The organism is Diaminobutyricibacter sp. McL0608, assembly GCF_039613825.1.
GTDB lineage: Bacteria > Actinomycetota > Actinomycetes > Actinomycetales > Microbacteriaceae > Diaminobutyricibacter.
In genome coordinates, this window is sequence record NZ_CP154826.1 from 286,302 (window position 1) to 396,668 (window position 110,367).

Genomic DNA, 110,367 nt, shown 5'->3' on the forward strand with positions numbered 1-110,367 from the left:
TCGACCGTGGAACTGGTCAGCGCCGAGGCCGGGTATTCCTTCGTGGAGAGGTACGGCTCCACTGTCGAGAGATCGAGCAGAGAACCTGCCGCCCCGTAGTCCTGCGGCTTCGAGCCGCCGAGCGCGAACACATCCGGCGCCGTACCCGACGCGAAGTCGGTGGACAGGCGGTTGAAGAGGTCGTCGGGAGCGCCGACGGGCTCCGGCACGACCGAGATCTGCGGGTATTTCTTCTCGAACATGCCGATGACCTTCGACATGATCGCGGAGCGGGTGTCGTTGCCCCACCACGAGACGTGGAGTGTCACTTTCTGGTGCGGGTCGTACGAGGCGGTCGGTTCGGCCGACCCGCCACTCCCGCCCGAGCACCCGCTCAACATCAGGGATGCTGCCACGACGGTGCTGAGGGCAGCTCCTGTGAGCAATCGTTTCTTACGCAACATTGCGCCTCATTTCATGTGATCTTCGGCCGACCTCGACGGTGCGGCGCCTGCAGGGAATATGGATGATTTCCCGTTTCGCGCGGCTTCCCGGCCACTCGAAGCGGATTTTCGAGAAACCGCTTTCACGTAAAATAGCAGCGGAGGCGATGCCTGTCAACGCTGCTTTCAGGCGGTTACGGCGGTCGCCGAGTCGCGGATCTCGAGGCGCGGCTGGAACAGAAGGTTGTGCGCGGGCTGCTCGTCGAGGATGAGGGAGTGGAGCCGTTGCCATGCTTCGACGCCGAGTTCCCGATGCGGCACGGAGGCCGTCGTGAGCGTCGGTGCGCAGAATCGGGCGAACGGGATGTCGTCGAATCCGGTCACGGACATGTCCTCCGGAACCTTGACTCCGAGCTCGGCAAGACCGTTGATGAGGCCGATCGCGACGAGGTCGTTGAACGCGACAGCGGCTGTCGCGCCCGACGCCCGAACGGCCGATGCCGCAGCGAAACCGTCATCCAGCCCGGCGCCGGCCGATACGTTGTGAACCGACACTCCACGCGCGCTTCTGCGGAACTCATCGAATCCCCGAAGGCGGAGCGAATTGGACACGCTCTGCTCCGGGCCCTGCACGAGCGCGAACTTCCGGTGACCCAATTCGAAGAGGTAGCGGGCGATGTCCTGGATGCCCGCCTGGTAGTCGATGGACAGTGATGGCGCGGAAATCAGGGGACTCGGGCGGTTGATGAGCACGAGTGGCTGGAGGGTCTTGGCCAGAGCGACGAGTTCATCCTCCGGCATCCGGGGGGCGCACAGCACGATCGCATCGCTTCGCCTGCGGAGCTCCGTCGCCAGGAGGGACTCGTCGTCCGGGGACTCCGCGGAGTCGGCGACGAGAGCGCGATAACCGTCGCGCGCGGCGGTCTTGCTGAAGCCGGAGAGGACGGCCTGGAACGTCGGGTTCGCAAGGTCGGGGACGAGGAAGGCGACCGCCTTCGTCTGCCCGAGGGCAAGCGCGCGGGCGAGCTGGCTCGGTGCGTAGGCGAGGTCGCGAGCTGCCGCGCGGACGCGCTCTGCGACTTCGTCCTCACCACCGAAACGACCATTCATGACGCGGGACACGGTCGCAGGCGAGACGCCGGCGCGCAGGGCGACTTCGGAGATCGTCGTGGATCCGGATCGTCGTGCCATCGTCGGTTTCCCCTCGTCCTTACTTGCATTGTCCGGGCAGTTCACACTACCGCGCCCGTGAAACGGAAAGTTTGACAACCTGCGCATATCCGGGCACAATTCCATGGATTAGGTGAAACCGCTTTCTCTGAATGAAGGCGCGGCAGACGAGGAGGTCCCCGTGAGCAGTTTGGGTGAATTGCGAAACGTTGCGCTCAGCGCGCGTCGCCGCGGGCCCAGGGTCAAGACCCGGTTCACCGACAACAAGGCGGGGTACGCGTTTCTCGCGCCCTGGTTGGTCGGGCTGATCGTGTTCACGATCGGACCGATGCTGTACTCGCTGTACCTGGCGTTCACGCGGTACAACCTTCTTCAGCCGCCGCGCTGGATCGGCCTGGACAACTTCACGCAGATGTTCAGCGATGAACGGCTGTGGAACTCGCTCCGCGTCACGTTCACCTATGTGATCGTCGGGGTACCGCTGCAGCTGGTGATCGCGCTCGTCATCGCGATCCTGCTCGACAAGGGTATGCGCGGCCTCTCGTTCTACCGGTCGATCTTCTACCTGCCGAGCCTGCTGGGCGGCTCGGTCGCCATCGCCATCCTCTGGACGCAGGTGTTCGGCAAAGACGGGATCGTCAATGGATTCCTCGCCTGGTTCGGCATCGACGGACCCGGTTGGATCTCCGACCCCAACACCGCACTCGGAACGCTGATCATCCTCCACATCTGGACGTTCGGGTCGCCGATGGTGATCTTCCTCGCGGGCCTGCGCCAGATCCCGGACATGTACTACGAGGCGGCGCAGATGGACGGGGCGGGCAGGCTTCGGCAGTTCTTCTCTATCACCTTCCCCCTGCTCACGCCGATCATCTTCTTCAACCTCGTCCTGCAAGTGATCTTCGCGTTCCAGTCGTTCACGCAGGCGTACATCGTCTCCGGAGGCAGCGGTGGGCCATCCGACTCGACGATGTTCTTCACCCTGTACCTGTACCAGCAGGCCTTCACGCAACTGCACATGGGCTACGCGTCGGCCATGGCGTGGTTCCTGCTTGTGATCATCGCCGCCTTCACCGGCCTCAACTTCTGGCTCTCACGGTTCTGGGTCTTCTATGACGACTGATCCAGCCCCGACAGAACCGATCCGACCCTCGCAGAAAGGCTCAGCGAGATGACCACTGTCAAGCAAGCGCCCGCAGCCGCGCCGCCGGCGCCGTCGCCGCGTGCTCCCTCGAACCCGGATGCCGTCGCGCGCCCGCCGCGGCGTCGGGCACGGCGCAGCACGATCTCCGTGCTCAAGCATGCCGGCCTGATCACACTGTCGGTCGTCATGATCTACCCGCTGATCTGGCTCGTGGTCTCGTCGTTCAAGCCGAACGGTGAGATCTTCACGAACATCAGCATCTTCACCAACAACCTGACCCTCGACAATTACGTCAAGGGATGGAGCTCCCAGGGCGCCCCGTTCAGCCTGTTCCTCCTGAACTCCTCGATCATCGTGGTCGGCGCGATCATCGGCAACCTGATCTCGTGCTCGCTGGCCGCGTATGCGTTCGCGCGACTGAACTTCCGCTTTCGCACACTGTTCTTCGTGCTCATGCTCGGCACGATCATGCTCCCGATCCATGTCGTGCTCGTGCCGCAGTTCATCATCTTCAAAGAGCTGGGCTGGCTCGGCACGTTCCTCCCCTTGATCGTTCCGAAGTTCCTGGCTGCGGATGCCTTCTTCGTCTTCCTGATGGTGCAGTTCATCCGCGCGCTCCCGAACGAGATCTTCGAAGCGGCGCGTATCGACGGAGCGGGACATCTGCGCTCATTCGTTCAGGTCACGCTGCCGCTGATGGTCCCGGCCCTGGCGACGACCGCCATCTTCACGTTCATCTGGACGTGGGGCGACTTCTTCGGGCCGCTCATCTACCTGCGAACGACCAGCGTCTTCCCGGTCTCTGTTGCGCTCAAGGGCTTCGTGGACCAGCAATCGACATCGGACTACGGCGGGATGTTCGCGATGTCCGTCCTCTCACTCGTCCCCCTCTTCATCGCCTTCCTGCTCGGCCAGCGCTATCTGGTCAAGGGCATCGCAACCACCGGCATCAAGTAATCGAAAGACAGTCATGAATCGTCGCATCCGCTATGTCCTCATCGGTACCGGATCCCGTGCCCAGCTGCACCTGGACGCGATCGTCGGTCCGCACAGCGACGTTGCCGAAATCGTCGCCTGGACCGACACCAACCGGGGTCGCCTGGACTGGTACGAACGGCATCTCGCCGAGGCGGGCGCGCCCGCGCCCGCGCGCTTCCAGCCGTCCGAGCTGGGAGCAGTGGTCACCGACCTCGACGTGGACCGTGTCATCATCACTTCGCCCGACTTCACCCACGCCGACTATGTGGTGGCAGCGCTCGAAGCCGGAGCGGACGCGATCGTCGAGAAGCCCCTCACGACGAACGAAGAGGGCGTACGCAAGATCGCCGACGCCGTCGCGCGAACGGGCCGTTCGGTGACCGTCACCTTCAACTACCGGTACTCGCCGCGCAACACCGAACTCCGACGGGTCATCGAATCCGGCGCGATCGGCGATGTCACGTCAGTCCACTTCGAATGGCTGCTCGACACAGCGCACGGTGCCGACTACTTTCGCCGCTGGCACCGCGACAAGAACAATTCCGGTGGCCTGCTCATCCACAAGTCGTCCCATCACTTCGACCTCGTGAACTGGTGGCTTGCGGACTCTCCGACCCGCGTGTTCGCGAGCGGCGGCCTGCGTTTCTACGGCGCCGAGAACGCAGCGCGCCGCGGTCTCCGGGAGCGTCCGGCGCGCGGATCCATCGACTCCCCGCTCCGGGATGCGTTCAGCCTCGATCTGCGCGAAGACCGGGCGCTGCGTGAACTGTACTTCGAGCAGGAGGACCACGACGGCTACCTGCGCGACCGCGACGTCTTCGATTCAGGGATCACGATCGAGGACAATCTCTCCCTGGTGGTCGACTATTCGCGCGGTGCGTCGATGTCGTATTCCCTCAATGCGCACGCGCCGTGGGAGGGCTACACCGTAGCCGTCAACGGCACCGCCGGGCGCGCCGAGCTGACCGTCGTCGAGCGCGGCGCCGTCCTCGTCGGCGAGGGTGGCCGACCGGTCGTCGATCCGAGCGCTCGCCCCGAGGACGTCGCGCGCGAGAGCGGCCGCCCGGTAGCTGAGCATCTTGTGGTGCAAGGCCACTGGGGCGGTGCACACGAAATCCCGATCCCCGAGGCCGAGGGCGGCCATGGGGGCGGCGACAGCCAATTGCTGCGCGAACTGTACGGCGATGACGGTCACGACGAGCTGGGCCGTTCCGCCTCGTGGCTCGACGGGGTGCGTTCGATGGCCGTCGGCCTCGCCGGCAACATCTCGCTCGCGACCGGATCCGCGATTCGCACCTCGGACCTCGACCTCGGAGCGGGTGCCGTCGCGCTCGGGGAGGGGCAGCGATGAGCCGCTATCTCGTCACCGGAGGCGCAGGGCGCCTCGGCCGCAGCGTCGTCGAGGTTCTTGCTGCCGCCGGCCATGAGGTCATCTCCGTCGACCGGGTCCAGGTGGCCGGGCTACCCGCCCTTCAGGTAGTCGCCGACCTCTCAGACGCATCATCGGTGCGCACTCTCCTGGTACGTCACCGACCCGACGGGATCGTGCACCTCGCAGGCATCGCCGTGCCGTTCAGCGCGCCGGAGGAAGTGACCTTCCGAACCAACACGTCGCTCGCCTTCGCCGTCATCCAGGCCGCGCAGGCTACTGGAGTCGCTTCCGTGCTGCTCTCGAGCAGTCCGACGGTGATCGGCTACAACTCACCGCGCGGTTGGAAGCCGAGCGCACTTCCGATCGACGAGAGCCATCCGCTCGCCCCCTGGAATGCCTACGCTCTCGCCAAAGTCGCGATCGAGGAGATGGTCGCGGCGACGGTGCGTTCGAGCGCCGAGGTTCGGATCGGCGTCTTCCGCCCGTGCTACGTCATCTCGCCGGAAGAGTGGCAGGGCGCTCCGACCCAGCAGGGCCACACGATCCGTGAGCGGCTCGACGACCCGAACCTCGCGGCGGTCTCTCTCTTCAACTATGTGGATGCGCGCGACGCCGGCGAGTTCGTCCTTGCCTGGCTGGCTCAGGCCGACACCATCCCCAACGGCACGGTGTTCTTCGTCGGTGCAGCCGATTCGCTCGTACGCGAGCCGGTCGGTGAAGCGCTGACGCGCCTCGTACCCGGTATCGGCCCGCTCGCGGCGGGCCTCGGGGCGGCCGATCCGGTGTTCTCGAGCGAGCGCGCCGCACGCCTCCTGGGATGGCGGGCGCGTCGAAGCTGGCGCACGCAACTCGTCGAGCAACCTGGCCGTCTCGGCGAACCGGCAGGAGTCGGCGGAGAGGCCCGGAAATGACGCGAATCGCTTTCGGCGATGGGGTTCTGTTCTTCCCCGTCACACCGTTCGACCGGCACGACCGCGTGGAACGCGAGGTCCTGGCCCAGCACATCTCAGAGGGTGTCGACGCGGGAGCCGCGGGTGTATTCGCCGCCTGCGGTACGGGGGAGTACCACGCGCTGTCCGTCGACGAAGTCTCTTCCGTCGTCTCCGCCGCGGTGACTGCGACGGCTGGGCGCGTACCTGTTCTGGCCGGCGCCGGCGGGCCGCTCGGGCACGCGCGCCACAGCGCGCGAGTGGCGGCCGACGCCGGCGCGGACGGCCTCCTCGTCCTACCGCCCTATCTGGTCCACGGACCACAGGCCGGACTCGTCGCCTACGTCGAAGCGATCGCTGCAGAGACCGCGCTTCCGCTGATCGTCTATCACCGTGCCAATGCCGCGCTGACCGAGGATTCGGTCGAGAGGCTCGCCGCCATCGAGAAGGTCGTGGGCATCAAGGACGGAGTCGGTGACATCGCGCTCATGCAGCGATTCGTGCTGGCCGCCTCCCGAGTGGGTCGCGAACTCCAGTACTTCAACGGCCTGTTGACCGCGGAACTGAGCCAGGCGGCTTATCGGGCCATCGGGGTGCCGCTCTACTCGTCCGCGGTGTTCGCCATGGCCCCTGACCTCGCGACGGCGTTCCACACCGCGTACCGCCAGCACGACGACCAGCGTCAACGCGAACTGCTCGACGGCTTCTTCGTGCCTCTCGTCCGACTTCGCGACGAGACCCCGGGCTTCGCGGTCTCGCTCATCAAGACCGGTCTGCGGCTGGCCGGAATGCCGGTCGGTGGGGTGCGCGCGCCACTCACCGATCCGACCCCCACGCAGGAGGAACGCCTGCGCGAGATCCTCGCTTCCGGCCGGGAACTGCTGTGACCGTCCCGTCCATCGTCCAAGTGAACACTCGTCTGGTGCTCATCCCGCTCACCCGGCCGTGGGGTCCGGAGGTCACTGACATCCGCGTGATCGAAGTGGTCGTCGTCGACGACACCGGCGCGCGCGGACACGGGTTCTCCTGGACGCCGACCATCGGCGGCTCCGCAGTGCAGGCACTCATCGACGCCGACCTCGGTCCGTTCGCGCGCGGCCGGCCGGCCGAGCCGAGCTGGTGGAACGCTGCCTGGGAGCACCTGCACGAGGCGGGCGGCGCCGGGGTCACGACGATCGCGCTCGCGGGTCTCGATCTCGCGCTCTGGGACCTGGTCGCCCAGCGCGCCGGCCGCGGTCTCGCGGAGACCCTTGGCCGTCGCCATCCCTCGCTGCCGACCTACGGGAGCGGCGTCAACCTGCACTATTCCCTCGACGAGCTCGTCGCCCAGGCGAACCGCTGGGTGGAGGCGGGCTACTCCGGCGTCAAGGTGAAGGTCGGCAAACCCGACCTGGCCGAGGACATCGATCGTCTGCGCGCGGTCAGGGAGATCATCGGGCCGCGCCGTGACCTGATGGTCGACGCGAATCAACGCTGGGACCTCGACCGCGCCGTCCAGGCGGTATCGGCCTTCGAGCCGTTCGAGATCGCATGGCTCGAGGAGCCGCTGCGGGCCGAAGACCTCGCCGGCCACCGCGAACTGAAGCGACGGACCGGTGTGCGCATCGCCGTCGGGGAGAACATCCACACCCTGAGCCGTTTCGAGGAGTACCTCGACGCGGGCGCGGCCGACGTGCTCCAGCCGAACATCATCCGGGTCGGCGGCATCACGCCCGCTCTCGGGATCGCCCGCCGCGTGCAGCAGGCGGGAGCCGAGCTCGCGTTCCACCTGCTCCCGGAGCTTTCGGCGCAAGTCGCGTTCGCGGGGGAGAAGCCCACCCGTATCGAGATCGTCGAGGACGCACGCTTCGAAGAACTCGGAGCGCTCACGGGGCCGTCCGGGCTGGTCGTGCTCCACGGCACGGTCTCCGGGGGACCCGGAGTGGGCCTCGGACTGCAGTTTCGGTGAGCCCGAAGCCACCGACCATGGAATGGAGCACAGGTAATGACAGACTCGACCACTGCAGACGTCGACCGCGCGGCGCGCGCGGCGGCCGGTGCCTTCACCGCGACTGCGGCAGCGTCCGCCCGTGAACGGGCCGGATGGCTGCGTTCCGTTGCGGAGGAACTCGACAGGAACGTCGACGAGCTCGTGGGAATTGCCGGGCGTGAGACCGGCCTGACGGAACCCAGGCTCCGCGGCGAGGTCGCGCGGACCAGCGGGCAGCTGCGGATGTTCGCCGATGTGATCGAGGAAGGCTCCTACCTCGAAGCGGTCATCGACCATGCGGACGCCGGCGCGACTCCGCCGAAGCCGGACCTGCGCCGGATCCTTCGTCCCATCGGCCCGGTCGCGATCTTCGCTGCGTCGAACTTTCCCTTCGCCTTCTCCGTCGCCGGAGGCGACACGGCCGCCGCGCTCGCCGTCGGTGCGCCGGTCGTCGTCAAAGCGCATTCGGGCCACCGGGAACTCTCTGAGCGCACTGCCGAGCTCGTGACCGCCGCTCTGTCCGCTGCGGGAGCGCCACAGGGCACGTTCAGCCTGGTGTCCGGGCGCGAGGCGGGAATCGCGCTCATCGAGCATCCACTCATCGCCGCCGGCTCGTTTACCGGATCGGTGGCCGGCGGGCGTGCGCTCTACGACCGCGCAGCGCAGCGACCCGACCCGATCCCGTTCTTCGGCGAACTCGGAAGCCTCAACCCCGTCGTCGTGACAGCAGCTGCCGACCGCGCACGGGGCGCCGTTCTCGCGGAAGGTCTCGCAACGTCGTTCCAGGGAAGTTCGGGGCAGTTGTGCACCAAGCCGGGACTGGTCCTCGTGCCGGAGGACTCCGTTCTCGAAGTTGCGCTCGCCGCGCACGTCGGGGAATCCGCGCACCGACTCCTGACCGATTCGATCGACGCCGCCTTCCGTGACGGGACCGAGCAACTGGCGGCGATTCCCGGCGTCGAGCTGGTCGCCGGTGCCGGGCCGGCGGAAAGCCAGGAGCCCCGGCCGGTGGTGTACGCCGCCGGGCTGGAAGTCTTCGCCGACGCTCGATATCGAGAAGCCTTGACGGCCGAGGTGTTCGGTCCGGCCACGCTGCTGGTGCGCTATCCAGACTCCGTGGATGACCTCCCATCACACCTGGCTGCGCTGGAGGGCTCGCTGACTGCGACCATTCACGCCGAGCCGGAGGACGACATCGAAGAGCTCGTCGCGGTGCTCGGGGAACGCGCGGGACGCCTGCTCTTCGCGGGATGGCCGACAGGCGTGGCAGTCACCTGGTCGCAGCACCACGGCGGCCCGTGGCCCGCCACGACATCCCAGCACACCTCGGTCGGTGCGACGGCGACGCGACGGTTCCAGCGACCGATCGTCTACCAGGATGCACCGGAACGTGTGTTACCCGATGCTCTCCTCGACGCGAACCCGCTCGGGATACCGCGTCGCGTCGACGGAGCACTCGTCGTCCGCTAGTCCACCCGCTCCGAACCAGCAGAAACCGACCCATCCATGGGCACGGCATCGCCTCGCGTCCCGCGCCCGCGACGCGCGAACCGCATCCCGGTCGTGACGCGGCTCCAACGCATGGTCGCGCGGTCCCGCAGGTAGTTCTGCCGGAGCACCCAGGGTGCCCGGCCGGCCTGCTTCGGCAGCACACTCGCCGCCCTCCGGATGTATCCGGAGGTCAGGTCGAGAATCGGCCGGCGAACCCCGTTGTCCTCCGGTGCGAGGGGCACCGCCGCGTCGTACCCGGACCGGTCGAGATAGGCCAGGAGCCGGCACACGTACCGCGACGACAGGTCCGCACGAAGCGTCCACGACGCGTTCGTGTACCCGACGCACCAGGCCAGGTTCGGCACGCCGGCGAGCATCAGACCCTTGTAGACGACTCGCTCGGCCGGGTTCACCCGCACGCCGTCCACCTCGAGTTCGATGTTCCCGCAGGCGACCAGTCGCAATCCGGTCGCGGTGACGACGATGTCCGCGTCGAGGTGGCGACCCGAGGCGAGCTCGATTCCGGATGCGGTGAACCGGCTCACCTCATCGGTCACGATCGTCGCCCCGCCGGTCCGCAGCACCGCGAAAAGATCGCCGTCGGGAGCCACGCACAGGCGCTGGTCCCAGGGCTTGTACCGGGGCGTGAAATCGCGCTCGATCGACGCGCCGCCACCGACGCGTGCCCGTGCTCCGTTGATCAGCCACCAGGTCGCCGGCCGCGGGAACCGACGCGAGAACAGGTAGAAGCCCTGGCTCTGCGAGAGATGCATGAAGCGGGCGATGCCGTTCGCCGCGGCTGCGGGCAGGACGCGACGCAACGAATCCGCGAACCGGTCGGATGCGGGCAACGACACGATGTAGCTCGGCGAACGCTGCAACAGCGTGACCTTCGCGCCACCGGCAGCCAGCGCGGGAACCAGGCTGACCGCGGTCGCGCCGCTCCCGATGACGACGACCGACCGGTCGCGAAAGTCGAGCCCGGCAGGCCACTCCTGCGGGTGGATGACCGGGCCCGCGAACTCGTCGATCCCGGCGAAATCCGGGCGATAGCCGCCGTCGTAGCTGTAATAACCGGTGCAGAGATAGAGGAAGCGGCAGGTGAAGTGGAGTGTGTCGGGGCCGGAGCGGGCTGTGACCGACCAGAGGGCAGCATTCGACGACCACGATGCGCGCTCCACGTGAAGTCCGTAACGGATGCGCTCGTCGAGGCCGTAATCGCGGGCTGCCTCCTCGAGGTAGCCGAGGATCGTCGCGCCGTCGGCGATGACTTCGGGTCGCCGCCAGGGGCGGAACGGGAAGCCGAGGGTGAACATGTCCGAATCGCTGCGCACGCCGGGGTAGCGGTACAGGTCCCAGGTGCCGCCGAGGTGCTGCCTGGCTTCGAGCACGGCGAACGTCTTCTCGGGATGCTCGGTCTGCAGCCGATAGGCGGCCCCCACGCCCGACAGACCGGCCCCGACGATCAGTACGTCGAAATGCTCGACCATGGTGGCGCTCCTCGCCTCGATCATGCTCCGATCGGGCGAAAACAGCTAGGGCGGCTCCGTGCGCATCGGGGAGAATACGTTTATGGCACCGACCTTCGCGACCGTCGACGAATACATCGCATCGTTCCCGCCCGAAGTGCAGGAGATCCTGCAGCGGGTGAGGGAGGCCATCCGGTCGGCGGTCCCGGATGCGCAGGAGAAGATCCGCTACAACATTGCGGCCGTCATGATCGACCCGACGCACGCCATCCACTTCGCGGGGTGGAAGAACCATGTCGGTATTTACCCGGTGCCGCCCCTGGAGGGCGAACTCGAGGAGGCGATCGCGCCGTACCGTGCCGCGAAGGACTCGGCGAACTTCCCGTATGCGCGGCCGATCCCGTACGACCTGATAGCGCAGGTGTCCGCGGCGGTCGTCGCGCGCTACTCCTGAACGGAGCGGCGAAGCGCGCTGACCCTCGATAAGGTCGAAGGATGGACGGCACCACCGGATGGGGATGGCTCGCACTCGCGCTGGTGAATGCCGGTCTCGCGGAGCAGAAGAATCGGTCACGCTGGAACTGGTTCGTGATCTCGCTGCTGATCGGACCTCTCGCGACCGCGATGATCGTCATCTGGCCTCGCGTGGAGCCCGGCTCAGCCCCGACGCAGGTGAGCTCTGCGCTGCTGGTGGCGTGCTCGAGCGTTCTCGCTCTGGGCGCCATCGTCTCCGCCGCCTTCGCGATCTTCACGGGTGAGTGGATGCTCTGGATCGTCTGCGGCGCGACGGCACTCGGCACCGGCGCGTTCGCGGTCGCCGCCTCGCGAGCCCGATCGAATCCGCTTCCGCCCACTGCATGAGTCCATCCGTCGCACAGGGGCCGGCTTCGGCTAATGTCCGCGATTGGCACTAGCGGAACCTGACCCTTTTGCGGGCAGGAGGGTCCGAACGACTCGCGCGGACGCAATCAGGTGACGTAACGGGGCGCGCAGTGCCAAACTGGCGGTGCTGCGGTGCTGCGGCGCCCGATCCGAGAGGACATCATGGCGAAGAAGAGCAAGCTCGAGAAAGCGGCGGACGAGGCGTTCGCGAAGGCGAAGGCCGCGGTCGAGGATGCCCGCAAAGCCGCCAAGGACCTCGACAAGCAGGCGCGCAGGCGGGTCGAAGAACTCGCGGCGAGCCTGGAGGCGCTTCAGAAGCGGGCGCTCGCGGCCGCGAAAGAGGCGCGCGGGACCGTTGCGAAGGCGTCGAAGGCCGCAACCGACAAGGTGGCGGAGACGTCGAAGGCGGCTACCGAGAAAGTCGCCGAGACCTCAAGGGAGGCCACGGACAAGGTGGCCGAGACGTCTAAGGAGGCCACCGAGAAGGTCGCCAAGGCGTCGAAGGCGGCGACGGCGAAGATCGCGAAGAAGTCGAAAGCGGCGACGGATGCGCTCGCCGCATCCGCCCGGTCCGTGCAGGGGAAGGCCGCATCAGCCGTGAAATCCGTCTCGTCCCCGTCCAAGGGGAAGGCGAAGGCCATCGAGGCTGGGTCCGCGGGCGTGGCAGCGAAATCCGCGTCCTCCGCGGCGAAGGCCAAGGCGTCGTCGGCGAAGCCGAAGTCCTCTTCCGCGAGGGGGGCATCCGCATCCGCGCGATCGAACGCGACAACCTCGAGGCCGAAAGCCTCGTCGGCCGCCAAGCCGAAGCCCTCTTCCGCGAAGCCGAAGGCCGCAGCAAGCAGAGCGAAAGCATCCACTGCCCCGAAACTGGTGAAGGAGGTTCCCGCGAAGCCGGTGCGTTCCAAGACCAAGAAAGCCTCGACAGCGGCGCGGTCCACGCCGGCACCCGCATCCAGCCCGGCCCCCGCGGCGCCGCCCCCGGTCGAAGCACTCACCGTCCGCCAGCTCCGCGACCGCGCCAAGTCGGAGGGCCGCACCGGGTACTGGTCGCTGAGCAAAGCGGGGCTGGTCGACCTGCTGTCCAGCATGGACGAGTGACGTCCGTTCACCCCGCGGCAACCCGGCACAGCTAGCTTCGTGCAGCGGGCGCGAGTCCAGGGCAGCCGCGAGTGATCGACCGGAGTTGAGACGTGACCGAACCATCCGACGGGATCCTCGACCGCAGTGACGAAGCGCCGGCACCCCGCACGCTCCTCGACATCTTCCGCGCCACGACGGCAGCGTATCCCGAGGCGTCCGCGCTTGAGGACGGCCGCGGGGCGCTCAGCTATCGCGAGCTGATGGCTCGCGTGGTCGCGACGGCGGCCCGACTGAACCTGGCCGGTGTGCACCGGGGTGATCGTGTCGGAATCCGGATGCCGTCCGGGTCACGCGAACTGTACATCTCGATCCTCGCGGTGCTGGCGGCGGGTGCCGCCTACGTCCCGGTGGATGCCGACGACCCGCAGGAACGAGCCGACCTCGTCTTCGGCGAAGCACAGGTCCGGGGTGTGATCTCGGGCGACGGCGACTACGTGCCGACGGCGCACGAGGATGAGGTGGGCGCACCGGCAGAGGACGAGGATGTCGCGCTGTTCGCCGGCGCGCCACCGCATCCGAGCACGGCTGTGAACGCCATCGTCACCCCGCCGACGCCGCAGGACGACGCCTGGATCATCTTCACGTCCGGCTCGACCGGAACCCCGAAGGGTGTCGCGGTGTCGCACCGCTCCGCCGCCGCGTTCGTCGACGCCGAGGCGCGTTTGTTCCTGCAGGGCGAGCCGATCGGTCCCGGCGACCGGGTGCTCGCCGGCCTCTCCGTCGCGTTCGACGCGTCGTGCGAGGAGATGTGGCTCGCCTGGCGCCACGGCGCCTGCCTGGTGCCGGCCCCGCGTTCGCTGGTGCGCAGCGGCATGGATCTCGGTCCCTGGCTGACGACCCACGGCATCACGATCGTCTCGACGGTCCCGACGCTTGCGGCGTTGTGGCCGGCCGAGTCGCTCGAGAACGTCCGGCTGCTGATCTTCGGCGGCGAGGCGTGCCCGCCCGAACTCGTCGATCGTCTCGCGGTCGACGGCCGCGAAGTGTGGAACACGTACGGCCCGACCGAGGCGACCGTCGTCGCGTGCGCCGCCCTCGTGCAGTCCGGTGAACCGGTGCGGATCGGTCTTCCGCTCGACGGCTGGATTCTCGCCGTCGTCGATTCCGCCGGCAACCCCGTCGCGGTGGGCGAACCGGGCGAACTGATCATCGGCGGCGTGGGGCTGGCCCGGTACCTCGACCCGGCGAAGGATGCGGAGAAGTACGCGCCGTTCCCCTCTCTCGGCTGGGATCGCGCCTACCGCAGCGGCGACCTCGTACGCTTCGATCCCGCGGGGCTGCTCTTCCAGGGCCGGGCCGACGACCAGGTGAAGGTCGGGGGCAGACGCATCGAGCTGGGCGAGATCGAGTCGGCACTGCAGAACCTGCCGGGGGTGTCCGGTGCTGCGGCTGCGGTGCGGAAGACGGATGCGGGCAACCAGGTGCTCGTCGGCTACCTCGCCGTGAGTGACCCGGCCGCGTTCGATCGCGGCTCCGCCCTGATCCGGCTGCGCGAGGAGTTGCCCGCAGCACTGGTCCCACTGCTCGCGGTCGTCGGCGACCTGCCGACGCGCACCTCGGGCAAGGTCGACCGGGCGGCACTCCCGTGGCCCCTGCCCGACCTGGATCCCGGCGAGGCCGACCTCGACCCCGGGCTGCGCGAACTCGCCGCCCACTGGCAGGCGGTCCTCGGCCTGCCGGTGTCGAATGCCGCGGACAACTTCTTCGACCTCGGCGGAGGGTCGCTCGCCGCCGCGCAGCTCGTGGCGCGCATCCGGCAGCGCGATCCGGAGTTCACGGTCGCCGACATCTACGCGCATCCGCGGCTCGGGGCAATGGCGGAGGAGGTCGCGTCCCGCATCGGCGATCGTTCGGCGGGCGAATCCACGCACATCGTGCCGCCGACACCGCGACGGATGCAATGGCTTCAGACGGTCCTGGGCGTCCCCCTGTTCGTCCTGAGCGGCTTTCGGTGGCTCCTCTATCTGCTCACGGCGAGCACGATCCTCCACTGGTTCGGCGCTTTCGACGCCCTGCCCACCGCGAACGTCTGGTTCCTCATCGTCGGCCTGATCATCTTCGCCACCCCGTTCGGGCGCATGGCGATCTCAGTGGTCTGCGCGCGGCTGTTGTTGTCGGGCGTCAGCGCCGGGGACTACCCGCGCGGGGGAGGAGTGCACCTGCGCCTGTGGCTAGCCGAGCAGGTCGCGCACCAGGTCGGCGCGGTCAGCCTCGCCGGGGCCCCGTGGATCTCGTACTACGCGCGGGCGCTCGGTGCCAGGATCGCGCCGGAGGTCGACCTGCACTCCCTGCCTCCGGTGACGGGTATGCTGCGCATCGGCACTGGAGCCGCGATCGAACCCGAGGTGGACCTGTCCGGCTACTGGATCGATGGAGACACGCTCCGCATCGGGGCGGTCCGGATCGGCGCGAACAGCACGATCGGTGCGCGCAGCACGCTGCTTCCGGGAACCCGGATAGGCAAGAATGCCGCGATCACGCCGGGCTCCTCGGTGTTCGGCCGCGTTCCCGCGGGGCAGGTGTGGGCCGGTTCGCCGGCCGTCCGCGTCGGCAAGGCCGACCAGTGGTGGGATCCGGTGCGGCCGCCACTGCGCACCCGCTGGCTGGTCGGGTACGGGGCGTCTGCGATCATCCTCTCGCTGCTTCCGATCGTCGCGTTCGCCGCGGCCGGCGTGATCGTCGCCTTCTTCATCCGCGATGCCCCGACTCTCGGCGACGTCGCCTGGCGGTCCCTCGCCGCCCTGATCCCGGCGACGCTCGTGGCCGGGGTGATCCTCGGCGGCCTGGTCGTCGTCCTCGTCCGCCTGTTCTCCCTCGGGGTCGCCGAGGGCGTCTTCCCGGTTCGTGGCCGGGTCGGCTGGCAGGTGTGGACGATCGAACGCCTGCTCGACATGGCGCGAACGCTGCTGTTCCCCCTCTACTCGAGCCTGTTCACGCCGGTCTGGCTTCGGATGCTCGGAGCTACGGTCGGTCGTGACGTCGAGGCGTCGACGGTCCTGCTGCTGCCGAGCATGACCACCATCCGCGACGGCGCCTTCCTCGCCGACGACACCCTGGTCGCGTCCTACGAACTCGGCGGCGGTCGGGTACGGATCGCCCGGGCGGAGATCGGAGCCCGCGCGTTCCTCGGCAATTCCGGGATGGCCGGGGCCGGCCACCGCGTGCCTCGCGACGGTCTGGTGGCCGTGCTCTCGGCGGCCCCCCGCAAGTCGAAGCCCGGTTCGTCGTGGCTCGGCTCACCGCCCGTGCGCCTGAGGCGGCAGGCCGCATCCACGGACGAGAGCCGCACGTTCGCGCCCCCGACCTATCTCCGGGTCGCCCGCGCGCTTTGGGAGTTGTGCCGCATCATTCCCGTCTTCGTCACGTGCGCCGTCGGTCTCGGAGTACTGTTCACGCTGGCGGCGCTCGTCGAGGCGTGGGGGACGCTCGTGGCGGTGCTCCTGAGTGGTGTCGTGATGCTCGCGGCCGGAGCGGTCGCCGCCGGCGCGAGCACCGTGGGGAAGTGGCTGCTGGTGGGGCGCATCCGGGTGGGCGAGCATCCGCTCTGGTCGTCCTTCGTGTGGCGCAGCGAAGTCTCCGATACGTTCGTCGAGATGGTGTCGGCACCCTGGTTCGCCCAGGCCGCGGCCGGCACCCCCGCACTCGTCTGGTGGCTGCGCAGCCTCGGCGCCTCGATCGGCCGTGGCGTCTGGTGCGACAGCTACTGGCTTCCCGAAGCCGACCTCGTGACACTGGGTGACGCATCCACCGTCAACCGCGGGTGCGTTGTGCAAACCCACCTCTTCCATGATCGAATCATGAGCATGGATACCGTCATCCTCGATGCCGGAGCGACCATCGGGCCGCACAGCGTCATCCTGCCCGCGGCCCGGATCGGCGCCCACGCGACGGTCGGTCCGGCTTCGCTCGTGATGCGTGGCGAGTTCGTGCCCGAACGCACCCGCTGGAGCGGCAACCCGATCGGGCCGTGGCGTGAAGTCACCATCGCCGACTACCACGCGACGGTGACCTGATGCCAACCATCCCCGCGGGCGCCAGGACTGCCGGCGACCCGTACCTTCCGCAGTCGGGAAACGGCGGCTACTCCGTCGAGTCGTACGACCTCGACCTCCGCTACAAGGTCGCAACCAACCGGCTGGACGCGACAGCCGTGATCCGGGCGATGAGCATTCAGGGGCTGCGGTCGTTCACCCTCGATCTGGTGCGTCTTCGCGCATCCCGGGTCCGCGTCAACGGCAGCAAGCGCACCCGGTTCAGCCAGACGACGACGAAGCTGGTCGTGACACCGGAGGAGCCGATCGGCCTGGGCGAGCTGTTCACGGTCGAGATCGACTATGCCGGTGCGCCGGCACCACGACGCAGTCACTGGGGTCAGGTCGGGTGGGAGGAGCTCACCGATGGGGTGATCGTCGCGTCGCAGCCGTCGGGCGCGCCCACCTGGTTCCCCTGCAACGACCACCCTGCGGACAAGGCGAGCTACCGCATCCGAGTCACCTGCGAGCAGGCGTACACCGTGCTCGCGAACGGGGTGCTGTTCGACCACACGGTGTCGGCCGGCCGCGGATCCTGGTCGTTCGAGCAGCCGGAGCCGACGTCGACCTACCTGGCGACCGTGCAGATCGGCCGCTATGTCACCGAGACCCGCGACCTCGCGGGCGTTCCGGGTGTCATCGCGTACGCGCCGGAGGTGGATGCGCGGGTGCGGGCCGACTTCGACCCGCTCGAGCGGATGATGGGCTTCTTCATCGAGTCCTTCGGGCCGTACCCGTTCGCCGACTACAGCGTCGTCGTCACCGCGGATGACCTCGAGATCCCGCTCGAAGCGCAGGGTGTCGCGATCTTCGGTGCGAATCATGCGGATGGCGAGGGTGGCTCCGAGCGGCTCATCGCGCACGAACTCGCGCACCAATGGTTCGGCAACAGCGTCGGGATCGCAGCCTGGAAGCACATCTGGCTCAACGAAGGTTTCGCTTGCTACTCCGAGTGGCTCTGGTCGGAGCACTCGGGAGGACAGACGGCGGATGAGCTGGCGCGCCGGTACCACGCGGGACTCCGTTCGCTGCCGCAGGACATCGTCGTCGGCGATCCCGGGCCCGCGCTCATGTTCGACGACCGCGTCTACAAGAGGGGCGCGCTCACACTGCATGCGTTGCGGCTGACGATCGGCGACGACCGCTTCTTCGCCCTGCTGCGCGCGTGGACTGCAGCGCGTCGGCACGGCACTGCGACGACCGACGACTTCCGCGAACTGGCCGACGAGCATGCCGAGGAGGATCTCGGAAAGTTCTTCGAGCACTGGCTGGTGGCGACCGCGCTGCCGCGCCTGCCGCGCTCGACGAAGGTCAGGTCCTGACGGCGATGCTGGCGGTGTGACCGGGGCCGAGGTCGAGCGGTTCGAGCGTGTAGCGGGTGTCTGAGCCGTCGATCGTGGCGCGGACGTCGTCGCCGTCGTCGGTGACGCGCACCGAGCGCGGATCGACGCGGAGTCCTCGGCCGTCGGCCTTCAGGACCGCTTCGACGCGGGTCCAGTGCTGCAGGGGATCGCCCCCGGATGCTCCGGCCACGCTCGCGATCGCACGGTCGCGTTCGGGCGTGTGTGCGGCATCCGACCGCTCGACGTCGATGCCGACCGCGGGCGCCCACGCCGCTGCCGCGACGACGAGCCCGTCGGAGTGTGCGAGTCCGAGCCGGAGGTTCGTGGCCGCCGGGGGAGCGAGGACGGCCGGACGCCCGTGGGCTCCGCCGCAGAACGGGCACCGGGCTTCGATGACCACCTCGTCCGGGTCAGCGCCGGCGACCGACGCGACAAGCTCGCGCAGGAGGCGGCGGCCGGCGAGGAAGGTGCGGGCCGGCTCCGGCCGGAGCGAGCCGTAGCGCGCGAACTCGGCCGCCGTCAGCAGGTGTGATGCGTCAGCGTCAGCGTGCGCGCCGTCAGCGTCAGGGTGCGCGTCGTCGCGCTCGACCGGCGCCCAGCGCACCTCGACCGGGACGCCCGCGATGGTGCGCGCATCCTGTCCAGCGATCGGGACCGTCAGGCGCTCGTCGCTACTTCGTCACGGAGGCGAGCCTTCGCGCCGTGCTCCACGAGCACGGGGATGTAGTCGCGGATCGGCTTGCCTTCCAGCGACTGCCGCTCGCTCTGGACGATCTCGTCGATCCGACTGCGCGGGATCGACGGGAATCGCTCGGCAAGTCGGTCGACCACCTCTGCGACGGCTTTGTTCTCATCAAGCTCGTTCACACTCACAAAGCTGAGTGTCCAACTCTGCGAGCCGGTCTGTCAATGCCTGCCGCCCGTGAGTGCGGTGTCTCGTCACGTCCGCCCCCTGCGCGAGCAGCAGCACACGTGACGAAACGCAGCAGTCGCGGCGCACGCACGGGAGCGCCGACAGGGGAGCGCGGGCGCACGGGCTGCTAGCGTGAGCACACCGACGCACGAGGAAGGCAGGGACGTGACAACGGATGCTGCAGCGCAGGACTACAACAGCCTGACGATCGAGCTCGCCGAAGACGAAGACTACGACGTCGACATCGCCGCCGACGGACTGCTCGTGCGCGGCCGGCTCTTCGCCTTCCTCGAGGAGGACGACCTCGTCGTCGAGCTGCCCGAGGAACGAGCGAACGACCTCAAAGCACGCGGGGTCGCCGCCCCCTTCCGCGCGGCCGGCCACCCGACCCGCGACTGGGTGCGCGTGAGCGACCGCCAGCTCTGGTCGGAACTCGCCCGCGAGTCGCACACCTTCGTCGGCGAGCCTGCCGTCGGCGGCGAATCCTGAGCGGGTCGCGCGGCCTCACGATCCGGCCGGTGCCGGCTTTCACGCCGTTCGTCATTGTCAGCGTCATCCAGGTGGTTGCGATCGCGACGGGTGCGGATGCTCTGGTCCAGGTCACGAAGCCGCTCTTGATGCCCGCGCTCGCCATCGCCGTCGTGCTCGCGCGTCTCGGACGCCGTTTCACCCTCCCCACCGGACTGCTGCTGCTCGCGATCGGCCTGTCCTGGCTGGGCGACCTGGCCCTCATGGTGCCCGGCGACCTCTGGTTCGTGGTCGGCCTCGGGTCGTTCCTTCTCGCACACGTCGCGTACCTGGTGCTGTTCCTCCGGGTCGGTGGGCTGGGCCGGCCCCGCGCCTGGTCGATCGTCTACGCAGTCTGGTTCGTCGTGTTCCTCGCGGTGCTCATCCCCGGGCTGGGATCGCTTGTGGTACCCGTCGTGTTGTACGGTCTCGTGCTCGGCTCGATGGCGACCGCGGCGACGCGCGTCTCGGGATGGGTGGCCGCGGGTGCTGCCGTCTTCGTCGTCTCGGACACGATCCTCGCGCTATCCAGATTCCTTCCGGGCTTGGTGATCCCGGCGCACGACACGCTCACGATGCTCACCTACTGCGTCGGGCAGGGGGTCATCGCGGCAGGCGTGCTCGCGGTGCTCGCCCGGACCAGCACGGCATCCGCGATGTCGGCGCCCGGCGCGCCGGACTCGCCAGACCTGTCAGGCGCTCGCCCGGCGTGACAACAGCTCGTTGCGCTCCGGATGCTTCTCGAACCATTCGGCGACGTACCAGCACATCGGAACGATGCGGTAGTCGGTCGTCGCTTCGACGTCGTCGACCGCGAAAGCGACCAGTTCGCCGGCGAGCCCGTGACCACGGAAATGCGGTGCCGTGTACGCCCGTCTCATCGAGATCGCGCTGCCCAGAACGGAGTAGTCGAGCACACCTGCCAGCTCGCCGTCGATGTGCACGGCGTAGCGGTTCGCATCCGGCTCATGCGTGAATTCCTTCGCCATATGCCCAGAATACGTCCGGTTCGCCGAGCGTGGCCCCGAACGTTCGCCCAGAGTATGGTTGGCCCTGTGGGAAACCCGACCCGCACCTCGGTTCCACCGCATACCGCAGCGCCACAGCAGGCCGCAGCGTGTCGAACGCCGTAGAACCGTGGAGGTACCGTGACCATCGAGTCGCACTTTCCGAGCCTTTCGCCTGTCCATGAAGCGCTGCTCGCGCAGGTGCCGGTGAGGGAGCATACGTTCATCGAGACCGAAGAGATCGCGTACGAGCATGAGGGCCTGCCGCTCGAAGGGTACCTCGCCCGCGACACGCAGGCGGATGATCGCAGGCCGGCGGTGCTCATCCTCCATGACTGGACAGGGGTGGGCGACAACGTTCGGATGCGCGCCCAGATGCTCGCGCGCCTCGGCTATGTCGCCTTCGCGGCCGACCTGTACGGTGCGGGGGTCCGGCCGACAGGCGAGGCTGCTTCCGCCGAGGCGGGCAAGTACTACCGCGACCTGCCGTTGCTGCGCGCCCGGGTCGCCGCCGGCTTCACGCACCTGTTGCAGCATCCGGCCGTCGACCCTGCGCGGCTGGCGGTCGTCGGCTACTGCTTCGGAGGCACCGCAGCGCTCGAGTTCGCGCGCACCGGCGCTCCCGCCCGCGGTGTGGTCTCGTTCCACGGGGGTCTCGTCACCCACGACCCCAGTGATGCGGGCACGATCGCGGCATCGCTGATGATCCTCACCGGGGCCGCGGATCCGGTGGTTCCCGACGAGGCGATCGGTGCGTTCAAAGATGAGCTGCGTGCGGCACCGCACGTCGACTGGCAGGTGACGAGTTACAGCGGCGCGCCGCATGCGTTCACGGTGCCGGGGTCCGACCGGTACCGGCCGGTGGCGGATGCGCGCAGCTGGCGAGCGCTCGTCTGCTTCCTCGACGAGGTGTTCGCGTAGTCGAGTGGAACATCCGCTCCTGTTCGAGCCTGACGATCCGCTGGTCGATCGCCTTCGAGTTGTGTGCCTGCAGTTCCCCGAAGCGGTGGAGGTACTCGGCTGGGGGAGGCCGACCTTCCGCGCAGGCAAGAAGCAGTTCGCGGTCGCGGGTTCGAGCATGGACCGGCCGTATTCGGTCGTCTTCAAGCCCGATCCAGAGGAGCGCCTCGCCCTTCTCGAGGACGCGCGTTTCTTCGTCCCGCCCTACTACGGGCCGGCCGGTTGGCTCGCACTCGATTTCGACGGCGACGACACCGATTGGGTCGAACTGGCCGAACTCATGCAGACCTCATACCGTCAGGTCGCACTCAAGCGTCAATTGGCGGCGCTCGACGCCATCATGTAGTCTCTAACGTGGCTTGCGAGCGGTTACCGCCCGCGGCCGGTGTGTTCCAGGCCTCGCCTGACACGCAAAGCGCGCCCGTAGCTCAACGGATAGAGCATCTGACTACGGATCAGAAGGTTGGGGGTTCGAATCCCTCCGGGCGCACTTCAGTAATATGCGGTTTGATCAGGCTTTTTCATCGCTGGGCTGCCCGGTTTCCGAGCCAAAGCAATGGATTCGCGGTGGAGCGCGACGGCACCAGAATGCGTCACGCGTCCGATCCGCTCGTAACGGCCGAACGGTTCTGCGCGGCTGCAGGGTCGAGGCGGATGCGCTTGTGGCACGATGAGGGACCCAATGCGGGCGGGGCGCCAAGACCGATCGGCCCCGGTGCCTCCGCCCGCTGAGATCATCGCCCTAGCTGTCGAGGCTCCAAGGGCCGTTGGGATCGCCTTGCGTCTTGTCGCGTGTCCACCATTTCGCGGTGTACCTCCGCCCGCCAGAGAGCACGACGTCGCCCGTAACGAATGTCTGGCTGGCGGTCCACAGCACGGTGTCACCGCCTGCGCCCGGAGGGAGGCAGAGCTCGAGCGGCGTCGAATCGTCCAGGGGGTCCAGCGATACCGCCATATTCGTCGCGACGTGAAAAGGGCCGAACGCTCCGCCCACCGTCACCGCCAGTCGCTCGTTCACGGACCTGGGCTTAGGGCACGTACTCAACGGGTCAGTCGAGTTTCCCGTTTCCCGGGGTCCTGCTTTCTGGGGCGCTGCCGTGAGTGGTCACGGCGCGGACGCTGGGAAGCCGTCGGTCGTCGGTCGTTTCCGGAACCATGCGTGTCACGGCTGCCGGCATCGCGCCGATTGTGAGGACTCGAACCGTCGGTCCAACGCTGACTACGGCGAAGGAGGCCACCGGGGGAATCCGGTCCGGGACGAGGATGGTGTGATGCCCGGCGTCGAGGCGGCCACTCCAGAGGAACGCGGATGCGCTTTTCGGTTCCGGCGGTGTGAACGATGTGGCCCACAGTGCTTCCACCGTGACCTGGCTGGGAGCGGAAAGAGCGAGCTCTACTTTTCGTTGGGCAGAGTCGTAGACGACGTGATCGGCGACGCCCGCCGAATCGGCCGCCTCCACTTGGGCGGCGATGACTCCGGCGATTCCGGCGAGTCCTTGGATGAACGTCACATCAGGGTTGCGTTCGCCCACCTGTTCACGCAGGTGCTTCTTCACGTCGGGCGGGACCATGCCCCCGAAGACGAGAATGTCGAGTTCGGTTGTGTCGTAGTCCGTGAGCACCTGATCGAACTGGTTGGTCGCGTCGGCGGAGTATCCCTTTGCGCGGAGCTTGTCCGCCGCGTCAGTCAGGACTTTGGGGCTACGGCCGACGATCAGCACTCGGGCGCGCGGTTTGGCGGGGTGATCGTTCATGAGTGTTCTCCTGTGAGTAATTCTCGGGATGAGGTGGGATGAGATGACGACCGTCGGGTCCAGAATCGGGCCATCAGGATGATCCCGAGTGCGTACGGGACAGCGCCGACGATCTCAAGGATCTCGATCACGGGCGATGCCGGTCCCAAACCGAAGATCGCTAGGCCTCCGGTGGTGTACACAGCCGCCCCGACGCCGATGAGGATGCCGATCCATCGTGCGCCGTAGTGCGCTTGCATCACTCCGAGCAGGACGTATCCGAGGGGGAAGAGCACCAGGGCTGGGAGCACGATAATGGCGGTTCCGGTGTCGAGGTCGGCCGCAGTGTGTACAAGGCTGGGCGCGTATCTCGCCGTGACCGGGTTACGTGTCCCGTCGACTACGATCAGCCCGAAGTACCAGATCGTGCCAAGCAGTGCACAGTACAAGTTGATCAGGTCACGGCGTCGGAACTGGCTCACGTTCGGAAAGAAGAGGCCGGCGAGGCCGATGATCTGCAGGATGAGCCCGATCGCCTCTACGCCGTGAGTGAGTCCGTAGAGCGGTCCGACTTCGGCGATGTGAACGCCGTCCCGCTCCGGATGGACGATGACCGCGAGAAGAAAGAGCACTGCGCCGGAGATCGCGCTCGCCGCCGCAACGGTCTGCGTTCGCCGGGTCATGCTCAAGCCGTCCACCGTCTCGGGTGGGTCCCCGTGGCGCGCGCCGGCGTGGTCGCTCCGAGAGAGTTCGCTGCTCATGTTCTCCTCCACAACGTGGTGCGTTGGCGGGATGCGTCGCCGCAACCCGTCTAAGTTGATCATTCGTGCTTGAGATACGCAGGCTACACTATCTCGTACGTGTATGTACAAATTAGGAGTTGCGATGGCAGTCAAGCGAGATCAGCGTGCCGACGCGCGACGGAATGTGTCTGCAATCCTGGACTCGGCTCAACGCTGCCTGAGCAGCGATCCGCAGGCGACGATCGCGCAGATTGCTGAGACCGCAGGCGTCGGACGCATGACCCTCTACGGCCATTTCAAGACGCGAGCAGAACTGGTCGAGGCGGTCTTGGAAAGGGTGACCACACAATCCAGCGAGGTCCTGGACTCGGTCGACCTCAGCGGTGATCCTGCGGAGGCTCTTACTCGATTGGTCGGCGCGACCTGGGAGGTCGTCCATCGCTTCAACGCTGTTCGCGAGGCTGCCCGAGACGAACTGCCAGAGAAGAGCATGCTCGACAACCACACGGCGCACTTTCGTCGTTTGGACGCTCTGGTAGCGCGCGGGCAGGCCGCCGGGACTTTCCGCCGGGATCTGCCCCGGGAGTGGCTCATCTCGGTGTGTTACCGGCTAATGCACGGAGCGGCGGACGACTGCGCCGCCGGATCGATCGAGCGGCAAGACGCGGGGCGCCTCGTCGCCGCCACACTCATTGCGGCGTATACCGCCCCCGGCGCCCGCGTTGCAGGCATCGAATCGGCAGCCGCCGCGCGGTAGCGGGGTGGATGTCACGCAGTGGCTTGCAGCAAGGCCGCACGCTCGCCGGCGAGTGCTGCCGCCGCTGGCTCAATGCCCGAGCGCTCTGAAGGACCGCTCCAGCGCCCCGCACCACTCTCCAACGGCGACGGACGCGGAGGTCGTGGAGAAGATCCTCTGGTTGCGGCAGCAGTGGCACTTCCGACCGCAGAAGATCACCATGTATCTCAATTCGGGCTACCCAAGTTTTACCGGCTGAAGGCGGACGGTTTGGCCGCATCCGATCAAACCCTGCCGCCTATGATTTTGCTCATGTCTAAACACGCTCGCGCGCATAAGCGGGGCGACGGTCGGCGGGAGGTGTACCGCATCTTTCTGGATAGCGTCGCCTTCCTGATTGGCGCAGTTCTCTTCGGCTTCCTGTCTAGCTGGCTTTTTGGCGGTTTCCTTCGTTAGGGCTCAGTCCGATTTCAGCTCACCGCGTCGAATCTTTGGAGCAGTGCGGACATGTCGGGGGATTCTGCCGCGCGCTGGACGTAGTGCTTGACGGTCATGGCTTCGGCGGATGGCCAAGCTGAGACGCGGCCGTTTTTGTGGAGGCTTCGCTGTCCGGGAGTGTCGCCACGGTCTTGTGGCGCCTCCGACAATATTGGATGCGCGACGGCTGGCTGTGCGATTCCGCGCAGGCGGCCGACAAGGTCGCGAAGGCCGTCGATCATTTCTGCTCGGGTGAATTCGGCCCTTGCGGGACCCTGTGCAGCGTCCGTCATGCGCCGGCCAGCTCGCCGGGCTTCGATGAGAACGCCACGCTCGCTTCTGGGTACGGTGTTCGCCAGGCTCGACCGCAAACCGCGCTGGCTCGAGCGTCTCTCCGAGATCGTGATTCCCGCACTGGTCGTGCATGGTCGCCGTGACCCGTTCTTCCCTGTCGGTAACGGCGAAGCGCTTGCAAGCGAGATCCGCGTCTCGCGACTGCTTGTGCTCGAACGGACCTCGACCGTGATCCAAGAGTGGGACTTCGATGAGGTGACGACAGCGATGCTGGACCTATAGCAGGCGGTCTAGCAGAATCGCAGTGTTCATAATTCAGGACTTTGTGTGACGGATGAGACTGACTGGCACTCCTCGCCGGAAAAGTGCTGGTCGGATGCTCTGCCGTAACGGCTGGCCGTCCGAAGTTCCTGAAATATGAACCAGTGCCAAATGTGTGAACCATGTCCTGACAGTGGGCACCACCAAACCCGGGTATCGACCCGGGGGTCTCCCGGGTTCGACGCGCGCAATTGAGCGGGATCGTTATATCGAGCCCGGCTCAATCCGGTCCGGGCACGAACGAACGGTCGGCCGTGAGGTCGCCGCTCATCTCACACAGAAGGAGAACTATCATGACCATCCAAGACACCGTCACGAGTGGCATTCGCACCGACAAGGTCGCCGTACAGGGTGACGATCTCGTCTTCGACGTGCGCGGACACGGAGCTCCGCTCGTGCTTCTGCCCGGAACCCCGGGCGACGCGAGCGCCTACGGCCTGGTTGCCGACCCGCTGGCAAGCGACCACACTGTGATCACCTACGACCCGCGCGGATTCGGACGGAGCACGGGCCGTGCGCCGCGACGGTATGAGATCGGCCAGCAGGCCGGCGACGTCGTCGAGGTAGTGCATGCTGCGGGGTTCGACCGTGCACTGGTGTTCGGAAACAGTGCGGGGGCTGAGGTCGGCCTCGAGCTCGCGAAGAATTACGCCGACATCGTGGAGGGGCTCGTGGTGCACGAGCCGCCGGTGATCCGGGTGCTTCCGGACGCCGACACTTTTCAGCGGAAGATCGCGGAGATCTACCGAACCGCGTGGACCGAGGGCCCGAAGCAGGCGTTCCTGGACTTTCTCCTGCTCTCCCAGCTCCCGTTCAATGCGGGGAAGCCGTTCACGCAGGCCGAGGTCGACGCCATCCGCCCCAAGGCCGACGCCTTACCAGGGTTCGACTTCGCCGACTTCTACGTGAAGTACCAGATGCTGCCCCTCACGAACTACGCGCCTGATCTCGCCGCCATCACTGAGAACGGCGTCAGGGTCGTGGTGGGAGCTGGAGCGCTGAGCCTCGACCTGCCGTTCGGGCGCACGTCACGCCGTATCGCCGACGAGCTTCGCGTGCCGTTCATCACCTTCCCGGGCCACCACGGTTCTTACACCGATCCAGCGACAGCGGATGCATGGCTGAAGGTGCTCCGAGAGGCGCTCGCCGCGCTCTGAGCCGGCATCCGCCACAAGAAAGGGGAACCGACGATGTTAACGACCGTGCCACCGGCGTCGACTGGAACGTCGACCGACGCGACCGACGTGTTCGAGCGGTTGCTGCACGTCGATACGAAAGTCCCCTCACTGACCGCTTCGCACGCCGCACGCTGGTTCGGTTTGGTTGGTGAGTCAGATGACTAAAATGACGATGTCGTCGCGGCAGCGCTGGACGCTGTTGCTGGTGTGTACGGCGGCATTCATGTTGCTGCTCGACGCCACCATCGTGGGCGTCGCCCTGCCGTCCATCCAGCGTGATCTGCAAGCGAGTCTTGCAGACTTGCAGTGGGTGACCTCTGCTTATGCTCTAGCGCTGGCCGTGCTGCTGTTGCCCGCCGCCACTGTGGGCGACCGCCTGGGCCGGCGCCGATTGTTCTTGGTCGGCCTCGTCATCTTCACCCTCGGCTCGCTGGCGTGTGCGCTAGCAACGACCGCAGTGACACTCGAGGTGTTCCGCACGCTCCAAGGAGTCGGTGGCGCTGTGCTGTTCGCCACCGCCACGCCACTGCTACGAGCCGAGTTCTCCGGCGCATCCCTGGCGCGGGCGCTCGGCGCATTCGGCGCCACCCTTGGCGCGGCCAGCGCCCTGGGTCCGCTTGCCGGAGGGATACTGACCGACACCCTGGGCTGGCGGTCCATCTTCTTCGTCAACCTGCCGATTGGCGTGGCGGCGTTCGTCGTCGGCGCGGCCCGATTGCGCGAATCTCGTAACCCGGCCGGCGGTCGGGCCGATTGGGCGGGGACCGCCCTGATCACGGTAGCGCTGACAGCGTTGATGTTCGGCCTGATCCAGGGCAATACCCTCGGGTGGGGGGGCCCGCTGATCGTTGGGCTGTTCGCGACTGCGACGGTGTTCCTCGCCGCGTTCGCCATCTACGAGCTCCGCGTCGCCGCCGCGCCGATGGCTGACCTCCGGCTGTTCCGGCGGCGCAGCTTCGCAGCGACCGGAATCGTGGCGTTCGCGATCTCGGCGACAGTGATCGGAACAATCCCCTACCTGTCGCTGTACCTGCAGAACACCCTCGGCTACTCACCCGTCCAAGGCGGTCTGCGGTTGCTTCCGATGTTTTTGGCCTCATTCACCGTCGCCTTCCTCACTGGCCGTCTGATCGGCAGAGTGCCGATGCGCATTCTGCTGGGTGTGGCAATGGCTGCAGCCTCTCTTGGGCTGTTCCTCATGGCCAACCTGACAGCCACGTCCGGTTGGCTGGTGCTGCTGCCGGGTCTCATCCTTGCCGGCATCGGCTTGGGCATCACGTCCACGAGCCTGGCCTCGGCCTCGCTCGCAGGGGTTGAACCCGCTCGCGCCGGGATGGCCGCCGGACTCACCAACACTCTGCGCCAGGTTGGCACCGCCACGGGTGTCGCGGTGTTCGGCGCCCTCTACGCCTCTCGTGTCGCCGCAGTCACCCTGCACGGCATCCCGGGACCGTCCGGGGTCGCCCATCGGCTTGCCGCGGCCGTTGCTTCCGGGGCCGGCACAAAGGTAGCGTCAGCTGTTCCCCCTCACCTCCGCGAGGCCGTCACCCACGCCGCCCAGACCGGCACCGCCAGCGGACTCAACGAAATCCTGCTCGTCGCGGCAGCGTTCGCGTTGGTCGGTACAGTAGCCGCGTTCGCATTCGGACGTGACCCATCCAAACTCCCACCATCCCTTCCGAACATCGGTGAACTGTCGGCCCAGACCGTCCCAGTCCGCAGGTAACCCGGCGCGGGCGCTCCGTGACAACGATGGTCTCCAATTAGGGTTCGAATCCCTCCAGGCACACTTGAGTAATATGCCTCTTGATCAGGCATTTTCATTCTCGGGTCAATGCCCTGAGATGGACCACGGATCGGGCGGCGGCGCGTGTTCTTCTAGCGCCGCCGCCCGATCGCTGCAACAGTTCAAGCACACGGTTCCGATTGCGGCGGCGCCACTGCGCGGCAGGCGGCCTTGATCCAGATTGCGGGGGTGATGCTGATGAAGTCGCGTCGCCGAAAGAAGCCTGAGTTCAAGCCGTTCGATGCCTCGCGTGTCGAATCGCCAAGCCCGAACACGCTCGAGCATGCGCTCGAGGAGGGGGTGATGATTGCGGAGTTCGCGACGCGTATGGCGCTCAAGAACAAGATCACGATCAGTGCGCTTCGGGATGGAATCGCGTTCGATCCCGAGCGGCTGGCGCCCGTTGCAAGCGACCTCCTGCGGGCTCTGGCGGACGAATCATCTGGCGACGCCGCACGGATCGCCGCCGAACGGGAATGGGCTGCTTACCTCGACGGTCCTTCGGAACACGTTCACGACTATCGTCCGGTCGATGATCTGAATCTTCGGCGCCGCGAGGCGCTGGCGCGCTCCCTTGCCGAGACCTTGACTGACCGTGCCGGCGACGGGGCCTACATTCTCGACCTCATCGAGCGTGCGCGACAGGACGCCTGGTTCGACATCTCGCGTGCGATCACCGACAAGCTCGACGCGGGAAGTGTGAGTGCCGAGGCTGATCCCGCGGAGCGGTTGCAGCGGATCCAGGACTTCATCGAGCTCGACCTCCAGGCTCTCAAGGATGCTCGGGGCCACGACAGCGCGTGAAGACCCGGTTTCAGAAGACCGTGTACCCGCCGTCGACCGTGAGGACAGATCCCGTCATGAAGCTGGAAGCGTCGCTGGCGAGGAAGACGATCGCCGGGCCTAGCTCGTCGGGCTCTCCCGCACGCTGCTGGGGGGTGTCCTCGATCCAGTACCGCTGGAATCGTTCCTCATGGATCGGCGACATGTCGGTGTGCATGTAGCCGGGGGCGAGCGCGTTCACCCTGACATTGTGCGGCGCCCATTCTGCGGCGAGGCTCCGGGTGAGGTGGTGCACGGCCGCTTTCGAAGCGTTGTAGGCAGGTTGCCATTGTGGCCGGTTGACGATCGATGCGGACATCGAACCGATGTTGACGATCGTTCCACCGCCCGACTCGATCATGTGCCGCCCGAAGACCTGGCAGGCAATCCAGAGGCCGTCGAGGTTGACCCCCATCACCTGACGCCACTCCTCGTCGGTGACGTCGAGGGCGGGCTTGTGGATGCAGGCTCCCGCATTGTTGACCAGTATGTCGACGCGGCCGAAGCGGTCGGTGGCGGCGGCGACGATCCGCTCGACATCGGGGCGCGCCGTCACGTCGGCCATGACGGTGAGGGAGGCTGCGCCGAGGATGTCGAGTTCCTTTCGCACCGTCTCGGCGGCGCCCGCGTCGCGGCCGACGATGACGATGTTCGCACCCGCCTCGGCAAGTGCCCGGGCGAATGCCCGTCCGAGTCCGCGCGTCGATCCGGTTACGACGGCTGTGCGACCGCGAAGGTCGAAACGGTCGAGTACAGGCATGGGTGATCTCCTTGTGTTCTCGAGGTGGCTAGTGCGGATTCGACTCGACCGGGATGCGGAGAAGTGCGCCAGGATGACGGCAGGTCGCTGCCGCGACCCGCATCGCCGACTCGAGCATCCGCTCTGCTTCAGCGGGGTCGGTCGGCATTCCTTCCCGGGCTATCGTTTCGGCGACCGCCGCGAGTGTCGCGTCGCCGGCGCCCATCGTGTCGACGATCGGCTGGGGCAGCTCGGCGATTCCGACGTCGACGCGCACACCGGGAGCGATCAGGGACGCGCCGCCTGCACCGGCAGTGGCGAGGATCGCCGATGCACCGCGCTCGTGCAGGCGGCCGATGACATCGCGGAGGGGGAGGCCGTAGAGCAGGTCGGCGTCCTCGTCCCCGATCTTGGTCAGCAGGCTTCGCGAGGCCAGTGCCTCGAAATTCTCGAGGAAGAGTTCCGGGTCGTGCATCATCCCGGAGCGCGGGTTCGGGTCGAGGATGACGCGGTCGCCTTTACCGACCGACTCGAGCAGAAGATCGACCTGGGGCTGGTCGTCGAAGGGGAAGCAGCTGACGAGGATAAGGTCGGCTCGATCGAGGGCGGCGCGCTGAGCAGGGTCGAACGCGATCCTCCTCTGTTGCGCCGCCGTATTGAAGCGGTAGCGGGGCTCGCCCGCGGACCGATCGGAGATCGCGCGTGACGAGACATCCGTGAACGTTGGGTGGAGCCGGACTCCCCAGTGAGCGAGGTGACGTCTGATCGTTTCGCCAGGGCCATCGGTGCCGACCATGGCAACGAGGTCGACGTCCAGTCCCAGGATCCGGAGACCGACGGCTACGTTGAGAGCTGCACCGCCGACATGCTCCTCGGTCGATTCGGCTGAGACGAGTTCGTCGATGAGCGCATCTCCGACGACGACGATTCGGGGATCACTCATGGGGGCGGATCTCTCCTGAGCCGCGCTCGATGAGTGTGGTGGGAACCACCACCGTTTTCGGAGGACGATCATCGCCGTCGAGGCGGGCGAAGACACGCTCCGCCGCGAGAGTGCCGATGCGGTCGGGGTCCTGGGCGATCACCGAGAGGCCGGGATCGAGCAGATCGCCGAGTTCGACGTCGTCGAAGCCGACGAGAGCCACCTTTTTCTGCAGCTCTCGCTCGCGCAGGCCCCGGATCGCTCCGATCGTGATCAGGTTCTGGGCGCTGAACACGGCAGTCGGTCGACGAGCGCCGGCGAACAGGCCCTCGATTGCCGCGTGCGCTGTGTGCTCATCGTGGAGGTCTTCGACCAGCCATGCCTCGCCAGTCGGCACCCCGGCCCGGCCGAGCTCCTCGAGAAATCCACGGCGACGCTCGCTCGCCGTCCAGATGTCGTGGCGATCGCCGAGGAAGGCGATGCGGCGGTGGCCCTGTTCGAGGAGGTGGCGGGTGGCGAGGGCGGCGCCCTCGGCGTTGTTGCTGACGATCGCGTCGGCGTCGATGCCGGACGGCTCGCGGTCGATGAACACGACCGGTGTTCCGTGCTCCTGCTCGGACAGAAGGTACCCCTGGCTCTTGCTCACTGGAGTGAGGATAAGACCGTCGACCCGACGACGCAGGAACGCGGACACTGCGACTCGTTCGCGCGCCGGGTCATCGTCGAGACTGGATGCGAAAACCGCGACACCACGAGAAGCTGCCGCATCTTCGATGGAACGGTGCACAGCGCCGGAGAACGGGTTGGCGACACTTCCGACAAGGAGGCCGAGCGTCTGGGTCCTCCGATCGCTGCGACGCAGATTTCCCGCCTGGATGTCGGGATGATAGTTCAGCCGGGTCGCTGCTGACTGCACACGTTCGATTGTCGCGCTCGAGACGTTGGGCTCACGGTTGATGACGCGGGACACGGTCTTGATTCCCACGCCTGCGAGCGCGGCCACATCCCGCATGGTGGACCGACGCCCAGGGGATGGTTGCATTTCGCTTGACAACGATGTCACGGTTCAACTCCAAATGTGAGATTGCCCTTGACTATATAACATTCGTGGACTAGAACTACCTATGACATCGTTGTCAGGGATGCCACATCCCCCAACCAGAGGAAGTTCAATGTTGAATCGCAGCAACTCGCGCACACCGCGTCTCATGGCCGCGGGATCGATCGCGGCAATCGCAGCGCTCGCCTTCACAGGCTGTTCCGGATCATCCGGCTCGGACAAAGTCGGCGTCTCGCTCATCGTGAAGACGACCACGAACCCGTACTTCGTAGCCATGGAAGACGCAGCCAAGGCCGACGCGGCCAAAGCCGGCGTCAACCTCACTCTCGCGGCCGGCAAACAGGACGGAGACGTCGCCACCCAGGTCCAGGCCATCGAAGCGTCCATTGCCCGCGGTGACAAAGGCATCCTGATCACGCCGAACGGACCAGGCGTGCAGAACGAGATCGACAAGGCACGCAAGGCCGGCCTCTTCGTGATCGCACTCGACACCGTCCCGACGCCGCCGTCGTCCGTTGACATCACGTTCGCCACCGACAACTTCATCGCCGGCGAGGACATCGGAAAATGGGCTGCAGCCCAGCTCGACGGCAAGTCCGCCGACATCGCCATGCTCGACCTCTTCAACACGCAGGTCGTCTCGGTCGACCTCAACCGCGACCAGGGCTTCCTGAAGGGGATGGGGATCACGGTCCCCGACTCGGCGAAGAACGGCAGCGAAGCGAAGAGCGGCAGCTACACCGGCGGCAAGGGTGGCAGCTACACCATCGCCGGTCACCAGGCGACGAACGGTGACGCGGCCGACGGCCGCACGGCGATGGAGACCATCCTCGCCAAAGACCCGAACGTAAATGTCGTCTATACGATCAACGAGCCCGCGGCGTATGGTGCGTACCAGGCGCTCAAGGCCGCGGGTAAAGACAAGTCGACCATCCTCGTCTCGATCGACGGCGGTTGCACCGGCGTCGGCCAGGTCCAGTCCGGAATCATCGGGGCCACAAGCCAGCAGTACCCGTCGAAGATGGCGTCACTCGGAATGGAGGCGATCGTCAAGCTCGCGAAGACGGGCACGAAGCCGAAGGTCACTCCGGGCCTCGACTTCTACAACACCGGTTCGCGACTGATCACCCAGACTCCGGTCTCCGGCGTGACCAGCATCACGCCCGACCAGGGATCGAAGATCTGCTGGGGCAAGTAAGCATCCATCGACTCCGGGCCGGCCTCGACCATCGGGCGGGCCGGCCCGGAACCACACCACGCGGAGCAACATCCGCGCATCACGACATCGAACAGAGAAGTTCAGGAGAGAAATCGTGAGTCAACCAGCAACACAAGCAAGCCCGCCCACCTCGGAGCTCGACCTCGCACAGGAGTTCCTCCACCGCACGACGCCGCTCAGCAGACTCAGGAACCTGCTTCATCGCTACCCCGCGCTCAGCCCGGCGATCGTCCTGCTGATCTCGATCATCATCTTCGGCGTGATCAATCCGCGCTTCCTCAATCCGGCGAACCTCTCCCTGATCACCCAGCAGGTAGCCGTCGTCGGAACCATCGGCATCGCCCAGACCCTCATCATCCTCACCGGAGGAATCGATCTGTCCGTCGGTGCCGCCGCAACCCTGGCTGGGCTTGTGATCGCACAGACAGCGTCGACGAACCATGTTCCGGCTGTGCTGAGCCTGCTTCTGGGCCTCGTGGTCGGCATCGCGACCGGATTCATCAACGGGATGCTCGTCACCCGACTGAAACTCCCTCCATTCATCGTCACTTTAGGAACGCTCAGCATCTTCACCGCCATTCTGCTGTTGTACTCGAACAGTGCGTCGGTGCAGGGACAGGATCTGCCGCCCCTCATCACCTCGCTCGGCAACACGTTCAACGTGCTCGGCGTCCAGATCACCTACGGCGTGGTGGTGATGATCGTTCTCTACGCAATCGTTGCGGCGATTCTCGGGCGGACCGCGTGGGGCCGACACGTCTACGCCGTCGGTGACGATCCCGAGGCGGCCCGCCTGGCCGGCATCCGGGTCCAGCGCGTGCTGCTCAGCGTCTATCTCGCCGCCGGCGCCATCCTCGCTGTCGGAGCATGGGTGCTGATCGGTCGCGTCGACGGAATCGGCCCGAACGACGGCACCACTATCAACCTGGAGTCGATCACAGCTGTCGTCATCGGTGGAACCAGCCTCTTCGGCGGCCGCGGCACCGTGTGGGGCACGCTCCTCGGCGCGCTCATCGTCGGCGTCTTCGAGGAAGGGCTCGCTGTCGCCGGTCTGGATGTGCTCTACCAGGTACTGGCGGTCGGCATCCTCGTCATTGTCGCGGTCGCAGTCGACCAGTGGATTCGAAAGGTACGCAAATGACACTCACAACCGACGACACGGCATCGAAGCCGGTCGAAACCCGCACCCCGGTGCTGCAGGCCCGACGCCTCGTCAAGACGTACGGCAGAGTGGTCGGCCTCGATGGTGTGAGCCTCGAGCTCTACCCTGGTGAGGTGCTCGCCATCATCGGCGACAACGGCGCCGGCAAATCGACACTCGTCAAATGCCTGACGGGAGCGGAGATTCCTGACGAAGGGGAGATCCTGCTCGACGGCCGGCCCGTCCACTTCAAGAGGCCGCAGGATGCTCGCGGCGCCGGCATCGAGACGGTCTACCAGAACCTTGCCGTCTCGCCCGCGCTTGACGTCGCATCCAACCTGTTCCTCGGCCGCGAGGAGCGGCGCAAAGGGATTCTCGGGTCCGTGTTCCGGGTGATGGACACGAAGGGGATGCGCAAGAAGGCGAGGGCTGAACTCACCGCACTCGGCATCACGACCCTGCAGGACGTCACGGTGCCCGTCGAGAACCTGTCCGGCGGCCAGCGCCAGGCCGTCGCGGTGGCTCGCGCCGCAGCATTCGGCTCGAAGGTCGTCGTCCTCGACGAACCGACAGCCGCACTAGGGGTCCGCGAGTCGAACCAAGTGCTCGAGCTCATCAAGAACCTCCGCGACCGGGACATCCCGGTCATACTCATCAGCCACAACATGCCTCACGTCTTCGAGGTGGCCGATCGCATCCACATCCAACGGCTGGGGAAACGGGCCGCGACGATCACGCCGGCGACCCACTCGATGACCGAGGCGGTGGCGATCATGACCGGAGCCAAACGCATCGGCACCTCCGACGAATGAGCGGTCAGCTGACGCTCTATGCCACGTTCACCGCGAAACCCGGTCAGGAGCATGTGGTCGAGAGGCTCCTGGCCGGCCACGTCGAGCGGGTGCGTGCCGAACCGGGAAATGTCACGTTCAACGCGCACCATGAGGCCGAGGATCATCGGGCCTACTTCGTCTACGAGATCTATCGGGATTCCGCAGCATTCGATGCCCACATCCGCGCCGAACACAGTCGCACGTTCAACGCCGCACTCGCCGGGCTGATCGAGGAAGACGCCTCACAACTCACCTGGCTCGAAGGCGTCAGTCCCGATGCGATCCTCGCCGCGCCGGACGCTGCTGGGCTTCCGTGAGTCTCCGAAAAATCCTCAACACCCATCGGATGAGCTTCCGTGTTTATCCACACTTCACGAAAAGGTTGGTCGATGACGATCTTCACCCGAGCTGCACTCACAGTGGCCGCTGTCGTTTCTGCGACAGTTTTGTCCCTCTCCCTCGCGACTCCAGCATCGGCTTCTGCTGACAGCGTCGCGCAGCCGGATACCAGGCCCAACTATCACTACACGCCCGCCCAGAACTGGATGAATGACCCCAACGGGCTCATCTATTTCGGTGGACGCTATCACCTCTTCTATCAGTACAACGCGACGGGAAACACCGGGGGGAACGCATCGTGGGGCCATGCGGTCAGCACGGATCTCACGCACTGGAAGCAGTTGCCGATTGCGATTCCGTCGGACAGCAACGAGGAGGTCTGGTCGGGAAGCGTCGTCTACGACAGCAGTAACACCAGTGGTCTCGGCGCCAACGGTAAGGGACCGCTTGTCGCCGTTTACACGAGCGCTCCCCGTGCGAGTGGGGTACAGCGGCAGTCGATCGCTTATAGCAACGACGGCGGCACGACATGGACGAAATATGCGAACAACCCCGTGATCGACATCGGCTCTCACAACTTCCGCGACCCGAAAGTGTTCTGGTACGCGCCGGCGAAGCAGTGGCGGATGACGGTGGCCCTGTCGGACCAGCACAAGGTGGCCATCTACGGTTCGCCTGACCTCAAGAACTGGACAGAGCAGAGCGAGTTCGGGCCGGATGGTGTCACGACCGCTGTCTGGGAATGCCCCGACCTGTTTCCGATGCAACTCGACGGCAAAGCCAGCGAAACCAAGTGGGTTTTGACGGTGAACGTTGCTGGAAAGGCGGAATACTTCGTCGGATCGTTCGACGGGAAGACGTTTACGAATAGCGAAGCGCCGTACACGGCACCCACCGGAACCACTCTCAACGACTTTGAGGGGGCGACCTACGGAGCCGGTTGGACAACGGCCGGCACGGCGTTCGGCACGGGCCCGGCCCACAACACAGGAGCGACCGGATTCATCGGGTCGGGCTACGTGGACACCTTCCACAACTCCGATGCGGAGACGGGATCGCTGATGTCACCGGCATTCACAATCGACAAGACTCATCTCAATTTCCTGATCGGCGGCGGCAACCACCCGTACGTGCAGGGTGGCTCGACCGGTGCTCCGGCAGGGGACACCTTCCAGGACTTCGAAGGAAATACGCTGCCCGGCTGGACCGGTTCAGGCTCATTCGCCGGAATCACCCCGTCGAAAGAGTCGTTGAGCGGTCAGCTCGGCAGCGGTGTTCTCGACACGTGCCAGGCGGGCTGTGACGCTGCCGAGGGCACCATCACCTCACCTACTTTCACGGTCGCTCATCCGTACATCAATCTGTTGACGGCCGGCGGAGAGCACCCATGGGGTCAGGCGAATCCGACCTCGGTCAACTTGGTCGTCAACGGCAACGTCGTAGCCAGCGTGACTGGCAACAACACCCCGAACATGGACTGGGTGCACATGGATGCGTCGGCGTACATCGGCCAGCAAGCGACACTGCAAGTCGTCGACGAGAGCGACGGAAGCGCAGGGTGGGGCCACATGATGGTCGACAACATCGTTTTCTCGGATGCCATCGCGAACCCGTGGAACACCGAAACCGGCGCCAATCTCATCGTCGACGGTCAGGTCGTGCGCACGGCGACCGGTAACAACAGCGGTCTGCTGGATTGGACGAGCTGGGATCTCAGCGACCTGCAGGGCAAGCAAGCCCAGCTTCAGCTGGTGGATCTGAATGCCGGAGGATGGGGACATCTCCTCGCCGACCAGTTCACTCTGGCTGACCAGCCCGCGCTGAGCATGACGCAGCGCGCGCATTGGCTCGACTATGGTCACGACTTCTACGCTGCGGTCACATTCAATGATGCGCCGGCGAACCAGAGGATCGCTCTGGGGTGGATGAACAACTGGGATTACGCGAACACCATTCCGACGAATGGCTGGCGGGGAACACAGTCCGTCCCGCGCATCCTTTCGCTGCGTACGATCGACGGCCAGCCCCGCATTGTGCAGAAGGTTGCACCGCAGGTGACCCAGTTGGCTGAACTGCGTCAGCTCAAGGTGGTTGCTCCGACCACGATTCCCGCTGGTACGAAGGTCCTGTCGACGACAACCGGTGAGAACTCTGTTCGCCTCGATGCCGTTTTGGCGGCCGGTTCCGCGAAGTCATTCGGGCTGCAGCTTTTCCGCTCAGCGGACGGCTCACAGTACCTTTCTGTAACCTATGACACGACAACGGGCACGCTCAGCGTCGATCGCACTCACTCCGGAGATGTCGGATTCAACCCTGCGTTCCCCAGCGTCGACGCGGCAGCTGTGCACCTGGATCACGGACTACTCCGCTTGGAGATCTACCTGGACAAGACATCCGTTGAAACCTTCGCGCAGGGCGGTACGACTGCAATCACAGACCTGACATTCCCACAGTCCGGCAGCAACGGAATAGCTCTCACGTCCACGGGAGGAACAGCCGGCCTGGTGGGACTCGCCGTCACACCGCTGGCGAACGCGATGGCCGACGCTTACAACGGCTAGGTGACTATCCCACACGGAAACCCCCGGCCATCGGGCGGGGGGTTTCTGTTGGAGGCGTCCCCGGCGCGACGAACGGAAGGGCCAGGATGATTCTCCCGGCCCCTCCGCGTTCGGACGGCTGAACTATCGGCCGGTCATCACTGGGTGAATGCCACGGAATCGAACTGGTTGATCGCCGACTGCGTCACATCGTGCGACGAGGAGAAGAGCCCGGCATCCTGAGTGGCTGCCGCTGAACCGATCGTGACCGGCGACCCGATCGTGACGTAGTTCGCGCCATCGTAGGAATACGAGGCCGTGAACGACGTACCATTCCGGGCGAGCTTCACCCAGATCGGACGGTAGATGTCGACGCTCGCTTTGGCCTCGGTGTCGACGTACCCGTCACCGTTCGAGTCCCAGTCGAACACGACGCCGTTGCGGGCGGTCACGGCGACTACCGCGTAGCCGGCCGAAGCTCCCGCCTTGGTGATGTCGTTGCGCACCATCACTCCCGACTTCGCGTTCGTGTTGGCGTCGTTGACGGACACGACGCGGGTAGAGATGCTCGACGTGGAGTTGAACGAGCCCGCACGATAGATCGCGCCGAACTGATCGTCGTGCTGCCCGCCGGCGCCCCAGACATCGGCGCCCTGAGCCGCGATCCCGAAGGCTCCGCCGTTCTGGCCGAAGACCGAGCTCGCTGCTGACGTACCGGTCGTGCTGTAGCCGGAGCCGACGGGTGAATTCGTCGGGCAGCCGGTGAACCCGAACAGGTTGGCGTTCAGCGAAGTGCGGTACTGCGCTTCAACGCCGGCGGCACAGATCACATCGCGTGCGGCGGCAGGCCAGTTGGTGCCGTTCACCTTCACGTTGTTGATGAGTGTGTTGTTGTGGACCGCGGCATTCGGTGTCGAAGCCCCACCGGAGTTGTACCAGTTGTTCTGAAGCACGTTGTCGCTCGTGTTGTTCCGCAGACTGTAGGCGTTGGTGAAAGCCCATGCGCCGCCGCCCTGGATGACATTGTTCTCGTAGGTCATCGACCGTGAGCCTTCGTCGAGGTAGAGCGCGACTCCGGAGATGTTGAACTCGTAGTTCTTGTCAACGACCGTGCCCGGGCTGGCGGACAGGTTGTAGATCGATCCGCCGTCTGCGAAGCGCGCCTTGGTGTTGTGCACGAGGTTGCCTTCGACGGTGTTGTTCTTCAGCGTCGTCGGCGTTGTGTACAGCGGGCTCCAGTTGTAGTAGCCGCGATCGACGTAGTCGTTCGAGCCGCCGGCATCGTTGATGCCCCAGCCGAACCCGGTGTCGATCGCGTCGTACGGCACGTTCGAGACTTCGTTGTGGAGGATGTGGGCGTTGGTGACGTAGGTGCTGAGGATGCCACCGTTGTCCTTGTAATCCACAGAAACATGGTCGACGGTGTTGTTCTCGAGGGTGACATCGCTGTTCGTCATTCGCGGGTCACTGGGATGGTGAGCATCCGGCCGGACTCCGCCGACGACGATTCCGTGGCCGCTGTCTTCCATGAAACGGTTGCCCACGACGTCGATGCCGCTGGCCCCCAGGCCGATGCCGGTGAGCGTCGCATTGTCATCGTTTCCGATGCCCAGCGCCGACTGGCCCAGATTCGTGAAGGTGTTGCCGGTGAACGAAATGCGGCTGGCGGCCGACACCTGCACGGCCGCGGGCTCCTGGAACCAGGTGTTGCGAGCGCGCTCGAACGACTCACAGCCACGGGAGCAACTGGTGAACGCGTCGGTCGGGCGGTAATCGTAGTTGCCCTTGATGAAGGTGCCGTTCTGCTGATCGGCATAGCCGTCGGGTGACGAGGGCTCGAGCCACGAGGTGCCCGAGAACTGGATTCCGCTGAAAGCGAGTCCGGTCACCGGCTTGTCGTAGGTGCCGCCGATGCTGACGAGGGACTGCAGTCGCGGCAGCTCCACGTCGAGTGTGTTGGGGTCCACCCCTGCCGCGGGCTTGTAGTACAGCTTGCCGGCAGTGGGGTCGATGTACCACTGACCCACGGAGGTGAGGAAGCTCAGCGAGTTGTCGAGATACCAGCTGGGGCCGGCGAGGAAGGAGTTCTGCACCGTGTCCCAGCCCCAGGTGTTGTTGTTCCACGCGGGCTGCGCCATCGTGATCTGGGACGGGCTGATGCTCTGGACGGGCGAGATGCGATTCGTGAAGTCGCCCAGTGTCTCGAACTCGATGCGCCCCTGGTCGGGGAGTGACGCGAGGTAGGCGAGCGCCGGATTCTTGATGGTGAGTCCGGTCGCGGTCGGTGTGACATCTGCATTGGCGATGCGAATGGATGCGCGCGGCGCGATCACTCCGTTGACGAAGAGCTGTCGCGTGTCGAGTCCACTCGGCGTGTTCGCCTCCCAGACGCCTGAACCGGCCGAGGAATGCGACCAGCCGGACACCTGCGAAGCGCCGGTGATGATCGGGTGGGCTCCTGGGGCGGCTGTCCAGGTGATGGTGTGGTCGCCGCCACCGTCGTCGCTTCCGAATTGCAGCGGGGCGGTCAGGCGATAGGTGCCGTCGGCGAGTTGGATCGTTGCGTCGCCATGTTTGGCCGCCGGTCGAACCACGTGCTGGGCGCGCTCGATCGAACACGGTTGCGCCTGGCTGCAGTGTCCCGCACCTTTGCCGTCCGGTGACGCGTAGTAGATCGTCGCTGGATCAGCCTGTGCTTTCAAGGGAATGAGTGCTGACGCGACGACGACGCCGGCACCGAGCAGCGCGAGTAGTGCTGCGCGCCGCCCCCTTCGCCCCGTCATTGATCGCCGCGAATCTGACATCAATGTCATTGTTTGTCGCTTCCTGTCGTTGGGAGCCCCGATGCCCCCACAGAAAGGCTTATCATACGTATTATGTTTGGAACAAGAGACGTATTATGTTTCAGCCGATTCGGTCTAGGCTGAGGACGCCGAAAATAGCGGCGGTGACAACGAGGAGGTTTCAGTCGGCGATGTTGGCAGCAAACTATGTGGGAGAGCGCACGATCACTGTCGAGGAGCGGGCGTCACTGATGCCCGAGCCCGGCGAAGTGCGGATAGCGGTGGCCTATGTCGGCATCTGCGGCACCGATCTGCACGTGTTCCACGGCGACATGGATGCTCGCGTCACGAAGCCTGCGACGATCGGTCACGAAATGTCCGGGACGATCGAGCAGATCGGCGCCGATGTCGAGGGGTGGTCGGTCGGAGACAAAGTGACCGTGATGCCATTGGCGTGGGACGGAACGTGCCCGGCCTGTCTCGCAGGCAATATGCACATCTGCCAGAACCTCGATTTCATCGGAATCGACAGCCCGGGCGCGCTCCAGGAGTACTGGAACGTACCGGCCGACGTGCTCGTCCCTCTTCCGGCCGGCGTGTCCCTCCGTGACGCCGCCCTCGTCGAGCCTGTCGCAGTCGCAGTTCACGACGTCAGGCGGTCGGGTCTCGGTGCAGGAGACAGAGTTGTCGTCATCGGAGCCGGCCCGATCGGGACGCTGATCGCAACGGTCGCTCGGACGACCGGCGCCGACGTCGTCGTCGCCGAGATCGATCCGACCCGCCGATCCGCAGCGGAGCAGCTGGGCCTTGCTACGTTCGATCCCTCCGCTGTCGACCAGGTCGCATGGGTCGAGGCCTGGACGGACCGCGCCGGTGCCGACGTGGTCTTCGAGGTGTCCGGCGCTGCGGCCGCCGTTCTCGGCGCCACGAGTCTCGCGAAAGTCCGCGGCACCCTCGTCGTCGTTGCGATCCATTCGCAACCGCGGCCCATGGACCTTCACCGAGTCTTCTGGCGTGAGCTGACCATCCTGGGAGCGCGTGTCTACGAGCGCCGGGATTTCGAACGCGCCGTCGAGTTGGTGGCAGACGGGGCGATCCCGGCTGACCGTCTCGTCACCGATGTCGTGCCTCTGGCCGAGGTCGAATCCGCGTTCCGCTCGCTCGAAGCCGGCAAGGCGATGAAGATCCTCGTCGAGGTCCGGGCCCGATGAGCGACTCGTTCGATCTGAGTGGACGCCTGGCCGTCGTGACAGGCGCGAAACGCGGTATCGGCTTCGCCATCGCGGAGGCGCTCGCGGCGGCGGGCGCCGACATCATCGGAGCGTCGGCGACGCTCGATCCGACGTCGTCGGCCATCGCTGGCAGGGTGGCCGAACTCGGCCGCGAGTTCTCCGGACACCGGGTGGACCTGGCGGACAGGGCGCAGACGGTCGCCTTCGCCGAGGGTGTCGCCGCCGGAGAGCGGCCGGTCGACATCTTGGTGAACAATGCCGGGACAATCCGGCGTGCCCCGGCCACCGACCATCCGGCCGAATGGTTCGACGAAGTGCTGGAGGTCGACCTCACGAGTGGATTCGTGCTCAGCCAGATCCTGGGTCGCGGGATGCTTGAGCGTGGCCAGGGCCGGGTGATCTTCACCGCGTCCCTGCTGTCGTTCCAGGGCGGCATCAATGTGCCGGGCTACGCGGCGGCGAAATCGGGGGTGGCGGGCCTCATCCGCGCGCTCTCGAACGAGTGGGCCTCGCGAGGGGTGACAGTCAATGGGATCGCTCCCGGCTATATCGCGACCGACAACACGCAGGCCCTGCAGGACGATCCAGACCGATCGCAGGCGATCCTGGAACGGATCCCCGCTGGGCGGTGGGGTCGACCGGAGGATATCGGCGGGGCGGCGGTCTTCCTCGCCTCCGATGCTGCCGCTTATGTCTCCGGAGTGATCGTGCCCGTCGACGGGGGATGGCTGGCGCGATGATCGCATTCGACCCCGTGCTGCCGGTCATCGTGCTCGATTCCGCCGAGAGGGCCGAGCCGCTCGGCAGAACTCTGGTCGCGGCCGGCATCCGACAAGCGGAAGTGACGTTGCGCACTCCGGCCTCGCTGTCTGCTCTCCGAATCCTCGCGCGTACAGCCGGCCTGAGGGTCGGAGCGGGAACAGTGCTGGACGCATCGCAGGTCGACGAGGCCGTCGACGCCGGGGCGGCCTTTGTCGTGAGCCCCGGCGTGGCCGATGAGGTGCTCGCCCGTTCCCGGCACCGAGGAGTACCCGCGATCCCCGGAATCGCGACGGCGACTGAACTGATGAGGGCTCGCGCCCTCGGCGTGCGTACGGTCAAGTTCTTCCCCGCAGAAGCGCTCGGCGGCACGGTCGCGCTGAGTGCTCTCGCTGCCGTCTTCCCTGACATCTCGTTCATACCGACCGGAGGCATAGACGAGGGCCGCGCCGCCCACTATCTCGCTCTGCCCTCGGTGATCGCGATCGGGGGGAGCTGGATGGTCCCGCGTGCGGCGATCGCGGCCGGAGACTTCTCGACCGTCGAGGCGCTGTGCCGGCACGCGATGGCTGCAACCCGATGAGTGGCCACGTCCTGACCTTCGGCGAGACCATGGGGTTGTTCCGCACCACCGAGTTCGGCGATCTGGCCGACGTCAGCGGCGCCAGCATCGGGACGGGCGGCGCGGACAGCAACGTCGCGATCGGGCTCGCGCGTCTGGGTGTCGAGTCGGTCTGGGTTGGGCGCGTAGGCTCGGACGGCCTCGGTCGTCGTGTCCTGCGCGACATCAGGGGCGAGGGCGTCGACGTGCGTGCGATCGTCGACCCCGGGGCGCCAACCGGCCTGATGGTCAAGGAGAAGCGCACCCCGCACACGACGAGGGTCTCCTTCTATCGCGCCGGCAGCGCAGGCAGCCGGCTCTCACCCGGCGACATCGCTCCGGAACTGGTGGCAGGTGCGTCATTGGTGCACGTCACCGGAATCACGGCGTCGATCTCCGCTTCAGCGCGCCAGGTCGTCCGCGAGGTGATCGAACTCGCCGTGCGATCGGGTGTACCTGTCTCGTTCGACGTGAACCACCGGCCGTCGTTGTGGCGGGATGACGATCCGTCCGAGCTGTACCGGGAGATCGCGGCACGCGCGGACATCGTTTTCGCCGGTGAAGACGAAGCGGCGCTCCTCACGGGCCTGCCCCCAGACGATACGGTCTCGCTCGGGCGGGCCCTCGCAGCGGCCGGCCGGGGCATCGCTGTCGTGAAGCGTGGGGCAGCCGGCAGCCTGGCGTGGTCGGAAGGGGTGCCGATCGAGTGCGAGGCGATCACGGTACCTGTCATCGATTCCGTCGGCGCCGGCGACGCCTTCGTCGCGGGCTTCCTGTCGGCCTATCTCCGAGGGGAGGGCATGGCGGCGTGCCTGCATCTTGCCACTGTCGCGGGCGCCTTCGCCTGCATGGGACCCGGCGACTGGGAGAGCATGCCGCGGATCGACGACATCCGGATGCTCGAAGATAACGATCCTGTCACGCGCTGAACCGCGATATTGGCAAACATAATACGTATGCTCTATAGTCTGAAACACGCCTCCTCGGAGTCGTCAACGAAGTCGACAAGACAAGGACATCTCATGGTCGGAATACCCACTGTGGTGCGTGCACGCCGCCGATCGGCGCTCACTGCTGCCGCGTTCGGCGCCGCTGCGGCGCTCCTGATTCTCACCGGTTGCAGCAACGGCGGGAGCACAACCAACGGGTCGTACGGCTTTCCCGAAGCCAAGCAGGACCCCGCCTCGACGATCACCGTCTGGGTGGATGCGGACCGCCAGGCGGCCGCCAAGGCATTCGAGAAGGCAAACCCGGACACCAAAATCAAGGTCGTGACCTACGACGGCTCTGCGAACGGCTCGAACTCGTTCAAGACGAAGATGCAACTCTTCGACCGGGCGGGCAGCGGCTGGCCGGACGTCGTGTTCTCGAGCCAGAACAACGACGCCGCCTGGGCCAGCCAGAAGAGCGGCGGCAAGCAGGCGTTCGCCGCCGTGCTCGACAAGGGCCTGGTTCCCAAGGACACGCTCAGCAACTTCACCGAGGGCGCACTTAACCCGTGCACGGTGAGCGGCGAGGTGTACTGCCTCCGCAACGACCTCGCCCAGGCGGTGCTCTGGTACAACAAGTCGCTCATGGACAAGTTCGGCTACGCACTGCCCACGACGTGGGAGGAGTACCAGGCTCTCGGCGAGAAGGTCGCGAAAGAACATCCCGGCTACATCATCGGATCCGCCGGTGACGCCTGGACGCCCGAGGTCTTCATGTGGGCGAGCAAATGCCAGGCCAATGACGTGACCGGCGTGAAATCGGTAACCGTCAAGACCGATTCGACCGAGTGCAAACGAGCCGGCTCGCTGCTCGACACCCTGCGCAAGGACGGCACCGTTCCCGTGGTCAGTGTGTTCACTCCCGAGTTCGTGAAGAACTACTCCGGCAAGGTACTCATGATGCCCGGGCCGGCGTGGTACGCAGGCGCCATCTTCAACAACCCGCAGTCGCTCAACGTCCCGGCCGGCCAGCTGGGCGTCGCGGCACCGCTTCCCTGGAAGGGTGAGGACAGCGCCGTCACCGGCAACGTCGGCGGCGGAACCTGGTTCATCTCCAGCCACTCGAAGAATCTGAAGGCGGCCGAACAGTTCGCCCAGTTCGTCACGACGGCCGACGACTACCAGGTCGCAGTGGCGCCCGGTTATCCGGCCTACGCACCGGCCGCAGAGAAGTGGATCGCCAAGCAGGAGTCGAGCAACTACTTCGCGACTCCGCTGAAGCCGATTGTGACGGCTGCCTCGCAAGTGTGGGATGGCTGGGGCTACCCCATCTTCAGCCAGGAGGCGGTCTGGGCCAAGACCATGACCCCAGCGATCACGGGTGGCCAGTCGATCGTGGATCTGCTTCCGACGTGGCAGCAGGCCATCGAGAATCAGGCCAAGGTCAACGGATACAAGGTGAACTGACATGACCCTCGCTCCACCGAGCGACCGGCTGACCGTCGACGCCTCCGGGCGTCGGCGGTCAGCCCGGAGCGGCCGAGCGCCGGGACGCACACCGATCGGCTACGTCTTCGTCTCGCTTTACGCCCTCCTCGCTCTTGCTTTCGGAATCATCCCCACGCTGTACGCGATACTGCTGGCGTTCACCAACGCCGACGGCGGCTTCGCCGGCTTCAACAACTTCGTGACGGTCGTCACAGACTTCCGGTTCTGGCCAGCGGTACTCCATGTGACCCTCTACCTGGTGATCTGGCTGATCGCACTCGTCATCTTCGTCGTGCTGCTCGCCCTCCTGGTGCACGGGCTGCGAGCACGGTGGGCCAGCACTTCACTGCGGTTCGTCTACTACCTTCCCGGTGCGCTCGCGGGGGCATCCAGCGTGCTCCTCTGGTTGTTCGTGCTCGATCCGACAGCCAGCCCGGTGAGCGGTCTCCTCCGCCTGATGGGTTTCAACAGCTTCGTGCAGGTGATCCAGCCAGGCAACCTTCCCGCCATTTTCGCAATCATCGCCTTCTGGACCGGAGCCGGTGGCTGGATCGTCATCATGTACGGCGCCTTGAACAACATCAGCACGGACATCCTCGAAGCTGCGCGCATCGACGGTGCGAACGCCGTCCAGATCGCGATACGCATCCAGCTTCCGATGCTGCGCAAGTGGATCGCCTACATGGGTGTCATGTCACTGGCGGCAGGGACGCAGCTGTTCGTGGAACCGCAGTTGCTGAGCCAGGCGAGCAACGGCGTGGTCCCGAATGACTACTCGCTGAACCAGCTGGCGTACCAGTACGCGTTCGAGCAGAACGACTTCAACGGCGCCGCCGCCATTTCGCTCATCCTGCTCATCGTCGCGCTCCTCTTGTCGTGGGTGTTCGTCACCCGCGGCGGTCTCTTCGAAAGGGAATGACCATGACCGCACTCTCCACCGGGCAACGTAGCCGCGTCAGTCTTCGCGGCTGGAGCGGGCGTGCCGTCGCGGGGCTCGTCCTGATCGTATTCGTTCTCTTCTTCGTGATCCCGATCGTCTGGCTGCTGTTCGCAGTGACCAAATCATCGCGGGCGCTTATCGTCGACAATCCCTTTTCACTGGGTTCCTGGACCGACTTCGTCGCGAACTGGAACCAGTTGTTCGGGTTCCAGGACGGTGCTGTCACCACGTGGATTGCAAACTCGGCCGAGTATGCGCTCGGTGCCCTCGTCATCACCCTCGTGGTCAGCATTCCGGCCGGCTACGCTCTTGCGCTCACCGAATTCAAGCTGCGCAAGCCGCTCCTCGTCCTCACGCTGGTCGTGATGCTGATTCCGAGCACCGCACTGGTGCTTCCCATCTTCCTGGAGCTGAACAGCGTCGGGCTCATCGGAAGCCCGCTTTCGGTCATCCTGCCCATGTCGTTCTTTCCATTCGGCGTATACCTGACGTATATCTACTTCTCGACCAGCATTCCCCGCGACCTCCTGGCCGCGGCTCGGATCGACGGATGCAGTGAGCTGCAGGTCTTCGCCCGCGTCGCGTTGCCGCTGGGGGCGCCGATCGTCGCGCTGGTCGCGTTCTTCAGTTTTGTGCAGAACTGGAACAACTTCTTTCTCCCGTTCGTGATGCTCCCGTCGAGCGACGGGTATCCCATCCAGGTCGGCCTGACGTCCTTGTTGTCGTCGACTCCCGCGTTCAACCCCAGCTCCGCCGGATCGGACTCGGTCCAGCTGCCGACCTTGGCGCTGGCGACGATCGTTTCGGTGCTTCCCGTCCTCATCGTCTTTCTGTTTTCCCAGCGATTCCTGGTCACGGGCATGACTGCAGGAGGGACCAAGGAATGAGCACGCACGTACATGAGGAGAGCTCGAAGTGAAGATCACCGGATACCGCAGTCTGACCACAGTTCACGATTGGGGAGACTCACTGGTGACGTCAACGGCGTCCAGAGTGGCAACACGACTCAGGTCCCCGTCCTGATCATCGAGACCGACAGCGGGGTCGAGGGCGTGGGTCTCGGCGCCCATGGCGACATCGCGCGGGTCTTCCCGGCCGTCGAGGGCGAGGACCCGCGAGCAGTCGTCGCCCTGTATGACCGGATGCTCGACTGGGTGTTCAAGGCCGGTCATTCGGGCGCGACGTTCGGAACCATCGGCGCGATCGATATGGCGCTCTGGGATCTGAAGGCGAAAAGCGCGGATGAGCCCTTGTGGCGCACGCTCGGCGCCCGCGAACGATTCGTCCCAGGGTATGCGTCGGGACTCGAGTTCGGACTCGACGATGACGATCTCGCGGCGCTCTATGGCGAGTTCGCCGACCGCGGCTTCAAGGCCGGCAAGTTGAAGGGCGGCCGGGATATCGATCGGGACCTCCCGCGTCTGGAGATCATGAGGGAGAGTCTCAGCCGCAACGCGCGACATCCCGCAATCATGTTCGACGCAAACGAGTCCTGGAACCACGCTCAGGCGGCTCGCTATGTTGCAGCCATCGAGGAGCGGATGGACCTCACCTGGGTCGAAGAACCGCTCCGCCGCTGGGATGCCGCCGGCATGGCTGCGCTACGCGGCAAGATCCGGGCGGCGATCGCCAGCGGTGAGAATCTGACCGGACTCGAGCAGTACCGGCCTCTCCTCGATGCGAACGCCATCGACATCGTGCAGGTGGGAAACGTCTGGGGGATCACACACTTCCTCCGCGTGGCGACGCTGGCTCACGGCCGCGACCTTCCGGTCAGTCCCGTCGCCTACAACGGCAATCCGGTGGCCCACGCGGCTGCAGCCGTCCCCAACCTGCTCACCTATGAAGTACAGGACCTCCACTTTCCGGTGGGCCTGGATATCGACCAGCAGTTCGATGATGGCGGCATCGTGCTCGGCGACCGCCCGGGTATCGGGATCGTCGTCGACGAGTCGCAGATGACGCTGGCAGGAGCAGTGCCGACCATCCCCGCCGCGGCCGGCCCCCACATCCGACCGGAACGAGCGGCACTCCGCCTCGTCGCCGAACCCGACGTCATCGACGTCCCGGTTCCTCCCCTGAGGCCGGTGTCATGACGAAGGCACCCGAACGACACGCCCTTGTGGTCGGTGTGCGGCCCGAGAAACGGGACGAGTACGTACGCCTCCATCGCTCGGTGTGGCCCGACGTGGAACGCACAATGAGCGAGTGCAACGTGCGCAACTACAGCATCTTCATCTTCGGCGACACCCTTTTCGCCTACTACGACTACGTCGGCGATGACCACGATGCGGACATGCGTCAGATCGCGGCCGATCCGGTGTCGCAGGAGTGGTGGGCCTATACCGACCCATGCCAGGTGCAGATCGGCGAGACACGGGATCCCGGATCACTGTGGCAACCCATCGACGAGCTCTACCACCTGGAATGACCGGGGAGGGCCACCCGGGCCCGGTGCGAACGCCGGCTCCTGGGCGTCCGGCTTCAACCAGGTTGCGGGGCATCAGAATGTCGTCGCGAAGATGTCGGGCGTGACGTCGGGGCTCGCGAAGGGAGGCTGGAGCGCTGACGACCTCCGACCCTACGTCGACTACGCGCTGGACGCGTTCGGGCCGGAACGCCTGATGTACGGGTCCGACTGGCCGCTTGCCGAACTCGGTGGGGGAGCCCCCGCGTGGACGGCGGCGCTGGAATCGTTGCTCGGCGGCCAGACGGCAAGCGATCGTGAGAGGATCTTCGGCTCGACCGCTGCTGCGGTCTATTCGCTCGACTGAGGCTTGCCGCCCCGGGGGCGAGGCGCGTGGTCGGGAAGCCGTCGGCGTTCCCATGACACGTGGATGTGCTCGTGCATGGCCTTCTCTGCTGCCGTCACGTCGTTTCGCGCGATCGCGTCCACGATGGCGGCGTGTTCGGTCAAGGTGTTCGCGACCGCGTTCGGCGGATTGATTCCCTGGTATCGGCTGGATTCGACCGCCCGCTTGTAGAGGTGCTTCGCGATGTTCTCGGCCAGTCGGTTTCCCGAGATCTCCATCAGGGCGAAGTGGAAGACCACGTCGGCCTGGCGGAACGAGTCCGTCTCCGATTCGCTCTCCCGCATGGCGGTGAGCGCGTTCTCCAGGCGTCGCAACTCGTCGGATGAGTGGGATGCCGCAACCGATCCCGCCATCGCCGATTCCAGGCTCGCGCGCACGATGGTCAACTCGTCCAGCACCCCGAGCGATTCATCGTTGTCGATCAGTGCAGACAGGACGATCGGGTCGAGCATGTTCCAGTAGCCCGGCGCCTGAACCTGCGTGCCGCGCCCTTGCGAGACGATGACCAGGCCTTTCTCCTCAAGTCGTTTGACCGACTCGCGGAGCACCGTGCGACTCACGCCGAAGTGCTCACTGAGCGGCCCTTCAGGCGGGAGAAGATCGCCCTCCTTCAGCTGCTCGGTGACGATCAGCTCGACAAGCTCGGCGACGACGGCGACACCAAGGCGTGCTGCTGGGAGTCTCTGCGGGATGAGACGGGATGCAGCCGTCGACTCGGTCGCCATACGTATGACCTTACCTGCAGTCCCAGTTTATGGAGCGGACCGCCCCTCCGTCTGGTTGGCATCGCCGTTGACCGCGCGGGATGCTCCGCCGAATCGCAGCGCAGTGTCACGGCTGCGACGGTCACCTCGTCTAACCCTGTGGAAGGTTCATTCGAGAACCGATGAAGGAGATCATCATGGCCGAACGGCTCAACCTCTGGGGCACGACTCTCGCACCGAAGTTCGGTAAGTACTTCGTTTCGGCGGGCAAGGTGGTGGAAGACTCACCCTTGCCCCGCTCGGTCCAGGGTCTGGTGCAGATCCGGGCGAGTCAGATCAATGGATGCGGGGGCTGCCTGGACATGCACACCAAGGAGGCGCTGCGCGGCGGCGAGACACCGCTGCGACTCAATCTGGTCGCAGCGTGGCGGGAGACGACGGTGTTCACCGATGCGGAGCGAGCTGCGCTCGAAGTAACGGAGCAGGGAACCCGACTTGCCGATTCTGCCGGTGTCACCGACGACGCGTGGGCGACCGCCGCCGAATACTTCGACGAAGAGCAGCTTGCCGCCCTCGTCGGACAGATTGCCGTCATCAACGCGTTCAACCGGATCAACGTCATAACACGCCAACCGGGCGGCGAGTACGTGGCCGGCCAGCTCGAAAAGTGAACTCCGCGGCAATGAGAGTGCTTCTGGCCGGCGCGTCCGGCACGTTGGGGCGGGTTCTGGTGCCGCGACTCCTCGCAGCAGGACACCAGGTGATCGGCATCACCAGATCGCCGCAGAGCGCCGAACGGCTGCGTGGTGTCGGCGCCGAGGCCATCGTTGCCGACGTGCTCGACCGGGACGCCTTGCTGCGCGCGCTCGACGGGCAGCGCGCCGACGCCGTCATCCACGAGCTGACCGCCCTCCGCAAACCGCCTCTGCGGTTCGGCGGCATGACGGGGACGAACCAGCTGCGCGAGACCGGAACCGCGCGTCTCATCGAGGCGGCCGGCGCAGTCGGGGCGACGAGGATGCTGACCCAGTCGATCGTGTTCGGGTACGGCTTCCGGCGCCCTCGGCCCGTCCCTCTCGACGAGTCGGCGCCATTCGGCGAGCCAGAAGGCTCGCGTGCCGATCCCACGATCGCTGCCCTTCGCTCGACCGAGTCGCAGGTTTTCGACGCGGCCGGCATCGAGGGTATCGCCCTGCGCTACGGCTTGTTCTACGGGCTCGACGCCGACGTGATGGCACCGATGTTGCGCAGGCGGATGCTTCCTGTCGCCGATCATGACGGGCTGATCCCGTTCGTCCATCATGAGGACGCAGCCGCAGCGACGGTGGCTGCTCTCGAGCGCGGCGTCGCCGGGCGGGCATACAACGTCGCCGATGCCGGCTCGAGTTGGCGTCACTACGCCGAGGCCGCGGCCCGAGCTTTCAGTTCGCCTGCGCCTCTGGTGCTGCCGAAGGGGCTGTTGCGGGCGGCGTTCCCCTATGCGGCTCAGCTGATGACCACCATGGACCTGCGCGTCTCCAGCGACCTGGCGCGACGTGAGCTCGCATGGACTCCGCGGTACGCCTCGGTCGAGCAGGGATGGGCGGCTATGAGTACTGGGTGAACCGCAGCGACGGATGTGCGCGACATAATGTGCACTGATGCGACAACTCCCGCCAGCCCTTGTCGAGACCTACGCCGGCTCGCCCGAACGAACCGGCGCGCTCTTCCGTCGCACCCTCGGCATCGTCATCGTGGCGCAGGTGTTCGGCGGAGCGGGCCTCGCCGCAGGCATCACAGTCGGTGCACTGCTCGCACAGAGCATGCTCGGCGGCGCGGGGCTCGCGGGCGTACCCGTGGCACTCTTCACCCTCGGATCGGCCGCGACGGCCTACCTCGTCGGCCGTGTCTCGCAGCGCAACGGGCGCCGGTTCGGCCTCACGTCAGGCTTCGTCGCCGGTGGTCTCGGCGCGCTCGGCGTCGTGCTCGCTGCCACGATCGGGAGCGTCCCCCTTCTCTTCGTGTCCTTGTTCGTCTACGGGGCGGGCACGGCGACCAATCTGCAGGCCCGCTACGCCGGCGCCGATCTCGCACCCCCGCAGCGCCGTGGCACAGCCGCCAGCCTCGCCTTGGTCTCGACGACGCTGGGCGCGGTCGCGGGCCCCAATCTCGTTGCGCCGATGGGCAGCGTGGCCACCGGCCTCGGCATCCCAGCCCTCGCGGGCCCGTTCCTGCTCGCGGCCGCCGCCTACCTCCTGGCCGGCCTCGTCCTCCTGATCTGGCTGCGGCCGGACCCTTTGCTGCTGGCGGCGGCGCTCGAGCGCGTGGATGAGGATGCGGCGGTCGCAGACGGCGTCGACGCATCCGCCGGCCAGACCGTAGTGCGCAACCGCGGCGTGGTGGTCGGCGCGACCGTGATGGTCCTCACCCAGGTGGCGATGGTCGCGATCATGACGATGACGCCCGTGTACATGGGCGAGCACGGCCACGGCCTGTCGGAGGTGGGCGTTGTGATCAGCATCCACATCGGCGCGATGTACCTGCCGTCACTGGTCACCGGCATCCTCGTCGACAAGCTCGGCCGGATGGTCATGGCGGTCGCTGCCGGCGTCACGCTTCTCGCCGCAGGCATCGTGAGCGCGACCGCTCCGCCCGACTCGCTCGCCCAGCTCATCCTCGCGCTGACCCTGCTGGGGCTCGGGTGGAACTTCGGACTCATCAGCGGAACAGCCCTCATTGTCGACGCGACCCTCCCGAAGACCCGAGCGCGGACCCAGGGCTCGATCGACGTGCTGATCGCTCTCACCGGCGCCGCCGGAGGGGCGCTCTCCGGGATGGTGATGGCGAGCACCAGCTACGCGCTCCTTTCGCTCGCCGGCGGCATCCTGTCACTCCTCCTGATCCCGGTCGTGCTGTGGTCGCGACGCCCGGCCGCAGCCTGACCAGAACTGGGGATGGGCGCCCGCGTGCCCTCGCTGACACACTCGAAAGATGGATGAGACCACCGCCGTTCCCCCCACCTCGGACCCCACGGCGGGCTGGTATCCGGATCCGCTGGACGACACGCAGCTCCGCTGGTGGACCGGGCAGGGATGGTCGGAGCACACCCAGCAGCATCCACGGTTCGCGCCGCCTGTATCCGCGCCGGTCGCCTACCCGTCTCCCGTCGCCGCGCAGGCGGCATCCGCGCAACCCACCTACGCTCAGCCCACCGAGTACGTGCCGATGGCCTACTCGGTGCCCGGCTACTCCTCCGGCGCGTACGTGCCGCTCGACCCACGTTCCGAACCGCTGCCCGGCGCTTCGATCGGTCAGGCGTTCGTGCGATTCTGGAGCAAATACGCGGTGTTCTCGGGGCGTGCGAGCCGCAGCGAATACTGGTGGTGGAACCTGATCTTCACCGTCGTCTACGTGGCGTTCCTGGTGGTCGCCTACGGTCTGCCCGCCCACTCGGTCGCCAGCACCGTCGTGAGTATCGGGTTCTTGTTCGTGGCGCTGGCCATCATCATCCCGTCGTATGCCCTGCTCGTGCGGCGGCTGCACGACGCGAACCTCAGCGGATGGAACCTTCTCTGGGCCTTCGTGCCGTTCGTCGGCGGCATCATCCTGCTTCTCTTGACGGTGCGGCAGTCCGACCCGGCCGGCAGGCGGTTCGACGTTTAGGGCCTCACCCGCCGGTCGTACGCATCGTACGCGGCAGCCCGTTCCGCGATCGTCCCGGCGAGAGCGCGCTGTCGCGCCGCCGTGTGCTGCACCTCGGCGAAGTGGTCGCGCTTCCCAGTCATCGTCAGCAGAATGAACCACTTTTCCCGACTTTCGCCGCGGCTGCAGCGGGCGGGCTCCGCCCGGCAGACGCCTTAGGCTGGCCGCATGGCCGGTGGTGCAGGCGACGCGCGCAGCGTCGCGGAGCGCGTCTTCGCCATCGCCGATGCCTTCGAGCGCGGCGGTGAACTGACGCTCAGCGAGGTCGCGCGCCGCGCCGACCTCCCGACGTCCACCGCACACCGCCTGCTCGCCGAGTGGGTCGAGTGGGGCGGTCTCGTTCGCGGCGACGACGGCCGCTACCGGGTCGGCATGAAGCTCTGGCGCCTGGGTGTGCGCCAGCCCACGGCCCGACGGCTGCGGGAAGTGGCGCGTCCCTACCTCGACGACCTCCTGGAGGCCACCGGCGAGCACGTGCACCTCGCCGTTCGCGACGGACTCGGCGTCGTCTACCTCGAACGGCTTTCGGGACCGGGCGCCGTACCGGTGATCAGCGAGGTCGGCTCCCGGCTCCCGCTGCACGCGACCGCCGTCGGCCTCGCGCTCCTCGCCTATGCACCGACCGACGTCTTCGACGACCTTCTGGCCGGCCCTCCGCGCAAGTTCCTCCCCAACACCCTCACCGGCGAGGCCGAACTGCGGTCGCGGCTGGCGGCCATCCGTGCGACCGGGCTCTCCACCTCGGTCGAAGAACTCACCCGCGGCGCGTTCTCGGTCGCGGCGCCGGTGCGCGACGCCGCCGGCGAGGTCGTGGCAGCGGTCTCGGTCATCGCACACGTCGAGCGGGCAGGGGAGCCGCAGTTCCCGCTGGGCGTCCGGATGGCGGCGCGCGGCATGTCGGGCGCCCTCGGCAACCGGCACTGAATATCTTTCCACTCAGTGGAAATCGTCGCCCGCTGACCGCGCCCATCCACGACGATGGACGAACCTTCCCATCGACGCGAAAGGCGGGAGCCGTGCGAACGCAGGTCGCCATCATCGGAGCCGGTCCCGCCGGGCTGCTCCTGGGCCACATTCTCCGCCGAGCGGGCATCGACTTCGTGATCCTCGAGCAGAAGTCGCGCGAGTATGTGCTGGGCCGCATCCGCGCCGGCGTGCTCGAGCAGGGCTCCGTCGACATCCTCCGCGACCTCGAACTCGACTCCGACCTCCAGGAGCGCGGCCTCACCCACCACGGCATCTACCTGCAGTACGAGGGGCAGCGCCACCATGTCGACTTCCTCGACCTGGTCGGGCGCACGGTCACCATCTACGGACAGCAGGCACTCGTTCGTCATCTTCTCGCCGAGCATGACCGCTTCGGCTCAGACGTGCGGTTCGACGTGGATGCCGTCCTCCCTCACGCGATCGAGTCGGACGCGCCGTTCATCACGGCCCTTCACTCCGGCGAAGAGCTCCGCATCGACGCCGACTTCATCGTGGGCGCCGACGGCTATCACGGCGTCTGCCGGCCGGCCATCCCGGGCGTCGCTGCCTACGAGCGCGGCTATCCGTATGCCTGGCTCGGCATACTCGCCGACGTCGCCCCGTCGACCGACGATCTCATCTACGCCCTGCATCCCGACGGTTTCGCCATGCACTCGATGCGGTCGTTGCAGGTGTCACGTCTCTACCTGCAGGTCGACCCCGACGAGTCCATCGACGCGTGGTCGGATGCACGAATCTGGGATGCGCTCCAGGAACGTCTCGGAGTCCCCGGCTGGACGCTGCAGGAGGGCACGATCACCGAGAAGTCGATCACTCCGATGCGCAGCTTCGTCGCCTCCACGCTCGAACACGGCAGGCTCTTCCTCGCGGGCGACGCGGGCCACATCGTGCCACCGACGGGAGCCAAAGGCCTCAACTCCGCCGTCGCCGACGTCGCGCTGCTCGGGCGCGCCCTCATCGCACGGCAGGCCGGTGACGAATCACTGCTCCGTGCTTACAGCGACGCTGCACTGGCACGCCAATGGAAGGTGCAGCAGTTCTCGCAGTGGATGACCGAACTGCTCCACGTCGACCGCAGGCTGGAGCAGTCTGAGATGGCCTTCCGCTACCGCAGCCAGGTCGGCCGTCTCGAGTACACGACCGCGTCGCGTCATGCGGAAGCGGCGCTCGCCGAACAATACGCAGGACTCCCGTTCTGAGGAGACACGACAGATGACAGAACCCACCCAGGATCAGATCAGTTCCGAAATCGCCCAGGCTCACGCCGCGGCGGCTGCGGCGGGCCCCCTTCCGGAGCAGGCGCTGCGTGACTTCGCGCCGTACCGGAGTTCCGTGCTGCGGCACCCGACCCACGCGCTCGTGCGTGCAGATCCCGAAGAGATCGAACTCGTGTCTCCCGCCTTCGGGCATTCGGATGTCGAAGCGCTCGAGAACGACCTCACCATCCAGCACAGCGGCGAGCCGCAGGGCGAGCGCATCGTTGTCACCGGCCGGGTACTCGACGGGGACGGCCACCCCGTGAGCGGCCAGCTGATCGAGATCTGGCAGGCCAACGCCGGAGGACGCTACGAGCACAAGCGGGACCAGCATCCAGCCCCGCTCGACCCCAACTTCAGCGGGGTCGGCCGTGCGATCACCGACGACGACGGCTCCTACCGGTTCATCACGATTAAGCCCGGCCCGTATCCGTGGCGCAACCACCGCAACGCGTGGCGGCCGGCACACATCCATTTCTCCCTGTTCGGAACGCAGTTCACTCAGCGTCTGATCACGCAGATGTACTTTCCGGGCGACCCGTTGTTCGCCCTCGACCCGATCTACCAGTCGATCGTCGACCCGGCCGCGCGCGAGCGGCTCATCGCCGGGTACGATCACGATTTGAGCGTGCCCGAGTGGGCGCTCGGCTTCCGCTGGGACATCGTGCTCACCGGCAGCAAGGCGACGTGGATGGAGCCGGAGGATGCCGACCATGCCTGACGAGACGACCATGCCTGACGAGACGACCACGCACACCCCCGAGACCGACCGCGAGTACCTGCAGACGCCCTCGCAGACGATCGGGCCCTTCTACGGGTTCGCCCTGCCGTACGACGGCGGACCGCAGGTGGCGGCGCCCTGGCACCCCGAATCAATCTGCCTCCATGGCACCGTTTTCGACGGGGCCGGCGAGCCGATACCGGATGCGCTCCTCGAGATCTGGGGTGCGGATGGCGACGGCACGCCGATTTCCCGTGTCGGCAGCATCAACCGCGACGGCTACACGGTGACCGGGTTCGGCCGCGCCCCGACCAACCGTGCGGGCGAGTTCACCTTCACCACGGTCAAGCCGGGCCCGACCCGGGCGGGCGCCGCTCCATACCTTCTGGTGACGGTCTTCGCACGCGGTCTCCTGCATCACCTGTTCACCCGCGCCTATTTCGGCGACGAGCCGGACCGCAACGGCGCCGATCCGTTCTTGAGCAGCGTGGACGCGGATCGGCGCCCAACACTCATCGCCCATCCTGATGCCGAGCGCAGCTATCGGTTCGACATCCACCTCCAGGGCGATGATGAGACCGTGTTCATCGACTTCCGCGGGGACGGCCATGGCTGACGCCTTCGATTGGGGACTGCTCGAACCGGCCGCCTCCGCCGGAGCGTCGGCAGGCGACGACGCGATACTGGATGCGCTCGTCGCGGTCGAGCGCGCCCTCGTCCTCGCGTGGGCAGACCTCGACGGCACCGACGGCTCATCGGCGGCTGCCGAGCTCGACGCGGATACTCTCGACCGGGATGCGCTGGTCGCGGGCGTCCGCAGGGACGGCATTCCCGTCGTCGCGCTGGTCGAACAACTCAAAGGGCAGGCTGGCGAACGGGCCGACCGCGTGCATCGCGGCGCCACCAGCCAGGACATCGTCGACACCGCGCTGATGCTCAGCTCGCGCGACGTGCTCGCCGAGGCGCGCGCACAGCTCGCCACCGCGGGCAGCGCCCTCGTCGCGCTCGCCCGACGCGAGCGGGGGGCGCCCTTCATCGCACGTACCCTCAGCCAGGAGGCCGAACCGACCACCCTCGGCGGTGCGGTCGCCGCCTGGCTGGACACCGTGTCGTCCGCACTGGCGGCGATCGACGCCGCAGGGTTTCCGGTTCAGCTCGGCGGCGCGGTCGGCACCGGCGAAGCGTTTTCCCGTCTGGCGGGCAGGGCGGATGCGCCTACCGTGCTCCGCGCATCCCTCGCGAACCGCCTGGGCCTCGCGGACCCCGGCCGCGCCTGGCACACCGACCGTGCGCCGGTGCTCGCGGTCGCTGCTGCGGCGGCGCAGGTGTGCGCGTCGGCCGGGCGAATCGGGCGCGACCTTGCGCTGGGTGCCCGCGACGGCATCCTGCTCCCGGACGAGGGCGGTTCGTCGTCGGCCATGCCTCACAAGCGCAACCCCGTGGATGCCGTGATCCTCAGCGCGAACGGTCTGCGGGCCGGTGGACTCGTCGCGACCCTGCACTCCGCGGCACTCAGTTCTGATGCGCGACCGGCCGGCGAGTGGCACGCAGAGTGGCAGGCCTGGCGCGGCCTGCTTCGGCTCGCCGCGGAGAGCGCGGCCGTTCTGGCCCACGCGGTGTCGCACCTCGTCGTCACGGCTCCGCCGGTCTCCGCACCCGCATCAGCGGTCGAGGCCGCTGGTGTCGTCGTGGATGCGTCCCTCGCCCGGTTCGCCGCGCTCACGCCCGAAACGGAGAAACCCCAGTGACCGTTCCCACCCTGCGCGGGTTCCTCACGCCCGCCAGCCCGACCGCCGCGACGAGCCGGCTCCTCGTGCTGCTTCCTTCGCTCGGCACCACCAGCGAACTCTGGGATGGCGTGGTCACCCGACTCGCCGCGTCGCCGGACGCTCCGCGCATCCTCCGTGTCGACCTTCCCGGCCATGGCGCCTCGCCCGTCGCCCGCGACCCGTTCACCGTGGCCGAGCTGGCTGTCGCCGTGCTGGACCTCGTCGACGAGGTCGGTGGGGGAGCGTTCCAGGTCGCCGGGGATTCGCTGGGCGGCACCGTCGCACTCGAACTGGCGATCACTGCGCCCGAGCGAGTGGTGGGCTTCGGGATGTTCTGCTCCGGGTCCCGGATCGGCACCGCCGAGTCGTGGGACGAGCGCGCCGCGCAGGTTCGCGCATCCGGGACGGCGTCCGTGGTTGCGGGAAGCGCCCAGCGCTGGTTCGCGCCCGGATACCTGGATGCGCATCCTGACGGACCAGGCCCGCGCGCGCTCAGCACGCTGCTCGACGTCGACGACGAGTCCTACTCTCTCTGCTGCGAGGCGCTCGGCGCATTCGACCGCACCGCCGCGCTCGACGGCGTGCAGGTGCCCGCGCTCATCGTCGCGGGCGGTCACGACCCGGTGTGCACGGCGTCCGCGATGCACGAGCTGGCCGCCTCGCTGCCGCACGCGCGGTTCGTCGAATTGCCCGACGCATCCCATCTCGTCCCGCTCGAAGACCCCGACGCGACGGTTGCGCTGATCGCCGACCACCTTCTCACGCCCAGCCTGTACGAGCAGGGGATGACCGTGCGCCGCGCCGTACTCGGCGACGCCCACGTCGACCGCGCGACCGCCGCGATCACCCCGGAGACCGCCGACTTCCAGGACTTCATCACGCGTTACGCGTGGGCCGAAGTATGGGCGCGACCGCAGCTCACCCGTGCGCAGCGCTCGATCGCGACACTCGCCAGCCTCGTGACCGGTGGTCATGAGAACGAACTGCTGATGCACGTGCGCGCCGCGCTGCGCAACGGTCTGACGCGCACCGAGATCGCGGAGGTCATCCACCACACCGCGCTCTACGCCGGCCTGCCGGCTGCGAACGCGGCGCTCGCCGTGATGCGGGACGTGTTCGCCGAGCAGGCGAGCGAACCCGACACCGAACCCGAGCCCGAACCCGACGCCGAACCCGAGGAGAACGATGGATAAGACCTGCGCGAGCGCCGCGGAAGCCGTCGCAGACATCCCGGCCGGTGCGTCGCTCGCGGTCGGCGGTTTCGGCCTCTCCGGCGTGCCGATCGTCCTGATCCGGGCGCTGCTCGCGAGCGGCGTCGACGGGCTCGAGGTCGTCAGCAACAACTGCGGCGTCGACGGCTGGGGGCTCGGCGAACTGCTGGCCGCCGGGCGCATCCGCCGGGTGATCGCGAGCTACATCGGTGAGAACAAGGAGTTCGCGCGGCAGTACCTCGGCGGCGAAGTCGAGGTCGAGCTCACCCCGCAGGGCACACTCGCCGAGCGGCTGCGCGCCGGCGGGGTGGGGATCCCCGCGTTCTACACCGCGACCGGTGCCGGCACTGCCGTCTCTGACGGTGGGATGCCCATCCGGTACGCCCCCGACGGCTCGATCGCCGAGCAGAGCCTCCCTAAGGAGCTGCGGCCGTTCGACGTGTTCGGGCACTCGAAGGAGTATGTGCTCGAGACCGCGATCAGCACCGACTTCGGGCTCGTCCGAGCGGCCGTCGGCGACCGGCACGGAAACCTGCGCTTCGAGAAGTCCGCTCGCAACTTCAACCCGCTGGCGGGGATGGCCGGACGCATCACCATCGCCGAGGTCGACCAACTCGTGGAACCGGGTGAGCTGGGACCCGACGACATCCACCTTCCCGGCATCTATGTCGACCGGATCATCGAGCTGACGGCGTCGGAGGCGTCCGACCTGCCCATCGAGAAGGTCACAGTCCGCCCGCGACCCAGCGGGCAGACGGGCCTGCAGCAGGCGAGCACGCAGCGCACGAGCACCGAGGAGAACTGATATGCCGCGCACCCGCGACGAGATGGCCGCCCGCGCCGCCCTGGAACTGACCGACGGCGACTACGTGAACCTCGGCATCGGTCTGCCCACGCTCATCCCCAATCACCTGCCCGACGGCGTCCACGTCGTGTTGCATTCCGAGAACGGCATACTCGGCGTCGGACCGTACCCGTGGGAGGGCGAAGAGGATCCGAAGCTCATCAACGCGGGCAAAGAGACGGTGACGGTGCTCCCGGGCGCGAGCTACTTCGACTCGGCCGCCAGCTTCGGGATGATCCGCGGTGGACGTATCGCAACGGCGGTCCTCGGTGCGATGCAGGTCTCCGCTGCGGGTGACATCGCCAACTGGGCCGTCCCCGGCAAAATGGTGAAAGGGATGGGCGGCGCGATGGACCTGGTCAACGGGGCCGAGCGCGTGATCGTCGTCATGGAGCACGTCGCCAGGGACGGCTCGGCGAAGCTCGTCGAACAGTGCACGCTTCCGCTCACCGGCCGGGCGTGCGTCGACCGGATCATCACCGACCTCGCCGTCATCGACGTGACCGCCGACGGGCTCGTGCTCCGGGAACTCGCCCCGGGGGTCACGACCGACGAGGTCGTGGCCGCCACCGGAGCCTCTCTGACCATCGCTCTGGAGGCCGCGGATGCCTGAGCTGCGCGAAGTCGTCATCTGCTCACCGCTGCGCACGCCGGTCGGCCGGATGGGCGGAGTGCTCGCTCCGCTGAACGCGCTGCAGCTGGCCGAGACCGTTCTCCGGGCGCTCGTCATGCGCACCGGGCTCGATCCGGCGACCGTGGACGGCGTGATCGGCTCCCAGGGCTACCCCACGATGGAGGCGCCCGCCTTCGGTCGCGTCGCAGCGCTGAACGCCGGGTTCCCGGTGACCACGACGGGCTATCAACTCGACCGGCGCTGCGGCTCAGGGTTGCAGGCGGTCGTCAACGCGGCGATGGAGGTGCAGACCGGCGTGAGCGATGTCGTCGTCGCGCTCGGTGCCGAATCGATGTCGAACGCGCTGCTCTACACCGAGCAGGGACGCCGTGGCCTCCCACCGGGCGGACTGATTCTTCACGACGCTCTCGCTCGCGGGCGGGAGACCGTCGGCGGCCGCGACTACCCGACACCGGACGGCAATGTCGGCACGGCGGAGACACTGCGCCGCGAATACGGCATCACGCGCGAAGCGCAGGATGCGCTGTCCCTCCGGTCGCACCAGCGGGCTGTCGCCGCGCAGGAGTCGGGCGCGTTCAATGCTGAGCTGGTGCCGGTGGAGGTGCCGGGCCGTCGCGGTTCCGTCCTCGTCGACCGGGACGAGCATCCGCGTGCCGACACCTCCCTCGAAGCGCTCGCCGGGCTACGTCCCGTGCTGCAGCGCGCCGACCCCGAGGCGACAGTGACGGCCGGCAACTCGAGCGGCCAGAACGACGCGGCGGCCGCGTGCGTCGTGACCACTCCCGAGCGCGCAGCGTCGCTCGGGCTCACGCCTTCCCTCCGCCTGCGGTCCTGGGCGGTCGCCGGCGTGGACCCGCGCGTCTTCGGTATCGCACCGGTGCCCGCCGCGAACCTCGCCCTCGAACGCGCCGGCCTCGGCTGGTCCGACATCGACGTGCTCGAACTGAACGAGGCCTTCGCCGTGCAGGTGCTCGCCTGCCTTGCCGACTGGGGCATCGACGCCGAGGACCCGCGGCTCAACCCGCGCGGCAGCGGCATCTCGATCGGCCATCCGATCGGCGCGACCGGCTTGCGGATGCTCGCAACGCTCGCGAACGAGCTCCCCGCCCGCGATGGAACACTCGCCGTCGAGACGATGTGCATCGGCGGCGGCCAGGCGCTCGCCGCGGTGTTCGAGCGCGCCTGATCGCCAGTCGCGAAACGCGTTCGCGAAAGGTGTCAGAAGTGGCTTTCAGAAGCCGTTCAGACTACTTCTGGCACCTTTCGCGGCGCTCAGGGCGCTCAGGCGGCGGTGATGCCGCCGTCGATGACGAGTTCCGAGCCCGTGATGAAGGAGGCGGCGTCACTGGCGAGGTAGAGGGCTGCGGCGGCGACCTCGTTCGGAGTGCCGAGCCGCCCGAGCGGCTGCCTGGCCACCAGCTGGGCCCGGTGGGCGACGGGATCACCGGCCTCCGCGAGCAGGCGACCCACCCACGGCGAGTCGACCGTGCCCGGGCAGATGCAGTTGCAGCGGATGCCCGCTGTCGCCCACTGCACAGCGATCTGCTTGGTCAGCGCGATCACCGCACCCTTGCTCGCGCAGTACGCCGCCCGATCGGGGAGCCCGATCGTGCCCGCCACCGACGCCGTGTTGACGATCACGCCGTAGCCGGCTTCGAGCATCCCGGGCAGCACCGCACGACTCATCAGGTAGGTGCCGCGCACGTTCACGCTGAAGACGCGATCCCACTCCTCCGGCTCGCAGTCGATGAGGTTCTTCGTCGATCCGATCCCGGCATTGTTGAACAGCGTGTCCACCGGTCCTTCGGCGAGCGCGGCCCGGACCGCCTCCTCGACCTGGTCGGCCTGGGAGATGTCGGCGCTCAGCCGGAGCACACCGTCCGGGATGTTGTCGGTCGCCAGATCGATGCCGACGACCTCGGCACCGCGCGCGAGCAGCCCGTGCACCAGCTCGAGGCCGATCCCCGAACCGGCACCCGTGACGATCGCACGACGACCGCGGAAATCGTCGACAGGAAAGGGCCGGACCTGAGCGTTCATGCGTTGTTCTCCTTCGAGGCGGGGTGCCCGTATGCGGCCTGCTCCAGGCCGCGGATGTAGCCGATCGCGAACAGGCGGCCGAGTGTCTCGTAGCCCGGACGCTGGTTCGATTCGCCGTCGAGGGTCGGAACGTGGTCGGGTCGCATCGGACCTGCGAATCCGACCTCGTGGTAGGCGCGCATGCACTCCGGCAGGTCGGTCTGACCTGCGTCGTGGAACGTCTCCTGGAACTTCGCGACCGTGCCTTTCACGTCGCGGAAATGCACGAACGGAATCTTCTGCGAGCCGAATTCGCGGATGAGGCTCGGCAGGTCCGTCTCGCCGTCGATGACCTCGCGCATCAGGGCGAAGTTGCCCTGGCAGAACGTGATCCCGTTGTTCTCGGACGGCACCAGCTCGAGCATCCGGCGGTACGCGGCGACCGAACTCATGATGCGCGGAAGGTTGCGGTCCCACGGTCGTGGCGGGTCGTCCGGATGCAGCCCCAGGCGTACGCCGGACTCCTCGGCGACCGGGACAACCGCCTTCAGAAAGTATTCGAGCGCCGACCACATCTGCTCCGGCGTCACTTCCCCCGGCTGGACGAGCGGAGGCTTCTCCTCCGACACGGCCAGCTCGAACCCCGTGACGAGAGCGCCGCCGCGAGCCGGAATGGCCGTGTCGGTGCGACCCCAGCTCGACAGCGCCATCCAGTTGTAGCAGAGCGTGGTGATGCCGAGTTCGCCCATGGCCTTCACCTGGGTGATGACGTTGTCGATCTCCTCATCGCGACCGGGCAGGCCGAGGCGCGCCTTGTCCATCGGTGCGCTGTCCTCGAAGCCGACGACAGTGAAGCCGTGATCGGAGAAGAGTTCCGTGTTGTGCCGGAGCGCCTTCTTGCCCCAGGGCACGTCGTCGGCGTCGATGTCGCCGAAACCTTTCGCGCCGACGGATGCGAACATCCGCTGGTCCTGCTCGGCACCGTTCAGGAGACCGACGATGGTGTCGACTCCGCACTGCTTGATCAGCTTCCACGACGCCTCGGGGCGTGGAGGCAGCATCTCGCTGAGTTTGATGGTGGACATCGCCTATCCTTTCGTGGAGTTCAGGGCTTTCGGGGGAGATCAGGTGGGGTACGTGCCGGATCAGGCTTGGGGAAGGGGCGCGGCGATGCGGCAGAGGAGTCCGCCGTCGACGGTGATCTGGGCGCCTGTGACAAAGCTCGCGCGGTCGCTCGCGAGGAACGAGACGACCTCGCCGATCTCGCCCGGCTGGGCGATCCGGCCGAGCGGATGCGCGCTGCCCCAGTTCGCGAGTACCGACTCGATGCCCGCGGGGCTGCCGTCGGAGAACTCGGCCGCCGAGTGCCGCAGCATCGGAGTGTCGACCGAGCCGGGGAGCACGCTGTTCACGCGCACGCCGTACTGGGCCTCATCGACCGCCATCGCCCTGCACAGCGCGTTGAGCGCCCCTTTGCTCGCAACGTAGGCGGCGACGAGGTTCTGGTTCGCCACGCCCTGAACCGAGGAGATCACGCCGACAGTGCCGTTTCCGGTCGAACGGATGGCGGGGAGCGCGACGTGGGCCGCGAGGTAGACGCCCTTCACGTTCACGTCGAACACCTCGTCCCAGAGGGCGGGCGTGGTGCCGACGACGTCGCCGTAGCGCTGGATGCCCGCGGACGTCGCCAGGTGGTCGAGCCGGCCGAACTCGCTGAGCGCCAGGGCGACGGCGCGTTCGCTCGTCTCGATGTCGTCGATCGGGCCGATGGTCGCGACTGCGCGCCCGCCTGCCGCCTCGATCTCCGCGACGGTCTCGTCTGCTGCATCCCGGGTCAGTCCGTGCACCACGACCGAGGCCCCCTGCCGGGCGAAGGCGAGGCAGATGCCTTTGCCGATGCCTTGCGAGCCTCCGGTCACCAGAGCGACCCTGCCGTCGTGATCTGCCATCGTTCTTCCTCTCGCTCAGTCGGATGCCACGCTGGGGCGCGACACACTCAAAGTCATTCTGATCGTCGTGGTCTGTTCGGGTGCGAGCGCGAGCACGCTGCGCCGCTCCGGGCCTGAGGTCTGTGTGCTCGCGGGTTCGATGGCGATCACACGTGCACGCTGGAACCACGGGTAGTCCGCGCTGTAGTTCAGTTCTTCCCAGAACCACGCGTACGGGAGCTGTTCGGCATCCCACTCGACCTCGACGGCCAGCCCCGTGCGCGTGTTGGTGATGCGATACCACGGGCGCTCGAAGTCGGAGAGCCAGCCGAAGACCATGTGCCGGGTGCCCGGAGCTGGGAGGTCGCCGAGGTCGAGCGGTCGGCCGTCGACGGTCGTGGCATCGGGCCAGCCGAATTCCGTGCCGGCCGCGAGCGGGCCGGTCGTCTCGGGATCGGCCGTGAAACGTCGCGCGCCGGTCTCGATCCGGCAGGCGTCGGCGAGCAGGTCGGCCCCGAACGCGGGATGCTGCACGTAGTCGAATTCGAGCGGCTGAGTGCTGAGGTTCGTCAGCCGGTCCTGCACCTGCAGCGTGCCGCGGTGCAGCCGCACCTCGCGCTCGATCCGAACCGGCAGCGACAAAAGGTCGAGGCTCAGGATGGCGCGATCGTCGCGGGCGTCGACGACGGTCCACGCCGATACGGCCACCTCACCATGGAAGCCGAGTGCGGCCCCGTGGATGGTTCGCGCAGCTCCGGCGTTCGGCACGAGGGTCTGCCACCCACCGCGGTACCCGGCGAAGAAGTTCGCGAAGGGATCGGTGCTGACCGGTGGCACACCCGCGAGTACCTGGTCGGCGCGGGCTCGGGTCGGCGTCGACCACATCACCTCGGATCCCGAGCCGGTCTCTACGACGGAGAGCACGTCGGCGCCGCGTTGCGGGTCGAGCACAACCGTGAGCTGGGGGCTGGTGAGCGTGATCGCGTGAGGGGGGAACGGTGTCATCTGCGCTTCCTCGATCAGCCCGCGAACGCGGTGACAGGCACGCCGCGGGTGTCGGTCGCGACAGCGAACACGGAACCCGCGTCGGGCTGCGCGGCCAGCTGCTCGGCGTCGAGATCGGAGGTCGCGCTCGTGATGTAAAGGGTGCCGTCCGCACCGAAGGCGCACGACGAGGGCTGCGCGCACGGCATCGCCACGCGCCCGATGACCTCACCGCGCCGGTCGACCCGCAGGACCTGCGCGCCGCCCCACATCGCGATCCAGATGCCGCCGTCGACGTCGACGGCGAGCCCGTCGGGGAGGCCGTCAGCCTCGGCGAATGTTCTGAGCACCTCGAACGCGCCGAGTTCGCCGCTGTGGGCGTCGAACGGGGCGACCAGCAGCTGACGTGTCATCGAATCGACGAGGTAGAGCTCCGTGTCGGCGGCGTTCCAGCCGAGCCCATTGGGGAGGGTGAGGCCCTCGTGCACGACCCGCGAAGTCGGGCCGCCATCCCAGACGCGCAGTGCGCCCTGACCGGGCACGAACTCCAGGTGGTTCATGCCGGCCCACAGACGGCCGCGCGAGTCGCACTTGGCGTCGTTGCTGCGCAGGTCGGGCGACGTGAAGTCCGGGGCGACGATGTTCAGTTCGCCGTCGACCACGAAGCCGTAGCCATCGGATGCTGCAACGGCGAAGCCCGGGGCATCCTGACGGGGAACGGCGGCCCCGAGCATCGTGTCGAGCGTGGTCGAGTGCTGGTCACCGCTTGCGAGGTCGGTCTCGAAGAGTCCGCCGCGGGTGATGTCCACCCAGACGAGTCGTCCGGTGCGGTGGTCGAAGACCGGACCTTCGCCGACTTCGGAGCGGGCGCGGATGACCACGCGGGGGTCGGTGTATTCCTTCACTGACGTCATTCTCGTCTCCATTCGCGGGCCCGGCCTACAGCACACCGTAGGTGCGGAAGGCCTCGGTTGCGCTCATCCCGTCTTCTATCGCGGCACGGACCTGATTCTCCGCGCCCGCCTTCTCCAGCGCGCGGGCGACCACTTCATCCTCCACCGCTCGAGGAATGACCAGGACACCGTCGATATCGCCGACCACGAGGTCACCGGGAGCGACGGACACGCCGCCGACCTCGACGGCCACGCCATAGTCACGGACGATCGTCCGTGCGCTCGAGTCCTGGGCGTAGGCGCCAGTGCTGAAGACCGGAAAGTCCTGTCCGAGCACCTTGGCGGTATCGCGATGGAAACCGTGGACGACCGCACCGGTAGCGCCGCGCGTCTGCGCCGTCGCCGTGAGGATCTCTCCCCACATCGCGGCTTCCTGCGCACCGCCGCGTGCGAGATAGACCTCGCCGGGTCGGAGGGAGTCGAGTGCCTCGGTGAGGTGGCCGAACGGCTTCTTCTGCGGGCCGAAGACGTCGGCCACGAGAACCGGCATTGCGCGACCGGCGAGCCGCATCCCAGGCAGCAGCGGCCGGATCTCCGGCGGAAGGAACTGGTGGAAGAAGCCCAGCTGGTCGAGGATGTCGCCGAGCACCGCGGTGTACAGCGTGTCGTTGATCAGCGCGAAGCGTTCTGCGTCCGCGATCTGCGCAGCCGCGTTCTGCGTGGCCGTGGTCTGGGTCATAGGGGATCCGATCGTGTCCGGTTTCGTGAGGTCTGACATTCGAGGCTCAGCTGGTTGCGCTTCGACGGCTGCGGAAGACATTGACGAGCACGGCTACCAGCACCACGATGCCACGCACGACCTGCTGGGTGTACGGATCGACTCCGAGGAGCACCATCCCGTTCAGCAGTGTTGCGATGAAGAGCACGCCGATGACCGTTCCGGTCACGGTGCCCTTGCCTCCGGAAAGGGCCGCGCCTCCGATGATGGCTGCCGAGATCGCATCGAACTCGAGCCCGTTCGCGATCGTCGCGGTTCCGGCCGAGAGCTGTGCGCTGAAGAGCAGTCCGGTGATGGCCGCAACGACTGCCGTGATCATCATCACCAGGATCTTGACGGCCTTGACGTTGATGCCCGACAGGTTCGCGGCCTTCATGTTGCCGCCGACTGCGTAGATGGAGCGGCCGAACACGGTCCTCTTCGCGATCACGCCGATCACGATGAAGATCCCGACGAAATACAGCGCTGAGACGGGGACACCGGTACCCGGGCCCCAGGTGAACACGCGACCGGTGCCCCAGTAGAAGAACTCGGACGACGGGATCGGAAGCGGGAAGTTGCTCGTGATGAGCTCGGCGAGGCCGCGGAGCGCCAGGAACAGAGCCAACGTCGAGATGAACGTGGGAACGCCGAAATAGGCGCGCATCACGCCCGAGAACGCGCCGATCGCGGCGGCGACCACCAGGACGATGACGACGACGAGCGGGAACGGAAGCCCCGCCTTCACCACCAGGACGCCGAGCATCGACGATGCAAGCGCGGCCATCGAACCGACGGAGATGTCGATCTCGCCCGCGATGATGACGAGGGTCATAGCGAGGGCCACGACACCGAAGAACGCTGCATTCTGGAGAATGTTGAGTTGGTTCTGAACCTGCAGGAACTGAGGTGACGCGATGGCGAGCACCACATAGAGCGCAAGGAATACCAGGAGGAGGCCGAAGCCGTCCCACGCGACGAGCCGGCGCAGCAACGAGGTCGATGCAGGTCGGCCCGTGTCGGGTGCAGGGGCGGATGGCGCCGGCGCGATGGCTTGGGGGTTGGGTGCTGTGCTCATGATTAGTCTTCTTCCTTCATGACTGACGACAGGATCTTGTCGGCGCTGGCGGCCGCACCGACGAGCTCCTCGCGGTTCCTTCCCGAGCGGAGGACGATCACCCGATCGCACACCTGACTGAGTTCCTCGAGTTCCGAGGAGACGAAAATGGAGGACACACCCTCGGCTGCGAGGTTACGGATGAGCGTGTAGATCTGCGTCTTCGCGTGCAGGTCGACACCTCGTGTCGGCTCGTCGAGGAGCAACACGCGCATGTCCGCAGCCAGGGCGCGACCGATGACGCCTTTCTGCTGGTTGCCGCCCGAGAGGGTTCCGATCTCCTGAGCGGGAGATGAGGCGCGGATCGACAGCTTGCTGAGGATGCCGGCTTCGAGGGGCGCCTCCCGGCGGGCACTGATCCAGAACTTCGGGAGGAGGCGCCCGCGCGCGGAGAGCATGGTGTTCTCTCCGATACCGAGGAGCGGGACGATTCCGCCCGCCTTGCGGTCCTCGGAGATCATCGCGACCTTGCGGTCGAGCATCCCGCGGGGAGTCCGACGATCGACCTTCTTGCCGGACACCCGGACCTCGCCTGTGGCGTCGCGACGGAGGCCGAAGATCGCCTCGAGCAGCTCCGTGCGCCCGGAACCCAGGAAACCCGCTATCCCGAGCACTTCGCCCTCGTGGAGGTCGAAGCTGACGTCGTCGATGATCTGGCCCACCGCCAGGTTGCGGACCGAGAGCGCGACGGGCGCGGCGGAACGGTCGCGGTGATCGACTGTGGTGACGCTGGCGGTCTCACCGGCGACGAGCTCCGCGACGTACGCTGTGCTCGCGGTTGCAGCGGCCATCGTCTCGACCACGCGACCGTCGCGCATGACGGTGATGCTGTCGGCGACGAGCGGGATCTCCTTCATGCGGTGGGAGACGTAGATGATCGCCACACCCTGGCCGGCGAGCCTGCGGACCAGAGCGATGAGCGCGTCGACCTCGCTCGCGTTCAGGGCGCTGGTCGGCTCGTCGAGGATGAGCACCTGCGGTTCGTCGACGAGGGCCTTCGCGATCTCCACCAGCTGCTGCTGGGCGATCGGGAGGTTGCCGACGAGTTCCCATTCGGGAAGGGTGACCCCGAGTTTGGTGAGGGCGCGGTGGGCTCGTGCCTGCAGTTCGGTGGCATCGATGAAGCCGCCGCGGTTGGGCCACCGGCCCATCGTGATGTTCTCTGCGACGGTGAGGCCCGGCACAAGACTGAACTCTTGGTGGACCACCGAGATCCCCCCGGCGCGGGCGTCGCCCGGGCCACTCCACTCGACCTCATCACCGGCGAGTACGATCGTGCCCGAGTCGGGCGAGACCGCACCGGAGATGACGTTGACAAGGGTGGACTTGCCCGCGCCGTTCTTGCCGAGCAGGGCGCGAACCTCTCCGCGGTTGAGGGCGAAGTCGACGTCGCTGAGTGCGCGGATGGCGCCGTAGGACTTGCTCAGCTCTCGGCAATCGAGGATCGGGCCGTCATCGGGGATCGCGTTCATGTGGTGCACCTTTGCAGCAGAGCGTGGAACGGAAGCGGATGGAGTCCGCGCGGCGGCGGACTCCATCCGCATTCTGGTTACTTGTTGTCCGCGATGAACTTGTTGATGTTGTCCGGTGCGGAGCGGTCGTACACGACACCCGGGAGCTGGACGGAGAACGGGCTGTTCGTTCCGCGCGAGTGCGCCGTCTTGGCCATCTCGTAGGCACCCTGCGCAGTCTTCACAGGGTCCTGGCCCGTGCTCACCTGGAGGATGTTGTCCGAGTCGACGAGGAATCCGGCGATCTGGGTGGAGATGTCGGTTCCGAACACCGGAATCGATTTGCCCGCCTGCTTCACGCCGAGGGTGGCGCCGACCGTGCCGCCGTCGTTCGAGGCCCAGATGGCGTCGACGTCGGGGTGGGCCGTCAGGATGTCGGTCGCGACCGCGGTCGCCTTGTCAGCGAGGTAGCCTTCCTGATCCGTGACGTAGGTGACCTTCACGCCGGCATCGGAGAGCGCCTTCTTGAAGCCTGCTTTGCGCAGCTTGCAGGCGGAGGCGATGTCGCAGTTGAGGATCGCGATCTTGACCGTCTTGCCTGCGTCCTTGTCCTGGAAGTACTTCACGGCGACATTGCCCGTGCCGGTGCCGAGCGCGGTGTTGTCGGTCTGGATGACACCCTTGACCACAGCCGGGTCGGTGGAGTTGCCCAGGCAGTTGCCGTAGCAGATGAGGGTGATGCCCGCGTCGGTGATCGACTTCATCGTCGCGAGCGACGCTGCGTCGCCGGCGGGCTGCATGAGGATCGCATCGACCTTGGCCTGGATCATGTTCTGCGCGACCTGCGCCTCGGTGGCGGGGTCGTTGTTGGACAGGCCGGTGGTGACGGTGCCTCCGTCGGCCTTGACCGCAGCCTCGAGGCCGGTCTGGATGCCCTGGAAGTAGGTGTCGCCCTGGAGCATGATGAGGCCGACCTTCAGGCCGCCGCTCTTCGCACCGGAGGTGCTGTCGTCGCTTGCTGCGGCTGTGCCGGAGCATGCCGAGACGACGAGTGCCGTAGCCACGGCGAGGGTGCCGGTCACGAGCGCACGTCGGACAGCTCGGGCGGAGCCCCCTCTGCGTGTTAGAGAAAACATCGTTGTTCTTCCTCCTAGATTGACTTGCAGGTATCACTGGTGGCGGAGTGGTGCTGTCGCTGCAGCGCGAGGCGCGGGTGCTTTTCGACTGCAGCGATTGCGATGATCATATGGACTTGTATACTTGTTCGCAAGTCAAATTATCCAGGGAGGCGTAATGTCGGCCGAGTCGGTATCAGGTGATCCGGTTTCTCGCGTTCAGACCAGAGGTCGACCGTTCGAGGTGTTCGGCGACCTGCGTCCCACGGCCCCGCCACCTCTGCGTGGTCGGCGCTCTGACTGGGTCTACGAGGAGCTCAGCGAGGCGATTCGAAGCCTTCGGCTGCCTCCGGGCACAGCGCTGTCCGAGCCCGCCGTGGCGGCCTGGCTTCAGGTCAGCCGGGCCCCGGCGCGCGAGGCGATAACCCGGCTGGCGGATCACGGACTCGTCACCGTCGTGCCGCAGGTGGGAACTCAGGTCGCGCCGATCTCGATGCGCGCGGTCAAGGATGCGGTGTTCATCCGGAACGCCTTGGAGACCAGCGCCTTCCAGGATGCGATCGGTGACGAAGACCTCGAGACACAGGAACTGCACACCATCGTCGCCCGCAACCGGCAGGCCGCGCTCGACAACGATCTCGACGCGTTCTTCGAAACCGACGAGCGTCTGCACCAGCTCGTGTTCTCCCTGGCCGGCGTCTCCCAGGTCTGGGATCTCGTACGCGGAACGAAACTCCAGCTGGACCGGTTACGGCATCTCAATCTCAGGGCGGCCATAGAGAATCCCGAGGTCGTCAGCGAACATCAGCGGATCGTCGAGGCGCTCGACAACCGCGATGAAGCGGGCGGGGTCGCGCTCATCCATCAGCACTCGTACCGCATCCTCGGTGACACCGAGGGGCTGCGCAAGGAACACGAGGGGTATTTCACCGCATGAGCACCGTCGAAGACGCGATCCTGCGACAGCGGGCGATCCCGGTGGTGCGGGCATCCGAGGCTGATGTCGCCTTCGCACTGTGCGAGCGACTCGTCGCGGCCGGTATCACAGTCATCGAACTCACTACGACGATTCCGGGTTGGGAGGAACTCCTCAGAGCTGTGAACCGCGACCTGGGCAGCGCAATCGTGGGAATGGGGACCGTTGTCGAGGAGGATGCCGTCGGACGCGCGGGTGCGGCCGGCGCACGGTTCCTGGTCAGCCCGTTTCCTGCTCCGGCTGCCCGAGCTGCAGCCGAACGCGACGGCATCCTGTTCATCGGGGGTGGATTCTCGCCTGGCGAGATCGCGGACGCGAGCCGTCATGGTCTCTGCAAGCTCTTTCCTGCGCACCTCGGTGGGCCGGTCTATCTGAAGACCCTTCGTGCGATCCTGCCGGACGCCCGCATCATGCCCACCGGCGGGGTTCGTCTCACCGACGTGTCGACCTGGCTTCACGCCGGCGCCGTCGCGGTCGGGGTCGGCAGCGACCTGTACGGAGCACCGGATCTTGACGAGGCCGTGGCCGAGCTCGCCCGCCAGGTGACCCAAGGCGGCGAGGCATGATCAGGTTCGTCGCGGTCGGCGAGTGCATGGTCGAACTGACCCGGCGCGACGAACGAACGATGGCGCTGGGGTACGCAGGCGACACCGCCAACACGGCCGTCTACCTGAAGCGCCTTGGCGGCGAGGCCGCGGAAGTCCGCTTCGTGACGGCGGTCGGCGACGACCCGCTCAGCGCAGAGTTGCAGGCGCACCTCGAAGGGGAAGGGCTCATCGTCGATCCGCAGGTCGTGCCCGGAGCGTCGCCTGCCCTGTACATCGTCAACACCGATGAAGCGGGCGAGCGCACGTTCACGTACTACCGCGAATCCTCGCCCGTTCGGAAGCTGTTCGCAGACGGTGTCGTGCAGGGGCAGGCCGCTGTCTTCTTGTCAGCTGACCTCGTCTATTTCTCCGCGATAACCCTGCAACTGCTGACGCAGGACGGCCGGCGACGACTGATCGCCCTGCTGGAGGAGGCTCGCGGCCGCGGGTCCCGGATCGCGTTCGATAGCAACTACCGGATTCGCGGCTGGCCGTCGCGCGAAGCGGCCGCGGATGCCGTGGCTGCGGCTGCCCGGGTAACGGACATCGCGCTGCCCTCGCTGGCGGACGAGCAGCTTCTTCACCCGGGGAGCACCGTCGACGACGTGATCGAACGGTACGGGGCCGCGGGAGCCGATGAGGTCGTCGTCAAAGACGGCTCCAATCCGACCCACGTCTGGGTCGATCGTGACGTTCAGCGCTTCGACTGTGTTGCGAGAATCCCCGTCGACACGACCGGCGCGGGCGACTCCTTCAACGCTGCGTACCTTTACGGTCGGGCCAGCGGCCTGCCCGTGACGGAAGCGGTCCAGGCGGCGCAGAAACTCGCCAGCCACGTGATCGGTCATCCGGGCGCGATCGTCCCGGTCTGAGCTGCTACTTCGGATGCCCGGTTTCGACCACTTTTCGCGACTTTCGCCGCGCCATCCGGCAGTCCGCCATCCTCACGCCGACAGTGCCGCGAGCAAACCCTCGAAGTCGTTGCGGCAGCCTTCGCACCCCGAGAGGTGCGTCGCGACCCCCGGGTAGCGCTTCGCAGCATCCAGCCCCGCGAGGATGAGCTCGACATAGACGTGCATCAGCGACATCGTCTTGTCGCAGCCGGCGTCGTCGGCGTCGGTGCGCAGGAATGCCGTCAGGTGGGAGCGTGCGCTCATCGTGTCTCCTTCCCCTCGGCATCCAGGTATCCGTTAGTGACAAGGTAGCCCCGCAACTTTCGTCGCGCATCGAAGAGCGTCTTGTAGAGGGCGCCGCGGGTGGACTTCATTCGGAGCGCGAGCGCGTCGATCGGGATGCCGTCGACGACGACTCCGAGGAACACCTGCCGCTGGCGCCGGGTGAGCTGCGATTCGACGCCCGCGCGCACCGCCGCGAGAAGCTCGGAATCCTGCGACGCCTCTTCGGGCGTGATCCCGAGGCGGTCGGGGAGGCGTTCCCAGTCCGCGCCCTCGAGCGGAACCGTCGGATGCTGCCAGAAATGCCGCCCGACCTTGGTCGAGACCTCGAACATCGCGAACTTGCACGCCCAGGTGGTGAAGCGGCTCTCGCCCCGGAACTCGTGGAGTCTCCGGATGACCGCGATGACCGCATCCCCTGCCGCCTGATGCGCGAGATCGTCGAGCTCCGGCCCGGTGACCCGGATCGCTGCAGCCCGGCGCTGCACCTCGCCCCGCGACACCCGCAGCAGCAGTTCGTAGAGCCGTTCGGTCGCATCCCGTTGCACAGCCCCGCCCGCGGTGAGCGTGCGGCGCCACTCGGCGGTCTCGGCCTCGGCTTCGGGGGAGGGGCGCCACGGTGGCTGCGGATTCGCGCGGACGGCGTCCATGTCCCGATGCTACGGGGTCCGAACCGGCCTCCAGCCTGAGATTTCGCTGAGTGAGCGCACACCCGGGCGTAAGCATCCGCGCACCGCCGCCACTAACGCGGGGAAGCACCACCCATCGAAGGAACGAAGGAGAATCATGAGAACCGCAGTTCGTCTTGCTCTTGCGGGTGCGGCGGCCGTCGCCGCCACCGCCCTCTTCGCCACCCCGGCGCTCGCGTCGCCGACGCCGCCCGCAGCCGCGTTCGCGCATCCGTCGTCAGCGGTCTTCGTCCAGACCGACGGCCTCTCCGGCAACGCCGTGGTCGCCTACGACCGCGCCGCGGACGGCTCCCTCCACCAGGCCGGCACCTATCCGACCGGCGGTCTCGGCGGTCAGCTCACCGGCTCCGTCGTCGACCATCTGGCCTCGCAGGGGTCGCTCGTCTACGACCGCGGCCTGCTCTACGCCGTGAACGCGGGCAGCAACACGGTGACGGTCTTCGTCGTCCGCGGCGACCGGCTCATCCGTCTCGAGGTGATCGGTTCCGGCGGCGCCTTCCCCGTGAGCGTGGCGACGCACGGTGCCCTGGTCTACGTGCTGAACGCGCGCAACGGCGGCACTGTCCAGGGCTTCGTGCGCATCGGGGACGTGCTCGTGCGGGTCCCGTCCTGGAATCGTGCACTCGGTTTGGATGCGGCCCAGACTCCCGAGTTCACCAGCACGCCCGGTCAGGTCGCCTTCACGCCAGACGGCTCGAAGCTCGTCGTCACGACGAAGGGCAACGGGAGCGCCATCGACGTCTTCGGAGTGAATCGTCTCGGCGCGCTCTCGCCGCAGCCGGTGAAGAACGTCGAGCCGACGGCCGTTCCGTTCGCAGTGACGTTCGACGCGGGCGGGCACCTGGTGGTCGCCGAAGCCGGGACGAACGCGGTCGCTACGTTCACCATCCACGCGAACGGCACCCTCGCTCCTGTCGCGCTCGCCGCTACGGGTCAGGCCGCGACGTGCTGGATCGCCGGGGCGGGCGCATCCTTCTACGCGTCGAACGCGGGAAGCGGCAGCGTATCCGGTTACCGTGACGCCGGCTCAGGCGCCCTCGCGGCCCTCGGCAACACCGCGACGGACGCTGGAACGGTGGATGCTGCGGCATCGGCCGACGGCCGCTTCCTCTACGTGGAGACGGGCAAGGCCGGCATCGTCGACGCCTTCCGGATCGGCGCAGGCGGCAGCCTGACCCCGGTCGGGTCGGTGGTCGTCCCGGGCGCTGTCGGCGCGGAGGGCATCGCCGCACTCTAAGGCGGAGCCGAAAGGTGCCAGAAGTGGCTTTCACCTCGGTTGTGGACTACTTCTGGCACCTTTCGCGACCCCGGCGCACCCGGGTGGGAGGATCATCCCATGACTGCGCCCGACCTCTACTCCCTGCCGAAGGCCGAACTGCACCTCCACATCGAGGGGACCCTCGAACCCGACCTCGCGTTCGAGCTCGCCGACCGCAACCGCATCACGTTGCCGTTCGCGTCGGTCGACGATCTCGCCGCGCGCTACGACTTCACCGACCTCCAGTCGTTCCTCAACCTGTACTACGCGACCATGGATGTCCTCCGCACCGAAGACGACTTCGCCGAGCTGACCCGTCGTTACCTGCAGCGGGCCACGGCGCAGGGCGTGCGTCACGCCGAGATCTTCTTCGACCCGCAGGCGCATGTGGCGCGCGGGGTCCCCTTCGAGGCGATCGTCGACGGGATCGGCGCAGCCCTGGCCGATGCGAGCCGCGACCGGGATGTTTCGGGCGGCCTCATCCTGTGTTTCCTCCGCGACCATCCGGTCGACGGTGCTGAGAACGTTCTCACTGCTGCACTCGAGCGCGTCGACAGCCTGATCGGCGTCGGCCTCGACTCGGCCGAGGTCGGTTACCCTCCCTCCCTCTTCACCCGAGTCTTCGACCGTGCCCGCGCCCACGGCCTCCACGCGGTCGCGCATGCCGGCGAGGAGGGGCCGGCGTCGTACATCAGCGAGGCCCTCGACCTCCTGCGGGCCGAGCGCATCGACCACGGTATCCGCGCTGTCGAAGACCCCGCGCTCATCGAGTTCCTGGCGCAGGAGGAGATCGCCCTCACGGTCTGCCCGCTGTCGAACGTGCGGCTCCGCGCCGTACCCGATCTGGCAGCGCATCCGCTTCGCACTCTCATGGAGGCGGGTGTCCGCGTCACCGTCAATTCCGACGACCCCGCCTATTTCGGCGGCTACATCGGCGACAATTTCGTGGCAGTCGCGGATGCGCTCGATCTCACGCCGCTGGAGGCGATGCGGCTCGCACAGAACTCGGTGGAGAGCGCATTCGCACCGCTCGACCGCAAGGTCGCGCTGCTGCACGAGATCGATGGATGGGCGGAGCGGGCGGGCCTCCCGCTCACCTGACGTGCCGCGCGGGTGTCACTCCTCGCCGATGTCCTCGTTCCAGAGTGTCGGGTTGGCCTCGATGAAGGCGCCCATCATCGTGATGAGTGCCGGGTCGTTGACGACCGTCACATCGACACCGTTCTCGGCCAGCCAGTCCTGGCCGCCGAGGAAACTGCGGTCGTCGCCGACGATGACCCGTCCGATGCCGAACTGGCGCACCAGCCCTGAGCAGTACCAGCATGGCGACAGCGTGGTCACCATGACGGTGTCGCGGTAGCTGCGCTGCCGGCCGGCGTTGCGGAAGGCGTTGGTCTCCGCGTGCATGGACGCGTCGCCGTCCTGCACCCGGCGGTTGTGGCCGCGCCCGAGCAGGCGGCCGTCGGCGGTGAACAGCGCCGCCCCGATCGGGATACCGCCCTCGTCCGCACCGAGCCTGGCCTCCTCCGCAGCGATCGACAGCTTCTCCGCATCCGTCGGATACAGCATCTCGGATGGGGTGAAGCGCCCGCCGGTGTCGGTCACGCTACGTCGTCCGCTGCGTCGACGCCGACCACGACGGTCGGGGCTCCCGTGAACGGCGCGCCCAGCTTCACCTTGAAGGCCCGGAACAGCACCCAGTACAGCGCGCCCGCGACCAGGAACCCGACGAGGGGCGTGAGGTCGCCGATCTGCGGCGCAGCCTGCACGACGAGCCCGGTGTAGAAGACCTGGTTGGAGAACAGCCAGATCGAGACCACGCCGGCGACGACCAGTGAGATGGCTCCGGCCGGGTTGCGGTATTTGGCGTGGTCGGGCACGAGGCTGGCGATCTCGGTGCCGCGCCGCAGAAGGCGGTCGGTCAGCACGATGCCCAGCCACGGGGCGATCCAGTACGCGATCACCAGCAGGAAGTTCTCGTATTTGGTGCCGGCATCCGCCAGCGCGCTCCAGGCGATGAAGAAGCCGAGCACGCCGAAGCCGAGCGCGACGATCGCGCGGCGCAGCCGGAACGGGATTTTGATCCCGGCCGCGAGGAACGACATTGCACCGGAGTAGATGTTCAGCGCGTTGGCAGCGATGGCGCCGATCGCGATGGCGAGCAGGGTCAGGTCGCGGATGACGACCGGCATGGTCGAGGTGAACGACGCCGTCGGGTCGTCGAGGTTGAATCCGGCGATCGTGGCGGCGGCGGCGCCGGCGGCCATCAGGACGATGCAGCTGACGAAGTTGCCCAGACCGGCGGCCCAGCCGATCGCCTTCGCGCTGGCGTTGGCCGGCAGGTAGCGGCTGTAGTCCGACGCGTACGGGTTCCAGCCGGCGGCGTAGCCGAAGGCGGCGGCCGCAGTGAGCGTGAACCCGGCGAAGCTGAACCCGCCGCCCTTCACGGGGCCGGCGAGGTTCGCGTGCAGGAAGATCGTGATCGTCGCGACCAGGAAGATCGCACCCAGGATGTAGCTCGCGTAGCGTTCGAACAACTGCACGAGGTCGTGGCCGATGAAGGCGACGGCGACCTCGATCACGACGACGATGAGGAGCGCGAGCACCGTCGACATCCCCGTGAGGGTGGCGAGGGCGAACGCCCCGCTGACCGAGTTGACGGCGAACCAGCCGAGGCCGGCCATCACGGTGTTCAGGGCGCTCGGCAGGATGTTCCCGCGGTTGCCGAAAGCCGTGCGCCCGATGACCATCTGGGCGAGACCCTCGCGCGGACCCCAGGTGGACAGGATGCCCTGGGTGAGTGCGCCGAGAGCGGTTCCGAAGGCGAGGGCGAGCATCGCCTGCCAGAAGCTGAGGCCGAAGATGGCGATCGCGATGACGCCGACGAAGATCGTCGCGAACTCGAGGTTCGGGGCCGTCCAGGTCGCCAGCAACTGCCAGGGCGAGCCGTGCCGCCTCTCGAGGGGGATCGCCTCGATGCCACCGGATTCGATGGTTGCGGCGCTGCTGCGCGGTGCGGTGGCGGATGCGACATCTGTCGTCGAGGCGTTGGTCATGTCGGCACTATAGATTCTCCGGGCCCTCGGCAGATAGAGGAGCTCGTGATTTCACAAGACGTTTACACAACGAGGTGGACTGCGGGGTGCGCACGCTCTGCGCACCCCGCCTTCGTCACTCGGCCAGGCCGATCGCGAAGCTGACGGACCCGCGGTCGTCGAGGGTCGCATCCAGGACTTTGTCGTCCAGCGCCACAGCGGCGCCGGGCTCCAGGAAGACGCGCGCGCCCTCGCTCTCGACCACGAGGTCCATGGGTTCGGGTGCGTCGGCGACACCGACGGAGAAGGCCGTGTGCTCCTCGTTGGTGCTGCTGATGCGCAGCCCGGTGTCGTCGCTGCCGGGAGCTTGGGCGGCCAGTGTCTTCACGATGGTGCTCGCGTTCTCAGTCAGGGTGAGCATGCTCTTCCTTCCGGTTGGCGTTCAGAAGTCAGCCACGATTCCCCACCTTCGGCACGGTCTCAACCCCGCCGGCCCGATTGCCAGCCCTTTCACACTTACCGCCCTGCACGGGACAGGAGGGCAGAATGGATGGATGGCCGAAGTTCCCGAGCTCGCGCTCAACGACGGAAACACCATCCCTCAACTGGGATTCGGTGTGTACAAGGTCGGCGACGAGCAGACGGCGGATGCTGTCGAATTCGCACTCGAGACCGGCTACCGGCACATCGATACAGCCGCCTTCTACGAGAACGAGCGCGGCGTCGGCGACGGGGTACGCCGCAGCGGGCTCGCCCGGTCCGACGTGTACGTCACGACGAAGGTGTGGTGGACCGACAACGGCTACGACAGCACGTTGCGCTCCTTCGACGCGAGCCTCGAACGTCTCGGGTTCGAGTACGTCGACCTCTACCTGATCCACTGGCCGGCGCCGAGCCAGGACCGCTACGTGGACACCTGGCGTGCGCTCGAGAGGGTGCGCGCCGACGGTCGCGCCCGTTCCATCGGGGTCGCGAACTTCCACATCCACCACCTCGAGCGGCTCGCCCGCGAGACCGCGACGGTGCCTGCCCTCAACCAGGTGGAACTCCACCCGTGGCTGCAGCAGAGGGATTTGCGGGACTACGACGCGACGCGCGGCATCGTGACCGAGGCGTGGTCACCTCTCGCCCGCGGACGCATCCTCGACAACGAACCGCTCGCCCGCATCGCAGCGAAGCACGGAGTGACGCCTGCGCAGGTCGTGATCCGGTGGCACCTGCAGCTCGGCAACGTGGTGATCCCGAAGTCCCAGACGCCTGCGCGCATCCGCGAGAATTTCGACGTGTTCGGGTTCGCCCTCGACGGCGACGACCTGGCGGTCATCGCAACGCTCGACTCGGGCTACCGCACCGGCAAAGACCCGGACGACCTCGGCTGACGCGCGTCGAGCGCCGCGGAAGCGCCCGCGCCGGACGTGACGCTACTCGCCGGTCGGATGCGCGCCCAGCGCGTCCACGACCCACGCGTACGAGAAAGCCCGCTCCCGCCACGCGTTGTACCGGCCGGACACCCCGCCGTGGCCCGCGGCCATCTCGGTCTTGAGGAGCGCATCCGCCCCGACCTCGCGCAGTTTCGCGACCCATTTCGCCGGCTCGACGAAGTAGACGCGCGTGTCGTTGAGGCTGGTGACAGCGAGGATGCGCGGATAGTGCGTCTGGTGCACGTTCTCGAGCGGCGAATACGACTTCATGTAGGCGTACACCTCGGGGTCGTGGAGCGGGTCGCCCCATTCGTCCCATTCGGTGACGGTCAGCGGAAGCGACGGGTCGAGGATCGTGGTCAGCGGGTCGACGAACGGCACTTCAGCGAGGATGCCCGCGAAATATCTCGGGGCGAGGTTCGCAACAGCACCCATCAGCAGTCCGCCGGCGCTGCCGCCCTGCGCGACGAGCCGGTCGGGGCTGGTGATCCCTGTGTCGATGAGGTGTCGCGCAGACTCCACGAAGTCGGTGAACGTGTTGCGCTTGTGCATGAGCTTGCCGTTCTCGTACCAGGTGCGGCCGAGCTCCCCGCCGCCGCGCACGTGCGCGATGGCGAAGATGATCCCGCGGTCGAGCAGGCTGAGGCGCGCGATGCCGAAGGTCGGGTCCATGCTGGCCTCGTACGATCCGTAGCCGTACAGGAGGAGGGGAGCGGGGTCGTCGGTCGAGACCAGGTCGCTCCGGTAGACGAGGGAGATCGGGATGCGGGTTCCGTCGGCCGCCGTCGCCCATTCGCGTCGCTGCACGAAGAGGTCCGGATCGAACTCGCCGAGCACCGGCTGCTGTTTGCGCATCCGCAGTTCGCCGGTGGCGACGACGTAGTCGTAGACCGTCCAGGGCGTGACGAAGCTGCCATAGCCCAGCCTGAGAGTCGGTTGCGTCCATTCCGGGTTGCCGCCGGCGCCGACGGTGAACAGTTCCTCGTCGAAGGTCAGCTCGTGCAGGCGGTCGTCGCCTGAGCTTCCTTCGGTCGGGACGGACGCGATCGCGACCCTTGTCAGGCCGTCGCGCCGGTACTCGACGGCGACGAAATCCCGGAAGGCGTCGACTCCTTCGATGCGCACCTGCGGGCTGTGGGGGATGAGTACGCGCCGATGCCCCTGCGGATCGCTCGCCGGTACGCTGACCAGCTCGAAGTTGACGGCGTCCTCGTTGTGCACGATGAGCAGTCGGTCGACGCCGGCGACCACGGCGTGCTCGATGTCGTACTCGATTCCTTCGCGACGCGGCCAGACCACGCGGAACTCGCCGCTGGGATCGTCGGAGGCAAGCAGCCACGTCTCGCTGGTGATGTTCGACCCGGCCTCGATGACGAGGAATGCGCGGCTGCGGGTCAGCCCGACCCCGACCGAGTACTTCTCGTCGGGTTCGTAGAAGACGCGGTCGTCGACGACGCCATCGGCAGGCGCGGTCCCGACCGTGTGCCGCCACACGGTATCCGACCTCCACGCATCGTCGACCGTCGTATAGAAGATGTACTGTCCGCTCGGATCGAACAGGGCGCCGGCGGCGGTCCCGTCGATCCGGTCGGAGAAGACGGCGCCGTCATCGGTGAGAGAGCGGATGCGCAGGGTGTAGCGTTCGTCGCCCTCGGTGTCGACACCGAACAGCAGGCGCGTGCCGTCTGCGGTGACGTCGAAGCTGCCGAGGGAGTAGAAGTCGTGGCCTTCGGCTTCGATGTTGTCGTCGAGCAGAACCTGCTCGCCCGGGAGGCCTGTCGTCTTGGCGGCGTCGTCGATCACCGGCGGTTCCCAATCGCCGGCGTCGGCCACCGGCACCCGGCAGTGGATGCCGTACTGGCTTCCCTCCAGCGTGCGCGTGTAATACCACCAGTCGCCTTCGCGGGTCGGAACGCTCAGGTCCGTCTCGAGGGTGCGCCCTTTGATCTCATCGAAGATCTGCTCGCGCAAAGACGAGAGGTGCTCGGTGCGCGCGTTGGTGTACGCGTTCTCCTCGTGCAGGTGCGCGATCACCGCAGGGTCGTCCTTGTCGCGGAGCCATTCGTAATCGTCGACGTACACATCGCCGTGATGGATGCGCTGGGTCGGCTTCTTGGCAGCTGCGGGAGGAGTGAGCATGGGTCTCAGGCTAGCGGGCGCGCGTGCCGCCGGGTCGGCTCAGCGGCTCCGCTGCAGGGTCGTCGGTCCGACGTTGGCGTCGAGCCAGTCGGTGAGCGGGCGGCTGTCGTGGAGGAACTCGACGACGCGGTCGGCGGCTTCCGGCGTGCCCAGCCACGGCTCGGGCTCCCACTGGCGCCAGGCGGAGAGGTCCTTGTTCCGCAGCAGCCCGACCCTGGGGTGGTCCTTCGGGAAGCCGCGCGGGGCCGAAGCGAGGCTGTCGTGCACCATGACCCGGATTCCCCGCGACTCGACCGCGGCGATCGCCTTCTCGAGCTCTTCGCCGTGCTCCTCGTCGTCGATCGCCGAGCGGAAACGCGTCAGCTGGTCCGGGGCCATCGTGTGCGATCCTGCGCCGACGCCGAGCCCTGACGCGGAGAGCTGCACGTAGCCCCGGCCTCCGAGCAGTGCGCCGATGGCCGTCTTGTACGGCGACTTGTCCGCGCTGAAGCGGACGTCACGGTAGGGCCGGAAGATCTTGCCTTCGCCGAATTCGGGCGCGAGCTCCTCCAGGAGCGCCTGCATGGGAGCCAGGACGTCGCGGTCGTAGACCTCCCGGTGCGCTGTCCAGTAGGCCTTCGAGTTGTCCACCTCGAGACCTCGGTAGAAGTCGACCGCGGCATCGGGCCAGCCTTCGAATCCCATGCCTGTGACATTACTCTGGGACCCATGACGGAGACGAGCGCCGAGACCGAGCATCCGACACCCACCGGCGATCAGTGGTGGCGCGCGGCCGTTGTCTACCAGATCTACCCGCGCAGTTTCGCGGATGCGAACGGCGACGGCATCGGCGACCTGCAGGGGATCATCGATCACCTGGACCACCTGGAGGCACTCGGCGTCGACGTCATCTGGCTGTCGCCGATCTACGCGTCGCCCCACGACGACAACGGCTACGACATCAGTGACTACCGGGCGATCGACCCCGTCTTCGGCACATTCGACGATTTCGACGCGCTGCTCGAGGACGTGCACCGCCGCGGGATGAAGCTGGTGATGGACCTCGTCGTGAATCACACCTCCGACGAGCATCCGTGGTTCGTCGAGTCGTCGTCAGGGCCGGACGGTCCGAAGCGCGACTGGTACTGGTGGCGTGCGCCGCGCGAGGGGACGGTCGGCGGACACCCGGGAGCGGAACCGAACAACTGGGGCTCGTTCTTCTCCGGTCCCGCCTGGCAGTTCGACCCGGCATCGGGGGAGTACTACCTGCACTTGTTCTCCCGCAAGCAGCCCGACCTCAACTGGGAGAACCCGGCCGTGCGCGATGCGGTGTACGAGATGATGACCTGGTGGCTCGACCGCGGCGTCGACGGTTTCCGGATGGATGTCATCAACCTGATCTCGAAGGTTCAGGACCTGCCGGACGGCGTGGTGCCGCCGGGTCGCCTGTACGGTGACGGCTACCCGTTCTACGGGCAGGGGCCGCGCATCCACGAGTTCCTCCACGAAATGCACGAGCGGGTGTTCGCCGGCCGAGACGGGCAATACCTGACCGTCGGAGAGATGCCGGGCGTCACCGTGGAGGAGGGTCAGCTCTTCACCGATCCCGCCCGCGGCGAGGTGGACATGGTGTTCCAGTTCGAGCACGTCGGTCTCGACCACGGCCCGGGCGGAAAATGGGATCCGCGTGAATCGAGCGTGCTCGAGCTCAAGCAGTCGTTCGCTCGCTGGCAGTCCGGTCTCGCCGACTCGGGCTGGAACAGCCTCTACTGGAACAACCACGACCAGCCGCGCGTCGTGAGCAGGTTCGGCGATGATGGGCTCCTGCGCCGCGAGTCCGCGACCGCGCTCGGCACGGTCCTGCACCTGCAGCGCGGAACGCCGTACATCTACCAGGGCGAAGAACTCGGGATGACGAACGTGCCGTTCGACGGAATCCACGATTTCCGCGACATCGAGTCGCTCAACCATTACAGCGAAGCGGTCGGCGCGCTGGGGGCGCGAGCGGATGACGTGCTCGCCGCCCTGCGCGTCTCCTCCCGTGACAACGCGCGCACCCCGGTCCAGTGGACGGATGCACCCTACGCGGGCTTCACCACCGGGTCGCCCTGGATCGCGGTCAACCCGAACTACACCGAGATCAACGCCGACGCCGAGCGGGAGAACGCCGACTCGGTCTTCGCCTACTACCGCGAGCTCATCGCGCTGCGGCATCGCGACCGGGTCGTCTCGCACGGGACGCTCGAGATGGTGCTCTTCGAACATCCGACGGTCTTCGCGTACACGCGGACGCTCGACGATCGCCAGCTGCTGGTGCTGGTGAACCTGAGCGGCGACCCGGCCGACTTCGACGTCACCGAGGTCCCCGGATGGGATGGAGCCGAGCTCGTGCTCGGCAACCTGGCGGATGCGACGCCCGCCGTCGACGGACGTCTCGCCCCCTGGCAGGCGCAGGTCTTCGCCCGCGCCCGCTAGACCCGGTGGGTCAGCTGTCGAGGGCCGCGCGCATGAAGGCTTCGATGAAGACGTCGAACGCGGCGATCGTCCGCTCGCGGTTGCCCGTCATGAGGTAGCCGAAGTGGAGGCCGAGGGTCGTGTCCGAGATCCAGTTGGCGAGAGTGGATGCCCGGTCGGCTTCGACGCCGTGGTCGATGAGCCAGTTATCGATCAGGCGCAGCCAGCTCGCGAACGCGTCGGTCATGTGCCTCCCGATGTCCGGGTCCACCGACTCGAGTGATCCCGCTTCGAACTGGAGACGAAGGCCGGTGCGGTTGGCGTCGCGTAGGGAATAGCGGAACGCCTCCTTGTACCAGGCGACCAGCTGATCACGGTCGAAGGCCAGCACATCTACGCCTTCGAGCACCTCGCGCTGAAGCCGCACGCTCTCCTCGAGGATGGCGTCGATCATTTCGCGGCGGGAGCCGAAGTGGTACACGAACGAGTACGTGCTGACGCCGAGCGCGCTCGCCAGCGATCGGAATGTCATCCGCGACAGGGGTTCGGTCGCGACGTAGTCGAGGATCTGCGCGAGTAGCTCGGGTTTTCTGGTCGGATCAGGAGTTCGGCCCACGTGACAACAATAAGCGAGACGGCCGCCCCGTCAGTTCAGTGGCCCGGAGGATTGCCGCCGCCCTTGCCGCCACCGCCACCGCCGCCACCGGGACCGCCACCGCCACCGGGCCCACCCTTGCCCGGCTGGGTCGGGGCGTTCGGCGCAACGGGCGGGGCCTTCGGCGGCGCCGGTCTGCTCAGGTACTTGCCGTCGACGTCGGGGAACGCTCCGCCACCGTACGCGGCGTTCAGGGCCGCCGCGATCGGCTTGACGATCGCGAACTTCACGTCACCACCCCCGACGCCCTGGAACGACTGGCTGCGCAGGGCGACACCGCCCTGGACGTTGCCGACCCAGGTAGCCTGGGCGATCTTGGTGGTCGACGTCACCAGCCAGTTCGCGACCGAGTTGTCCGTCGTGCCGGTCTTGCCGAAGATGGGTATTCCGTCGCCCGGGTTCGCCGAGGCTGCCGTACCGCCGCCACGCAGCACGCCCTGCAGAGCGAAGATGGCCGCTGCCGCGACACCGGGGTCGATGGGATTCGTGGTGTTGCACTTCGTCTTCGGAACCGCGTGCAGTGTTCCATCGGCGGCCACGATCTTGTCGATCGCGACCGGGCTGCAGGCCACGCCGTGGTTGGCGATGCCCGCGTACGCGGTGGCCATGGTCAACGGGGCGATGTAGTTCGTGCCCAGCACGGACGACGGGTTCGCCATGTACGGGTTCGCCTGCTCGTCGGCTCCGTGCACCCCGAGCGCCTGCGCGCCCTCCTTGATGCCGCAGAGGTCGAGCTTCGTCGCCATCATCGCGAAGGCGGAGTTCACGGATGCTGCCGTCGCGTTCATGACGTTGATCCGGGACACCGACTCGCCTTCATCGTTGGCGACGTTCCACGGCGCTCCGCCGATGTCGTTGCACGGGTCGCTCTCGTGGAACGAGGTCTGCGCGAACGTGTGGTGCGACGCGTCGATGACCTCGTAGAGCGAGTGCCCTTCCTTCAGCCATTCGAGGAGGTCGTACGCCTTGTATGACGAACCGGTCTGGAACCCTTCGGAGCCGCCGTAGGCGTAATCGGTGTTGTAGTTGACGGCCGTGGTCCCGGGCGGCGGTGCCGCGGTGTTGTTGTACGCCCGGTTCTGCACCATCGTGATGACGCGGCCCGTGCCGACCTCGGTCGACACGTTCGAGGAACCCAGGTCGAGGTTGGGGCTGGTCGGCGGGATGTAGCTGCTCAGTGCGTGCTGCGACACCGCCTGAAGATCCAGGTTCAGGCTCGTGTAGATCTTGAGCCCGCCACGGTTCAGGAACAGCGTGCGCGCATCCGAGGTCGCCCCGAAGATCGGATCCTGCTGGATGATCCGCTGTACGTAGTCGCAGAAGAACGCCGCGCTGTACTGCTGGGCAGTCATGCAGCCGTTCTGCACGGGCGTGATCTTGGGCTGGATCTTGGTGGCGACCGCGGCGTCGTGCTGGGCCTTCGTGATCTTGCCGTTCGCGAGCATCCGGTTGAGCACGTAGTTGCGCCGTTCGAGCGTGAGGGCGTACCCGTTCTTGGCGCCGTTGTCGGTGCTGGTCGGCTGGTCGATGCGCAGGTTGTCCGGGTTGTTCAGGATCGCGACCAGCGTCGCGGCCTGCTGAAGGTTGAGAGTTTTCGCAGAGACCCCGAAGTAGTAGGCGGCCGCGGACTGGACTCCGTAGACCCGTCCGCCGAACAGCGCGATGTTCAGGTAGCTCTGCAGGATCTGGTTCTTGCTGTACTCCTTCTCGAGCCCGATCGCGTAGCGCATCTCCTTCAGCTTGCGCACCGGGTCGACCTGCGTGGCGTCGTAATAGCAGGCCTGGTAGGCGGCCAGCTGCTTCTTCTGCACGGCCGCCGTCGCCGTCACGTCGACCTGCTTGTTCTCGCAGCGCTGCACGAGGATGTTCTTCACATACTGCTGCGTGATCGACGAGCCGCCCTGCACATCCTTGTGGAGCGCGGTCAGCAGGGCTCCGCGGATGGTTCCCGTGACGTCGATGCCGCCGTGGTCGTAGAACCGGGGATCCTCCGTCGCGATCGCCGCATCCTTCATGACCTGGGCGATGTCGTCCCAGCCGACCTCGACACGGTTCTGCGAGTAGAACGTCGCGATCGCTACCGGTTTGCCGCCCCTCGTCGCGTACATGGTCGACGCCTGCGCGAGCGGCTCGACCTTGATGTACTCGGGCAGACCGTCGAACACACCGATGGTGTCGTCGGCTGCGGTGCCGGTGAGTGCGACGGCGGGCGTGACGGCAGCGGCTGCGAGGATTCCGGCCACAATGCTCAATGCAAGGAACCCCATCGCGGCCCCGGCCACGCCCCAACGTGTACGTTCCGGAGACTTCATGGCGTCATGATACGCGTCGAAGCTCTGGAGGGAACCGGGAGATCGCCGGTCTGTGCAGAGATCGCGGCCGACGTCAGTTCGTGGCGCGCAACTTGTCGCAGAGTTCGGTGAGGCGGTCGAGTTCGTCCTGGTCGAGGCGGCCGCCGACCCGCTCGTCGATGGTCTTCATGTGCTCGACGGCCACCCGCCGGAACAGCGCGTAGCCTTCGTCGGTGAGGCGGATGATCGTTCCGCGGGCATCGTTCGGCTCAGGGCATTTGGCGACGAGACCGCGCGCGACGAGGCGGTCGACGAGGCGGCTGACACTCGGCTGGGTCAGCAGCACGTGCTTGTTGAGATCGCGGAGGCGCAGCTCGCGATTCGGTTGCCGTGTGAGGTTGAACATGACGTCGTACTCGTTGAACGAGACGTCCCTCGTCGGGAACTCCGCAGCGAGGGTGCGCATCACTGCGACCTGCGCCCGGAACAGTGATTCCCATGCGGTCACCGCATTGGCCCGTCGACTCATGGCCGCCTCCCCTAATCGAACCCCGGCACCATTCTCGATGCAGATGCATCGATTGTGCCAGCAGTTCGGAGGACGGAAGTCGGGCCGGGACAGATTGAGGGCCGGCCGCAGAGGCTAGCGGCCGGCCCTCTCCCTTGCACCAAGAGTGTCCTGCAATCACATTCCGCGTTGGCTGCCACAGCAAACAACTAACGCTCTTCGACTATATAACGAAGAGGTAACGACCGCTAGTTACCAGTTCGTTATTTTTCTGCGAGTTTTCTTTGTCGCAGTTATCGGAGTGCCGAGTGCCGTGGTGGGGCCGCACGAATTCTCGGGCGCGACAAGCGAACAAGTCAGTATTTACCTGTCCGTGCACATGACAGATCCGCTGTCTGCAGTGGCCAAGGCAACGCCTAACACTGTTGCTGATGCCGCGAACGTCGCAACCACCGCAACGGGGACAAACGCGATCGACGCAACAATCGCTGGAACCGCCTTGACCGTCCCGGTAGATCCGACTGCGGGAATCTCCGCCGTGACACCAAATGGCGAAGTGTCGATCGGACTGCCGTTCGCTGCCAAAGCCAAGCATGCAAAAGCGGAAAAGCGCGGCGTTGTCTCCTATGACAACAACAACGGGTCAACAACTGTCCCGGTGGTGCAGTCCAACGGCGACGTGCAGATCAACACCATCATCAAGATCGCTGACGCACCCACCCGATACAGTTACCCCGTGACAGTTCCAGATGGTGGTCGGCTGGTGAAGTCGGGCGACCAGGTTGCCATCCTCGACTGCCTCGACAACGTGGTCGCTGTTGTGTCCGCGCCTTGGGCAAAAGACGCGCACGGCAAGGCTGTTCCGACGCACTACGAAATCGATGGAACCACCCTCACTCAGGTAGTTGAACACATGACATCCGCGGGCGTCGCCTATCCGGTTGTCGCAGACCCGAGCATGATCTGGTTTTGGTGGGGTGCTGCCGCGAAGTATTCCAAGGCCGAGACAAAAACGATCGCCGGATACACCACTGCCTCTTCAGCGGTGGCGGTCCTCTGCTCGTGGGTGCCAAGCGGCGCGCCGAAGGCGGCCTGTGCTCTCGCCTCCATTGCGCTCACTCAAATTGTGATGGCACCTTTTAGAAGCGCTGCAGCTCACGGAAAGTGCGGCCAGATCAACATTCCGTACGTTCCTGGTGTGCCGCCGCTCGCCTACGAGGTGGCCTGTTGAAATCGAGCATTGACATTGCTATCGAATCGGTGATGGTTGGGGCAGCTGCGTTCGCCCTGATGCTGGTTTTCGGCCTTCAACCCCCGTGGCTTTATGCAGTGCCGATACTCCTGACGTCCGTTTCCTACTTCGTCGAAACGGCAAGAAACGGTAGGCGCAAGCGATGATCACGTGCGCGCCGCCAATGATGACGAGTTGTCACCTACGCTGATTGCTCGGAATAGAGAAGGCCCCGGTTCTGTCACTCATCCGAGTGTTCAGATCCGGGGCCTTGTCTATTACGCGGATGCAACGTTGGTCGGAAGGTAAGGTCGACATCAAGTACTGTGCGTGATACAGTACTTGTCGTGATGAACATCCCGAATGCCCCGACGGGATCGGCCGGCGAGAACAACGCCTTTGCCGCCGATCTGCTGCGCGGCCACACCGACACGATCGTGCTCGGTCTCCTGCGCAGCAGTGACCAGTACGGCTTCGAGATCTACAAGGCCATCCGCGATGCGACCGGGGGCCGCCACGAGATCAAAGAAGCCACCCTGTACGCCACGTACCGCCGGCTCGAGAAAGACGGGCTCGTCGAGTCCTACTGGGGCGACGAGACCCAGGGCGGTCGTCGCAAGTACTACCGCATCACCGACGCCGGCCGTGCGGTCTACCACGGCAACGTTGCGGCCTGGGTGGCAACCCGGCGCATCATCGACACCCTCCTCGCCGTAAAGGATGCGAAGAATGACTGACACCACCCCTCCCCGCCGCGGCGGCGACATCCACCGGCTCCTCGACGACGCCTTCGCCGACATCCCGTTGACGCCGGAATCACAGGACCTCAAAGAAGAGGTGCGCGCGAACCTCATGGCGCGCGTCGCCGACCTCGAGGCCGCAGGCACGAGTCCGGTGGATGCTGCGCACCAGGCCATCGACGAGCTCGGCGACGTGCACGAACTGGTCTCCGAGTCGATCGCTCCCGACGAAGGGGCCACGACGTCACAGCCCGCCCCGGGCTGGAGTGGCCAGAGCGCGGCCTTCCGGCTGGCGAAGGTGCGCCCGAAGCCCGCCTTCGTCGTGCGCGTCGTCGTCGCCTCGATCGTCGCCACGGCCGCACTCCTGCTCGCCGGGCTGGCTGCTGCCGGGGTGATCCCGGTTCCGCTCGGAGTCACGATCCTGCTGCTCGGGATCGGCGCCACCGGGGTCGGGTGGATCGTCGGTGACTCGCTCGTCCAGGAGACCACGACGAACCATCCCATGCCGTCCGGTCGCGGCGCGGCCTACGCCGTCGCGTCGTTCCTGACGGTCTACGGCCTCGGTTTCGCTGGCCTCGTCGCACTTGCGGCCCTCCCGCTCTGGGGAATCGTCTTCGCCGCGGTCGGCATCGTGGCCGGCGTCGTCCTGTTCTCTTTCCTCGGTGCGACCCAGACGAACCGCCACAAAGCGTGGCTCCGGCAGGCGCAGCGCGAGTACACGATGTCGAACCGCTTCGAAGAGGAGCCCGAGACCGCAGCCCGCTTCGGCATCTACTCGGCAGTCATCTGGCTGGTCGCGCTCGCCCTCTTCGTCGTGCTGAGCTTCACGGTCGGCTGGCTCTGGTCGTGGCTCGCGCTCCTGGGCGGCTTCGTCGTCATGATGCTGGTGCTCGCCCGGATGCTCTACGGACCGCGACGGAGCTGACATGCCCTGAAGAAAACAGAATGGTGGCCCGGATGCGCCAACATCCGAGCCACCCAAACCCCAGTCGTTCCGCGAACGGAACCTGCGTCAACAGTCACCGAGGGTCCATTGCTATGGTACTGCGCAGCCCGGCCGGCACGACTTCCACCAGAGGAAGGACGCCACCATGGCGAACAACACACTGTCGGCTCTCGAAGCCGACGGACTCATCAAGACCTATCCCACAGGGCGGGGCAAACCGCCTGTTCGTGCGCTCGACGGTCTGAGCTTCTCCGCCGACGCCGGCACGGTCTTCGGACTGCTCGGGCCGAACGGGGCAGGCAAGTCGACGACCATCAAGATCCTCTCGACGCTGGCGAAAGCCGACGCAGGGAGAGCCACCGTCGCCGGGATCGACGTGACACGGCATCCGGCCGACGTGAGGCGGGCGATCGGGTTCGTGGCCCAGAAGCCCGTCTCCGACCCCGTCGACACCGGGCGTGAGAACCTCGTGCTCGCGGGGCGCATCCAGGGCCTGAGCGCACGGGATGCGCGAGCGCGGGCGACCGAGCTCCTCGACCGTTTCTCGCTGGGCGAGGCGGCCGACCGCCAGGTTAAGACCTACTCGGGTGGCATGGCCCGCAAGCTCGACGTCGCCATCGGCCTGATGAACCGACCGCAGGTCCTCTTCCTCGACGAGCCGACCACCGGCCTCGATCCGGAGGCGCGCGCTGAACTGTGGGCCGAGATCGAGCGGATGACCCAGCTCGAGAACATGACGGTGCTGCTCACGACCCACTACCTCGAAGAAGCCGACCGGCTGGCCAGCCGGCTCGCGATCGTCGACCACGGCACCGTCGTCGCCGGCGGCACGCCGGAAGAGCTGAAGAACGGGCTGCGGGGTGACGCGGTCATCATCGAGCTGGCGCCGGACAGCGACCCCGCGCATGCCCTCGCCGCCCTCGCGCGCGTCGAAGCGCTTCGCGAGATCGGGGCGGATGGGCGGACCATCCGCGCCAGGGCCGACCTCGGTGCCGCGACGCTTCCCCAGGCGCTCGCTGCGCTCGAGACGGCCGCGCTCGTCGTCGCATCCGCCACGGTCGCCCGACCCAGCCTCGACGACGTGTACCTGCGGCACACCGGCCGCACCCTCAGCAAGGCACAGGAGAACTACGCACTGGAGAACGCATCATGACCATCGCACTCACCCACACCGTCATCCTCACCGGGCGCCAGCTGCGCGCGGCGGCGCGTTTCCCCGCCTTCCTCGTGATGAACATCGTGCAGCCGGTGATCTGGCTGCTGCTCTTCGGCCAGCTCTTCAAATCGGTCGTCGAGATCCCCGGATTCGGCGCAGGCCAGAGCTACCTCGAATTCCTCACCCCCGGCATCGTCATGATGATGGCGCTGTTCGGGAGCGCCTGGTCGGGCACGGTCTACATCCAGGACATGCAGCGCGGGGTGATGGACCGGTTCCTCACGTCGCCCACGAGCCGGCCGGCGATGATCGTGTCGACTCTCATCTACCAGTCGATCCTCGCGATCGTGCAGAGCCTCATCGTTGTCGGGATCGCATTCTGGGCGGGGGCGCGCTTCTCCGGTGGGCTGACCGGCATCCTGATCCTGCTGCTCGCCGTCGTGCTGCTGACCGCAATCTTCTGCTCGCTGTCGAACGCCGCCGCCCTGCTCGCGAAGGAGCAGACGGTGCTGATCGGCATCTCGCAGCTGATCACGCTGCCGCTCATGTTCCTCAGCTCGGCGATCATGAACACGGCGCTGTCGCCGGAGTGGGTCCAGACCGCGGCGAAATACAACCCGTTCGAGTGGGCCGTCATCGTCGGACGCGAGGCGCTGAGCGCCAGCCCCGACTGGGCGTCGATCTGGGTCCACGTCGGCCTGCTCTCGGCGCTGACCGTGGTCATGGCCGCCCTGGCGACGAGCGCCTTCCGCGTCTACCAGCGCTCCGCGTAAGCCCGAGCGCGATTGGTTCGCAATATATTGCGGACCAATCGCGCATCCGGGCCATTTTTTGGCAACCGATCGTTCGGACCGATCGAGGAGGCGAGCGGGTGCAACCCGCGCCGTCCTAGAAGAGGTCTGGGCTCGGCGCGCTCGCGTGGCGGATCGACACGTCGGCGTGACGGTCGAACCGGTAGCCGACGCCGCGCACCGTGCGCACGATGTCTTCGAAGCGCCCGAGCTTCGCGCGCAGGCGACGCACGTGGACGTCGATGGTGCGCTCGTTGGGCACCTCGTCGTCGGTAGCGCTCCACAGTGACGCGATGAGCTCTGCGCGCTCGATCGTACGGCCTTCGCGCAGCACCAGGTACTGGAGCAGCTCGAACTCTTTGTACGTGAGGGCGGCCGGCTGGTTGTCGAGGATCAGGCGCTTGCGCGAGATGTCGACGACGACGCCGCCCGAGGCGCGGTCCTCGTCTTCCTCTTCGGCGACGTGACGGTGCTTGGCGATCGCTGCGGGATCCTGCAGAGCGAGGCGCACCACGTCCACGTCACGGCCGCCCGCACCTTCCGGAGCGAGGGCGACGGCAGCGTAGGTTTCAGCGGACGGAGCGATTTCGGCGGTCAGGCGCTTCAGCGCTTCAACGATCTGGCCGAGGTCGGTACCGGCGGCAGCGGCCTTCGCCTCATCGATGCCGACGTAGAGGACGAAGCCGCGGGCCTCGGTCCCGTTCGGGACGGCGCGGATCTTCGGCGCCGGGGCCGGGGTCGACGCGGATGCGGTGGCAGCGGATGCTGCGGGAGCGGCGGCGAGGCGACGGGCGGGGGAGTAGGAGGGGGCGGTGTCGACGGTTGCGAGAGACATGAGAGGAATCCTTTGAAGTGATGATGCGGTGAATCCGTCGCAGTCTGGGTCGACCAGTGCCGTGTGCAGATACGGCTGTGCCAGGGATTCGAGTGTTGTGTTGGGCCTCAGAGTGGCCGTAGTCGGATGCGGGTGTGGGGCATCCGGGGAGTCCGCGGCCGGGACGACTCAGTAGGTCGGCGGCGTCGGGACTCGGCGAAGGGTCGCTAGATTAGCGGCACATTCGGCAACACATGACAGCGTCACGGCCGGGCATCATCATGCCGGCATCCCCAGGGGCCTCGAAGGAGGTCAGGGTACGCGAGTTGTCAGTCATGCTGGCAAGTAAAACGGAGAATGACTCGCCATGTCAAATCATTACGGAATGTTTCACACAGTTCCGTAGAGCCGGTCACCGGCATCGCCGAGTCCGGGAACGATGTAGCCGTTCTCGTTGAGCCGTTCGTCGAGGGCCCCGAGCACGATGGTCACGTCACGTCCTTCGGTCGCCTTCTCGAGCGCCGCGAGGCCTTCGGGAGCCGCCAGGATGCAGATCGCGGTCACGTCGACAGCACCGCGCTTGAAGAGGAACTCGATCGCCGTTCCCAGCGAGCCGCCGGTCGCCAGCATCGGGTCGAGCACGAAGCACTGGCGGTCGGAGAGGTCCTCCGGCAGCCTCTCGGCGTAGGTCGTCGGCTCGAGGGTCTCCTCGTTGCGCACCATGCCCAGGAAGCCGACCTCTGCGCTCGGCATCAGCCTGACCATGCCTTCGAGCATCCCGAGCCCGGCGCGCAGGATGGGCACGACCAGTGGTCGCGGCTGGCTGAGGGTGACGCCGGTGGTCGCTGTGACGGGCGTGACGATGTCGACCGGCTCGACCCGGACGTTGCGGGTCGCCTCGTATGCGAGCAGGGTGACGAGCTCTTCGGTGAGGGCACGGAACACCGGCGACGGGGTGTTCTTGTTGCGGAGCACCGTCAGCTTGTGGGTGATCAAGGGGTGGTCTGCAACGTGGACTCGCATAGGCTCAATCTATCGGACTGCCGTGGAGTGCGCCCGGCGAAGGAGGAGACGCGTGGCACTGCCCGCCCCCGCCGGATTCGACGCCCTCATGCGCGATGCCATCGCTGAGGCACGTCGCGCACTCGACACCGGCGACGTTCCCGTCGCGGCCCTGGTGGTGGATGCGGATGGCCGGGTCATCGGCACCGGACGCAACGAGCGCGAGCTGCGCCACGATCCCACTGCGCATGCCGAGGTGCTCGCGCTTCGCGAGGCTGCGGCCGCACGCGACGACTGGCACCTGGAGGGATGCACGCTCGTTGTCACCCTCGAACCGTGCGTGATGTGTGCGGGTGCGATCCTTGCCGCCCGGGTGCCGCGCGTGGTCTTCGGCGCGTGGGACGAGAAGGCCGGTGCTGCCGGATCCGTGTACGACGTGCTCCGCGACCGGCGGCTCAATCATCGCGTCGAGGTGTTCGCCGGCGTCGAGGCGGAAGCGTGCGGCGAGCTGCTGTACGACTTCTTCGTCGCCAAACGCTAGCGACCGCGGGCGGCGTCCAGCTGGTCGAGCCACTCGCCGAAAGCGCGACGCGACGCGTCCTGCATCGCTGCCGAGTACTGTTCGCGTTCCGCACGGAGCGCATCCGCGTCGAGCTGCTCATCCGAAAGCTCGTTGTAGCCGTCCACGACCCAGCGTTCGTGCATGTCGTCCGTTACCTCGGGATGGAACTGCACCGCGAGCGCGAAGTCGCCGATCGAGAACGCTTCGTTCGAGTAGGCGCTCGACGACGCGAGCAGGGTCGCCTCGGCCGGCAGTTCGAAGGTGTCGCCGTGCCATTCGACGACGGGTACGCCCGTGAAGTGCCGCACGGGCGACTGCGCTCCCGCCGGAGTCGTCTCGACCGGCCGGAACCCGATCTCCTTCGTGTCCCCTTTATAGACGCGCTCGCCGAGCGCCCCGGCCATCAGCTGCGCGCCGAGGCAGACTCCGAGCGTCGGGCGCTCGGCTGCGAGCCGGTCGCGCAGGAGTTCGCGTTCGTCGAGGAGGAAGGGATGCGCATCCGTTTCATACGCACCCATCTCGCCGCCGAGCACGACGACGAGGTCGGCCTCGCCCGGGTCGATGGCGGTCAGGTCTTCGGCCGTCGCGTCGACGATGCGCACGTCGTACCCGTGTTCGCGCAGCACCGGCCCGATGTTGCCCAGGTGGATGGTCGGGTCGTGCTGGAGCACGACCGCGGTGCGCGTCACTCGAGGCCCTTGATGACGATGGCGTCTGTCGTCGGGTGCGTTCCTGCGGGGTCGACCCACACGTCCGGCTCGATGTAGATCGAGCGCGCGATCGGAACCGCGGCCCGGATGCGCGCCTCCACCACGTCGATGGCCTTCGCCACGTCGGCCAGCCGGTCGTCGCCTGCGACCGCGACCTTGGTCGCGACCAGCAGCTCATCCGGGCCGAGATACAGCGTCTTCATGTGGATGATGCGTTCCACTTCGTCGCCGGCGAGCACGGCCTTCTCGATCGCGGCGACGTCCTCGTCGCTCGCACCTTCGCCGACGAGGAGGCTCTTGGTCTCGATTCCGAGCACGATCGCCACCACGATGAGCAGCGAGCCGATGAGCAGGGTGCCGATCGCATCGAAGACCCCGTTGCCGGTGATCGCGGTGAGCCCCACGCCGAACAGCGCGAACACGAGGCCGATGAGCGCTGCGACGTCTTCGAGGAGCACGACCGGCAGCTCGGGCGCTTTGGCGCGACGGATGAACTGGACCCACGACTGCGTCCCCTTGAGCGGCGTGGACTCGCGGACCGCCGTGCGCAGCGAGAAGCTCTCCAGACCGATCGCGATCACGAGCACCAGCAGGGGCACCCAGATGTTGTCGAGCGGATGCGGGTGACGCATCTTGTCGATGCCTTCGTATACCGAGAAGACGCCGCCGACCGAGAACAGGATGATCGACACCACGAACGCGTAGACGTAGCGTTCGCGTCCGTAGCCGAACGGATGCTCCTTGTCGGCGCGCTTCTTCGCCTGGCGGCCGCCGAGCATGAGGAGCAGCTGGTTTCCGGAGTCCGCGAGGGAGTGCACACCCTCGGCGAGCATCGACGACGAACCGGACACGAACCAGGCGATGAACTTGGTCAGCGCGATTCCGAGGTTGGCCAGCAGGGCTGCGACGATCGCCTTGTTTCCACCGGATGCGCTCATGCTGACAATCCTAGGATGGTCCTGTGACCGAGACGCAGAGCATCATCCTTCCCACCATCGCGATTCTGGGGGCGGGCTCCATGGGCCGCGCGATCCTCAGCGGGCTCCAGAAACCGGATGTGAAAGTCGAGGGGGGCATCCGGGTCACGAACCGCACCGGCGCCCGAGCTGCCGAATTCGCCGGCGTCTCCGGAATCACCGCCTACGCGACCGACGACAACGCCGACGCCAACCGTCTCGCGGTCGACGGCGCCGAGATCGTGCTGGTCGCGGTGAAGCCGCACATGGTGCCCGACCTGCTCCGCGAGATCGCCGATTCGGTCACCCCCGGCGCCGTGATCGTGAGCGTGGCCGCGGGCGTGACGATCGCGACCTTCGAGAGGCACCTGCCCGGGTCGGTCTCGGTCGTGCGGTCGATGCCCAACACCCCGGCGATCGTGGGGCGCGCGGTCACCGGTATCAGCGGCGGTCCCCGCTCGTCGCCCGACGACCTCGCTCTCGTGCGGACACTCTTCGAGACGGTCGGCGAGGTCGTCGAGGTTCCCGAGGGCGAACTGGATGCGTTGAGCACGATCTCGGGATCCGGCCCCGCCTACGTGTTCTATCTCGTCGAGCAGCTCACGGCGACCGCGATCGACAAGGGCTTCACCCCCGAGCAGGCGAGGACGCTGGTGCATGGGACGTTCCTGGGCGCATCCGAGCTGCTTGTCGCATCCGGCGAGGACCCTGCCGAGCTGCGCCGCCGCGTCACCAGCCCGAACGGCACGACGGAGCGCGCGATCGGCGTGCTCGAGTCCGCCGACCTGAAGGCCCTGTTCGACCGCGCCACCGACGCCGCTCTAGCCCGCGCCCGCGAACTAGCCCAGTCCTGACCCGCCCCACCCGCCCCACCCGCCCCGCCCCACCCGCCCCGCATCGCGAGCACAGGAAAAAACATCCCGACTCGCGCAAGTGACGCGTTTTTTCCTGTGCTCGCCGACATGGGCACCGGGGACGGGGCCCGGGCGCGCGGTCAGGCGTCGAGGGCGGCGAAGCGTTCGATGTCGCCAGAGGCGCCCGAGACGATGATGAGGTCGTGGTTCGAGACGACGGTCTCCGCCGTCGCGTAGGTGAACGGCTTGCCCGGGCTCTTGACCCCGACGACCGTGATCTTGTGCTTGCGCCGCACGCCGGACTCCGAGAGCGGCAACCCTCGGATCGGCTTCGGCGGGTACATCTTGACGAGCGCGAAGTCGTCGTCGAATTCGATGAAGTCGAGCATCCTCCCGGAGACGAGGTGCGCCACGCGTTCGCCGGCTTCCGCCTCGGGGTAGATCACGTGGTTCGCGCCGATGCGTTCCAGGATCTTGCCGTGCGAGTGTGAGATCGCCTTCGCCCAGATCTGCGGGATCTTCAGGTCGACCAGGTTGGCGGTGATGAGCACACTGGCTTCGACCGATGAGCCGACCGCGACGACGGCGATCGAGAAGTCCTGCGCGCCGACCTGCCGCAGCGCATCGATCGACTTCGCGTCGGCCTGCACCGCGTGGGTCACCCGTTCGGCCCACTTCTGCACGAGTCCCGCGTCGGCGTCGATCGCGAGCACTTCCCGGTCCAGCCGGTCGAGCTGCCCTGCCGTCGCAGCGCCGAAGCGCCCCAGCCCGATCACGAGGACGGGCGCGTCGTGCTTGATCCGGTCAACCAACGAGGGGCCTCTCTTCCGGGCGCTGGAACAGTTGCCGCCGCTGGCTCTGCGCGAGCGCGGCCGCGAGTGTCACTGTACCAACGCGCCCGAGGAACATCGTCGCGGCCATCACATAGACGCCGACGTCCGGAAGCTTCTCGGTGAGACCGGTCGACAGGCCGCAGGTGGCGAACGCCGAGATGACGTCGAAGAGCACATGGTCGAGCGGTGCTTTGGTGAGTTGCAGGATGATGATGCTCGACACCGCCACGGTCGTCGCGCCCCACAGCACGATCGCGACCGCGAGCCGCAGGACGTCGCTCGGGATGCGGCGACGGAACGCATCCATCGACTCGACACCGCGGGCCTCGGCCATCGCCGCCAGGAACAGCACAGCCAGCGTGGTGACTTTGATGCCGCCGGCGGTCGACGCCGACCCGCCGCCGATGAACATGAGCATGTCGGTGACGAGCAGGCTCGACCCGTTGAGTTTGCTGATGTCGATGGTGGCGAACCCGCCTGAGCGGCTCATCGTCGAGAGGAAGAACGACTGGAAGACCGTGTCGCCCGGGCCGAGCCTGCCGAAGGTCTTCGGATTGTTGTACTCGAGAATGATGTACATCACGGCCCCCGCGACGAGCAGGATCGCCATCATCAGCAGCGTCAGCCTCACGTGGACGGACCAGCGTCGGCGGCGTCCGCGGTTCTCGCGGCGCAGGTTCTGGGCGATGGCGTAGATTACGGGAAATCCGATCGCGCCCAGGAAGACACCGATCATGAGCACGCCGAGGAACCAGAAGTCTTCGGCGAACGGCGCAAGGCCCTCGGCGTTCGGAGTGAACCCCGTGTTCGTGAAGGCCATCGCCGAGTAGTAGAGGCTGTCGAGCGCGGACTCGCCGACGGGGATGCCCGCCAGCAGCATCCGGGGAAAGAGGAGCACTGCAACGACTCCTTCGATGACGACCATGCTCATCGCGATCGTCAGGAGCAGGTTGCCGATCTCGCCGAGCCGCACCGCCTGCCCTTCGGCGACGGGGCCGCTGTGGAGCCGCAGGGGGTTGGAGTCGCTCGCGGCCATCAGTTTCGCGCGAAGGCCGAGTCTGCGCGAGATCACGAGCCCCAGGATGGACGCCATGGTCAGCACCCCCACCGCGCCGATCTGCACGCCGACGTACACGAGCACGTGACCGAAACCCGACCAGTGGGTGGCCATGTTCACGGTCGAGAGACCCGTGACGCAGATCACCGAGACAGCGGTGAACAGCGCGTCGGCGAGCGGCGTGCTGCTGCGTCCGACGGTCGCGATCGGCAGCGAGAACAGCAGGGTGAACACGAGGATGAGGGTCACGAACACGAGGATCGCGAACCGCGACGGGCTGCGCCCCGCGAAAGTGTTGACCGCCTCCCTGAGCCGGCCGCCCCAGCTGGTCGGTGTGAGGCGCGAAACCCGGGCTGCGTTCATCCGTTGCTCCTCCCCGACGACAGGCAACAGGTTGTCATGGTACTCCGGTGGCGGAAGTGACTACCCTTGACCCATGGCAGACATCTTTGACGTGATCGCAGACGCGACCCGACGCGAGATCCTCCGGGTCCTGCTCGACCGATACGTCGACGATGTGCACCATTCCGGGGAGATCAGCGTCTCCGAGATCGTCGCCAAACTGGAGCTGAGCCAGCCGACGGTGTCGAAGCACCTGAAAGTGCTGAGGGATGCGGGGCTCGTGAAGGTGCGCGAGGAGGGCCAGCATCGCTACTACCAGCTCGATTCGGGCCCGCTCGAAGACGTCGAGGACTGGATCATCCCATTCCTCTCGTCGGATTTCGAGGAACTCGAGGCCAGCGAGGCGCTCGCCCAGGAGACGCGCGAGTTCGCGGGGTCCGTCGGCAAGGTGCTCGCTGACACCAGCCATCGGGTGACCACTGCAGTCGAGAAGGTGACGCCGCGCAAGTGGCGTCGCGATTAGGCGTCCGACCTCCCTATTTACAGCGCGGGCCTGCTGCCCTAGAGTTTCGATTCACTACTCGTGTCACACGAGTAACATTGCGATTACCCGAACGCAGAGGACCATTCGAGATGCCTGCCGATCTTTCCGACGTGCGCTTCCTGACGGTTGCCGAGGTGGCCGACATGATGCGCGTGTCACGCATGACCGTGTACCGGCTCGTGCACTCGGGTGAGCTTCCGGCGATCCGGTTCGGGCGCTCGTTCCGTGTTCCCGAGTCGGCCGTCACGCAGGCCCTGGAGAACCACGTCGCCGAGACCGCTTAGGTTCCGCTAGACTTGGCCTTTGTGTCGCCGCGAAACCCGCGGCAAACCCCCTATTCTTTGTGAGGTCTTTGTGGGTTCCGTAATCAAGAAGCGCCGCAAGCGTATGGCGAAGAAGAAGCACCGCAAGCTGCTTCGCAAGACGCGCCACCAGCGTCGCAACAAGAAGTAGAGCATCCGCGAGGGTTTCCCTCGTCGCTGTACTGGTCGAGAGCGTCGGTTCCTTCATGGTTCCGGCGCTTTTTGCTTTGCAGTTACGCTTGAACTCGTGGCCCACATCGACCTCACGCTGATCGGCAAGCCCGGCTGCCATCTGTGCGATGACGCGCGCGATGTCATCCGTTCGGTGGTCTCGGCGTTGCCCGAGGGCTCGCCTGCGGTTACGTTGTCGGAGCGGTCGATCCTCGACGACGCGCAGTTGCTCGAGCGGTACGCCGACGAGATCCCCGTCGTCCTGATCGACGGGCGGATGCACACCTATTGGCGCGTCGACCCGGCGCGCCTTCGAACAGCTCTCCTGGAGGCATCATGATCCGCCACGTCGTCACATGGAAGCTCGCTGCGACCGATGACACCGAGCGCGCAGAGCAGGTCGCCACGATCGCGGGAGGGCTTCGCTCGCTGCCCCCGCACATCCCCGAGATCCTGAGTTTCGAGGTCGGCGAGAACGTGCTGCATCCCGGAGCGAATTTCGACCTCGTGCTCATCGCCGAGTACGAGGATGCGGATGCGCTGGCCCGCTACCAGGAGCATCCCGAGCACAAGAAGGTCGCCTCATACATCCGCACGGTGGTCGCCGACCGTTCGGCTGTCGACTTCGAGGTCTGACGGCCCCATCGGCGAGCGCCGGTTCACACGAGCGGTCGTGCGTCGATCTCGTCGTCGGTGCGCCGGTAGTCCCGGATGAACGTCTCCCGCGCCGGTGCGTAGAGGTCGCGGATGAGTTCGGCCGTGCGTTCGCCGTCGCGCGCTTTGGCAGCCGCCGCGATCTCGGCCACCGCTGACGCCACGTCCTCGATCCCGAACGGCATCTGCCAGACGGTCACGTAGCGCAGCAGCTGGGGGCTCAGCCCCTCGGCGGCCGTCAGGAGCACTGTGTTGTCAGTCGATCTCTCGAACTCGATGAAGAAGTCGCTCAGCGCGGTTCCGAGACCGGGGAGGTCCCCGGACTTGGCCAGCCGGCGGGCGGACCTGCTGTGCTCCTCCAGGCGGCGGATCGCGGCGGGCTCCATGGTGGCGACGGATGTGCGCGCGGCGTATTCGACGAGGATTCCGGTCGCGTAGATCGCCTCGTCGATGGCGCGCAGGTCGATCGGCGCGACGCGGGTGTAGCGGTTCGGGGCGAGTTCGACGAGGCCGATGTCGGCGAGCTTCATGAGCGCCTCGCGCACGGGGGTGCGGGAGACGCCGAGCCACGCGGTCAGCTTCTCGTCGAGGAGTACTTCGCCGGGTTCGAGCGTTCCGTCGATGATCGCGGTGTACAGGCGCTCGTAGACGACGTCTCGCAGCAGCCGGCGTTCCACCGGCCGGGAGTCTCTCGTGGGCAGGGGCATGGTCAGCCTGCCTTCGGCGCGGCTGCGGGCGCGGCTGCGCTGTCGGCCTCGGCCTCGGCCAGGTCGTCGACGAGAGCGGTCAGCGCCACATCCCAGTACCGTCGCACGTTATCGGCCGCTGCGTCGGCCTCACCCCGGCGCGAGGCGTCGACGATCTCGCGGATGATCGGCGCACCCAGCTGGAATCCGCGCAACGACGGGGTTGCTTTCAGCGCCCGGCTGAGTTCGGGGACGTGACGGGTCGACAGTCGCGCGATGGTCTTGTTGTCGAGGCGGCGCACGTAGATATTGAGGAGCGAGTCAGTGAGGTGGGACTGGCGCACATCCTCCGAGACGCCGTCGCGCTCATCCGCTTCGGCACGGTCGGCGAACGCGTCGAGCTCAGCGAGGTCGGCAGCGGTGAGCAGCGGCACTGTATCGCGCACGACGCTGACGTAGAGCGCCCCGAGCATTGCGACGAGACCGCGAAGCCGAGGGATGTCGATGGGGGCTACGCGCGTGCGCTTCTGCGGGAGGACTTCGACGAGCCCCATCGCAGCGAGTTGGTTGAGAGCTTCGCGAACGGGGGTGCGGGATACGCCGACCCATTCTTCGATCTCGGAGTCGTGCAATTGTTCGCCAGGGGCGAGGTCTCCGTCGACGATCGCATCGAGCAGCCGAAGGAAGACTTCGTCGCGGATGAGCCTGCGCGGTGTGACGCTCTCGGTCGTTGGGACAGGCATACATGCATATTACATCTGGGTCGTTCGGACGGCCCCTGACCAGGCAAAAGCCAAGGTCAAGGGCCGAAAATCCGAACGATTATCAGGACTGCGCGTAAAGGTTGCTGCCGAGCGCCTTCGCCTTCAGCGCGTCGAATTCTCCCTGGGAGATCACGCCGCTGTCGAGCAGCTGCTTCGCCTTCGCGATGTCCTCGGCAGGGGACGTGGTCGCCACCGACCGGATGTGGTCGTCGGCCTGCGCGCGAGCCCGGCCGACCGCTTCGGCCTGGCGTTCCGCCATCCCACGGCCACGGGCGATGAGGTACACGAGGGCGGTGAGGAACGGCATGAAGATCAGGAAGATCACCCAGACGGCTTTCCACCACCCGTTCAGTTTCTGGTCACGGAACAGGTCGCCGATGATGGCGAAGAGTGCGAACAGGTAGGCGATGAACGCGAAGCTCCAGAAGAAGATCCAGACGATATTCCAGAAGTTGTTCATGTGATCGTCCTTTCGACGGTCGGCGCACCACGCTGGCCGCGCTCGTATGCACAAGCTAGCGCGGATGGGCCCGCCGGCAACAGACCTATCGTCGCGGGCCGGTTTGTGGCTAGGTTGGATGGAATCACGCGGGGGAGGGGCGACGATTTCGACTGCAGCCGCCACCGTTTCCCGTCGCAAGCGCTGGTTCGCCCCCACCCTCGCCGGTTACGGAACCGGGTGGATCGCGCCCGATCTGATCGCTGGGCTGAGCGCCGGCGCCGTGGTCATCCCGCAGGCGATGGCTTACGCGACGATCGCCAACATGCCCGTGCAGATCGGGCTCTACACGTGCATGGTGCCGATGGTCGTCTACGTGCTGCTGGGTGGCTCGAAGGCGATGAGCGTCTCGACGACGTCGACGATCGCGACGCTCACGGCGACCACGCTCGTCGCAGCGGGAGTGGCGGGCGGCTCAGCCCAGGCGGAACGCGATCTGGTGACCCTCACATTTCTCGTGGGCGTGATCCTGATCCTCGGTCGGTTGCTGCGTCTCGGCTCCCTCATCGAAAGCATCAACCCGGCCACCCTCATCGGAATCAAGGTCGGCGTCGGCGCGACGGTCGCTGTCGGGCAGCTGCCGAAACTCCTCGGAGTGGACACCGATTTCAGCGGGCACGGGTTCATCCGCTCGCTCGTGAGTACGGTCGAGGCCCTGCCGGAGGCGAACCTGGCGACGGTGCTCCTGTCGGTCGCAAGCATCGCCGTGCTGGTGCTGTTCGGCCGGTTCGCGCCACGCGTTCCGGGCCAGCTGATCGTCGTGGTCGGAGGTATTCTGCTCGCGGCATACACCGGCATCACGGATGCGGGAGTGCGGCTGATCCCGCCCGTCCCGGAGGGAATTCCGGCCCCGACCATGCCTACTTTCCAGGATGTGGGCGCGCTGGTCCCCGGAGCCCTCGCGATTGCCGTCATGGCGTTCCTCGAGTCCGCGGCGGTCGCCCGCGCCCTGCGACAAGGCGGGGAACCGCAGGTCGACAGCAACCGAGAACTGTTCGCGACCGGCGTCGCGAACCTGGCCGGGTCGTTCTTCTACAGCCTGCCGCCGGCAGGAGGTTTCTCGCAGAGCGCTATCAACCAGCGAGCCGGTGCGCGCAGCCAGCTCGCCTCACTGGTGACTGCGGTCCTCGCCGTCCTGGTCGCGCTCTTCCTCGCACCGGTGCTCAGCAACCTGCCACAGGCGACTCTTGCAGCGATGGTTTTCGTCGCCGTCTTCGCGCTCATCGACATCCCCGGAATGGTGCGCCTGGCGCGCCTCGACTCCCGGGAGTTCTGGATCTCGCTGGTGACTGCGGTGATCGGCCTGACCGTCGGGCTGCTTGCCGCTGTGGCGGCGGGCGTGCTGCTGACGCTCTTCACTGTGCTCCACGAGCTCAACCGTCAGCGGGTCTCAGGGTCGGAGCCGTTCCCGGGCGGGATTGTGATATCCCTTTTCGGCGGGCTGTATTCGGCGAATGTCCTGCGCACCCTGGAGACGATCGAGGGGCTTGCGGCGGATGCGGCGCCGATCCGTTACGCGCTGCTGGACGCATCCCCGCTCCGGCTGACCTCGGTGGCGGTGGTGGACGCGCTCACCGACCTCGACGGCGACCTCGCGGCGACCGGCGTGGAATTCCACATCGCGGGGCTGCCGGAAGGCGCGCTCGAAATCGCGGGCAAGATGGCCTGGTGGAAGGGATTGGTCGAAGCCGGGCGCGTGCATCCTGATGTCGCGGAGGCGATCGCGGAGCTTTCCGCGCGATCGTGAGGGCGAGGCGGCGCCCGATCGGGTGGGCGCAGGCGCGGGCTCAGAGCCTCAGGCTCAGAGACTCCGCGCGCAGCGGAACCCGATGTGCGTCGTAGCCGAGTCGTCGGACTGCGGCGAGCGAGCAGCCGGCCGGTAGCGCAGGCAGTACTCGGGAGCGCACAGGTGCGACCCGCCCTTGAGGGCGCGGCGGGGGATGGCGGAGCCGGGTTCCGCGCTCGCCGCACGTCGATCATCCTCGCCGGGCCCGCATCCGCAGCCGCAACCGTCGTGGGATGAAGCGGACACCGCGGACGGCGTGAGCAGGTTCGTGGCGCCGGTCGGGGGGATCATCGGGTTGCCTGTCGGTACGGTGGCGCTGTCGACGGAGCCCTCTGCTACGTAGTGACGAGGCGAGTAGTAGGTCGTCGTCCACTCCCACACGTTTCCGATGAGGTCGAAGAAACCGTAGCCGTTCGCCGGGAAGGATCCGACCGGGGACGTCCCGCGCCACCCGTCTGCGCCCGTGTTGAGGTAGGGGAACCGTCCCTGCCACGTGTTGGCCATGAGGTGATCGTCCAGACGGACCTCGTTGCCCCAGGCGTAGGTGAGGCCGTCGCGCGAACCGCCGCGGGCGGCGAACTCCCACTCCTCCTCGGTGGGGAGGCGCTTGCCCGCCCAACTCGCGTAGGCCGAGGCGTCTTCGAACGCGACCTGGACGACCGGATGCTCACCGCGCCCCTCGATGTCGGATTCGGGACCGTATGGCTGGCGCCAGTTCGCGCCCGCTCCCCAGCTCCACCAGGCGCGCCAGTCGTTCAGGTCGACCGGTCCGCTGGTCGGCGTGAAGACGAGGCCGCCGGGTACGAGGTCTTCCACGGACACGCCGGGAAAGTCGGCCGGGTCGAGCGGACGTTCGGCCACCGTGACGTAGCCGGTCGCATCGACGAATTCGGCGAACTGCGTGTTGGTGACCGGATGCGCATCCAGCTCGAATGCGGCGACCTCGACGACGTGGATGGGGCCTTCGTCAGGGTAGAAACGCTCGGAACCCATCGAGAATTCGCCGGCGGCGACGCGCAGCATCGGGGTGGTGTTCGGCACGGGTCGAGCCTACGCGCCGGGGTAGGCTGACGCCATGATGCCCCAGCTTCCGCCCCGGGTGTGGGCGGGGCGCGGAGTCGTCGGCCGGATCCTGCTCGTCATCGGGGTCGTCGTCGGGGCGGTGCTCGCACTGGCCGTCGGGCTCGTCCTCGTCGTGGTTGCGATCGTCGTCTGGCTGGTCTGGCTGGCGCTGTGGCTGGTCGGATACCTCTGGGCGTGGCTCTGGTACGCGGGCCAGCGGATGCGGCGGGTCGAGTATCCGTTCGAGATCCCGTCGCCGGTGTCGCGGAAGCGCCGGACCGATGTCTTCAGCTCGTCGTACCTGAGCGGCGCCCCACGTCTTGTCGGCGCTGCCGCCCGGCTGGCGGGCTTCCTGCTCGGGCCGCTCGCGCTGGTGGCGAGCGTGCTCGGGTTGGTCGCTCCCCGCTGGCGCGCCAGACCGTACCTCGCCGTCTTCACCCTTCGTGGCATCCTCGCCAAAGCCGTCGGGCTCGGTCGCCGCCGCGGCTGGCTCGTCGACGGGCACGACCCCGCAGTTCAGACCTTCGACGACTTCCTCGTCGTGGCGTTTCCGCAGATCGCCGACTTCGTGCGCTGGTGGCGTGATCCGGATGCTCCGGTCGACTACGTCCCGTCGCCCGGACTCCACGACGCGACGGCCGATCAGCTCGGACTCACGCTCGGCTCCTACCCCGACCCCCTGGGCTTTCCTGGGCTCGCGGCCGGCGCGATGCGGAGGCGGCAGATCACCGGGTACCGCGACCTGCTCGTCAGCCAGCGCGAGATCGACGATCTGTGCGATCCCGATCTCGACGATCGCAACGATGTCGGGGTCGTGCGGATCACATCGCGCGTTGCCGAGGACGGCATCCGTCGCTGGCTCGTCCAGTTCCCGAGCACCAAATCGTGGCATCCGCGGGCGGGGGTGGCGCCCAACGACATCACCGCCGACCTGGTCATCGGCGCGGACCGCGAGCCGACGATGACACGGGCCGGGATCGCGGCCATGGCAGTCGCCGGGATCGCGCCGGGCGAACCGGTGATGCTCGCGGGTTTCAGTCTCGGCGGGATGGTGGCCGCGCAGGTCGCAGTGCGTGCCGAGCGGCACGGTTTCACGGTCACCCACCTGGTCACGGCGGGTTCGCCGCTCGGGCGTGTGCCCGTTCCGTCCGGGATCCGGGTGCTGGCTCTCGAGCACGTGCTCGATATCGTGCCGCGCATCGAGGGGCGCGAGAACCCGGCGGATCGTCGGGATGGCTCCGGTGTCGGCAGTCCCGGGGTGCCGCAGTGGCTCACGGTGAAGGCGGGGCCGCCGCTGCCCGGCGGGTTCCGGCTCGGTGTTCTGCACCAGTCGACGGCGTATGCCGATACGGCGGCTGCGGTCGAGGATGATCCGCCCGGCCCGGTCGCGGCGGCACTCGGTGAGCTGAGCGTGTTCTTCGGGCCCGGGCAGCGCCTCGTCGACTACGCGGTCCTGCGGGAGGGCGCATACTCGGTGCAGCCCTCTGTGCCCTTCTACCTGCACAGCACGGTCGAAGAGGGGATCACCCGCAACTCCCTGCGCATGACACTGCGGCGGCTGCCGGGCGTGATCGCGGTCGACATCTACGAGTCGCGCGCTGGGCTTGCGACCACGATCCTCTGGAACGCGGACGTGCTGGTGCGGAGCCTCCGGCCCTGGTTCACCGAGGTGGAGCGCTTCACGGTCTACCGGGGTCTTCTGTCGCTGCTGAAACGGCGGCGTGCTGTCGGCTTCCATTTCCGGCTCCAGGCGAAGGAGACGCCGGGCGTCACCTGGGAGGCGACGGTGCAGCGGATGCCGGATGGGCGCTGGCGCGAAGTGATCGACGTCGCGTTCGACAGTGCCGAGGCGGAACGTGAGTTCCTTCCCGTGCTGCTTCCGGATGGTTGGACGTCGACGGTGACCTACTATCCGCCGAATGCGTTCCAGCCGGTTCGGACGCGCTGAGGTCGCTAACGTGGTCCGCTCTATAGCGGGCGCGGCATGCTCCGCCTAGATCGAGGCCGTCTCGTCATCGACGCGGGCGTCGCCGCCATGACTGTGGAGCGAGCGCGCATAGCGCTCGGTGAGCTCGACCATGAACGGCCGTTCGATACTCATGGGATCGATGCCGAAGACGTAACCGGCGAAGTCGAGCGAACGCTGCCTCTCCCAGATCGCCTCGTGCTGGTCGGGCGGGAGGATCTCTGCCGGGTCTCCGACGGCGACCCAGCCGATCGGGACGGTGGCGTCCGCGGGGAGCGAGGTGCGCAGGTGCACGATGGCGTCGATGCGCACTTCGGAGCCGCGGCCGAGCCGCGCCCCGTTGAAGATCCGCGCGCCCGTTGCGACGAAGACTTCACTGTCGATCGTGGCGCCCACGACGTAGGTGTGCGGCCCGATGAGGGTGTGATCGCCGATCCTCACCGGGTTCTGGCGGGTCGAGCGGATGACCGCGTTCTCCATCACGATGACGTGATCGGCCAGTCGGATCGGGCCGCCCTCGTCGGTCAGGACCGCTCCGAACAGGAT

At 66.8% G+C, this 110,367-nt stretch carries 115 protein-coding genes and 1 tRNA gene (2 of these 116 running past the window's edge); 71 read left to right on the forward strand and 45 right to left on the reverse strand.

What is annotated here, in order from left to right; translation table 11 throughout:
- Window positions 1–443 carry the 5' portion of an ABC transporter substrate-binding protein gene (locus AAYO93_RS01315; RefSeq protein ID WP_345763227.1) on the reverse strand. It extends 880 nt beyond the left edge of the window, so 443 of the gene's 1,323 nt are visible here — the first part of the coding sequence; it begins with the start codon at window positions 441–443; the stop codon falls past the left edge of the window.
- Window positions 444–608: 165 nt separating this feature from the next.
- Window positions 609–1,613 (reverse strand): LacI family DNA-binding transcriptional regulator, encoded by a 1,005-nt coding sequence (locus AAYO93_RS01320; protein ID WP_345763228.1) that lies wholly within the window; start codon window positions 1,611–1,613, stop codon window positions 609–611.
- Between the two features lie 160 nt (window positions 1,614–1,773).
- Between AAYO93_RS01320 and AAYO93_RS01325 the strand changes: the two genes are divergently transcribed.
- The 7 genes from AAYO93_RS01325 to AAYO93_RS01355 are packed head-to-tail and all read left to right on the forward strand — an operon-like array spanning window position 1,774 to window position 9,454.
- On the forward strand, window positions 1,774–2,715 hold the full coding sequence (locus tag AAYO93_RS01325) for a carbohydrate ABC transporter permease (RefSeq protein ID WP_345763229.1): 942 nt from the start codon (window positions 1,774–1,776) through the stop codon (window positions 2,713–2,715).
- 48 nt (window positions 2,716–2,763) lie between these two features.
- Complete coding sequence (locus tag AAYO93_RS01330) at window positions 2,764–3,693, forward strand: carbohydrate ABC transporter permease (RefSeq protein ID WP_345763230.1); 930 nt, start codon at window positions 2,764–2,766, stop codon at window positions 3,691–3,693.
- A 13-nt stretch (window positions 3,694–3,706) separates the two neighbouring features.
- Window positions 3,707–5,065, forward strand: a complete 1,359-nt coding sequence (locus AAYO93_RS01335) for a Gfo/Idh/MocA family protein (protein WP_345763231.1) — start codon at window positions 3,707–3,709, stop codon at window positions 5,063–5,065.
- On the forward strand, window positions 5,062–5,997 hold the full coding sequence (locus tag AAYO93_RS01340; RefSeq protein WP_345763232.1) for an NAD-dependent epimerase/dehydratase family protein: 936 nt from the start codon (window positions 5,062–5,064) through the stop codon (window positions 5,995–5,997). The genes AAYO93_RS01335 and AAYO93_RS01340 overlap by 4 nt, the downstream gene beginning before the upstream one ends.
- Entirely contained in the window at window positions 5,994–6,902 is a 909-nt protein-coding gene (locus AAYO93_RS01345; protein WP_434056662.1) for a 5-dehydro-4-deoxyglucarate dehydratase, read from the forward strand. Before AAYO93_RS01340 ends, AAYO93_RS01345 begins: the two co-directional genes overlap by 4 nt.
- A gap of 20 nt (window positions 6,903–6,922) precedes the next feature.
- Window positions 6,923–7,963 carry a mandelate racemase/muconate lactonizing enzyme family protein gene (locus AAYO93_RS01350; protein ID WP_345763233.1) on the forward strand — a complete coding sequence of 347 codons (1,041 nt, stop codon included), beginning with the start codon at window positions 6,923–6,925 and terminating at the stop codon, window positions 7,961–7,963.
- A 36-nt stretch (window positions 7,964–7,999) separates the two neighbouring features.
- Window positions 8,000–9,454 (forward strand): aldehyde dehydrogenase (NADP(+)), encoded by a 1,455-nt coding sequence (locus AAYO93_RS01355; protein ID WP_345763234.1) that lies wholly within the window; start codon window positions 8,000–8,002, stop codon window positions 9,452–9,454.
- Here AAYO93_RS01355 and AAYO93_RS01360 read toward each other — a convergent pair.
- Window positions 9,451–10,965, reverse strand: a complete 1,515-nt coding sequence (locus AAYO93_RS01360) for a flavin-containing monooxygenase (RefSeq protein ID WP_345763235.1) — start codon at window positions 10,963–10,965, stop codon at window positions 9,451–9,453. The genes AAYO93_RS01355 and AAYO93_RS01360 overlap by 4 nt on opposite strands.
- Window positions 10,966–11,047: 82 nt before the next feature.
- Here AAYO93_RS01360 and AAYO93_RS01365 point away from each other — a divergent pair, with 82 nt between their 5' ends.
- The 5 genes from AAYO93_RS01365 (at window position 11,048) to AAYO93_RS01385 (ending at window position 18,319) form a co-directional block, all read left to right on the forward strand.
- Complete coding sequence (locus AAYO93_RS01365) at window positions 11,048–11,398, forward strand: iron chaperone (protein WP_345763236.1); 351 nt, start codon at window positions 11,048–11,050, stop codon at window positions 11,396–11,398.
- Window positions 11,399–11,439: 41 nt separating this feature from the next.
- Window positions 11,440–11,805, forward strand: coding sequence for a hypothetical protein (locus AAYO93_RS01370; protein ID WP_345763237.1), 366 nt, complete (start codon window positions 11,440–11,442; stop codon window positions 11,803–11,805).
- 183 nt (window positions 11,806–11,988) lie between these two features.
- On the forward strand, window positions 11,989–12,924 hold the full coding sequence (locus AAYO93_RS01375) for a hypothetical protein (RefSeq protein ID WP_345763238.1): 936 nt from the start codon (window positions 11,989–11,991) through the stop codon (window positions 12,922–12,924).
- Between the two features lie 92 nt (window positions 12,925–13,016).
- Window positions 13,017–16,979 carry a Pls/PosA family non-ribosomal peptide synthetase gene (locus tag AAYO93_RS01380; protein ID WP_345763239.1) on the forward strand — a complete coding sequence of 1,321 codons (3,963 nt, stop codon included), beginning with the start codon at window positions 13,017–13,019 and terminating at the stop codon, window positions 16,977–16,979.
- Entirely contained in the window at window positions 16,979–18,319 is a 1,341-nt protein-coding gene (locus AAYO93_RS01385) for a M1 family metallopeptidase (RefSeq protein WP_345763240.1), read from the forward strand. Before AAYO93_RS01380 ends, AAYO93_RS01385 begins: the two co-directional genes overlap by 1 nt.
- Here AAYO93_RS01385 and AAYO93_RS01390 read toward each other — a convergent pair.
- Both AAYO93_RS01390 and AAYO93_RS01395 read right to left on the reverse strand, forming a co-directional pair.
- Window positions 18,309–18,944: a 4'-phosphopantetheinyl transferase family protein gene (locus AAYO93_RS01390; protein ID WP_345763241.1), complete on the reverse strand. Its 636-nt coding sequence runs from the start codon at window positions 18,942–18,944 to the stop codon at window positions 18,309–18,311. The two genes, AAYO93_RS01385 and AAYO93_RS01390, sit on opposite strands and share 11 nt — an antisense overlap.
- A gap of 53 nt (window positions 18,945–18,997) precedes the next feature.
- On the reverse strand, window positions 18,998–19,213 hold the full coding sequence (locus tag AAYO93_RS01395) for a three-helix bundle dimerization domain-containing protein (RefSeq protein ID WP_345763242.1): 216 nt from the start codon (window positions 19,211–19,213) through the stop codon (window positions 18,998–19,000).
- 172 nt (window positions 19,214–19,385) lie between these two features.
- Here AAYO93_RS01395 and AAYO93_RS01400 point away from each other — a divergent pair, with 172 nt between their 5' ends.
- Together AAYO93_RS01400 and AAYO93_RS01405 are read left to right on the forward strand one after the other, a co-directional pair.
- Entirely contained in the window at window positions 19,386–19,742 is a 357-nt protein-coding gene (locus tag AAYO93_RS01400; protein WP_345763243.1) for a hypothetical protein, read from the forward strand.
- Window positions 19,743–19,771: 29 nt separating this feature from the next.
- Complete coding sequence (locus AAYO93_RS01405; protein ID WP_345763244.1) at window positions 19,772–20,473, forward strand: lysoplasmalogenase; 702 nt, start codon at window positions 19,772–19,774, stop codon at window positions 20,471–20,473.
- On the opposite strand, the gene AAYO93_RS01410 is transcribed toward AAYO93_RS01405, so the two are convergent.
- The gene (locus AAYO93_RS01410) at window positions 20,453–20,749 is read right to left on the reverse strand and encodes a GNAT family N-acetyltransferase (RefSeq protein ID WP_345763245.1); all 297 of its coding nucleotides are present in this window, start codon (window positions 20,747–20,749) and stop codon (window positions 20,453–20,455) included. The two genes, AAYO93_RS01405 and AAYO93_RS01410, sit on opposite strands and share 21 nt — an antisense overlap.
- A 159-nt stretch (window positions 20,750–20,908) precedes the next feature.
- On the opposite strand from AAYO93_RS01410, the gene AAYO93_RS01415 reads away from it, so the two are divergent.
- From AAYO93_RS01415 to AAYO93_RS01425, 3 genes are all read left to right on the forward strand, one after another.
- On the forward strand, window positions 20,909–21,688 hold the full coding sequence (locus AAYO93_RS01415; protein WP_345763246.1) for a dienelactone hydrolase family protein: 780 nt from the start codon (window positions 20,909–20,911) through the stop codon (window positions 21,686–21,688).
- Between the two features lie 4 nt (window positions 21,689–21,692).
- Entirely contained in the window at window positions 21,693–22,073 is a 381-nt protein-coding gene (locus AAYO93_RS01420) for an MmcQ/YjbR family DNA-binding protein (protein ID WP_345763247.1), read from the forward strand.
- Between the two features lie 71 nt (window positions 22,074–22,144).
- Window positions 22,145–22,217, forward strand: a tRNA-Arg gene (locus AAYO93_RS01425).
- Window positions 22,218–22,469: 252 nt separating this feature from the next.
- On the opposite strand, the gene AAYO93_RS01430 is transcribed toward AAYO93_RS01425, so the two are convergent.
- From AAYO93_RS01430 to AAYO93_RS01440, 3 genes are read right to left on the reverse strand one after another with little or no spacing between them, the layout of a single operon-like run.
- Entirely contained in the window at window positions 22,470–22,745 is a 276-nt protein-coding gene (locus AAYO93_RS01430) for a carbohydrate-binding protein (RefSeq protein ID WP_345763248.1), read from the reverse strand.
- Window positions 22,746–22,776: 31 nt separating this feature from the next.
- A complete protein-coding gene (locus tag AAYO93_RS01435) occupies window positions 22,777–23,481 on the reverse strand; it encodes a hypothetical protein (protein ID WP_345763249.1) in 705 nt (234 codons plus the stop codon).
- A complete protein-coding gene (locus tag AAYO93_RS01440) occupies window positions 23,478–24,221 on the reverse strand; it encodes a hypothetical protein (protein ID WP_345763250.1) in 744 nt (247 codons plus the stop codon). Before AAYO93_RS01440 ends, AAYO93_RS01435 begins: the two co-directional genes overlap by 4 nt.
- A gap of 124 nt (window positions 24,222–24,345) precedes the next feature.
- Here AAYO93_RS01440 and AAYO93_RS01445 point away from each other — a divergent pair, with 124 nt between their 5' ends.
- The 5 genes from AAYO93_RS01445 to AAYO93_RS01465 all read left to right on the forward strand — a co-directional run bounded on the left by AAYO93_RS01445 (window position 24,346) and on the right by AAYO93_RS01465 (window position 29,799).
- Entirely contained in the window at window positions 24,346–24,960 is a 615-nt protein-coding gene (locus AAYO93_RS01445; protein WP_345763251.1) for a TetR/AcrR family transcriptional regulator, read from the forward strand.
- Between the two features lie 774 nt (window positions 24,961–25,734).
- On the forward strand, window positions 25,735–25,992 hold the full coding sequence (locus AAYO93_RS01450) for an alpha/beta fold hydrolase (protein ID WP_345763252.1): 258 nt from the start codon (window positions 25,735–25,737) through the stop codon (window positions 25,990–25,992).
- A 332-nt stretch (window positions 25,993–26,324) separates the two neighbouring features.
- A complete protein-coding gene (locus AAYO93_RS01455) occupies window positions 26,325–27,188 on the forward strand; it encodes an alpha/beta hydrolase (RefSeq protein ID WP_345763253.1) in 864 nt (287 codons plus the stop codon).
- Window positions 27,189–27,366: 178 nt separating this feature from the next.
- Window positions 27,367–28,935, forward strand: a complete 1,569-nt coding sequence (locus AAYO93_RS01460) for an MFS transporter (RefSeq protein ID WP_345763254.1) — start codon at window positions 27,367–27,369, stop codon at window positions 28,933–28,935.
- A gap of 249 nt (window positions 28,936–29,184) precedes the next feature.
- Window positions 29,185–29,799 (forward strand): hypothetical protein, encoded by a 615-nt coding sequence (locus AAYO93_RS01465; RefSeq protein ID WP_345763255.1) that lies wholly within the window; start codon window positions 29,185–29,187, stop codon window positions 29,797–29,799.
- A 10-nt stretch (window positions 29,800–29,809) separates the two neighbouring features.
- Here the strand turns inward: AAYO93_RS01465 and AAYO93_RS01470 are convergent, their stop codons facing one another.
- From AAYO93_RS01470 to AAYO93_RS01480, 3 genes are read right to left on the reverse strand one after another with little or no spacing between them, the layout of a single operon-like run.
- Window positions 29,810–30,577, reverse strand: coding sequence for an SDR family NAD(P)-dependent oxidoreductase (locus tag AAYO93_RS01470; RefSeq protein ID WP_345763256.1), 768 nt, complete (start codon window positions 30,575–30,577; stop codon window positions 29,810–29,812).
- A gap of 28 nt (window positions 30,578–30,605) precedes the next feature.
- Window positions 30,606–31,499: a PfkB family carbohydrate kinase gene (locus AAYO93_RS01475; protein ID WP_345763257.1), complete on the reverse strand. Its 894-nt coding sequence runs from the start codon at window positions 31,497–31,499 to the stop codon at window positions 30,606–30,608.
- Window positions 31,492–32,490, reverse strand: a complete 999-nt coding sequence (locus tag AAYO93_RS01480; RefSeq protein WP_345764936.1) for a LacI family DNA-binding transcriptional regulator — start codon at window positions 32,488–32,490, stop codon at window positions 31,492–31,494. The genes AAYO93_RS01475 and AAYO93_RS01480 overlap by 8 nt, the downstream gene beginning before the upstream one ends.
- A 160-nt stretch (window positions 32,491–32,650) precedes the next feature.
- Here AAYO93_RS01480 and AAYO93_RS01485 point away from each other — a divergent pair, with 160 nt between their 5' ends.
- The 5 genes from AAYO93_RS01485 (at window position 32,651) to AAYO93_RS01505 (ending at window position 38,631) form a co-directional block, all read left to right on the forward strand.
- Entirely contained in the window at window positions 32,651–33,736 is a 1,086-nt protein-coding gene (locus AAYO93_RS01485) for a substrate-binding domain-containing protein (protein WP_345763258.1), read from the forward strand.
- A 115-nt stretch (window positions 33,737–33,851) separates the two neighbouring features.
- Window positions 33,852–34,898, forward strand: coding sequence for an ABC transporter permease (locus AAYO93_RS01490; protein ID WP_345763259.1), 1,047 nt, complete (start codon window positions 33,852–33,854; stop codon window positions 34,896–34,898).
- Entirely contained in the window at window positions 34,895–35,710 is an 816-nt protein-coding gene (locus AAYO93_RS01495; protein ID WP_345763260.1) for an ATP-binding cassette domain-containing protein, read from the forward strand. Before AAYO93_RS01490 ends, AAYO93_RS01495 begins: the two co-directional genes overlap by 4 nt.
- Window positions 35,707–36,048, forward strand: a complete 342-nt coding sequence (locus AAYO93_RS01500; protein ID WP_345763261.1) for a putative quinol monooxygenase — start codon at window positions 35,707–35,709, stop codon at window positions 36,046–36,048. Before AAYO93_RS01495 ends, AAYO93_RS01500 begins: the two co-directional genes overlap by 4 nt.
- Before the next feature lie 72 nt (window positions 36,049–36,120).
- Window positions 36,121–38,631 carry a glycoside hydrolase family 32 protein gene (locus tag AAYO93_RS01505; RefSeq protein WP_345763262.1) on the forward strand — a complete coding sequence of 837 codons (2,511 nt, stop codon included), beginning with the start codon at window positions 36,121–36,123 and terminating at the stop codon, window positions 38,629–38,631.
- Between the two features lie 137 nt (window positions 38,632–38,768).
- On the opposite strand, the gene AAYO93_RS01510 is transcribed toward AAYO93_RS01505, so the two are convergent.
- Window positions 38,769–41,393 carry a right-handed parallel beta-helix repeat-containing protein gene (locus AAYO93_RS01510; RefSeq protein WP_345763263.1) on the reverse strand — a complete coding sequence of 875 codons (2,625 nt, stop codon included), beginning with the start codon at window positions 41,391–41,393 and terminating at the stop codon, window positions 38,769–38,771.
- 191 nt (window positions 41,394–41,584) lie between these two features.
- Between AAYO93_RS01510 and AAYO93_RS01515 the strand changes: the two genes are divergently transcribed.
- The 10 genes from AAYO93_RS01515 to AAYO93_RS01560 all read left to right on the forward strand — a co-directional run bounded on the left by AAYO93_RS01515 (window position 41,585) and on the right by AAYO93_RS01560 (window position 50,116).
- Window positions 41,585–42,604: a zinc-dependent alcohol dehydrogenase gene (locus AAYO93_RS01515; RefSeq protein WP_345763264.1), complete on the forward strand. Its 1,020-nt coding sequence runs from the start codon at window positions 41,585–41,587 to the stop codon at window positions 42,602–42,604.
- On the forward strand, window positions 42,601–43,365 hold the full coding sequence (locus AAYO93_RS01520) for an SDR family oxidoreductase (protein WP_345763265.1): 765 nt from the start codon (window positions 42,601–42,603) through the stop codon (window positions 43,363–43,365). Before AAYO93_RS01515 ends, AAYO93_RS01520 begins: the two co-directional genes overlap by 4 nt.
- Entirely contained in the window at window positions 43,362–43,967 is a 606-nt protein-coding gene (eda, locus tag AAYO93_RS01525; RefSeq protein WP_345763266.1) for a bifunctional 4-hydroxy-2-oxoglutarate aldolase/2-dehydro-3-deoxy-phosphogluconate aldolase, read from the forward strand. Before AAYO93_RS01520 ends, eda begins: the two co-directional genes overlap by 4 nt.
- Complete coding sequence (locus AAYO93_RS01530; protein ID WP_345763267.1) at window positions 43,964–44,914, forward strand: sugar kinase; 951 nt, start codon at window positions 43,964–43,966, stop codon at window positions 44,912–44,914. Before eda ends, AAYO93_RS01530 begins: the two co-directional genes overlap by 4 nt.
- A 93-nt stretch (window positions 44,915–45,007) precedes the next feature.
- Window positions 45,008–46,381, forward strand: a complete 1,374-nt coding sequence (locus AAYO93_RS01535; protein WP_345763268.1) for an ABC transporter substrate-binding protein — start codon at window positions 45,008–45,010, stop codon at window positions 46,379–46,381.
- 1 nt (window position 46,382) lies between these two features.
- Window positions 46,383–47,321, forward strand: a complete 939-nt coding sequence (locus AAYO93_RS01540) for a carbohydrate ABC transporter permease (protein WP_345763269.1) — start codon at window positions 46,383–46,385, stop codon at window positions 47,319–47,321.
- Between the two features lie 2 nt (window positions 47,322–47,323).
- Window positions 47,324–48,229: a carbohydrate ABC transporter permease gene (locus tag AAYO93_RS01545; protein ID WP_345763270.1), complete on the forward strand. Its 906-nt coding sequence runs from the start codon at window positions 47,324–47,326 to the stop codon at window positions 48,227–48,229.
- A 69-nt stretch (window positions 48,230–48,298) separates the two neighbouring features.
- Window positions 48,299–49,438 (forward strand): mandelate racemase/muconate lactonizing enzyme family protein, encoded by a 1,140-nt coding sequence (locus tag AAYO93_RS01550; RefSeq protein ID WP_345763271.1) that lies wholly within the window; start codon window positions 48,299–48,301, stop codon window positions 49,436–49,438.
- The gene (locus AAYO93_RS01555; protein WP_345763272.1) at window positions 49,435–49,773 is read left to right on the forward strand and encodes an L-rhamnose mutarotase; all 339 of its coding nucleotides are present in this window, start codon (window positions 49,435–49,437) and stop codon (window positions 49,771–49,773) included. Before AAYO93_RS01550 ends, AAYO93_RS01555 begins: the two co-directional genes overlap by 4 nt.
- Window positions 49,724–50,116 carry an amidohydrolase family protein gene (locus tag AAYO93_RS01560; RefSeq protein ID WP_345764937.1) on the forward strand — a complete coding sequence of 131 codons (393 nt, stop codon included), beginning with the start codon at window positions 49,724–49,726 and terminating at the stop codon, window positions 50,114–50,116. The genes AAYO93_RS01555 and AAYO93_RS01560 overlap by 50 nt, the downstream gene beginning before the upstream one ends.
- Here the strand turns inward: AAYO93_RS01560 and AAYO93_RS01565 are convergent.
- The gene (locus tag AAYO93_RS01565; RefSeq protein WP_345763273.1) at window positions 50,101–50,880 is read right to left on the reverse strand and encodes a FadR/GntR family transcriptional regulator; all 780 of its coding nucleotides are present in this window, start codon (window positions 50,878–50,880) and stop codon (window positions 50,101–50,103) included. The two genes, AAYO93_RS01560 and AAYO93_RS01565, sit on opposite strands and share 16 nt — an antisense overlap.
- Before the next feature lie 176 nt (window positions 50,881–51,056).
- On the opposite strand from AAYO93_RS01565, the gene AAYO93_RS01570 reads away from it, so the two are divergent.
- Genes AAYO93_RS01570 through AAYO93_RS01585 form a run of 4 tightly spaced genes read left to right on the forward strand, consistent with a single transcriptional unit; the run spans window position 51,057 to window position 54,501 of the window.
- Window positions 51,057–51,530 (forward strand): carboxymuconolactone decarboxylase family protein, encoded by a 474-nt coding sequence (locus tag AAYO93_RS01570; RefSeq protein WP_345763274.1) that lies wholly within the window; start codon window positions 51,057–51,059, stop codon window positions 51,528–51,530.
- 11 nt (window positions 51,531–51,541) lie between these two features.
- Window positions 51,542–52,462, forward strand: a complete 921-nt coding sequence (locus AAYO93_RS01575; RefSeq protein ID WP_345763275.1) for an NAD-dependent epimerase/dehydratase family protein — start codon at window positions 51,542–51,544, stop codon at window positions 52,460–52,462.
- Between the two features lie 37 nt (window positions 52,463–52,499).
- On the forward strand, window positions 52,500–53,780 hold the full coding sequence (locus AAYO93_RS01580) for an MFS transporter (protein WP_345763276.1): 1,281 nt from the start codon (window positions 52,500–52,502) through the stop codon (window positions 53,778–53,780).
- A gap of 49 nt (window positions 53,781–53,829) precedes the next feature.
- Entirely contained in the window at window positions 53,830–54,501 is a 672-nt protein-coding gene (locus tag AAYO93_RS01585; RefSeq protein ID WP_345763277.1) for a DUF805 domain-containing protein, read from the forward strand.
- On the opposite strand, the gene AAYO93_RS01590 is transcribed toward AAYO93_RS01585, so the two are convergent.
- Window positions 54,498–54,623: a hypothetical protein gene (locus tag AAYO93_RS01590; RefSeq protein WP_345763278.1), complete on the reverse strand. Its 126-nt coding sequence runs from the start codon at window positions 54,621–54,623 to the stop codon at window positions 54,498–54,500. The genes AAYO93_RS01585 and AAYO93_RS01590 overlap by 4 nt on opposite strands.
- Window positions 54,624–54,708: 85 nt before the next feature.
- Here AAYO93_RS01590 and AAYO93_RS01595 point away from each other — a divergent pair, with 85 nt between their 5' ends.
- The 9 genes from AAYO93_RS01595 to AAYO93_RS01635 all read left to right on the forward strand — a co-directional run bounded on the left by AAYO93_RS01595 (window position 54,709) and on the right by AAYO93_RS01635 (window position 63,148).
- The gene (locus tag AAYO93_RS01595) at window positions 54,709–55,464 is read left to right on the forward strand and encodes an IclR family transcriptional regulator (RefSeq protein WP_345763279.1); all 756 of its coding nucleotides are present in this window, start codon (window positions 54,709–54,711) and stop codon (window positions 55,462–55,464) included.
- A 92-nt stretch (window positions 55,465–55,556) separates the two neighbouring features.
- Window positions 55,557–56,726 (forward strand): 4-hydroxybenzoate 3-monooxygenase, encoded by a 1,170-nt coding sequence (locus AAYO93_RS01600; RefSeq protein WP_345763280.1) that lies wholly within the window; start codon window positions 55,557–55,559, stop codon window positions 56,724–56,726.
- A gap of 13 nt (window positions 56,727–56,739) precedes the next feature.
- Window positions 56,740–57,504: a protocatechuate 3,4-dioxygenase subunit beta gene (gene pcaH / locus AAYO93_RS01605; RefSeq protein WP_345763281.1), complete on the forward strand. Its 765-nt coding sequence runs from the start codon at window positions 56,740–56,742 to the stop codon at window positions 57,502–57,504.
- A complete protein-coding gene (gene pcaG, locus AAYO93_RS01610; RefSeq protein ID WP_345763282.1) occupies window positions 57,497–58,120 on the forward strand; it encodes a protocatechuate 3,4-dioxygenase subunit alpha in 624 nt (207 codons plus the stop codon). The genes pcaH and pcaG overlap by 8 nt, the downstream gene beginning before the upstream one ends.
- Window positions 58,113–59,252 carry a lyase family protein gene (locus tag AAYO93_RS01615; RefSeq protein WP_345763283.1) on the forward strand — a complete coding sequence of 380 codons (1,140 nt, stop codon included), beginning with the start codon at window positions 58,113–58,115 and terminating at the stop codon, window positions 59,250–59,252. Before pcaG ends, AAYO93_RS01615 begins: the two co-directional genes overlap by 8 nt.
- Window positions 59,249–60,466: a bifunctional 3-oxoadipate enol-lactonase/4-carboxymuconolactone decarboxylase PcaDC gene (locus tag AAYO93_RS01620; RefSeq protein ID WP_345763284.1), complete on the forward strand. Its 1,218-nt coding sequence runs from the start codon at window positions 59,249–59,251 to the stop codon at window positions 60,464–60,466. The genes AAYO93_RS01615 and AAYO93_RS01620 overlap by 4 nt, the downstream gene beginning before the upstream one ends.
- Window positions 60,459–61,289, forward strand: coding sequence for a CoA transferase subunit A (locus tag AAYO93_RS01625; protein ID WP_345763285.1), 831 nt, complete (start codon window positions 60,459–60,461; stop codon window positions 61,287–61,289). The genes AAYO93_RS01620 and AAYO93_RS01625 overlap by 8 nt, the downstream gene beginning before the upstream one ends.
- A 1-nt stretch (window position 61,290) precedes the next feature.
- Window positions 61,291–61,941: a CoA transferase subunit B gene (locus AAYO93_RS01630; RefSeq protein ID WP_345763286.1), complete on the forward strand. Its 651-nt coding sequence runs from the start codon at window positions 61,291–61,293 to the stop codon at window positions 61,939–61,941.
- Window positions 61,934–63,148, forward strand: coding sequence for an acetyl-CoA C-acetyltransferase (locus AAYO93_RS01635; protein WP_345763287.1), 1,215 nt, complete (start codon window positions 61,934–61,936; stop codon window positions 63,146–63,148). The genes AAYO93_RS01630 and AAYO93_RS01635 overlap by 8 nt, the downstream gene beginning before the upstream one ends.
- A 95-nt stretch (window positions 63,149–63,243) precedes the next feature.
- Here the strand turns inward: AAYO93_RS01635 and AAYO93_RS01640 are convergent, their stop codons facing one another.
- From AAYO93_RS01640 to AAYO93_RS01680, 9 genes are all read right to left on the reverse strand, one after another.
- Window positions 63,244–64,002, reverse strand: coding sequence for an SDR family NAD(P)-dependent oxidoreductase (locus AAYO93_RS01640; RefSeq protein ID WP_345763288.1), 759 nt, complete (start codon window positions 64,000–64,002; stop codon window positions 63,244–63,246).
- On the reverse strand, window positions 63,999–65,066 hold the full coding sequence (locus AAYO93_RS01645) for a mannonate dehydratase (RefSeq protein WP_345763289.1): 1,068 nt from the start codon (window positions 65,064–65,066) through the stop codon (window positions 63,999–64,001). The genes AAYO93_RS01640 and AAYO93_RS01645 overlap by 4 nt, the downstream gene beginning before the upstream one ends.
- Window positions 65,067–65,126: 60 nt before the next feature.
- Entirely contained in the window at window positions 65,127–65,930 is an 804-nt protein-coding gene (locus tag AAYO93_RS01650; protein ID WP_345763290.1) for an SDR family NAD(P)-dependent oxidoreductase, read from the reverse strand.
- 15 nt (window positions 65,931–65,945) lie between these two features.
- On the reverse strand, window positions 65,946–66,914 hold the full coding sequence (locus AAYO93_RS01655) for a DUF4432 family protein (protein WP_345763291.1): 969 nt from the start codon (window positions 66,912–66,914) through the stop codon (window positions 65,946–65,948).
- A gap of 14 nt (window positions 66,915–66,928) precedes the next feature.
- Complete coding sequence (locus AAYO93_RS01660) at window positions 66,929–67,807, reverse strand: SMP-30/gluconolactonase/LRE family protein (RefSeq protein ID WP_345763292.1); 879 nt, start codon at window positions 67,805–67,807, stop codon at window positions 66,929–66,931.
- A gap of 25 nt (window positions 67,808–67,832) precedes the next feature.
- Window positions 67,833–68,525, reverse strand: coding sequence for an RraA family protein (locus AAYO93_RS01665; protein ID WP_345763293.1), 693 nt, complete (start codon window positions 68,523–68,525; stop codon window positions 67,833–67,835).
- Between the two features lie 46 nt (window positions 68,526–68,571).
- Window positions 68,572–69,621: an ABC transporter permease gene (locus tag AAYO93_RS01670; protein ID WP_345763294.1), complete on the reverse strand. Its 1,050-nt coding sequence runs from the start codon at window positions 69,619–69,621 to the stop codon at window positions 68,572–68,574.
- A 2-nt stretch (window positions 69,622–69,623) separates the two neighbouring features.
- On the reverse strand, window positions 69,624–71,132 hold the full coding sequence (locus AAYO93_RS01675) for a sugar ABC transporter ATP-binding protein (protein ID WP_345763295.1): 1,509 nt from the start codon (window positions 71,130–71,132) through the stop codon (window positions 69,624–69,626).
- Between the two features lie 77 nt (window positions 71,133–71,209).
- Window positions 71,210–72,193 (reverse strand): substrate-binding domain-containing protein, encoded by a 984-nt coding sequence (locus tag AAYO93_RS01680; RefSeq protein WP_345763296.1) that lies wholly within the window; start codon window positions 72,191–72,193, stop codon window positions 71,210–71,212.
- Between the two features lie 211 nt (window positions 72,194–72,404).
- On the opposite strand from AAYO93_RS01680, the gene AAYO93_RS01685 reads away from it, so the two are divergent.
- From AAYO93_RS01685 to AAYO93_RS01695, 3 genes are read left to right on the forward strand one after another with little or no spacing between them, the layout of a single operon-like run.
- A complete protein-coding gene (locus AAYO93_RS01685) occupies window positions 72,405–73,163 on the forward strand; it encodes a GntR family transcriptional regulator (protein ID WP_345763297.1) in 759 nt (252 codons plus the stop codon).
- Window positions 73,160–73,768: a bifunctional 4-hydroxy-2-oxoglutarate aldolase/2-dehydro-3-deoxy-phosphogluconate aldolase gene (locus AAYO93_RS01690; protein ID WP_345763298.1), complete on the forward strand. Its 609-nt coding sequence runs from the start codon at window positions 73,160–73,162 to the stop codon at window positions 73,766–73,768. The genes AAYO93_RS01685 and AAYO93_RS01690 overlap by 4 nt, the downstream gene beginning before the upstream one ends.
- Window positions 73,765–74,661: a sugar kinase gene (locus AAYO93_RS01695; RefSeq protein ID WP_345763299.1), complete on the forward strand. Its 897-nt coding sequence runs from the start codon at window positions 73,765–73,767 to the stop codon at window positions 74,659–74,661. Before AAYO93_RS01690 ends, AAYO93_RS01695 begins: the two co-directional genes overlap by 4 nt.
- 72 nt (window positions 74,662–74,733) lie before the next feature.
- Here the strand turns inward: AAYO93_RS01695 and AAYO93_RS01700 are convergent, their stop codons facing one another.
- Window positions 74,734–74,946 (reverse strand): hypothetical protein, encoded by a 213-nt coding sequence (locus AAYO93_RS01700; RefSeq protein WP_345763300.1) that lies wholly within the window; start codon window positions 74,944–74,946, stop codon window positions 74,734–74,736.
- On the reverse strand, window positions 74,943–75,614 hold the full coding sequence (locus tag AAYO93_RS01705; protein WP_345763301.1) for a sigma-70 family RNA polymerase sigma factor: 672 nt from the start codon (window positions 75,612–75,614) through the stop codon (window positions 74,943–74,945). The genes AAYO93_RS01700 and AAYO93_RS01705 overlap by 4 nt, the downstream gene beginning before the upstream one ends.
- Before the next feature lie 136 nt (window positions 75,615–75,750).
- Here AAYO93_RS01705 and AAYO93_RS01710 point away from each other — a divergent pair, with 136 nt between their 5' ends.
- Together AAYO93_RS01710 and AAYO93_RS01715 are read left to right on the forward strand one after the other, a co-directional pair.
- Window positions 75,751–76,890 (forward strand): lactonase family protein, encoded by a 1,140-nt coding sequence (locus AAYO93_RS01710; RefSeq protein ID WP_345763302.1) that lies wholly within the window; start codon window positions 75,751–75,753, stop codon window positions 76,888–76,890.
- Between the two features lie 99 nt (window positions 76,891–76,989).
- Window positions 76,990–78,012 carry an adenosine deaminase gene (locus tag AAYO93_RS01715; RefSeq protein WP_345763303.1) on the forward strand — a complete coding sequence of 341 codons (1,023 nt, stop codon included), beginning with the start codon at window positions 76,990–76,992 and terminating at the stop codon, window positions 78,010–78,012.
- Window positions 78,013–78,027: 15 nt separating this feature from the next.
- Here AAYO93_RS01715 and AAYO93_RS01720 read toward each other — a convergent pair whose 3' ends face one another.
- The 3 genes from AAYO93_RS01720 to AAYO93_RS01730 form a co-directional block, all read right to left on the reverse strand.
- A complete protein-coding gene (locus AAYO93_RS01720) occupies window positions 78,028–78,516 on the reverse strand; it encodes a nucleoside deaminase (protein ID WP_345763304.1) in 489 nt (162 codons plus the stop codon).
- The gene (locus AAYO93_RS01725) at window positions 78,513–79,967 is read right to left on the reverse strand and encodes a purine-cytosine permease family protein (RefSeq protein WP_345763305.1); all 1,455 of its coding nucleotides are present in this window, start codon (window positions 79,965–79,967) and stop codon (window positions 78,513–78,515) included. The genes AAYO93_RS01720 and AAYO93_RS01725 overlap by 4 nt, the downstream gene beginning before the upstream one ends.
- Window positions 79,968–80,082: 115 nt before the next feature.
- Window positions 80,083–80,367, reverse strand: a complete 285-nt coding sequence (locus tag AAYO93_RS01730; RefSeq protein ID WP_345763306.1) for a Fe-S cluster assembly protein HesB — start codon at window positions 80,365–80,367, stop codon at window positions 80,083–80,085.
- 133 nt (window positions 80,368–80,500) lie between these two features.
- Between AAYO93_RS01730 and AAYO93_RS01735 the strand changes: the two genes are divergently transcribed.
- On the forward strand, window positions 80,501–81,325 hold the full coding sequence (locus AAYO93_RS01735; protein ID WP_345763307.1) for an aldo/keto reductase: 825 nt from the start codon (window positions 80,501–80,503) through the stop codon (window positions 81,323–81,325).
- A 42-nt stretch (window positions 81,326–81,367) separates the two neighbouring features.
- Here AAYO93_RS01735 and AAYO93_RS01740 read toward each other — a convergent pair whose 3' ends face one another.
- Window positions 81,368–83,506, reverse strand: a complete 2,139-nt coding sequence (locus AAYO93_RS01740) for a S9 family peptidase (protein ID WP_345763308.1) — start codon at window positions 83,504–83,506, stop codon at window positions 81,368–81,370.
- A 39-nt stretch (window positions 83,507–83,545) separates the two neighbouring features.
- Window positions 83,546–84,190 (reverse strand): DUF2461 domain-containing protein, encoded by a 645-nt coding sequence (locus AAYO93_RS01745; RefSeq protein WP_345763309.1) that lies wholly within the window; start codon window positions 84,188–84,190, stop codon window positions 83,546–83,548.
- 24 nt (window positions 84,191–84,214) lie between these two features.
- Between AAYO93_RS01745 and AAYO93_RS01750 the strand changes: the two genes are divergently transcribed.
- Window positions 84,215–85,960, forward strand: coding sequence for an alpha-glucosidase (locus tag AAYO93_RS01750; RefSeq protein ID WP_345763310.1), 1,746 nt, complete (start codon window positions 84,215–84,217; stop codon window positions 85,958–85,960).
- 10 nt (window positions 85,961–85,970) lie between these two features.
- Here AAYO93_RS01750 and AAYO93_RS01755 read toward each other — a convergent pair whose 3' ends face one another.
- The 3 genes from AAYO93_RS01755 to AAYO93_RS01765 form a co-directional block, all read right to left on the reverse strand.
- Window positions 85,971–86,555, reverse strand: coding sequence for a TetR/AcrR family transcriptional regulator (locus tag AAYO93_RS01755; RefSeq protein WP_345763311.1), 585 nt, complete (start codon window positions 86,553–86,555; stop codon window positions 85,971–85,973).
- Between the two features lie 35 nt (window positions 86,556–86,590).
- Window positions 86,591–88,906 carry a transglycosylase domain-containing protein gene (locus tag AAYO93_RS01760; RefSeq protein ID WP_345763312.1) on the reverse strand — a complete coding sequence of 772 codons (2,316 nt, stop codon included), beginning with the start codon at window positions 88,904–88,906 and terminating at the stop codon, window positions 86,591–86,593.
- Between the two features lie 73 nt (window positions 88,907–88,979).
- Window positions 88,980–89,414 carry a MarR family winged helix-turn-helix transcriptional regulator gene (locus AAYO93_RS01765; RefSeq protein ID WP_345763313.1) on the reverse strand — a complete coding sequence of 145 codons (435 nt, stop codon included), beginning with the start codon at window positions 89,412–89,414 and terminating at the stop codon, window positions 88,980–88,982.
- Window positions 89,415–89,709: 295 nt separating this feature from the next.
- Here AAYO93_RS01765 and AAYO93_RS01770 point away from each other — a divergent pair, with 295 nt between their 5' ends.
- From AAYO93_RS01770 to AAYO93_RS01790, 5 genes are all read left to right on the forward strand, one after another.
- On the forward strand, window positions 89,710–90,624 hold the full coding sequence (locus tag AAYO93_RS01770) for a hypothetical protein (protein WP_345763314.1): 915 nt from the start codon (window positions 89,710–89,712) through the stop codon (window positions 90,622–90,624).
- 350 nt (window positions 90,625–90,974) lie between these two features.
- Window positions 90,975–91,361 (forward strand): PadR family transcriptional regulator, encoded by a 387-nt coding sequence (locus AAYO93_RS01775; protein ID WP_345764938.1) that lies wholly within the window; start codon window positions 90,975–90,977, stop codon window positions 91,359–91,361.
- A complete protein-coding gene (locus AAYO93_RS01780) occupies window positions 91,354–92,289 on the forward strand; it encodes a permease prefix domain 1-containing protein (RefSeq protein ID WP_345763315.1) in 936 nt (311 codons plus the stop codon). The genes AAYO93_RS01775 and AAYO93_RS01780 overlap by 8 nt, the downstream gene beginning before the upstream one ends.
- 166 nt (window positions 92,290–92,455) lie before the next feature.
- On the forward strand, window positions 92,456–93,463 hold the full coding sequence (locus AAYO93_RS01785; RefSeq protein WP_345763316.1) for an ATP-binding cassette domain-containing protein: 1,008 nt from the start codon (window positions 92,456–92,458) through the stop codon (window positions 93,461–93,463).
- On the forward strand, window positions 93,460–94,239 hold the full coding sequence (locus AAYO93_RS01790; protein ID WP_345763317.1) for an ABC transporter permease: 780 nt from the start codon (window positions 93,460–93,462) through the stop codon (window positions 94,237–94,239). Before AAYO93_RS01785 ends, AAYO93_RS01790 begins: the two co-directional genes overlap by 4 nt.
- Before the next feature lie 115 nt (window positions 94,240–94,354).
- Here the strand turns inward: AAYO93_RS01790 and AAYO93_RS01795 are convergent, their stop codons facing one another.
- Both AAYO93_RS01795 and upp read right to left on the reverse strand, forming a co-directional pair.
- Window positions 94,355–95,092 (reverse strand): winged helix-turn-helix domain-containing protein, encoded by a 738-nt coding sequence (locus AAYO93_RS01795; RefSeq protein WP_345763318.1) that lies wholly within the window; start codon window positions 95,090–95,092, stop codon window positions 94,355–94,357.
- Window positions 95,093–95,461: 369 nt separating this feature from the next.
- Window positions 95,462–96,094: a uracil phosphoribosyltransferase gene (gene upp, locus AAYO93_RS01800; protein ID WP_345763319.1), complete on the reverse strand. Its 633-nt coding sequence runs from the start codon at window positions 96,092–96,094 to the stop codon at window positions 95,462–95,464.
- An 88-nt stretch (window positions 96,095–96,182) separates the two neighbouring features.
- Here upp and tadA point away from each other — a divergent pair, with 88 nt between their 5' ends.
- Window positions 96,183–96,614, forward strand: a complete 432-nt coding sequence (gene tadA / locus AAYO93_RS01805; protein WP_345764939.1) for a tRNA adenosine(34) deaminase TadA — start codon at window positions 96,183–96,185, stop codon at window positions 96,612–96,614.
- On the opposite strand, the gene AAYO93_RS01810 is transcribed toward tadA, so the two are convergent.
- Both AAYO93_RS01810 and AAYO93_RS01815 read right to left on the reverse strand, forming a co-directional pair.
- Window positions 96,611–97,324, reverse strand: a complete 714-nt coding sequence (locus AAYO93_RS01810) for a glutamine amidotransferase (protein WP_345763320.1) — start codon at window positions 97,322–97,324, stop codon at window positions 96,611–96,613. The two genes, tadA and AAYO93_RS01810, sit on opposite strands and share 4 nt — an antisense overlap.
- Window positions 97,321–98,283, reverse strand: a complete 963-nt coding sequence (locus AAYO93_RS01815; protein WP_345763321.1) for a cation diffusion facilitator family transporter — start codon at window positions 98,281–98,283, stop codon at window positions 97,321–97,323. The genes AAYO93_RS01810 and AAYO93_RS01815 overlap by 4 nt, the downstream gene beginning before the upstream one ends.
- A gap of 80 nt (window positions 98,284–98,363) precedes the next feature.
- Between AAYO93_RS01815 and proC the strand changes: the two genes are divergently transcribed.
- Window positions 98,364–99,155 carry a pyrroline-5-carboxylate reductase gene (gene proC, locus AAYO93_RS01820; protein WP_434056699.1) on the forward strand — a complete coding sequence of 264 codons (792 nt, stop codon included), beginning with the start codon at window positions 98,364–98,366 and terminating at the stop codon, window positions 99,153–99,155.
- A 140-nt stretch (window positions 99,156–99,295) separates the two neighbouring features.
- Here proC and AAYO93_RS01825 read toward each other — a convergent pair whose 3' ends face one another.
- Window positions 99,296–99,967 (reverse strand): potassium channel family protein, encoded by a 672-nt coding sequence (locus AAYO93_RS01825; protein ID WP_345763323.1) that lies wholly within the window; start codon window positions 99,965–99,967, stop codon window positions 99,296–99,298.
- A complete protein-coding gene (locus AAYO93_RS01830; protein WP_345763324.1) occupies window positions 99,960–101,408 on the reverse strand; it encodes a TrkH family potassium uptake protein in 1,449 nt (482 codons plus the stop codon). Before AAYO93_RS01830 ends, AAYO93_RS01825 begins: the two co-directional genes overlap by 8 nt.
- 73 nt (window positions 101,409–101,481) lie before the next feature.
- Here AAYO93_RS01830 and AAYO93_RS01835 point away from each other — a divergent pair, with 73 nt between their 5' ends.
- The 5 genes from AAYO93_RS01835 (at window position 101,482) to AAYO93_RS01855 (ending at window position 103,040) form a co-directional block, all read left to right on the forward strand.
- Complete coding sequence (locus AAYO93_RS01835) at window positions 101,482–101,910, forward strand: ArsR/SmtB family transcription factor (RefSeq protein WP_345763325.1); 429 nt, start codon at window positions 101,482–101,484, stop codon at window positions 101,908–101,910.
- Window positions 101,911–102,020: 110 nt separating this feature from the next.
- Window positions 102,021–102,215, forward strand: a complete 195-nt coding sequence (locus AAYO93_RS01840; protein WP_345763326.1) for a helix-turn-helix domain-containing protein — start codon at window positions 102,021–102,023, stop codon at window positions 102,213–102,215.
- A gap of 70 nt (window positions 102,216–102,285) precedes the next feature.
- Window positions 102,286–102,384, forward strand: coding sequence for a 30S ribosomal protein bS22 (locus AAYO93_RS01845; protein ID WP_003792170.1), 99 nt, complete (start codon window positions 102,286–102,288; stop codon window positions 102,382–102,384).
- 96 nt (window positions 102,385–102,480) lie between these two features.
- Window positions 102,481–102,744: a glutaredoxin family protein gene (locus AAYO93_RS01850; protein ID WP_345763327.1), complete on the forward strand. Its 264-nt coding sequence runs from the start codon at window positions 102,481–102,483 to the stop codon at window positions 102,742–102,744.
- The gene (locus AAYO93_RS01855) at window positions 102,741–103,040 is read left to right on the forward strand and encodes a Dabb family protein (protein WP_345763328.1); all 300 of its coding nucleotides are present in this window, start codon (window positions 102,741–102,743) and stop codon (window positions 103,038–103,040) included. The genes AAYO93_RS01850 and AAYO93_RS01855 overlap by 4 nt, the downstream gene beginning before the upstream one ends.
- A gap of 23 nt (window positions 103,041–103,063) precedes the next feature.
- On the opposite strand, the gene AAYO93_RS01860 is transcribed toward AAYO93_RS01855, so the two are convergent.
- The 3 genes from AAYO93_RS01860 to AAYO93_RS01870 all read right to left on the reverse strand — a co-directional run bounded on the left by AAYO93_RS01860 (window position 103,064) and on the right by AAYO93_RS01870 (window position 104,968).
- A complete protein-coding gene (locus tag AAYO93_RS01860; RefSeq protein WP_345763329.1) occupies window positions 103,064–103,765 on the reverse strand; it encodes a GntR family transcriptional regulator in 702 nt (233 codons plus the stop codon).
- A gap of 2 nt (window positions 103,766–103,767) precedes the next feature.
- Window positions 103,768–104,487: a GntR family transcriptional regulator gene (locus tag AAYO93_RS01865; RefSeq protein WP_345763330.1), complete on the reverse strand. Its 720-nt coding sequence runs from the start codon at window positions 104,485–104,487 to the stop codon at window positions 103,768–103,770.
- An 82-nt stretch (window positions 104,488–104,569) separates the two neighbouring features.
- Window positions 104,570–104,968 (reverse strand): SHOCT domain-containing protein, encoded by a 399-nt coding sequence (locus AAYO93_RS01870; RefSeq protein ID WP_345763331.1) that lies wholly within the window; start codon window positions 104,966–104,968, stop codon window positions 104,570–104,572.
- 118 nt (window positions 104,969–105,086) lie between these two features.
- Here AAYO93_RS01870 and AAYO93_RS01875 point away from each other — a divergent pair, with 118 nt between their 5' ends.
- Window positions 105,087–106,754 (forward strand): SulP family inorganic anion transporter, encoded by a 1,668-nt coding sequence (locus AAYO93_RS01875; protein WP_345763332.1) that lies wholly within the window; start codon window positions 105,087–105,089, stop codon window positions 106,752–106,754.
- Window positions 106,755–106,808: 54 nt separating this feature from the next.
- On the opposite strand, the gene AAYO93_RS01880 is transcribed toward AAYO93_RS01875, so the two are convergent.
- Window positions 106,809–107,816 (reverse strand): formylglycine-generating enzyme family protein, encoded by a 1,008-nt coding sequence (locus AAYO93_RS01880; protein WP_345764940.1) that lies wholly within the window; start codon window positions 107,814–107,816, stop codon window positions 106,809–106,811.
- Between the two features lie 52 nt (window positions 107,817–107,868).
- Between AAYO93_RS01880 and AAYO93_RS01885 the strand changes: the two genes are divergently transcribed.
- Window positions 107,869–109,803: a thioesterase domain-containing protein gene (locus AAYO93_RS01885; protein WP_345763333.1), complete on the forward strand. Its 1,935-nt coding sequence runs from the start codon at window positions 107,869–107,871 to the stop codon at window positions 109,801–109,803.
- A 45-nt stretch (window positions 109,804–109,848) separates the two neighbouring features.
- Here the strand turns inward: AAYO93_RS01885 and AAYO93_RS01890 are convergent, their stop codons facing one another.
- Window positions 109,849–110,367, reverse strand: partial view of a gamma carbonic anhydrase family protein gene (locus AAYO93_RS01890; RefSeq protein WP_345763334.1) — the 3' portion only. The gene runs 147 nt beyond the window's last position; only the last 519 of its 666 coding nucleotides appear in the window; its start codon lies beyond the right edge, outside the window — the gene reads right to left on this strand; the stop codon is at window positions 109,849–109,851.

Excerpts from the sequence above, each read along its gene's own strand:
- AAYO93_RS01700 (WP_345763300.1), bottom strand. The coding sequence starts at position 74,946 with ATGAGCGCACGCTCCCACCTGACGGCATTCCTGCGCACCGACGCCGAC.
- AAYO93_RS01660 (WP_345763292.1), bottom strand. The coding sequence starts at position 67,807 with ATGACGTCAGTGAAGGAATACACCGACCCCCGCGTGGTCATCCGCGCC.
- AAYO93_RS01590 (WP_345763278.1), bottom strand. The coding sequence starts at position 54,623 with ATGACTGGGAAGCGCGACCACTTCGCCGAGGTGCAGCACACGGCGGCG.
- AAYO93_RS01765 (WP_345763313.1), bottom strand. The coding sequence starts at position 89,414 with ATGAGTCGACGGGCCAATGCGGTGACCGCATGGGAATCACTGTTCCGG.
- AAYO93_RS01625 (WP_345763285.1), top strand. The coding sequence starts at position 60,459 with ATGGATAAGACCTGCGCGAGCGCCGCGGAAGCCGTCGCAGACATCCCG.
- pcaG (WP_345763282.1), top strand. The coding sequence starts at position 57,497 with ATGCCTGACGAGACGACCATGCCTGACGAGACGACCACGCACACCCCC.
- AAYO93_RS01515 (WP_345763264.1), top strand. The coding sequence starts at position 41,585 with ATGTTGGCAGCAAACTATGTGGGAGAGCGCACGATCACTGTCGAGGAG.
- AAYO93_RS01365 (WP_345763236.1), top strand. The coding sequence starts at position 11,048 with ATGGCACCGACCTTCGCGACCGTCGACGAATACATCGCATCGTTCCCG.
- AAYO93_RS01520 (WP_345763265.1), top strand. The coding sequence starts at position 42,601 with ATGAGCGACTCGTTCGATCTGAGTGGACGCCTGGCCGTCGTGACAGGC.
- AAYO93_RS01355 (WP_345763234.1), top strand. The coding sequence starts at position 8,000 with ATGACAGACTCGACCACTGCAGACGTCGACCGCGCGGCGCGCGCGGCG.
- AAYO93_RS01690 (WP_345763298.1), top strand. The coding sequence starts at position 73,160 with ATGAGCACCGTCGAAGACGCGATCCTGCGACAGCGGGCGATCCCGGTG.
- AAYO93_RS01585 (WP_345763277.1), top strand. The coding sequence starts at position 53,830 with ATGGATGAGACCACCGCCGTTCCCCCCACCTCGGACCCCACGGCGGGC.
- AAYO93_RS01705 (WP_345763301.1), bottom strand. The coding sequence starts at position 75,614 with ATGGACGCCGTCCGCGCGAATCCGCAGCCACCGTGGCGCCCCTCCCCC.
- AAYO93_RS01335 (WP_345763231.1), top strand. The coding sequence starts at position 3,707 with ATGAATCGTCGCATCCGCTATGTCCTCATCGGTACCGGATCCCGTGCC.
- AAYO93_RS01555 (WP_345763272.1), top strand. The coding sequence starts at position 49,435 with ATGACGAAGGCACCCGAACGACACGCCCTTGTGGTCGGTGTGCGGCCC.
- AAYO93_RS01860 (WP_345763329.1), bottom strand. The coding sequence starts at position 103,765 with ATGCCCCTGCCCACGAGAGACTCCCGGCCGGTGGAACGCCGGCTGCTG.
- AAYO93_RS01735 (WP_345763307.1), top strand. The coding sequence starts at position 80,501 with ATGGCCGAAGTTCCCGAGCTCGCGCTCAACGACGGAAACACCATCCCT.
- AAYO93_RS01685 (WP_345763297.1), top strand. The coding sequence starts at position 72,405 with ATGTCGGCCGAGTCGGTATCAGGTGATCCGGTTTCTCGCGTTCAGACC.
- AAYO93_RS01785 (WP_345763316.1), top strand. The coding sequence starts at position 92,456 with ATGGCGAACAACACACTGTCGGCTCTCGAAGCCGACGGACTCATCAAG.
- AAYO93_RS01670 (WP_345763294.1), bottom strand. The coding sequence starts at position 69,621 with ATGAGCACAGCACCCAACCCCCAAGCCATCGCGCCGGCGCCATCCGCC.
- AAYO93_RS01450 (WP_345763252.1), top strand. The coding sequence starts at position 25,735 with ATGAGAACGCCACGCTCGCTTCTGGGTACGGTGTTCGCCAGGCTCGAC.
- AAYO93_RS01650 (WP_345763290.1), bottom strand. The coding sequence starts at position 65,930 with ATGGCAGATCACGACGGCAGGGTCGCTCTGGTGACCGGAGGCTCGCAA.
- AAYO93_RS01485 (WP_345763258.1), top strand. The coding sequence starts at position 32,651 with ATGTTGAATCGCAGCAACTCGCGCACACCGCGTCTCATGGCCGCGGGA.
- AAYO93_RS01445 (WP_345763251.1), top strand. The coding sequence starts at position 24,346 with ATGGCAGTCAAGCGAGATCAGCGTGCCGACGCGCGACGGAATGTGTCT.
- AAYO93_RS01375 (WP_345763238.1), top strand. The coding sequence starts at position 11,989 with ATGGCGAAGAAGAGCAAGCTCGAGAAAGCGGCGGACGAGGCGTTCGCG.
- AAYO93_RS01570 (WP_345763274.1), top strand. The coding sequence starts at position 51,057 with ATGGCCGAACGGCTCAACCTCTGGGGCACGACTCTCGCACCGAAGTTC.
- proC (WP_434056699.1), top strand. The coding sequence starts at position 98,364 with ATGGGCCGCGCGATCCTCAGCGGGCTCCAGAAACCGGATGTGAAAGTC.
- eda (WP_345763266.1), top strand. The coding sequence starts at position 43,362 with ATGATCGCATTCGACCCCGTGCTGCCGGTCATCGTGCTCGATTCCGCC.
- AAYO93_RS01435 (WP_345763249.1), bottom strand. The coding sequence starts at position 23,481 with ATGAACGATCACCCCGCCAAACCGCGCGCCCGAGTGCTGATCGTCGGC.
- AAYO93_RS01455 (WP_345763253.1), top strand. The coding sequence starts at position 26,325 with ATGACCATCCAAGACACCGTCACGAGTGGCATTCGCACCGACAAGGTC.
- AAYO93_RS01575 (WP_345763275.1), top strand. The coding sequence starts at position 51,542 with ATGAGAGTGCTTCTGGCCGGCGCGTCCGGCACGTTGGGGCGGGTTCTG.
- pcaH (WP_345763281.1), top strand. The coding sequence starts at position 56,740 with ATGACAGAACCCACCCAGGATCAGATCAGTTCCGAAATCGCCCAGGCT.
- AAYO93_RS01865 (WP_345763330.1), bottom strand. The coding sequence starts at position 104,487 with ATGCCTGTCCCAACGACCGAGAGCGTCACACCGCGCAGGCTCATCCGC.
- AAYO93_RS01615 (WP_345763283.1), top strand. The coding sequence starts at position 58,113 with ATGGCTGACGCCTTCGATTGGGGACTGCTCGAACCGGCCGCCTCCGCC.
- AAYO93_RS01510 (WP_345763263.1), bottom strand. The coding sequence starts at position 41,393 with ATGACGGGGCGAAGGGGGCGGCGCGCAGCACTACTCGCGCTGCTCGGT.
- AAYO93_RS01730 (WP_345763306.1), bottom strand. The coding sequence starts at position 80,367 with ATGCTCACCCTGACTGAGAACGCGAGCACCATCGTGAAGACACTGGCC.
- AAYO93_RS01665 (WP_345763293.1), bottom strand. The coding sequence starts at position 68,525 with ATGACCCAGACCACGGCCACGCAGAACGCGGCTGCGCAGATCGCGGAC.
- AAYO93_RS01495 (WP_345763260.1), top strand. The coding sequence starts at position 34,895 with ATGACACTCACAACCGACGACACGGCATCGAAGCCGGTCGAAACCCGC.
- AAYO93_RS01790 (WP_345763317.1), top strand. The coding sequence starts at position 93,460 with ATGACCATCGCACTCACCCACACCGTCATCCTCACCGGGCGCCAGCTG.
- AAYO93_RS01530 (WP_345763267.1), top strand. The coding sequence starts at position 43,964 with ATGAGTGGCCACGTCCTGACCTTCGGCGAGACCATGGGGTTGTTCCGC.
- AAYO93_RS01480 (WP_345764936.1), bottom strand. The coding sequence starts at position 32,490 with ATGCGGGATGTGGCCGCGCTCGCAGGCGTGGGAATCAAGACCGTGTCC.
- AAYO93_RS01855 (WP_345763328.1), top strand. The coding sequence starts at position 102,741 with ATGATCCGCCACGTCGTCACATGGAAGCTCGCTGCGACCGATGACACC.
- AAYO93_RS01475 (WP_345763257.1), bottom strand. The coding sequence starts at position 31,499 with ATGAGTGATCCCCGAATCGTCGTCGTCGGAGATGCGCTCATCGACGAA.
- tadA (WP_345764939.1), top strand. The coding sequence starts at position 96,183 with ATGCGCGATGCCATCGCTGAGGCACGTCGCGCACTCGACACCGGCGAC.
- AAYO93_RS01775 (WP_345764938.1), top strand. The coding sequence starts at position 90,975 with ATGAACATCCCGAATGCCCCGACGGGATCGGCCGGCGAGAACAACGCC.
- AAYO93_RS01385 (WP_345763240.1), top strand. The coding sequence starts at position 16,979 with ATGCCAACCATCCCCGCGGGCGCCAGGACTGCCGGCGACCCGTACCTT.
- upp (WP_345763319.1), bottom strand. The coding sequence starts at position 96,094 with ATGCGAGTCCACGTTGCAGACCACCCCTTGATCACCCACAAGCTGACG.
- AAYO93_RS01795 (WP_345763318.1), bottom strand. The coding sequence starts at position 95,092 with ATGTCTCTCGCAACCGTCGACACCGCCCCCTCCTACTCCCCCGCCCGT.
- AAYO93_RS01880 (WP_345764940.1), bottom strand. The coding sequence starts at position 107,816 with ATGCTGCGCGTCGCCGCCGGCGAATTCTCGATGGGTTCCGAGCGTTTC.
- AAYO93_RS01710 (WP_345763302.1), top strand. The coding sequence starts at position 75,751 with ATGAGAACCGCAGTTCGTCTTGCTCTTGCGGGTGCGGCGGCCGTCGCC.
- AAYO93_RS01655 (WP_345763291.1), bottom strand. The coding sequence starts at position 66,914 with ATGACACCGTTCCCCCCTCACGCGATCACGCTCACCAGCCCCCAGCTC.
- AAYO93_RS01410 (WP_345763245.1), bottom strand. The coding sequence starts at position 20,749 with ATGGCGAAGGAATTCACGCATGAGCCGGATGCGAACCGCTACGCCGTG.
- AAYO93_RS01750 (WP_345763310.1), top strand. The coding sequence starts at position 84,215 with ATGACGGAGACGAGCGCCGAGACCGAGCATCCGACACCCACCGGCGAT.
- AAYO93_RS01630 (WP_345763286.1), top strand. The coding sequence starts at position 61,291 with ATGCCGCGCACCCGCGACGAGATGGCCGCCCGCGCCGCCCTGGAACTG.
- AAYO93_RS01565 (WP_345763273.1), bottom strand. The coding sequence starts at position 50,880 with ATGGCGACCGAGTCGACGGCTGCATCCCGTCTCATCCCGCAGAGACTC.
- AAYO93_RS01745 (WP_345763309.1), bottom strand. The coding sequence starts at position 84,190 with ATGGGATTCGAAGGCTGGCCCGATGCCGCGGTCGACTTCTACCGAGGT.
- AAYO93_RS01875 (WP_345763332.1), top strand. The coding sequence starts at position 105,087 with ATGGAATCACGCGGGGGAGGGGCGACGATTTCGACTGCAGCCGCCACC.
- AAYO93_RS01370 (WP_345763237.1), top strand. The coding sequence starts at position 11,440 with ATGGACGGCACCACCGGATGGGGATGGCTCGCACTCGCGCTGGTGAAT.
- AAYO93_RS01835 (WP_345763325.1), top strand. The coding sequence starts at position 101,482 with ATGGCAGACATCTTTGACGTGATCGCAGACGCGACCCGACGCGAGATC.
- AAYO93_RS01840 (WP_345763326.1), top strand. The coding sequence starts at position 102,021 with ATGCCTGCCGATCTTTCCGACGTGCGCTTCCTGACGGTTGCCGAGGTG.
- AAYO93_RS01830 (WP_345763324.1), bottom strand. The coding sequence starts at position 101,408 with ATGAACGCAGCCCGGGTTTCGCGCCTCACACCGACCAGCTGGGGCGGC.
- AAYO93_RS01640 (WP_345763288.1), bottom strand. The coding sequence starts at position 64,002 with ATGAACGCTCAGGTCCGGCCCTTTCCTGTCGACGATTTCCGCGGTCGT.
- AAYO93_RS01715 (WP_345763303.1), top strand. The coding sequence starts at position 76,990 with ATGACTGCGCCCGACCTCTACTCCCTGCCGAAGGCCGAACTGCACCTC.
- AAYO93_RS01885 (WP_345763333.1), top strand. The coding sequence starts at position 107,869 with ATGATGCCCCAGCTTCCGCCCCGGGTGTGGGCGGGGCGCGGAGTCGTC.
- AAYO93_RS01535 (WP_345763268.1), top strand. The coding sequence starts at position 45,008 with ATGGTCGGAATACCCACTGTGGTGCGTGCACGCCGCCGATCGGCGCTC.
- AAYO93_RS01675 (WP_345763295.1), bottom strand. The coding sequence starts at position 71,132 with ATGAACGCGATCCCCGATGACGGCCCGATCCTCGATTGCCGAGAGCTG.
- AAYO93_RS01345 (WP_434056662.1), top strand. The coding sequence starts at position 5,994 with ATGACGCGAATCGCTTTCGGCGATGGGGTTCTGTTCTTCCCCGTCACA.
- AAYO93_RS01645 (WP_345763289.1), bottom strand. The coding sequence starts at position 65,066 with ATGTCCACCATCAAACTCAGCGAGATGCTGCCTCCACGCCCCGAGGCG.
- AAYO93_RS01595 (WP_345763279.1), top strand. The coding sequence starts at position 54,709 with ATGGCCGGTGGTGCAGGCGACGCGCGCAGCGTCGCGGAGCGCGTCTTC.
- AAYO93_RS01340 (WP_345763232.1), top strand. The coding sequence starts at position 5,062 with ATGAGCCGCTATCTCGTCACCGGAGGCGCAGGGCGCCTCGGCCGCAGC.
- AAYO93_RS01635 (WP_345763287.1), top strand. The coding sequence starts at position 61,934 with ATGCCTGAGCTGCGCGAAGTCGTCATCTGCTCACCGCTGCGCACGCCG.
- AAYO93_RS01460 (WP_345763254.1), top strand. The coding sequence starts at position 27,367 with ATGACTAAAATGACGATGTCGTCGCGGCAGCGCTGGACGCTGTTGCTG.
- AAYO93_RS01360 (WP_345763235.1), bottom strand. The coding sequence starts at position 10,965 with ATGGTCGAGCATTTCGACGTACTGATCGTCGGGGCCGGTCTGTCGGGC.
- AAYO93_RS01815 (WP_345763321.1), bottom strand. The coding sequence starts at position 98,283 with ATGAGCGCATCCGGTGGAAACAAGGCGATCGTCGCAGCCCTGCTGGCC.
- AAYO93_RS01545 (WP_345763270.1), top strand. The coding sequence starts at position 47,324 with ATGACCGCACTCTCCACCGGGCAACGTAGCCGCGTCAGTCTTCGCGGC.
- AAYO93_RS01500 (WP_345763261.1), top strand. The coding sequence starts at position 35,707 with ATGAGCGGTCAGCTGACGCTCTATGCCACGTTCACCGCGAAACCCGGT.
- AAYO93_RS01320 (WP_345763228.1), bottom strand. The coding sequence starts at position 1,613 with ATGGCACGACGATCCGGATCCACGACGATCTCCGAAGTCGCCCTGCGC.
- AAYO93_RS01330 (WP_345763230.1), top strand. The coding sequence starts at position 2,764 with ATGACCACTGTCAAGCAAGCGCCCGCAGCCGCGCCGCCGGCGCCGTCG.
- AAYO93_RS01725 (WP_345763305.1), bottom strand. The coding sequence starts at position 79,967 with ATGACCAACGCCTCGACGACAGATGTCGCATCCGCCACCGCACCGCGC.
- AAYO93_RS01580 (WP_345763276.1), top strand. The coding sequence starts at position 52,500 with ATGCGACAACTCCCGCCAGCCCTTGTCGAGACCTACGCCGGCTCGCCC.
- AAYO93_RS01760 (WP_345763312.1), bottom strand. The coding sequence starts at position 88,906 with ATGAAGTCTCCGGAACGTACACGTTGGGGCGTGGCCGGGGCCGCGATG.
- AAYO93_RS01740 (WP_345763308.1), bottom strand. The coding sequence starts at position 83,506 with ATGCTCACTCCTCCCGCAGCTGCCAAGAAGCCGACCCAGCGCATCCAT.
- AAYO93_RS01505 (WP_345763262.1), top strand. The coding sequence starts at position 36,121 with ATGACGATCTTCACCCGAGCTGCACTCACAGTGGCCGCTGTCGTTTCT.
- AAYO93_RS01780 (WP_345763315.1), top strand. The coding sequence starts at position 91,354 with ATGACTGACACCACCCCTCCCCGCCGCGGCGGCGACATCCACCGGCTC.
- AAYO93_RS01440 (WP_345763250.1), bottom strand. The coding sequence starts at position 24,221 with ATGAGCAGCGAACTCTCTCGGAGCGACCACGCCGGCGCGCGCCACGGG.
- AAYO93_RS01870 (WP_345763331.1), bottom strand. The coding sequence starts at position 104,968 with ATGAACAACTTCTGGAATATCGTCTGGATCTTCTTCTGGAGCTTCGCG.
- AAYO93_RS01695 (WP_345763299.1), top strand. The coding sequence starts at position 73,765 with ATGATCAGGTTCGTCGCGGTCGGCGAGTGCATGGTCGAACTGACCCGG.
- AAYO93_RS01470 (WP_345763256.1), bottom strand. The coding sequence starts at position 30,577 with ATGCCTGTACTCGACCGTTTCGACCTTCGCGGTCGCACAGCCGTCGTA.
- AAYO93_RS01540 (WP_345763269.1), top strand. The coding sequence starts at position 46,383 with ATGACCCTCGCTCCACCGAGCGACCGGCTGACCGTCGACGCCTCCGGG.